This window comes from Bacillus sp. AR8-1 (assembly GCF_008042345.1).
GTDB lineage: Bacteria > Bacillota > Bacilli > Bacillales > Bacillaceae_G > Bacillus_A > Bacillus_A cereus.
In genome coordinates, this window is sequence record NZ_QNUB01000001.1 from 1 (window position 1) to 114,205 (window position 114,205).

Consider the following 114,205-nt stretch of genomic DNA (forward strand, 5'->3'; position numbering starts at 1 on the left):
ATTTTAGCTCAACCAAGAAATTTTATTTTAGAAAAAATACTTATAGAATAATATAATAGGTTTTTTTATACTTTTTTACCTTTATTTAGTTATGTATAATTGCATAAAATGTAGATATATTTAGTAATATATGTTATATTATTGATTTTTTCACGAGATATCCTAATATAAACATTAATAAATATCAAATATAAAGATAGTAGTCTATAAACTTATCATCGTTATAAACATAGGTTTTAAATCACAAAAAAGCTGCAAAACTTCCTTGGAACACTTTGCAGCCTTCTGTATTTTTATTTCCTTTAGCAAAATAACGGTTAGTGTATTTTTTCAAATTAACAATATGGTACAAAGATTTCCATTGAGCTTTTGCTCACATATGTGTTTATTAAATCTTCAAGAGCTATTTGTTTGAGCTGACGTCAGACTAGTGTTTATCTAAAATAAAACTATACCTATAAATTCAGCACATGATTGTTATAAAAATTGAAACTGTTCCGCTAACAAGATAATATCAGGTTAATCTCATACGTCTATTTGAATACAAGTTCTTTTTCTAGACAAATCACAAACTCTTTCTAGCGTAATAAGTTCAGTGTTTTCATCTTTTGGGATACTTACACCCATGTTTAAGTCTTTACATTGGAGACAGTAGATAACAAGCTTATATTACTGTATATTTTTCACGGTACTGCCTAGGAGTCATACTAGTGATTTTTTTGAAAACTCTTATAAAATAACTTTGGTCATTAAAGTTAAGCCAAGCACAGATATCTGATAACGAATAAGTAGTGAGTGTTAATAATTTCTTTGCTTCAGATATCTGATTACGAATAAGTAGTGAGTGTTAATAATTTCTTTGCTTCTTCCACTCGTTCCCTTTGAATATATTCGCTTAAAGTAATTCCCATTTCTTTTTTAAATAGTTTAGACAGATAAGTAGGCGTAATTTCTAAATGATTAGCAAGTTCATTCAGAGATATTCCATCGTAAACATTTTTATTAATATGTTTTATACATGTAGTAACCGCGTAAGAATACTTTTTTGCATTGTATTCTTTCACACGATCTGCAAAGGTACGTAAAGCATCCCCTGACAATCGCTTTACAGATTCTACATTATCTAATTGTTCCAGGGTTTGTATATATAAAATACTATGAGCAAAAGCAATATCTGGTGGCAGGTTTCCTTCTATTGCATATCGAGTGGCTAAGGTAATCGCAATAATTCCAAGGTTTTTTTGATTCCTGAGCGGATCCTCTATTAGCATAAGTTCAACATCTTCTTGTGAAACCGCATACATATACTGTATTAACTTTTTTTTATTTCCTTCTTTAATAGTCGAAAAGAAATCATTTACTAATGCCATATTGTGCGTTTTAGGTTTGTTTTGTCGGCGTTTTAAAATATATAAATCCGGTTTCACAATTTTATTAGGAACTTCCTCTAGTACTTTATTTTTTTCCAAGACAATATCTACATCTAACTTTTCATTGAAAATCATGTAATGTAATAAAATTCCCATATCAATTAATGTAGTTTTTTTAATCTCAGATAAACACTGATAATAGGCAAGTCTTTCTTGAATGTTACCATTTGATTTAAATTCTTTCTGAAATTTTATGATCATATCATCTGAATCTTTTGGATGTATAGTAGGACCGATTATAATAGTCCCTTTAATATCATCATGATTTTCTATATGAATTAGAACAAAATTTTCAAGATAGTTGTTACTTCGGAAAAGTGGCAAGTTAAATGGATCGTTTTCTTGATAAATATCAGTAAGATGTTCTTCTTTTGAAGAATAAAAAGGACTACAAACATTATCAGATGTAGAATGATATAAAATTTTTCTGTCTGCAGATAAAATATGTACAGGGGCATTAAATGCTTTATGTGCAAGATCACATAAGTGTTGTATATCGATAGAAGTATTCATTACATTCTCCTTTATAGATCCATAAAATATATTCTGTTATATATAATTCACGACAAATAATACTATAAAATATCAAATTAGTACAATTCACAACAAAATATTACTATATCTTTTTTATAAAAATCATATATTATTTAATTGTAGTTAGCATCTAAATATCAGAGTAGATAAGTAAACGAAATAAGCTAAGTTCTTTTCTTAATTCTACAAGATATAATTATTGAACTTGAGAAAACAGTGAAGTACTACAAAATACAGTGGTAGTCAATGCGAGGACCAAGCTGGAAAAAGATTTAAAATAAAGCGAAAGTAACAGGAGATACTGTACCACCGCAAGAAACAACAGTCAAAGTTCCAATTCAATCATTTATACAAATTGAATTCAAAAAATAAATACTGCTAATTTAAATGTGAAACTGAAAAACTATTTTGCTCCAAATTTTAGAAAAAGATAATAAAGAATTTGTGAAATTGGAAACAGATGAAAGCGATACAGCTATTTTTGAAGCACTATGCTTTGAAAAGTACAAGATGGAGGAAATTCAAGTACTCAATTAAATATTTAATTGAGAGAAAGGTCTTTTCATCAACTAAAAATAAAAATAAAAAACGAATGGAATATTCAAAAAAATGACACTATATTACTGGTCGTAACAATAGTTTTACTTTCCACAAAAGAGGAAAAAATATATAGACTTTACAAATACTAAGAATAGCAAACTAGATAGTTTTATTACCGCATCACATAAAGTGAAACTTTAATCAGTGGGGGTTTTGTTCATCCCCACTGATTATTAGCCCTCACCAATCGGGCTTTTACGGACAGTTGATCCCCCACCTAACTTCTTTGCTTCCGCTGAATTTTGAGGTGAGGGTCTTACTGCCCGGCAAATAGCGAGATAAACTTATTAATAATTTCCAAATACAATAGTTGTTAATCAACAAAAAAACTTCAATAATTAAGGTGCACAGTAAATTGACCTCAAAACAGTAATTACTACAATATCAGTTTTTACTTATTCTATAAAAAAAGAAATATCTCTTAATAATCATTACCTTATATCGATTTAGACATAAAACATTTTATTATATTGGCTTAAGTATTATGGAATAAAAATTGCAAATAACACCAAAACTCTTTTAAGGGCTCATACATCGTTCGTATTGAATTAACTCTCTTTCGATACCTATGTCATTAACACAACTACAAAAGGTTATTATAAAGGAATATGAGATGTTTTTTTAATTTCAAAATTCATTTTTTTGTAAATTAAAGGAAAAATAATCCGTATATATACGGATTATTTTCTTAGTGTAATCTGTATTGACCTGTTAACTGTTTTTCAGTCATTCTAAATAAGCGTGTTGTAATCTCTCCACCGATTGAACCATTTGCAGATGATGATGTATCAGGTCCCAGTGTGACTCCTAGTTCAAGAGCAATTTCATACTTCATTTGCTCAATAGTACTTGTAGTAGCAGAAATAAGAATTTCATTTGTATTACTTTCGTATCTTTGGATATTTATAATTACACTTCCAATATATTTATAAATAGCATGAGTAACCTAATTTCTTCTAGTATTTTTATGGGAACCCTTTCCCTCCCCTTATTCCACCAATTAAATTTGAAACACAAATGTACATTGCATTCAATATAACAATAACAGCTACAAAAGCAACGAATTAAGTACTTTAAAGTTAAGTGTTTAAGCTTGAAGTACTTAATTCTTTTTTCCAGATAAAGCATACATTATATCTTGATGCTTTATTGTCCTCTTATAATTATGTGGTATCGGGAATTTATTTCGGTGTTCTTTCATTATAATTAAAGTTTGAAGCTCTATGCTCAATACTTTTGCGAGAACATGATAGTTATATCCATTGTTTAACAGAGAAATTATGTCATAAAACATAGTTTTTCCGCCTACTAATTTTACTAATCTATTCTTTAACTCATCCCTTTTTTCTTTAGCTTCATTAATTTCTAACAACATGGATTTTTTATTTGTTTGCTTAATGTATTGAGTATATAACTCTGGGAATTCTTTTTGGACTTCTTTGTTTAATACTGGTTTATATTTAATCATATAAGTAACTTGTAACAATGAGCGTTTTAACAAACTATCTTCAATGAGATACGCTACTTTATTAAATAAATGTACATATTCCTTAATATTGGAATAACTATTAAAATGAGCTAATACTCTACTTTTTATACTAAAAGCCTTGCCTACATAAATAATATTGTCATTATAATCTTTAATGAAATAAATACCACTATCAGATTTTTTCAATTTATTATCCAATTCTTCTATACTCATAAAATGCAATTCACTCATACTTCTCTCTCCTTAGCGTTTTTAAATCGTAAAAAACAAGCAAGGTTTCTAAAAAAGTACTTAGCTGCCCTAGCATCTCTTATTTTATCTCTTGCTAAATGTCAAAAAACTGTTTCTATGTTACTCAACTATCAATATGATTATTAATAAAATTTTCGATCGTTATTATCTCGCAATTGTATCATGTAATTTCGAGATCGTTTCCTCATTTAAATTACTGTGTTTTATCGAATAAAGGAAATATATTACTACCCCAATAGTAATCCAAATACTAAAGTACACCCATGTCCTTAACGGTAAATTTAGCATTAAAAACACACAGCATACAATTGCAACGCATGGTAATACAGGTACAAAAGGTACCATAAATCCACGTTTTAAATTTGGGTGTGATTTACGAAGGATAATAACTGATAGACAAACTAACGCAAACGTCACCAAACTACCGATATTAACCAAATTAACTAATTCTTTCAAATCAATAAACCCAGCTATTATAGAGCTCCCTATTCCTGCCAATCCAGTTATAAAAGTGGGTGCTCCAGTTTTCTTATTAACTTTCGCAAATGATTTCGGTAACAATCCATCACGACTCATTGCAAAGAATACTCGTGTTGCCGCATACATATTGGAAAAAATAACAGCCATAAGGCCAATTACAGCACCTGCAGCAATTGCACCAGCGACTTTTCCTTGTCCTACAACTTCCATTACATAAGCCATTGCCTCAGGGACATTTAATTCTTTATAGGAAACCATTCCTGTCATAACAAGGCATACCATAACATAAATAATTGTACATATGATTAATGATGCAATAATACCGATCGGAAGATTACGTTTCGGGTCTTTTACTTCTTCTGCTGAAGTTGCTAATATATCAAAACCCGTAAAAGCGAATAAAATAGCTGCTCCACCCGTAAAGACTCCACTTAAACCGTATGGTGCAATTGGTATCCAGTTCATTGGTTTTACATAGAATATACCAACCGTAATAAACAACAAAATCATTCCAATTTTAATCGATACCATTGTATTATTGATTCGTTTACTTTCCCTCGTACCACGGGATAACATCCATGCTAATATCAATGTAATGATTACCGCTGGTAGATTCACAATACCACCATGCGAAGGAATCGTTACTAGAGCTTTAGGTATCTCTAATCCAAATCCCTTTATTAAATTGTGGAAATAGCCTGTCCATCCAGCAGCGACAGCCGCTGTTGCCACGATATATATTAACAGCAATGACCAACCTACTAGATGAGCAACAAACTCACCAATTGTTGCATATGAGTACGTATATACACTACCAGACGCCGGGAGTGTAGAAGCAATTTCCGCGTAACATAATGCTATAAATCCACATATAATTGCCGCAAGTATAAATGAAAAAACAACTGCTGGACCAGCATTTCTTGCTGCTACTAATCCAGTTAACACAAGAACACCCGTTCCAACTATCGAGCCTACCCCTAACATAATTAAATCAAATGCTCCTAATGTTTTCGTTAAAGTCTTGCTTTGATTATGCTCTAACAATTGTGTAACGGATTTCTTTTTTAGTAAATTACTCATATTTTCTGTATCCCCTTTAAAATAAGGTTTGTTCTTCTCGTTAGTGTTGTATATAAATTTACTTAGTTATTAACTAGCCTCATAATATTTCTTTTACATTAAATAGATTTGAAATATTATATAAATTCGCTTCTCACTTACTAATTAAACTAGACATTTCCATAGATTTTTGCGTACAACGTTTCATAGCTGAAATGATAGCTGTTCTTAAACCTTTTTCTTCTAGCGTTACTACAGCTTCTATCGTCGTTCCACCTGGAGAACAAACCATATCCTTCAATTCACCTGGATGTATTCCTGTTTCCAATACCATTTTTGCAGAACCTAATACAGCCTGAGCCGCAAATTTATAAGCTTGTTTTCTCGGCATACCGCCAAGTACAGCAGCATCTGCCATGGCTTCTATAAACATATACACATATGCTGGGGAAGAACCACTAATAGATGTAACAACATCCATTAGTTTTTCATTTATGACCTCCGTCTGGCCGAAAATATTAAATATGTTCAGTACCTCTTTTATATCTTTTTCTGTAACCATTTCATTAAAACATAACGCAGACATTCCTTCTCCAACAAGTGCCGGTGTATTAGGCATTACTCTAACAACTTTCAACTTTCTACCAAATTCATTCTCAGTGCTCTTAATACTTTTTCCTGCAGCAATAGTTACAACGATTACATCATTTTTTATTTGATCTTTTATTTGGTTAATTACCGATGAGTATAAATCTGGTTTGATTGATAAAATTAAAATGTCAGCGCTGTTAGCGACTTCATTGTTGTTAGTAGTTATAGTTATGCCATATTCATTACTAGCATTTTTTAAATTAATGACATTTAAATCTGAACAAATTATTTGATCTGGAGAAACTATATTTTTTTTAATCATCCCACCTATCATAGCAATACCCATGTTTCCACATCCGATAAAACCTATTTGTTTATTCATAATAATTTGCTCTTGCTCCTTCTACTCTAAATTTTATTGATTTTGAAATTATTATTCTAAATAAGGGCTATTACAATTACTTGGTTTATCAATAGAATTTCAAAATTCTCCTTCCTATATAGAGCTTACATATACCTCTAATAACTTCTTTGCTTTCGCTGAATTTTGAGGTGTGAGTCTTACTGCCCGGCAAATAGCGGGATAAAATCATTTCTTTAATCTATAATAAGAAGGACATAAAAAAACAAAAAGTTACAAAAATTTTCAAATTAAAACTTTTATAACTTTTTGTTTTGATTCAAATATAATTTCAATTAAGGTATCTCATCGTTTTAAACTTGACGCTCCATAATCTTGTATAGTTACATTTATATGATATTTAATCGGTACTTTACTAAATGTTTGATCCCAATCTTTTTTGACTTTCTCCCATGTTCTCGGGTGTTTAATTCTTAATTGGTTGCCAAAACCCGCAATATCGACTTGATATTCTTTTTGTATTTTTTTTGTAACATGATGTACTAAGTGCTTTACTTCTTTTTCAATAGCTTTTTCTTCCTTTTTTAAAAATTCATTTTCAAAATCTTTTCCTGATTGCATCCAATTTTCAGACAAACGCCCTTCTGATTCAATGTTTACATCAAAGGAAATATTATTTCCGTTAACATGTGGTATGATTTTGCTTTTTATTGACTTTATTTCGTATATAATGAGTTTCTTTGATTCTTTATCAAAAGTTTTTACCACACCACCATTCCTTTTTCCGTTTATCCATACTACTCCTTCCAATTCCTGTTCATTTAAAAAGCCCATCAACTTTTTTGTCTTCCCTTTAATTACAGCAGCTCCTGCAAATTTTGTTTCCCCTTTTATCGAGATTACATTTTGCAAAAGAAAACTGGACCCTGACCGCATCTTTCCTTCCAATTTAGCGAGCGATACAGGAGGTAAAATCCTTGTTGTTCTATTTCTATTATCTGCAATTCCAGACAAACGAAATGCTGGAATTTCTCCTTTTTTGTTTGATTCCAGTACCTCCTTCGCTAGCCCCTTGCTAATTAAGAGCATACAGCTAAGCCGAACTTCATTGTCACGGAGATACTGTTCAAGTAATTGTTCTAAACTGTATGTACGTACAAGACTATCACTAATAACAATGTTTTTTAAATGTGGGCTGAACATTGTGCTCTCTCTTTTCAATGAAAACTCACGAACAATTTGATGAATGGAATCACCTGTCTCAGAAACATTAATATAACGTTTTTGTTGTCCATTTCCTTTACTTTGTGCTTGCGAACTAACAATTTGATAAGTAGCTGTTATAAGATTTCTTTTAGGATAACCTCCTTCCTCATCCTCTTTCTCAATTGTTGAATCCTTCCCTTTATCTAGTGCTATACCTGCAGTTAAACTCAACTCTTCTACTTCTTTACTGCTCCAACATCCTGTTAAAAATAGAAGCAAAAGCGTCCATAACAAAGCAAAATAGAACCGCATATAATTAAATTTATTTTTCACACTACTCCCCCTTTTAATCGCGTAATAATAAGAAGAAGCAGTGGCAGTAAACCAAATAAAAATAAAGCAGCATTACCGAGCATATCCCCCAATTTAAGCAAGTCATTTATATTTTTCGAAGTCATAGCAATGATGTAAATGATTGGAATCAAAGCAAAAATAAACGGATGAATACTCTTTTTAAAGAGTTGCGCTAATCCTAATGCAGCTGCATAATAACTAATCGTATAGGTAGCAAATATTTGCATAATCCATATTACAAGCAGTAAAGATTCAAAACGTTCAAATATCAATCCAGAAATTTCAAAACTGCGCATAAGGTCAATTGTCGGCCATGTTCTTGTTACAACCCCCTCAATTGATAATGCACCAATGACCATTACAACAGTTATTACATAAAAGATTAACGGAATAGAAATTCCAACTAAAATAGCTTTTACTGCTTTATTTCGTTGTTCCATAAATACCAAAAGAATTAACATAATTTCAGGACCTGTATATGCGAGAGACGTTGTTTTTATCCCATCTAATACTGGTTTAATTCCCAAACCTAATACGGGACGGAGATTATCTATCTCGAATATTCCGATGCTCATAAAGGAAATGATTAAAAAAATAAAAACAGTAATAGGAAATATTATTTCAAACATCCGTGCAATTGAATTAATACCACTCATAATCAAATAGAGACCTATCCACATAAAAGGCATAACAATAGCCCATGTGGGGGTTCCTTCGAGCAAAAAAAAGCTTATTACTTCTGCCATTGAACGAATTTGAAATGCTGAAGTTGTAAGAAAATACCCTATAATAAGAAAACTAAGCAACCTGCCTATCCATTTCCCTACAATATCTTGACTGTATTGGTAAAATGTTTTTTCTGGAAACTGCTGACTTAATTTGACCATAATTACTCCTGAAACCATTGCCAGTATTCCACCTAATATCACACTTATCCATACATCTGGTGTTTTCACTTTTTCCACAGATGCTCTAGGCAGAGTGAGAATTCCTGTCCCAAGTATGTAATTTACAATAATAACAACTGCCTGTGAAGTTGTTATTCGGTCTTTAAGTTTAGTAATCACTGAAGGCCACTTCCTTTCGTCATCAGCTACCTTTTGCGGATATTTTTTTTGGTATGCATTATTTTTGGTCGACGTCTCATTATTTTTAATGGCATGCGAACCATAAAATCTTTCCAGTCACTGAATCGATATGGAACAGCAGGACTGGTATAAGGAACGCCAAAACTTTTCAGTTTCACTAAATGACTGCAAAGTAAAAGAAAGAAGAGAATAACTCCATACAAACCAAATATCGCAGCACAAAACATAGCTACAAAACGAAGAATGCGTAACGTAATTCCTACACTATATTGTGGAATAGTAAAAGAAGAAATAGCTGTTACCGCAACAACGATAACCATTATTGGACTAACAATTCCTGCTTCTACGGCAGCCTGACCAATTATTAAACCGCCCACAATTCCCATTGCAGGTCCAATGGGTTTAGGCAGACGTAAACCTGCTTCTCGCAAAACTTCGATAGCTACTTCCATAATTAACGCTTCTATTAAAGCGGGAAAAGGAACTCCTTCTCGCGATCCGATAATAGAAATAGCGAGCTTAGTGGGAATTAATCCTGGATGAAATGAAATAAAAGAAATATACAGTGCTGGAGCAAATAATGAAACAAAAGCTGTCATGAAGCGTAATAAGCGGAGAAGCGTACCAGGAAGCCACCTTTCATAATAATCTTCTGGTGATTGCAGCAGCATACTAAATGTAACTGGAGCAATTAAAACAAATGGTGTTCCATCTAACAAAATAGCTACTCGACCTTCCATTAAAGCACTAATAACACGATCAGGTCGTTCTGTATTTTGAATCTGTGGAAAAGGACTTAGATAATTATCTTCAATGAGTTGCTCTATATAACCAGATTCGAGTACACTGTCTATGTCAATTTTCTGAATTCTGTTTTTTACTTCATCCACCAATTCTGTACTAGCAAGATCTCTAATAAATGCGACAACTAACTCTTTCTTTGCACGTTCTCCTACTGGTAGCTTTACTAATGATAAACTCTCATCCGCACAATGTCGTCGCAAAAGTGAGGTATTATCACTTAATACTTCAGTAAAACCGACCCGTGGCCCTCTGACTAATGCCTCCGATACTGGTTCTTCAATGTTTCGTTTATTTGCTTTTGTTGTACCAAGAATAAACACATCTGCTAAACCATCAATTAAAAGAGCTGTTGAACCTATCAATACTTTGGGTATTAAATCTTTTATGTAATGGACTTCTGCTACTTCACTAATTGTAAGAACTTTATTTTTAATATATTCTTTTGAAACAGTCCCCTCCACATAAGAAGATTCATTTTTATATTCATCAGAAAAATCATCCATTAGTAATTTCATAATATGTTTGTCAATTATCTCTTTATCTGATAGGCCATCAACAAAAACGATCCCAGCCTGAATATCTGTGCGTCCAATATTAAACTTCCGAAAGCGAACATCAGAATTATGTCCGATTTGTTGCTTTATAAGTTCTAAGTTAGAGGCAAAATCATTTGTGAAATGAACGATTGCATTTTGAGAAGGTTTATGCTCTTGTTTCGTTTTACTTTGAATATTATTTTTTTTCACTTGTTTGTCTCTTGACTTCCACCAACTCATTCTTCCCACTCTTTCTCTGACATACGAACCCAATGAAAAACTCTTGAGATAGTATACGGAATTAAAAACAAGATAAAAGCTTGTACAAAGACTTTCCAATCTGGAAGATAAGAAGTAATTATGTTCCACATTTTTATCACCCAATTTATATACTCTGCTAGGATTGAGATTTCTAAAAAACGATATGTACTTAATAAAAAATAACGATAAGATTAAAGAGCAGAAAAGCGAGACATTATGCTTGTTTAGTACCAATAACCTAATTAGTATAAAAACATTTCTGACCTAAAATACCATTTCCAATTATAATTTGTTAAATATTATCTCCTTTTCCGTTATTTATATGCCCGCATTTGAATTTCAAATAATATAAGGATCAATGATATTTCCTCTTAAAGAAAAAAAGATGCTAGAAGATAGCATCTTTTTTTAAATTCAACTTACTATGTATTTATATTTTATTGTGAAAATACTCGTTTTTTTTAATGAATATTAATGTTTAAAAAAATAAAAAATACATATTCTTTTGTTCTAAGTTCATACACTTCTACCAAATCGATACGGAATTTTCTGATTTTAAAACTAATATGAAATAAAGGAGAATAAAAAGAAAAACTATTATCAATCTATCAATTGAAAATAATACTTAGCAAGAGTTTATCATCTTAACTCCAAGTGTATTCGTTTTGCTTCAAAATAAAGAACTTGAATAAATTTTTTCGTATCAATACGAGCAGGTAATGTTGGTTCATTGTTCAATTCTGTCATCTTTCTCCTTACGGTAGTAAAATCAAAAAATCTAGAAGCATAATTTTCGAACTTCGGGTTTAAAAAATCAGTAAGTCCAAGGGATGCTAAATGGTTTAATGATTGATAAATTGCTCTCCGAATCCGTTGTTTGGAAGCTTCTATGAACCTTTTTAATTCGGCATCTTCAGCTGAATCCCCAAGTTTTTTTTGAGCCAAATTCATAAAAATCTCTTTTAGTGAGGGAAAGCCTTGTTCCAACGTGTTATCTTGTTCATATTTATATAAATAATCTAGCATATCCATTAAATCTTTACTTCCACTTTCACTGGCTATTCCTAATTCAGACAAAAGAAAATGAATGGAATTTTGAAAATGATTAAAAGTATTTAAATGTTTTTCATTACGGTATTTTTCTTGCGCACTTGAATTACTATCCAATTTTAGTACCATATTAAGCGATTCTTGAATGTTTTTTATTGATTTTTCCAAACGAATTCGTTCAATGACTTTCCGAACAACTGTTAATACTTCAATCCGGTTAATTGGCTTAATAATATAGTATTCAACACCAAGCGAATAAGCTTCAGCAATTAATTCCTTTGATTCTACTTGAGAGACCATGATGATTTTCCCTTTAAACGAAGGGTTTATTTGACGGATTGTTTTTATTCCATCTTGAATCGGCATTAACAAATCGATAAATAAAATGTCTATATTTTTAAGGATTAGCATTTGTTGCTCTAAAGATAAACCATCCTCAGCTTCACCTATAACCTCCCCAAGATCTTCATCCTCGATAATTTGAGCCAACATTGAGCGAACCGCTTTTTCATCATCTACTATATAAAAATACATAGAATCACCCTTTCGAAATTATATGATCAATCCCTAATCTAATTATAAAAATTGATCCTTTTCCTTCGGTTCTGTCCTCAAGCGTAACATCACCTTCAAGTTGTTCGACCATTTCTTTAACATACGATAATCCGATACCTGTCGATGGATTGCCTAAATCATCATATTTAGAAGTAAACCCAGGCTCAAAAATTGAATCTTTATATTTTGAAGAAATACCAGGACCATTATCGCCTATTTGAAATTCAACAAAATGGTGGTCTTTATTAATGTCAATTGTGATGGTTCCCATACCTTGGATAGCTTCTACAGCGTTTGTAACGATATTATTTATAATAGATAAGATTGTGTAAATATGATAATGAGGATGCACACCATCAATTTTATACACAAATTGGATGTCTTTCTCTAGCAACCGTGCATATTTCGTATTTGCCCGTATAATGATATTTACTAGTTCATGTACAGACATATAATCTGTAAAACTTTCATCAGAAATTAGTTTTGAAAGCCCCGCAAAAATACGTTGGTTATCCTTTTTAACGTCATGGACCTCACCAGCAATTTGTAATGCCTGTTGCCTTAAATCCCCAAACTGAAAATCCATCTGTTTGTGCTCAAAAGAGTCTAAGGTTTTATATAAATCATAGGATTTTTTTGTTATATTCTCAGCATCTTGTAATGTTTTTTTTAAATGAACAGCATCTTCATATAAATTAGAGATGAGCATGAGCATGTGTTCATTTTGTTTCTTTATGTGTCTCTCCCTTGATTGCGCTTCATACAATTTCATCATATTGAAAAAGCTTAGAACTATAAAACTATGGGAACATGCGATAACAATGATCTCATTTATTGCCTCGGATGTGATTGATGTTTTTAATACGAAATATTGAATCATTAATTCCACACAGTCTGACAGTATTTCAATCATGCAACCAATAAAACCAATCATTAGTGGTTGATGATAAAAACGTTTAATTTTTGCTAAATGAAAGAGATACGAATAAGTAAAATAAAAGAAAAAACTAGGATAGTGAGTATGAAAAGCGGCTAGCCAATCCATATTTCCCTTTATAATGACATCCATTGAGATACGAAATACTACAACGACTATCGCTGTTAAAAAACCCGGTAAAAATGCTGGAATTCTTCGAAACAATAACAAAAAAAAGAAAAATGTTGGTGCACCAAAGCTCATTCTAAATGTTTCATTTAAAGGAAATGACTTTATTTCACCTACTAAGGGTACTGTAAGTATCATTAAAACGAGAATATAGATGTCTTTTTTTACTAAATTACTAAGATTCAAAATAATCACTTCTCACTTTCGCCTAACAGTCAGTATACAAACCTATTTGCATTAATACAATACTTACTCTATTTTTTTCAAAAACTGATAAATAAGATATAAACGAAAGTATTATAGATTGTGAGTATTCATTACACCCTTCTACTTTAGAAAGATACTTTATAACTCAAAAATGTTCAGACACAATATAAGGTCTGAACACTTTTGGAATCGTTCTTACACCAAAATATCTGTGCTCCTTTTTAAAATATACTTAAATCCCATTCTTTTGCAATATGTTCTAACAACATAATTCCTGGTAAACTATTCCCATATTCATCAATGGCCGGTCCGTAAATACCAATACCACATCCATCTTGGAACGATAAATCCTTCCTAGATTTTGAGGGAACAAGTGTCATAATTCCGCCGGATACCCCACTCTTAGCTGGTAATCCAATGAAAGCAGCAAATTTTCCAGAAGCGTTGTACATTCCACAAGTAAGCATTAAAGCTTTTGTTAACCTAGCTACTTCTTTAGGGAGCACTTGTTCTTTGCGAATAGGATGATATCCATCATGCGCTAGTATAAGCCCTATTAAGGCAATATCTTCAGTATTTATTTCAATCGAACATTGTTTTAAGTAAACCTCTAGTGTCTCCTCCACATCTGATTCTAGAAAACCATTCTCCTTTAAATAGTATGCTAATGCTCTATTACGATGAGCGGTTTCCCATTCTGATTGAAATACTATTTCATTAATAGCGGGACGCTTCTCTATCATTTTTTCAATTAATACGTATAGAGATTCTAATTTTTCTTGCACCGATGTCCCTGGCAAAAGTGAAGCTATCGTAATCGCTCCAGCATTGATCATAGGATTAAAAGGTTTTCCTGGTTTATGTATCTCTAAACGAATAATTGAATTAAAGGCATCTCCAGTTGGCTCTACGTCAACTCGTTCTAATACATAAGAAATACCACGACTTAAACAAGCGGCTATAAAACCGATTACTTTTGATATACTTTGTAATGTGAAAGGTATCTCCCAATCTCCTGATTTTATCATTGTTCCATCTGGCTTTACTATACAAATACCTAACTGCGATACATTTATTTCCCCCAGAGCGGGAATATAATTGGCGCCTCGTCCCTTAGCTGCATACGCTCGATAATGAGCTACCCATTGATCTAAGCAAACTTTTTCTTGCCCCTCAACTTGAACGCTAGATTCCTTTATCATTTAATCATATTCCCCCGTACTATTAACTTTATATAGAATGATTTTTTCTTTACTATAATCAATACTATTTGCACTAGAACCAAGAAAAATATTCAGACATATTGCAGTCTGAATATCCTTCTTATTACACACTTTTCTTTTTTGAAGTTTTCTCATAACTATCCCAACATTCAATATTTTCAAGCCCTTTAATGTTTTCTTTATAAAAAATAGGATCTTTACCAGCTTTTTTCTGGTTTATATAATCTTGTAACGCCGCAAATGCTACTTTTGAAAGTAAGGTAATAGCAATTAAATTAATAATAACCATAAAGCCCATAAATAAGTCCGCTAAATCCCATACAATTTGAATCTTTGCAACAGAACCAAATACAATCATCGCCAACACACTTATTCTGTATATCATTAACCACACTTTACTTGTATGTAAGAAGCGAATGTTTGTTTCACCATAATAATAGTTGCCAATTAACGCACCAAATCCAAATAAAAAAACAAAGATAGCAAGACAACCCGATGCCCAAGAACCGATGTGTTCACTTAATGCTGCTTGTGTAAGTGCAATACCATTTAACCCCGGTTGTTTATATGCATCAGACAGCAAAATAATAAAGGCAGTGCTAGTACAAATGATCAGTGTATCCGTTAATACACCAAATGCTTGAATCAGTCCTTGTTTCACCGGATGACTTGTTGTTGCTGTTGCGGCAACGTTTGGTGCACTTCCCATACCAGCTTCATTTGAGAATAAACCGCGTTTAACTCCATTCATAAGTGCTGCACCAATTGAACCGCCTGCTATTTGTTTAAAACCAAATGCGTTTTGAACAATAAGAGAAAGAACTTCCGGCATTTTTGATATGTTGGTAACTACAACAAATAATGCAACTCCAATGTATAATACCGCTAAAAATACCACCTTGTATTCAGCCATCTTTGCAATACGTTGTACACCACCAAAAATAATCGCAGCGAAAGCAATGGCCATGATTATCCCAACTGTTAGACGATCTGTACCAAATGAGTTTTGAAAAGCAATTGTAACTGTATTTGATTGTACTGAATTGAATACAAGACCAAAAGTAATTGTGATTAAAATAGAGAATAATACTCCCATCCAACGTTTATTCAACCCTTTTTCCATATAATAGGATGGACCACCACGGAAACCAGTTTTATCTTTTACTTTATATATCTGTGCTAATGTGCTTTCGACAAAACTGGATGCCGAGCTAATAATAGAAATAATCCACATCCAAAATACAGCTCCAGGACCACCTAATGCAATTGCAATCGCAATTCCTGTGATATTCCCTGTTCCAACGCGGGCTGCCATACCAATACAAAACGCTTGAAAAGGAGAGATTTGATCTTTAGAACCACTTTTCCCCTCCATTAATACACGGACCATCTCTTTTAACATTCGAAACTGTACAAAATTCAATTTAAATGTAAAATAAATTCCGCAAATAACAAGCATAATAATTAATAATTTAGACCATAAAAAATCATTTGTTGATCCGACTAAGTCTACAAAAAGCCTTTCCATATCATCACTCCATGCCAAAATTTGTATATCATAATCTATATAAAATCACCTATATTTCCTGGTACAAATACCTCTTTCATATTCAAATACAACAAGGATAAAAATTTTCTATATTAATCGGATTGGCCTGTTTAAGCAAACATCACAACATGTAACCGTAAAACTGAAATTTTGAAGTACTTAACGCTTATACAAACGGATGCTCTACCCCTTTCTGCAAACTAATATTTTTATCCACTAACATTGTTGTACTATTATGTTTGTTTCGTTTACCGGTGATTTAAATCATAATAATCAATAGTGATTAAGTGTTTTTTTGTTAATTGTCTCAAGAACATGGAAATATCTCCTTTCTCACTACTAATCTCAAAAATAGGCTAGGTAAAAACTTCGCGAAAAATCTATAAAGCGCTTTCACTATTCAACTAAGAAAACCTTGTCTTTAATTTATAATTAAAAGTACAGAATGTTACGAAAAAGTACAGATTTTTATAAAAACAAAAAATATTTTAAGTTTTTTTCATCTAAAAAACACTGAGATTTTGTGAATTTTATACAGTATCCAAACGTCGCAGATTCCGTTCTACCTAACCTTTGACAAGCCTCTATTTTCTTCATAAAAACATGCATACTTTTCTCTTTTAGAAGTTCATATAAAGGATTTGAAATCAAGAATCAACGAAATATTATAAGAATATTTAAAAAATAAAACATTTAATTTATTTATGGTATCATACAAAAAACATTTGTTTTCTCAATTAATCCCCCTAGTGGGATTCCTCTATATTGCACATATTTACAACATTACAGACACTTAGCAAAAAAGGATTTTGTTGAAGGGATGAAACATTACAAAACTCTTATTTAGGACCTTATGTCATCCTCTTTTCTAGCAATATCGAGTTATCCAAAAATATGATTTTGACAGCTCCACAAATAAAAAACTACTCATATTATTATTTTTTTGAAAACGTTATTAATATTATTCCATTTAAGTTTCAAATTTTAGAACAACCAATTGATAAGAAAAGCTATTAATTTTATTGCAATATAAGAGGATTTGTTGAATATCTATCATTAAATGTATATTTCCTTTGCTTTTCATTCTACTAACATAGATTACAGGTGGTGTATTGTGAAAGAAATAGTATTCGTTCAAAATAAAAAAAGACTCCTTATGAAATTCAAATTTTTAAAAAAGGATTTAATACTTACCATTTCACTGATACTAGCAATTGTAAGCTGCTTAATACATTCACCAAAGATCGAATATATTAACTTTGAAGTGTTAATTAGCTTATTTAATCTAATGGTGGCCATTAAGGCCTTTGAACAGCTAAAAATATTAGACAAACTTGCCGTTTTGATTTTAAATAAATGCAATAACAGCAGGTCAATATCTATTATTCTAATTTTGTTATGCTTTATTTGCTCCATGGTTGTAACAAATGATGTCGCCCTCCTCACTTTTGTACCAATAACACTTGTCATTAGTAAAAAAACACAAATGAACATGATGGATACAATCATCTTGCAGACAATTGCGGCAAACATCGGTAGTAGCTTGATGCCTATGGGAAACCCACAAAATTTATACCTATATTCTTACTATGGAATTAAGCTCATCCCATTTTTAGGTTCAATCCTGCTTTTAGCTGTACTTGGAATTAGTTTGTTATTTATATTTACTCAAAAACTTCAAAAAACAGATTTAAAAATAGAACTACCTGTAATTACCGTGAAAAATCGAAAAAAAGCTACCATCTGGATTTTGATACTTATCACTATCATTGCATCTATTTTTGGTGTCATTGATTATTACATTGCGCTAATAGTCACATTGATAGCAGCATTTACGTTAGATAGAAACTTACTATTTAAGATCGATTACTTTCTTCTAATAACCTTTGTCGGTTTTTTTATTTTTATCGGAAACATTTCCCATTCGGATGCGCTGGAGACATTTGCTCGCGCTAATTTAAGAGGAGATACTTCAGTCTTCTTTAGTTCCATATTTTTGAGTCAATTGATTAGCAATTTTCCTACTTCAATTCTTCTATCAAACTTTACTTCTGATTGGAAAGCTTTATTACTAGGAGTAAATATTGGAGGGCTTGGAACAATTATCGCATCTTTAGCCAGTGTAATCTCCTATAAACTATTCATTCAGGCCAATGTTAAAGAGAGTAAGGCGTATTTAATTAAATTTAGCATTTACAACTTTTTATTTTTAATCATACTTACATGTATACAATACTTTATTTTTAAATTTCTATAACTTTAAAAAGTGATTACTACTAGAATAATAAAAACCAAAACTTTCTCAACATTAAATTGGGAAAGTTTTGGTTTTAAAGTACATAATACTTACAATTAGCATTATAAGCAAGATCCACAAATTGCATCAATTAACTCACCAGTTATCCAACGACTGTCTGATGATCAAAGAAAATCTCTAAAAACTAGTTGATAATCTTTTAGAATTAAACTTTCCTATAATACTATTTGCTATTTCTTCAATATTTTCATTTAGAAAGAAATGATTACCTTCAAAAGAATGAAAAGTACACGTTTTACTTGTGTATCGTTCCCATTTTATTACTTGATCATATGTAGTAAATTCATCATTTTCCCCATTAAATATAAGAAAATCAATATCACATGGTTGTGTATTTTTGTCATGAATATACGTCTCAACGATTTTAAAATCTGCTCTTAGAATAGGGAGGAAAATCTCCATTAATTCTTCTGATTGCAGTACCCCAGATGGTGTACCTCCCATTGCAATAACTTCTCTTTTAAATTGCTCATTAGAAAGATTATGTCGGATATTTTTTATTTTACTATTTGGATGATTTCTACCGGACAAAACAAGAAATTCAGGCGATACGTTTTTAGAATCTTTTATTTTTCTGGCTACTTCATAGGCGATCAAACTTCCCATGCTATGCCCGAATAGAATGTAGGGCGAATCATCTATCTGCATAACTATTTTATTGTAGACATCATTTACTGCCTCTTCCATACTTCCGTACAAGTTTTCTTCAATTCTATATCCTCTACCAGCTAACTCTATCGGGACTACCTCAATATATGGATTAAAGTGATTTTTCCATTTTGCGTAACTAAAAGCAGATCCCCCAGCATGTGGAAAGCAAAAAAGTTTAGTCTTCTGCATTGATTTTCTCCTTACTTTCAAATTTGTATATATTTTGGCAAATTGCATAAATGTCTTTAATTATTATCTCTTGCGGAAATTCATCCCTTGTTGCACAAGCAGATAACTTATAATTTGGATCAATGTTATATTGTTTAAAGTAAAAGTTTTTAGGTATATTCTTGTATGAAATTAAAGTTCGTGATTCTTTTTTTATAGAGAATGAATTTAATGGGGTATAAAGCCCTTTTCCAATCGTTTTTATATAGCTTTCTTTTAATGTCCATAAATCAAAAAAACAATTAATTTGTTCATCAGAATTCATATTAGATATATCATAAAATTCATCCGCTGAAAAAAATTCTTTTGCTAATTTAAGAACCTCTATCTCTGAAACCTTTTCTATATCAATACCCACATTAAAATTAGCAGTAGTACAAATCACCCATTCTCCTGAATGTGACAGATTAAAATGAAAGTCAGAAAAATTTTCAACAAAAGGTTTTCCATACTCATTATATATAAATCTAATTTCTTCATTATTAATTTTATACTTTTGGCAGATTAGAGATCGGATTAGTAAATCTCCTATCAGGGTCCTATTAATGTCGCATGAATTTAATAAACGCTTCATTCGTTCTTTCTTCTCATTTGAAACTAAGTTACTAAGTTGCTTAAACAAATGACTTTCAATATTCTTTGGTATTTTCACAGCTTGAATTTGTATGATAAATCACGTCCTTTTTTAAAGAATTACTTCATATATGAACGTTACATAAATTCAAATTCACATTACTAAATTGCATATACAATAGGAAAGGTGCATATTTACATATCAATGAAAATATGCACCTTTCCTCAGTAATATCATCAGGCATTCGCTTCTATTACAAAGATTTCTATGTCTCTACCAATTACTTTTTACATTATCCCCTTAAAAAGTAATGCTCTTAATATATTCATTATTCCCTACACTTGATATGCATGCAGGTATTGGTCTCCCCTTTTCGTTCATTGCGTTGCATCTTTTGCGCTCTCTACTTTTCAGTTAATGAAAGGGATGTTTCTTTTATCTCTTCAAATTCATTTAATAGGTACTTAGCTATCTTTTCAACTGCGGGGAAGTCTACTATTTCCTCATGTGATCCAGGGACAGAATACTTATTTACTCTTCCTTTTAATAAAGGTCCCCAATCTGTAAACAACTCTTTTCCTTCCTCAGCACTAAAGTAGAGAACTTCTCCAGAGTATGGTATTAAATCATGCTCTGCCATTATATTCAGGCATTTCCTATGAGCATTGATAACTTGCTTCAAATTGATAAGATCTGCATCAGGCGGGAGTACTCCTTCCATAATTAATCGCTCTACAAGCATATCTTGTTTATGGAAGAGGCCTTCTTCCTGCTCAGTAAAATCTCTAGGAATGAAATGCTCATATATATATGAGAGCATATCCTCCGTTGTTTTATAGTCCTGCTCTGAAGGTACTTTAGTATCCATTAGTATCAACAACTCAACTTCCTCACCTTGACTCCTTAGTACAGTTGCGATTTCATAAGCAATCGCACCGCCTAAAGACCATCCTCCAAGACGATATGGACCTTCTGGCTGAACACGTTTTATTTCTTCGATGTAAAGTTGAATTACTTCCGGCAAAGTTAACTCGTCAATTTCTTTCTTTTCTATAAGAGGATTCTGTAAACCATAAAATGAACAATGGCTCTTAAGCAATCTTGCTAGTTGAATGTAACAGAATACATTCCCCATAAACGGATGAACGCAGAAGAAAGGTCTTTTCTCTGATTCTTGTAGTGAAACTAGCGCTGCTACTGATTTCGTCATATCATGCTTATCACGAATAAGGCATGCGATTCCTTCCACTGTTGGATTCTTAATCAATGTAGACACCTTAATCTCTTTTCCAAACTTCTCCCTAATTTTTGAAACTAATTTAATTACAAGGAGAGAGTGTCCTCCTCTATTAAAGAAATCATCATTTACATAAACATCTTCTATCTGTAACACATCCTGCCAGATTTTAATCAACTGATATTCAATTTCATCCCTTGGAATGATTGGTGTAGAGAAGTTATTTTCTCTATGAATAGTTAAATTGTTCAATGCCTTTCGATCAACTTTGCCATTTGTTGTAAGAGGAATCTCGTCTACCTTAATAAAGTGAGCGGGAACCATATAATTTGGTACTTGTGTCTTGAGATACTCACGCCACTCATGCATACTAACATCTCCAACTACATAAGCAACCAATCTCTGCTCTCCTAATTTATCCTCTGTTACCAAAACTACTGCTTCTTTTACCAATGGATGCCTCTCTATACTCGCTTCAATCTCTTCAAGTTCAATACGAAAGCCCCTAATTTTCACTTGATTATCAATTCTTCTCAAGTAATCTAAATTACCATCAGGTAAATAACGAACCAAATCTCCCGTACGATATAAACGTTCTTCTTCATTAAATGGATGACGGATGAATCGCTCTGCTGTTAATTCTGGGCGATTCAAGTATCCTCTCGCTATACCTGCACCCCCAATATATAGCTCACCTGTTACACCAACTGGAACAGGTAACAAATTTTTATCTAATACATAAGTTTGAACGTTCGGCAACGGACGGCCAATTGTTACTCTCTTACTATCTTTTTTGATATGATAGCATGTTGCATCAACCGTACATTCTGTAGGACCGTATACATTATAAAAATCAATTTTTTCTGTCTCTACTAGCTGTTCCCATAATGACGGCATAATTGCTTCACCACCGACTAATATCTTACTTGGTACATGAACATCAGCACTTATTTCTAGCAATCCTCCATCTATAAGTAATTGAAGTAATGAAGGTGTCATATCAAACATTTCCAATTTATTCTCCCTAATATAGGACACAAATTGTTCCGGATTAGTGCGAACTTCACTTGGGATAATATATAAACTTGAACCATAAAGCAACATTTGTAATTGCTGAATAGATACATCAAAGGCAATTGACGCATTCAAACCGACGCGCATATTACTAGGTATGTCATGTGAGAAAACTTCTTTTTGTAAACCATAGGATAGGTTTATTACAGAATGGTGCTGTACTAAAGCCCCCTTTGGATTCCCTGTCGAACCAGAAGTATAGATAACATACGCTAAGTTTTCCCCTGTTACCTCACATATTGGTGAAAGTTTGCTTTCTTGAGAAAGCATTGCTTGGTCCCTATCTAGGCAAACTGTCTTGATGTCTTTAGGTATCCATCCTAGTAATACCTCATTTGTAACTAAAACTTTAATTCCCGTGTCTTGTAAAATATATTGCAGGCGGCTTTCTGGATTCGATGGATCCAATGGAACATAGGCTGCTCCAGCCTTCCAAATTCCCATGAGACCAACAATCATCTCAACTGATCGATCAAAGCAGAGGCCAACTAATGACTCTGTCCCAATTCCACATTTCTGTAAATGATGGGCTAATTGATTAGCTCTTTCATTCAGCTCTCGATATGTTAGTTGCTGTTTTTCATCTACTACTGCCAACGCGTCAGGTGTACGATTTACTTGCTCTTCGAATAGTTGATGAATTACATTTTGACGTGGATAGGATATAGTATTATTATTCCATTCTTCCAATAGCTTTCTTTGTTCAGCTTCCGTAATATATACTAGCTCCGATAGATTTTGATCAATGTTTTTGAGCATTTGCATTAACACTTGGTGTAAATGACCCAGCATTCGTTCAATGGTTACTCTATTAAACTTACTACGGTCATACATTAACTTTAACGATAACTGGATTCCTGGAACTACAGCTAACCCTAATGGGTAGTGGGTTTGTTCTACCCCTTCCAATTCACCAATTTCCAGATTTTCTGAAGACTCCTCTTTCACTGGATAATTTTCAAACACATATAAACTATTGAACAGCGGTATTCCTCTAGGAACTTCACTCCACCCCTGAATCTCTGTCAAAGAAGCATACTCATATTGTCTTCTTTCTATCTCTTCCTCTTGTATCTTCTGCAACCAATCTATTAATTTTATATCATCCATCAATTGAATTCGCGTCGGTGACGTTGTAATGAAAGGACCTACGATGTTTTCAACATCAATAATCTCCGTAGAACGCCCTGAGCTTGTTACACCAAAAACAATGTCATTTTCTCCACTATATCGGCTCATGAGATATGCCCATGCCCCTTGAATTACTGTACTCAAAGTAAGTTTATTGCGTTTCGCCCATCCTTGTAACGCTTGAGTCTGCTCTTCTGATAAATACGTAACCTTCTCTGTGTAACCTTTTTCTTCCTCTTTACTTTCTAAGCCCAGCAAAGTTGGCGCAGTAAAACCTTTTAGCTTCTCTCTCCAGAATTGTTCCGCCTGCTCCTTATCTTGTTCTCTTAACCATTGGATATATTTCTTATATGGTGAGGACTTAGGTAACTTCACAGCTTCTCCATTCATTCTCTTCTGATAGACTGTAAGTAATTCATTAAAGACCAATGGTAAACTCCATCCATCCAGTAAAATATGGTGATGGGTCCAAACAATCCGATATTCTTCCTCACCTTCTTGAATGACTGTTACCCGCATCAATGGTGCTTCATCAAATTGGAAGGCTTGTTTTCGATCTAATGCCAAAAAGACTTTTCTTTTTTCCGCTATCTCTTCACTTGTCATTGTACGCCAGTCTTCTTTGTTCACTTTAAATGGGATATTTTCATACACCACTTGTACAGGTTTTTCAATTTCGTCCCATACAAATGCTGTACGAAAAATTTCATGCCGCTGAATTACAGATTTCCACGCCTGCTCAAAAGTAGGAATATCCATTTCCCCTTGAATCATAAAACTCAATTGCACTATATACGGTGCAACATGTTCATCCCCTTGATCATGCAATGTGTGGAAAATCATACCTTCTTGCAAAGGTGATAGTGGATATAAATCAGTAATCTGATTGTTCTTTCCACGATGCATTTTGTTTAGTACATTTGTCAAACCTTCTTGGCTAAGATTAGCCATTGCAAAATCCGAAATGGTCAGTGCAGATTCTCTATCTGAAGATTGAATCAATCTACTCAGTTGATATAGCATATTCTGTGCAATACTTTGAATCGTTGATTTGGCAAATTGTCCAACATTGTATACCCAAGTGAACTGAAGTTTTCCATCCGTTACAACCCCAATTACATCAATTACATGCGATCGCTTGGAACCGGCAGCATGATCTAAACGCTTAAATTCGTTCTCTGGAATAAACATTGCATCGCTAGAAAACATTTGGTCAAATTGTCCAAGATAGTTAAAACTAATAGACGGTGTATATTGGGAGCTTAATGGCTCACACATTGTTGCGTTCATGTAACGCAACACCCCATAATCAACACCCTTATTAGGAATTTTGCGAACTTGTTCTTTAACTGCTTTTAATGCTGCAATTGGCGTATTAGCATTAGTAATATTTAAATGAACTGGGTAAATACTTGTAAACCATCCCACGGTTCTCGATAAATCAACATCTTCAATAATCTCTTCTCGACCATGTCCCTCTAAATCTACGCTTAATATCGGCTGTCCCGTACATGCTGCTGTAGCTTGTACCAATGCTGCTAATAATACTTCATTGATTTTGACACGGTGAGTGCTTAAAGTCTCTTGCAATAACATACGGGTCTCATTCTCGTTTAACACCACAGTAATTTCCTCAGTTACTGCGCTTACTGGATTACTTATAGTACCATCTACTGGCAGTATAACTACGTCTTGTTCAACCTGCTGCTCCCAGTAATGTAGCACTTCTTTTGATATTCCAGTTTCAGCGTAATGATGTAATTTCTCCGACCATTCTTTAAAAGATGTACTCTTCATAGGTAATTGAATTTTTTGCCCTTGGACCGCTTGCGTATATGCTGTTTGCAAATCTTCCAATAAAATTCGCCAAGAAACACCATCCACGGCTAAGTGATGAATTGTCCAAAATAATCGGCCAGTCTCCTCACCTTCATCAAAATACACCATTCTCATTAAAGGACCATCATGTAAATTCAATCTTTCTTGTGCAACATTAATCTCTTTTTGAATAACTTCATGCCAATCCGCTTCCGGCACTTCGTCTAATGAAATGACAGTCAGCATCAATTGTTCTTCAATTCCTTCATTCCACTGTTCCCAAGTCCCATTAGGTAAACGTTCATATCTTAAACGCAGGGCATCATGATGAAGTAGAAGGTTACCTGCCGCCTTTTCCAGTGATCCTATGTCCAATTTTTCTTTCGTTCTAAAGAACATGGATTGATTCCAATGATGTGGATTAGGATGATTTTGTGCAAAAAACCTTTGCTGAATAGGTGTAAGTATCGTCTCTCCAGTTATAATTCCTTGTTCAGCTTGTACACCTTGTTCTTCTTTGACTACTTGCGCCAACTCAGCAATCGTTTGGTGTTCAAATAGTTGTTTTGGTGTCAACTGTAAACCAGCTTGCTTTGCGCGAGAGACAATCTGAATGCTAAGAATTGAATCTCCACCAATTTCAAAAAAGTTATCATAAATACCAATACGTTTTGAACCTAGCACACGTTCCCAAATCATAGAAAGCTTATGTTCACGTTCATTTCTTGGGGCCGCGTAGCCTTCTTGTGTTCCTTGATAATCTGGTATAGGTAACGATTTCCGATCAACCTTTCCATTTATGGTTAGCGGGAATTCTTTCATTTCGACAAAGTAGGAAGGTATCATATGGATTGGCAGTTTTGTTTTAAGATACTCTCGCCATTCTTCTACACTACCTTCGCCCACTACATAAGCTACTAACCTCTTATCTCCCGACTGATTTTCCCTAACTATTACAACTACCTCTTTTACCAAGTCATGCTCTTGTAAAGTCGACTCAATCTCCCCAAGTTCGATTCGAAATCCTCTAATCTTCACTTGATTATCCATTCTTCCTAAGTAGTCTATATTACCATCAGGAAGATATCTCACAAGATCGCCTGTTCTATATAACCTCTCGCCTTCTTTGAATGGATGAGAAATAAATCGTTCGGATGTTAACTCTGGACGATTCAAGTACCCCTTTGCTAGACCTGCTCCTCCGATATAAAGTTCCCCCATCACACCAACTGGAACTGGCAACCTATTACTATCTAATACATAAGTTTGGACGTTAGGCAATGGACGCCCAATTGTTACTCTCTTACTATCTTTTTTGATATGATAGCATGTTGCATCAACCGTACATTCTGTAGGACCATATACATTATAAAACTGTATTTTATCAGTCTCTACTAGCTGTTCCCATAATGACGGCATAATTGCTTCACCACCAACCAGTACCTTACTTGGAACATGAACGCCATCGCACGTTTCTAACAATCCGGCATCTATAAGTAATTGAAGCAATGAAGGTGTTATATCAAAGATTTCTAACTTGTTCTCCCTAATATAAGCTACAAACTGCTCCGGATCACTTCGTACTTCATTCGGAATAATATACAAACTTGAACCATAAAGCAGCATTTGTAATTGCTGGATAGATGCATCAAAGGCAATTGACGCATTTAAACCGACATGCATGTTAGATGGTATCTCATGTTCGAAAACTTCTTTTTGTAAACCATGCGACAAGTTTAGTACAGAATGATGCTGTATCAAGACACCCTTTGGATTCCCCGTTGATCCTGAAGTATAGATAACATACGCTAAGTTTTCTCCTGTTACTTCACATTTTGGTGAAAGAATGCTTTCTTGTGAAATCATTGCTTGATCCCTATCTAGACAAACTATCTTGATTTCTTTAGGTATCCAGTCTTCCAATGACTCGTTCGTAACTAATACTTGAATTCCAGTGTCCTCCAAAATATATCGTAGACGACTTTCTGGATATGATGGGTCTAATGGAACATAGGCTGCTCCAGCCTTCCAAATCCCCATAATACTAACAATCATCTCAACTGAACGCTCAAAGCAAAGTCCAACCAATGATTCATTCCCAATCCCGCATTGCTGAAGATAGTGGGCCAATTGATTAGCTTTTTCATTCAGCTCTCGATACGTTAACTGCTGTTTTTCATCTACCACTGCTACCGCATCAGGTGTACGATTTACTTGCTCTTTAAACAGCTGATGAATTGTACTTTCCTGTGGATATGCTACAGCATCATTATTCCACTCCTCCAACTGTTTTTGCTGTAATCCTGACAATATAGGCAACTTAGCTAATGATTTATCAGGATTCTCCACGATTACATTCAACCAGTTCCCAAAATGTTCAGCCATGGATTCAATAGTTAAGCTGTCAAATAAATCAGTTCTATAAACAAAAGTAAGTAATAAACCCTCTTCCACTTCTGCAGCAGTTAAACTTAAATCAAACTTAGCGATAGGAGCATTACTTTCCATTACTTCTATATTTCTTCCATGTAGTTCTGGTAGCTTCTGTCCCGTATTTTGCAAAGTAAACATGGTTTGGAAAATCGGAGAATGGCTTATATTTCGTTCAGGTTGGATAACCTCTACAATTTTCTCAAACGGAACATCTTGATACTCATACGCCTTCAATGCTTTTATCCGCACTTGAGACAACAACTCTTGAAATGCCGGTGCATTACTTAAATCAGCGCGATAAACCAATGTATTGACAAAGAAACCAATCAGCCCTTCAATTTCTCGATAATTTCGATTTGCAATTGGGCTGCCAACAATAATATCCGTTTGTCCCGTATAACGAGCAAGGAAACTTTGATACGATGCCAATAAGGTCATGAAAAGTGTGGCCCCTTCTTGACGACTTAGTTCGTTTAATTTATCCAGTAATGAGCGCGATAACAAAACATTATGAGTTAATCCATGGTGGGTTTGCACTGGCGGACGCGGACGATCCATTGGCAACATTAAGACTGGTAACTCACCGGATAATTCTTCCTTCCAATACGCAAGTTGTTGATATAGTACTTCATCTTTCAACCATTCTCTTTGCCACTGAGCAAAATCGGCATATTGAACTGGTAGTGGTTCCAGCTCTGCTTGTTTTTCACCAATCGTATTCTCATAAAATGCCATCCATTCTTGAAGCAAGATTTCCATCGACCATCCATCTGAGATAATATGATGCATATTACACAGAAGAACCCATTCTTCTTCTGAAATTCTTATGAGTTTCCCACGGAACAATGGCCCTTTTTCTAAATCAAATGGAGATTCGACTTCAGTTTGAATCCATTGCTCCAACTTTCTTTCTCGCTCCTCTAATGAAAGCTTAGTTAAGTCCATTTGCAGAAGCGGACGGAAAACGTACGGTTGAATCTGCTGCATAGGATGGCCATCCTCTTCATAAAATACAGTCCGCAAAGATTCATGACGCTCTATCAACTGATTCCATCCCAACTCCAATGCCTCAGGTAACCAATTCCCTGTAAGACGGCATGCCATTGGCATATTATAAAGTGCACTATTAGGTGCAAATTGATCAATAAACCATAAGCGCTGTTGGGCATAAGACAGTGGAATATTTCCCCCTCGTTCCATCGGCATCAATGGTGGAATTTCTCGTTTTTCGCTCCCCTTACGTAACTGATCTATTCGTTTCGATAATGCTTCGACCGTTGAATATTCGAACAGTTCACGTACTGGCAATTTGATTTGAAAGACTTCCTGTAAGCGTGAGACCACTTGTGTAGCAAGTAGAGAGTGACCACCGAGCTCAAAGAATGAATCCTGAACATCAATGTCTCTTATTCCTAGCACTTGACTCCACACTGAAGCAATAAGTTCTTCCAGCGGAGTTCTTGGGTATACAGTATTTTCAGCGGATTGTTCACTAAGTATAGGCAATGCCTTCAAATCAAGCTTTCCATTCGGTGTAAGTGGTAAAAATTCCATCTCAATAAAGTTTGTTGGAACCATGTAATTTGGTAAATGTGTTTGTAGATGTTCTCGCCATTCATGGACACTTCCTTCACCAACTACATAAGCTACTAATCTCTTATCACCTTGATTATCCTCTCGTACCAATACAACTGCTTCTTTCACAGAAGAATGTGCCTGCAAAACAGCTTCTATTTCTCCCAATTCAATCCGGAAACCACGAATTTTTACTTGGTCATCTATACGTCCATGGAACTGGAGATTACCATCAGAAAGATAACTTGCTTTGTCTCCTGTATAATAGAGACGTTCTCCTGACTTGAAAGGATGTGGAATAAATTTTTCCTTTGTAAGATCCGGACGATTAGCATATCCACGTGCAAGACTCTTCCCTCCAATATAGAGATCTCCAATTACACCAATTGGTACTAGCTGAAGATGAGAATCTAACACATAAACTTCTGTATTTGCAATCGGTCGACCAATAGATGGCGTACCTGTTGTCACCCCTACAGGTACGTAACAATCTGTGGTAACAACGGTATTTTCCGATGGACCATACTGATTAATTACCGCAAAAGGAATATCGCTAGATGGATACTGCGTTAATTGATCCCCACCAGTAATGATAAAACGAAGATCCGTTTTATCTGGCCAAGATAATTTCAAGAGTCTTTCCAGAATAGGCGTAGGTGCAAAACTAGCTGTTATTCGTGAATCAATGAGCCAGTCCCTTAGTGCTTCTGGATTAATTCTCAGTTCCTCTGTTGACAAGTAGAGTGCTGCGCCAGCAGTTAGATACGGCCAAATCTCCTGGACAGCCGAATCAAAAGCAACCCCTGCAATCTGAGTCGCACGATCCTCTGCTGAAATATGATAAACTTCTTGATGCCAAGAAACCATATTCATTAATGAGCGATTTTCAACCATGACACCCTTCGGTTTTCCTGTAGAACCAGAGGTATAAACAATATAGGCTAAGTTCTCTGGATTTATTTGACGTGCAGGTGCGATTACGCTTTCCACTGTTAGTTCTTCTAACCTCACCATTTCGACGTGTGCGAAATGTCCTTCTTGTCCTTCCGCCGTCACTACAAATTGAATTCCTGCATCTTCAATCATGTATTCTAACCTTGATTTTGGATATAACGGATCTAAAACAACATAAGCTCCACCAGCTTTTAAAATGCCTAGTAAACTTGCCATTAGCTCAGCTGACCTCGGAAGATAAACTCCTACCACTGACTCTGGGGCTACTCCCTTTCGCCGTAAAACATTTGCCAACTGATTTGCTTGTGTATCCAGTTCACCATAAGTCCACTGTTTTGTTTGATCAACTACCGCAATCGCATCCGGACGCCTTGCTACTTGCTCCTCAAATCTGTCGCAAATAAGACCCTGATGAGACATTTCCATTACAGTGTCATTCCATGTTTCTAATAACAAAGTACGTTCGGGTTCTGATAGCATGCTCAGGTCATGCAACGGATTTTGTGGGCGATGAGAAACTTCATGTAGCCATTTCTCAAAGTGTCCTGCCATCCGTTCAATAGTAGTAGCATTGAATAAATCCTTATTGTACTCAAAAGTAAAAAGTAATCCCTCTTCCGTCTCAACTGCCATTACACTTAAATCAAACTTTGCAATTGGACTATGGCTTTCTATCATTTCAATACTTCTACTAGATAACACCGGTAACTCTTGTTTCATATTTTGCAAGATGAACATAGTCTGGAAGATTGGCGAATGACTTGTACTTCGCTCCGGTTGCACAACTTCTACAATTTTTTCAAATGGAATATCTTGATATTCATACGCCTTCAATGCCTTTTGACGAACCTGATACAGTACATCTTGAAATGTCGGTCTACCACTCAAATTAGCTCGATAAACCAGCGTGTTAACGAAGAAACCAATTAGTCCTTCAATTTCTCTATAATTCCGATTCGCAATTGGGCTTCCGACCAGAATATCTTCTTGTCCCGTATAACGAGATAGAAAACTTTGATATGCAGCTAAAAGCGTCATGAAGAGCGTAGCCCCTTCTTTTCGACTAAGTTCATTCAATTTATCATGTAGCGTGCTTGGCAGAACCATAGTGTATGTCGACCCATGATGAGTTTGTATTGCGGGACGCGGGCGATCCACAGGAAGTTGGAGTACAGGAAGCTCCCCAGACAATTCTTCCCTCCAATATTGGAGTTGTTGATCAAGCACCTCCTCCTTTAGCCATCCTTTTTGCCACTGAGCAAAGTCGGAATATTGAACCGGTAATGGTTCAAGTTCCGCTACCTTTCCATCCGTTGCTTTCTCATAAAATGCCATCCATTCTTCAAGTAGGATTCCCATTGACCATCCATCTGAAACGATATGATGTAGAGTACAAAGGAGTATCCATTCTTCCTCTCCCACGTGCAAAATACTTGTCCTGATTAATGGACCCTCTGTTAAATCAAATGGCACTTCTGTTTCTTGTTGAATTAAACGTTTAACTTCTTCTTCTTGATCTTCAGAAGAAAGCATAGTTAAATCCGTTTTCGGAATTGATTGAAAAGCATACGGTTCAATTTGCTGTACGGGTTGACCATTCACTTCTTGAAAGACCGTCCGCAGTGATTCATGACGTTCTATTAGTTGATTCCATCCCGTTTCCAATGCTTCAAGTAGCCAATTCCCTGTAAGACGGCATACCATTGGCATATTGTAAAGGGCACTATTAGGTGTAAATTGATCAATAAACCATAAACGTTGTTGGGCATAAGATAGTGGAATAGCTTCTCCTCGTTTCATTGGTATTAGTGGCGGAATCTCTCGTTTTTTATCTCCTTTACGTAACTGTTCTAATCGCTTTGCCAGTGACTCCACCGTTGTATATTCAAATAGTTCACGTACTGGTAATTCGATTTGAAAAATTCCCTGTAAACGTGACACTACTTGAGTAGCTAGTAGTGAATGACCACCGATTTCAAAAAAGGAATCCTGAACACTAATATTTTTTATTCCTAACACTTGGCTCCAAACGGAAACGATGAGCTCCTCCACTGGTGTTCGTGATGAAGTAATATCTTCACTTATGAACTGTTCTTCTAATTCCAATAATGCTTTCCGATTCACTTTACCATTTGGAGTAAGTGGCATACCTTCAATTTGGAAAAAGTATGCCGGAACCATATAATGTGGTAATTGCTTCTTGAGATATTCACGCCACTCCCCAGTATCCCCTTCACCCACTACATAAGCTACTAACTGCTTATCTCCTGGTCGATCTTCCTTCACCAACACGACTGCCTCTTTTACAGATGAGTGATCATGTAAAGCTGCTTCTATTTCTCCCAATTCAATTCGGAATCCTCTAATTTTAACTTGGTTATCTATTCTTCCAATATATTCTAAGTTACGATCATTTATATATCTAACCAAGTCACCCGTTCGATATAATCGTTCCCCGTCCTTAAAGGGATGCGGAATAAAACGTTCAGTAGTTAAATCCGGTCGATTGAAGTAGCCACGTGCTAATCCTACTCCTCCAAGGTAAAGTTCCCCTGCCACACCAATCGGGACCACTTGTTGATATTGATCTAACACATACAACTCTGTATTATCAATCGGACGACCAATCGGAATAAGCATTGGTTCTTTTTCTAAATCACAATCGTAATAAGTCACATCCACAGTTGCTTCAGTAGGACCATACAAGTTAATTAACTTTGTTTGCTGAGCATTGTAAAAGATCCCCTTAAACCGGCGAACCTGTTCAGTGTTTAACGCTTCTCCACTAGTAAAAACTTGAATTAAAGACGATACATCCCTTTTCGAATTATATAATTCCATATAATCTAAGAAAGTAGATAACATCGACGGAACAAAATGCATGGTGGACACACGGTATCGTTCAATATACTCCTCAATCACCGCAGGATCTTTCTCTCCTCCTGGTGGAAGTAAACAAACACGTGCTCCTACAAATGACCACCAAAATAATTCCCAGACAGAAACATCAAACGAAAACGGTGTCTTTTGTAGGATTGTATCCTCCTCAGACAATGGGTATTTTTTCTGCATCCACTGTAGGCGATTTATAACAGAATGATGTTCAATCATTACCCCCTTTGGATTTCCTGTCGAACCCGAAGTGTATATAATATAGGCTAAGTTATTTGCTGTTACTCCACTCACCGGAGCTAAATTACTCTCTTTAGAAATCATTACTTGATCCCGATCTAAACAAATTGCTTGAATATCTTTAGGTAACCAGTCCTGTAGTGCCTCTTTTGTTAACAGCACTTGAATTTGTGAATTCTCCAAAATGTATCTCAGGCGGTTTTCGGGATAACTTGGGTCCAGTGGGACATAAGCCCCACCTGCCTTCAAAATCCCAAAGAGACCGATAATCATATCAGGAGAACGTTCAATACATATACCAACCAATGATTCAGGTCCGATACCTCGTTTTTGTAGAAAATGTGCCAATTGATTCGATTTTTCATTTAGTTCTTGATACGTTAGCTTTCCACCCTCATAAACTACCGCCACTGCATCAGGTGTCCGTGCAACTTGTTGCTCAAATAGCTCGTGAATCATACAATCATGACCATAAACTACGTCCGTATCATTCCATTCTTCTAGGAGTTGTTTTTGCTCAGTATCCGATAACATTGACAGCTTTGTATATGATTCATCTGGATGATACGTGATTTCATTTAGCCAGTTCTCAAAATGTCCTGCCATACGTGCAATGGTACTACTATCAAATAAATCCGTGTTGTATTCAAATGAGACGAATAGACCTTCTTCCACTTCATAGGCAGTTAAGCTCAAATCAAATTTAGCAATAGACATATTACTTTCTACCATTTCAATACTTCTATCAGGCAAATCTAGTCGTTCTTGTTTTATATTCTGTAGCGTAAACATGGTCTGAAATATAGGGGAATGACTCATGCTTCGTTCAGGTTGCACAGCTTCTACCACTTTTTCAAATGGTATATCTTGATATTCGTAAGCTTTTAACGCCTTTTTCTTTGTTTGGTTCAAAATCTCCCGAAAGGTAGGGGTGCCACTCAAATCTGATCGATAAACCAACGTATTAACAAAGAAACCAATTAATCCTTCTACTCCCTTATGGTTCCGATTTGCAATCGGGCTACCAACTAGAATATCTTTTTGTCCTGTATAACGAGCAAGAAAGCTCTGGTATGCGGCCATTAAAGTCATAAATAAAGTAGATCCTTCTTGTCGGCTTATATCCTTCAATTGACTAAGCAATTTATAAGGAAAAATTACATGATGCGTAGCCCCAGAGTAAGTCTGCTTAACCGGTCGAGGTCGATCCACTGGCAGTTGTAAGATAGGAAGTTCACCAGACAATTCTTCCTGCCAATACGTAAGCTGACGATTTAGCACATCACCTTGCAACCACTCCTTTTGCCACTTCGCAAAGTCTGCATATTGAATGGATAGTGAACTTAATTTAGCAGGATTTCCGCCCGTTTCTTCTTCATAGAAAGCAAGTAATTCATTCATGAATATACCAATGGACCAAGCATCAGAAATAATATGATGCATCGTACACAGTAATAACCATTCATCCTTCTCTAATTGAACAAGCTGCTTACGAATTAAAGGACCATTCATTAAATCAAATGGTTCTTGCGCTTCTCTCGCAATTAAACTATCTACCTCTTTTTCTTTTACTTCTAGAGGAAGTTGAGAGTAATCCCTTACAGGTAATGCTCTAGGAAGGAATTCGACAATTTGTTGCACAGGCTGTTCTCCTACTTCTTTAAAAACAGTTCGTAATGATTCATGACGTTCAATGAGTCGATTGAATCCCTTCTCTAATGCTTCAGGTATCCAATTTCCTTTTAGATGCCATACTGTTGGAATATTATATAAAGAACTGTTTGGGTTAAATCTGTCCATAAACCACAAACGTTGTTGTGCATAAGACAACGGGAGTGCTTCTTTATTCTCCTTTTTTTGCATTTGCTTCTGAAGCCATGCTCTCTTCTCAGGAGAAAGTGAACTCAGCTTTGCAAGTAAATCACTTCTCATTTTTTTACCCCTTCCTCAATCAAATTACTCTCGAATATCCCATGTGCTTCTTCCTCTGATAGCCCTTCTAATTGCTTAAGCAGTTCTAGTAATTCTTCATCATTACTGACTTCTGCTTCTTTTTGAATATAGTCTTGAAGACTTACATTCTCTTTACTATCATTCTGCATTTCTTGATTTTTGTTATAGAGCAATTGATCAATCTGTTCTGCCAATTGCTGCACCGTATGAAACATAAATAAATCATGCAATGGTATCTCGATTCCAAAAGCCTCTTTAAGATTGGAAACAGCTTGCGTAGCAAGTAATGAATGTCCACCAATTTCAAAAAACGAATCCTGAATTCCGATGTTTTCCATACCTAAAACTTCATGCCATATCGAAACAATTGTTTTTTCCGTAGACGTACGAGGAGCAATATAACCACTTGCTATCTCCTGTCTCTCTGGTGCTGGTAAGGCCTTCCTATCAATTTTCCCATTAGGAGTGAGTGGAAATGCATTTAATCCAACAAAATAGGCTGGAATCATATAATTTGGTAGTTGATCCTTGAGATAATCACGCCACTTTTGAGCATCCCCGTCTCCTACAACATAGGCGATCAAACGTGGATCGCCAGGATAATCTTCCCGCACCATCACAATAGCTTCGCTAACTAATGTATGCTTTTGTAATACCGCCTCGATTTCTCCTAGTTCAATCCGGAATCCACGAATTTTCACCTGATGATCAATTCTTCCAACATACTCCAAATTTCCATCCGGCAAATACCTTACTAGATCTCCAGTCCGGTATACTCGCTCGTCTTCTTTAAACGGATGCGGTATAAATCGATTTTTCGTTAAGTCAGGGCGTTTTAAATATCCACGTGCTAACCCTGATCCACCAATGTATAGCTCACCAACTACACCAATTGGAACCATTTTTTGTTCAGCACTCAATACATATACTTCTGTATTGAAGATTGGTTTACCGATTGGTGGTACCCTATGCATGACACCCTTTTCTAATTCCATATACGTGGAATACGTAGTATCTTCAGACGGTCCATATAAGTTGAACACCTTCTCAATCGTACTTCTCTCGTATAAATCTTGAACAAGCGGATATGGTAACGGTTCTCCAGCCAAATTTATTACCTTTACTGAAGAAGGAATTGTTTTTGCTCGAACCAGTTCCTTTGCTGCCGATGGCACAGTATTAACCAAAGTCACACCTTTGGTAGACAACTTGTCTAGATGTAGAGCATTTTCAGCGACAATCACCTTACCACCCATCGTTAAGGGAACAAATACTTCAAAAACGGATAAATCAAAAGATAGTGAAGTTGAAGCTAATACTCCCGCTAATTCCTTTCGAGAATACGTGTGATACGCCCAATGAATCATTGTTACTGTATTCCTGTGCTCAATCATTACTCCCTTTGGATTTCCAGTGGAACCTGAAGTATAGATAATATAGGCTAAGTTATCGCCCGTCACTTCACTCGTGCATACCGTAGTAACTTCCTGTTCTATTTCTGCTCGATTACGATCAATACAAATGACGTTGACGAATGTAGGTATAACCATTTTTTGTTGTAACTTTTCCTGTGTCACCAGTACCTTTATTTGAGCATCTTCTAAAATGTACTGCAGTCGACTTTCCGGATACGCTGGATCAATTGGGACATATGCTCCTCCCGCCTTCATAATTCCTAAGAGACCGACAATCATCTCGGATGAACGTGTAACGCAAATCCCAACTAATGATTCGCATGTTACACCATTTTTTTGTAAATAATGTGCCAACTGATTTGAGCGTTCGTCCAACTCTCGATATGTTAGTTCTTCATCTTCGCACACTACTGCAATTGCTTCTGGTGTTTTTTCCACTTGTTCTTCAAACATTGTATGAATCGTACTATCTTCTATATCTATAACGGCTGATTCATTCCATTCCTCTAGTAGTTGCTTATATTCTACTTTCGATAACATATTCAGTTCTGATAGTATACATTTTGGATGAGAGACAATTTGATTTAACCAATGTTTAAAATGACTTGCCATACGTTCAATGGTTGTATCATTAAACAAATCAGTATTATATTCAAAGGTTAGTGATAATCCTTCTTCCGTCTCAGAAGCAAATAAACTCAAATCAAATTTGGCAACAGAAGCATGGCTTTTCATGAGTTCCATTTGTCTTTCAGATAGCTGAAGAAATTCTTGTTTCGTATTCTGTAAAGTAAACATAGTTTGGAATATTGGTGAATGACTTGTATTCCGTTCAGGTTTTACGGATTCTACCACTTTCTCAAATGGGATGTCCTGATACTCGAATGCTTTTAGCGCTTTTTTTCTTACCTGCGACAATAGTTCTTGGAACGTCGGATTTCCACTGAAATCAGCTCGATAAACTAACGTATTTGCAAAGAATCCTATTAATCCCTCAATCTCTTTCACATTTCGATTAGCGATTGGGCTTCCAACTATAATGTCGTCCTGTCCTGTATAACGAGAAAGGAAGCTTTGATACGCTGCCATCAATGTCATAAATAAAGTGCATCCTTCTTGCAAACTTAAATCTTTGAGCTTTTCCTGTAAGGAATTCGCCACTATTAAGGACTGACTTGCACCACGATGGGTTTGAACTGCAGGTCGAGGACGATCCATCGGTAATTGTAAAACCGGTAGTTCCCCAGATAATTCTTCCTTCCAATATTGAAGATGCTGATTCAAACTCTCCTCTTTTTGCCATTCCTTCTGCCACATGACAAAATCTGCATATTGGATAGATAACTCCTTCAATTCCACTGGTTTTCCGGTTAGTGCTCCTTCATAAAAAGCCATCCATTCTTCAAGTAAGATTCCCATTGACCATCCATCTGAAATAATATGATGCATCGTACAAATGAGAACCCATTCTTCCCTGTCCACTTTTAATATTCGTGTTCGAATCAGAGGACCTTGTCCAAAATGAAATGGTTCCTCCGCCTCGTTTTGAATAAGGCGTTTCATTTCTCTTTCCCTATCTTCCAAAGAAAGATCTGTTAGATTCGTTTGAGGAATATGCCTGAACACATGAGATTGAACCTGTTGAAAAGGTTCACCCTCTTGTTCTAGAATTGTCGTCCTTAATGATTCATGACGCTCCAACAATTGATTCCATCCGACCTCCAATGCTTCAATTGACCATTTACCTGTTAAGCGACACGCTGCATGAATATTGTACATAGCACTATTTGGCATTAATTGATCAATAAACCATAGACGTTTCTGCGCATAGGAAAGTGGGATAACTTCTTCTCGTTTCATAGGTACAAGAGGAGCAACCTTTCGTTTTTTATCTTCCTTTCGTAACTGATCCACTCGTTTCGCCAATGCTTCCACTGTATCGTGCTTGAAAAGTTCACGTAATGGAATTTTAATTTGGAACAGTTCTTGCAATCGAGAGACGATTTGAGTAGCAAGTAGTGAGTGCCCACCACGTTCAAAGAAGGAATCCTGAATGCCAATATTTTCTGTTCCTAACACTTGACTCCAAACCGAGGCAATAAGCTCTTCCGATGGCGTCCGAGGTAGCACATTTAAATCTTCAATAGCTTGCTCATCAGGTGCTGGCAAGGCCTTTCGGTCAACTTTCCCATTCGGAGTAAGCGGGAAATGTTCTAACTCTATAAAGTGCGCTGGAATCATATGATTCGGTAATTGGTTTTGTAAATACTCTCTCCACTCTTCGGTATTTCCATCGCTTATTACATATGCAACCAATCGTTGATCACCTGGACGATCTTCTCTAACTAATACGACAGCCTCTTTAATAAACGAACATTTTTCTAAAGTTGCTTCAATTTCTCCTAGTTCAATCCTAAAACCACGCATTTTGACTTGATGATCCATTCTACCTATAAATTCTATATTTCCATCATTTAGATATCTTACTGAATCTCCTGTTCGATATAGTCGTTCCCCCAATTGAAATGGGTGCGAAATGAATTTTTCAGCAGTAAGATTCTGACGATTTAAGTATCCACGCGCTAAACCAACACCACCAATATATAACTCACCTTCAGTTCCTATTGATTGCAAGCGTTGATTTTGGTCTAATACATATAATTGCGTGTTCTGTATTGGCTTCCCAATAGAAACAAATTCTTGATTAGGCTGAATATCAAATGCATTCACATAAATAGTGGCTTCAGTTGGCCCATAAAAGTTGGTTAATTTCACTTGTCCACTATAATCCCATTTCTGTTGAAAACGTCTAACTAACCCTGAACTTAGTTCTTCTCCACCAGAAAATACATGGCGTACGGACGAACAATTCATGTTCAATTCAATATGATTGAAGTAATCTAAGAAAACAGATAACATCGAAGGTACAAATTGAACTATAGTAACCTGATGTTGTTTAATCACTTCAGCTATAATAGAAGGATCTTTTTCTCCACCTGGAGGTAGGAAAGATACACTTGCACCAACGTGAATGCCCCAAAACAATTCCCAAACAGAGACATCAAATGAGAATGGCGTTTTCTGCAAGACCACATCTTTTTCAGAAAGCGGATATTTATGTTGCATCCATTCTAGATAATTAATTACTGAATGATGCTCAATCATTACTCCCTTTGGATTCCCTGTAGATCCTGAAGTATACATAACATACGCTAAATTTTCTCCTGTTACACCACTTATACATGGGGTTGTTTCTTCTTTTTCAATTGCAGTGTAATCTTTATTCATACAAATCGTTTCTATATTTTCAGATACAAACAAATTTTTAGAATTCTCTTCCGTCACTAGTACTTCGATTCCAGCATCCTCTAATATATATCGAAGTCGACTCTCTGGATAAGTAGGGTCAAGTGGAACATACGCTGCTCCTGATTTTAGAATACCTAATAACGCTATCATCATTTGTAATGAACGTTCCATATATACCCCAACTAGAGACTCTGGGCCTACACCATGCTTTTGTAAATAATGAGCTAACTGATTTGCACGCTTCTCCAACTCTTTATAGGTAATTTGTTCATTTTCGTAACTAGCCGCGATTGCTTCCGGTGTTTTTTTTACTTGCTCCTCAAACATCGTATGAATCATGCCTTCAGCCGAATAATTAACTTGAGTATGATTCCATTCCTCTAGTAACTGTATTTGTTCTTCTTCTGTTAAATGAGTAATTTCAAATAGTTTTGAATCTAGGCTCTTCGTCATCTGAATTAATATTTGCAATAAGTGATTCTGAATCCGATTTATTGCTTCTTCATTAAAATAGCTTCGATCATACATCAACTTTAAAGTAATTTTCTTACCGGGCATTACAATGAGTGTTAAAGGATAATTTGTTTGTTCCGTGCTTTTAACATCTAGTAATCTTAAATCATCATTTCTCTCACCTTGAATTGGATAATTTTCAAACACATACAAGGTATGAAATAAGGAGCAATTTCGCGGAACCTCACTCCAGCCTTGAATATCTATCAACGAATTATACTCATACTGTCTTCGTTCCATTTCTTTCATTTGTATTTTACGAAGCCAATCTACTACTGATGTATTATCCGTTAATCGAATTCTGGTAGGTAATGTGTTAATAAATAGCCCCACCATATTCTCTGCTCCTATTAAATCAGTAGGACGTCCAGCGCTAGTTACGCCAAATACGACGTCACTGTCACCGCTATACCTACTCATCAAATAAGCCCATGCACCTTGTACTAACGTATTCAACGTTAATCGATTATTTCGTACCCACTTTTGTAAACTCTCAGTAAGTTCCTCAGATACTTGATAAGCACACTCTCCATAACCCTTCTCTTGTCCTTGATCCTTTCTTTCCATTGCTAATGGAGTAGGTGCATAGAACCCTTTTAATTCTTCTTTCCAAAATTCCTCTGCTTGACTTTGATCTTGTTTATTTATCCATTGAATATATTTTTTATAAGGAAGAGATTTAGGAAGATTCAACAATTCTCCCTTTATCATCTTGAGATAAACTTCCATCACTTCACTAAAGACCAATGACACACTCCATCCGTCTAGCAAAATATGATGATGTGTCCAGATAATTCTCGTTTCCTCTTTTGCTTCTTTAATCGCAGTGACTCTCATCAATGGTGCTTCATCCAATAAAAATCCTTTTCTACGATCTACATTCAAAAACTGTTGTAATTTCTTCGCCCTTTCCTCATGTGGATGGGTGCTCCAATCCTCTTGATGAATAGTAAAAGGAAGACGTTGGTAAACCGCTTGTAATGGCTTTTCTACTTCCTCCCACACAAATACTGAACGTAAAACCTCATGTCGATTAATAACATATTCCCAAGCCTTTTCAAAAATATCAACATCCAATTGCCCCCCGAGCAAGAAACCTACTTGTACAATATAGGAAAAAGAATGTTCATCATCTTGATCGTATAAAGTATGAAACAGTATTCCTTTTTGCAAAGGTGATAAACCATATATATCAATAACGTCTCCCATTTTTACACCCTCTTCTTTGTTAATTTAAGTAATACTTTGCTCAAGCTTTCTTCCGTAAGATCCTCTGCATCAGCAAAATCTGATACCGTAAAAACAGACTCTGTTGTTGGTTTATTTATAAGTTGACGGAGATGCCTTAACATACCATCTGCTATCAATTGAATTTTCAATTTAGAAAACTGTTCTCTACTATACATCCAAACAAAATGTAACTTTTCATCTTTCACCATTCCGATAACATCAATTAGATGAGATGGTTTGGAATCTGGAGCATGATCTAAAAATGTAAATCCTGTCTCTTGCATAAACAAAGAGTCCCTTGAAAACACCTGATCAAATTGGCCCAAATAGTTAAAGCTTATTGAAGGCTTTTGCTGATAAAACGGAAGTAATCCTTTATTCAAGTAACGTAAAATACCATAGTCAACTCCGCGATTTGGAATTCGACGTAATTGTTCTTTGACAGCCTTTAACCCTTCAATAGGTGTTTGAGTTCCTTGAAAATTGAGATGAACGGGATAAATACTCGTGAACCAGCCCACTGTCCTTGATGAATCAATACCTTCAATCATCTCTTCTCTTCCGTGTCCTTCTAGATGAATAGAAACGGTTTGCTGATTTGTACAATCGACGATAGCTTGTCCTAATGCCGTTAATAGTACCTCATCAATCCTTGTCTTATGAGTGACTAGAACTTCGTGTAACAATGTTTGTGTTTCTTCTATTCCTAAAGTCCTCGTCACTTGATCAATCGATTCTTCTGTTGTTTCTTGTATTGGATAGTCCATTGGAATTTTCATCGTTTCTTTTTCTACTTGTTCATTCCAATAATTTTGTACTTCTTTTGAAATACCCGAATCACTGTATGTCTGGAGTCGTTCAGACCACTCTTTAAAAGATGTACTTTTCGCAGGTAAGCGAACTTCTTGACCTTGTTTCATCTGGTTATATACCACCTGTAAATCTTCCAATAGAATCCTCCATGACACTCCATCTACTACTAAATGATGAATCACCCAGAATATTCGATCATTTCTAGTCAAGTTATCTTCAAAGTACACTACTCTCATTAACGGACCATTAACTAAATTGAAACTAGCTTGATTAATGTTCATCTCTTCTTGTATTATTTTATTCCACTCTTTTTCATTAACTTGATTACGTTTTACAACATGGAGTACTGACAGCTCATCAGTCCCTTCATTTCTCTGCCTCCACGTTCCGTTTGGTAACTGTTCGTACCGGAAACGTAAAGCATCATGATGTTTCAGTAAATTTAATATCGCTCCCTCTAGTAATTTCACATTCAATCTTTCTTTTACTCTTAAAAGCATTGATTGATTCCAATGCTCTGTATGTGGATGTTCTTGCTCGAAGAACCAGCACTGAATTGGAGTAAGAGGCACATCACCTATCACAATTCCCTGCTCCGCTTGTACTCCCTGCGTTTCTATAGCCACTTGTGCCAGCTCAGCGATAGTTGGGCATTCAAACATTTGCTTTGGAGTAAGTTTTAACCCCACTTGACTTGCTTGAGATATGATTTGAATACTGAGAATCGAGTCGCCACCAATTTCAAAGAAATTATCATAGATTCCCACCTTTTTAACACCTAATACTCGCTTCCAAATGGTAGTCAGTATCTGTTCGTTACTATTCCGAGGGCCAACACATTCACTATTAATCTGCTTTTCCTCTGGCATAGGTAAGGCCTCACGATCAACTTTACCGTTAGCTGTAAGTGGAATAGCTTCCATCGCCACAAATCCCGAAGGAACCATATAACTTGGTAGTTTCGCTTTAAGATACTCTCTCCACGCATCTACATTTCCATCTCCTACAACATATGCTATTAATCTTTTATCGCCCGGCTGATCTTCTCTTACAATTACAACTGCCTCTTTTACATATGCATATGTATGTAAAGTAGACTCAATTTCCCCAATCTCAATTCGGAAACCACGTATTTTAACCTGATGATCAATTCTTCCACGATAATCTAGATTCCCATCTGGCAAATACCTCGCTAAGTCTCCTGTCCGGTATAATCTTGCTTTCAGATCACTACTAAATGGATGAGATATAAAACGCTCTGCTGTTAATTCAGGTCTATTTAAATACCCACGTGCAAGCCCTGCCCCGCCAATATAAAGTTCACCATCGACACCTATAGGAACAGGTTGTTGATAAGCGTCTAGTATATACACTTCTAAATCGGGAATCCGCTTTCCAATATTACTTCTTGAAGCATGCTGCACATCATCTAGAGTAATTGGATAATATGTAACATGAACTGTAGTTTCTGTAATTCCATACATATTAATTAACTGTGGGTTTTTCTCCCCATACCTTTGAAACCACGGTAACAAGCTAGTAGGTTCTAACGCTTCTCCGCCAAATATCACATAACGCAGCTGCAAATTTTTATTCTTATCTTCTTGTTCACACACTCGTATTAATTGTCGAAATGCGGAGGGTGTCTGATTTAGAACTGTGACTTCTTCCTCCACCAATAATTGATAAAAATCCTTAGGTGATCGACTAATCCAGTACGGAACAACAACTAATTTTCCACCATATAATAATGCTCCCCAAATTTCCCATACTGAGAAATCAAATGCATACGAATGAAAAAGCGTCCAAGTATCTTTTTCATTAAACTGATACCAACAATCCGTCGATTTAAATAACCGAATGACATTGTGATGCTCTATCATAACGCCCTTTGGATTTCCCGTTGATCCCGAAGTATAGATTACATATGCCAGATTTTTGGGACCGACACTAGAAACCGGCAAAGTCTTACTTTCTTTCCCAATCTCATCTTGATCACGATCCAGGCAAATCGACTCAACATTTTCTGGTAACCAGTTCAATTCTTTTAAACTTTCTTGCGTTACGAATAACTGAATGCTAGCATCTTCTAAAATATATTGAAGTCGTTGCTCTGGATATGTTGGATCAAGTGGGACATAAGCCCCACCAGCCTTCAAAATCCCTAAAATACCTACAATCATCTCGTGGGAACGTTCAACGCACAGTCCAACTAAAGTATCAGGTCCTACTCCTTTTTTCTGCAGATAATGAGCTAACTGGTTTGCACGTTCATTAAGCTCCTTATAAGTAATTTTTTCTTTTTCATACGTAACTGCAATAGCATTTGGATAAATCATCGCTTGCCGTTCGAACATTTCATGAATAGTTACTTGAGGCGGGACATCCAGTTTAGGATTGTTGAACTCAACTAAACTTTTTCTTTTATCTTCCTCAGAAATGATTTCTATTTCAGCCACCTTCTGCTTTTGGTTTTCAAAAGTGTTTTCCATTATCGCTAACATCACGTTAAAAAACTGTTTTATCTCTTCCTTAGAAAATAGCTCCTCACGATAATCAATATGTACATGTAAAGAGTCTATATCAATTAGATTTTCAATATGCACTGCAAAATCTTGTACTTCTTCACGGTTTGGAATCCATAGTGAGTCACCACTTTCATCACGATCCCTATAATCAATCGTAGTTCCGAAAAGTCTCACATTACTGTTATTCTCTTTATTAATCCGCTTTAATAACAAATCAAATGGATATTTCTGATGTCTTAATGATTTACTTTGTTTTCTGGACACCCTACTAATAAATGAAAGTACTTCTTCTTCTGGATCAATATCCATTCTTAAAGGAACTGTACTCACCATCATTCCAATCAATTTTCGTTCCATTTTAGTCATACGGTTGCCGTAAGCCATTCCTAAACCAATATTAAGCGATGAGGTCCACCGATACATGGACAACGAGAAAGCAGCAACAAAAAGGGTGTATAAACTAAATTTGGAATCTTCAGAAAATTTTTCTATCTTTCTCTTCAAATGCTCCGTTAATATAAACGTCTCACGTGATGCTTTGGTACTAACTTGGTACGTATTATAAGGCTTCAATCCAGTCGCAGATGGCAGTGTTTTAAATTCCTCTAACCAGAATTTTTGATCTTTTTGAAAGCGACTACTATTCAAGTATGTTTGTTCATTGGTCAGAAATTGAACATATGAATTTTTAATTTCGCCTTCTTCATTCTCGTTATGCATGTCATAATAATATTTTGCAATCTGCTCAGTAAATATTTGAATTGATAAACCATCCATAATAATATGATGAACATTTCCAAAGACTGCACATTCATTATCGTTTAATTTTATTAAAGCGAAATAGTATAAATTTGAATTAAATAATGTAAACGTTTCTTTTGTTTTCTGCTCAATCCATTCCTCAAGTAAATTTGTATTCTCCACATTACTGAAATCAAAAAACTCAAATTCTTGTTCTTCATGTTTAATAAAATATTGTTTCGGTTCCTGATGCCCATTTTCTTTTAACCTAATGCACAGACCGTCATTTTCACTGATAACGCGATTCACAACTTGGTTTAATTTTGAATAATTCATTTTTCGATGAAGTTTAAATAAAAATCTTAAATTACATATTCCTTTATCAGAATGAATAACTTCTGTATACCATATTCTTCGCTGCGGATGGCTTAATGGATAACATTCCTCATTGGTCATAAAAATCTTCCCTTCAAAAATTATTTGCTCTTATAGGTTCGTGTTTATGTTTACCCCATAAATATTTCTGCATTGAAACTCCAATTACTCCAATAATAACAAGCCCAATCCCTCCATAAACATAGAGTTGAGTTACTCCAAACAAATGCACTAATGGGCCACTCATAGCAGGAGAAATAATTAAAACTGCGTTTGTTAAACTACTTTGAATACCAAATACTCTTCCTACTTGATCTTGATCGGATTCTATTTGTAATATGACTTGATTAGATACAAGCATCAGCCCACTTCCGATACCAGCGATAAAACTAATTAAATAGGCTAAAACGAAGACCGTACCGGGCGTTATCAAACCAATCCCCCCAAAACCAATTCCCATTAAAACCATACCTCCACATACTACCCAGCCATATTGAAATTGTTTTAATTTCTGAGTTAGTAATGCACCAAGTATCCCGCCAAGACCAATAATAGAAATGATATATCCCATTTTACTTTTATCATGTGGGAATAGGCTCTTAAATAAAGTTGGGAATTGTGAGTCTACTAATTGTAATACTGCCATGGCTATTGTAACGAAAATCATGGTTGATAATATTATCCGATTAGATAACACATAACCCCACCCTTGTACCCAAGTGGTCCAAGTACTTTGTTTTTGCTTTTCAACAAATTCTTTCGATATAGTTTCTTTAAATTTTATTGTGGGTATGAGAACTAAGGTAGCTAATAAACAACTTATAGCTCTTATAATGAGGCAGAACTCTGGTTGAAACCAGCTCAGCAACATACCCCCTATAAGTGGGCCTACTATTTTGGTACCCTGCTCTACTATTCCGTTGATACTTACTGCTTTAGTAAGCAAATCCGGGGATACAATCTGTCTTGTTAGTGTTTGCTGTGCAGGATAATAGAAAACAATAAAAATGGAACGAATCATTAATGCCACTAAGAGCCAGTGGATATCTTGTACAAATAAAAGAGCAATCGTTATTAGACCAACCATTAGATTACAGAACATCATAATTGGAATTTTTCTAAAACGATCTGCAATAACACCTGCCCATGAGCCAAAAATAATTCCTGGAAGTGCATATGCAACAGGAATCAATCCAATCATAGTAGGATCTACTTCCCATTCAAACCCAACTATAGTCATAATCGCTAACATATCAATAAAAACACCAAGCATAAGCAATGAATAGGCAGAGAAAACTTGTAAATATACCCTATTTCCTAATAGGCCTTTTGAATCGGTAGTTTTCATAAAAGCAAGCTCCTTAGGTTACTAATATAAACGCTTTTGCGTATAAGGTACCTCTTTATTAAACCAAATTAATCATTATTGACATCTCACCTAAAATTTAACTTCGTCAAAACTTAAACTATTATTTTTTATATCTTTAAAATAGTCAGATAAAATAAAGCGTACCCATTTCTTCATTTTTATATCAACTGTTACAAAATATATCTTTCCCTTACACTAATAACAGCTAAACGTTGCCTTAATATAACCCTTTACAGTCGTTTGCACATTCAATTCACATCCTTTTTAAAGTTGGCTTTTTTCTATCTCAAATACTATCACACAAATATTTCACCTACTATATTCATAAAGTTGAAATATTTGAATCAGAAAATTCGGATAAAAAACCAAATCCAAAAATCATACCAAACAATTATTTAGTTATATTGCCATTTTATAGATGGCTTTAACCATAAGGATATCAAAAATTAAGTTTTTTAATTTTATTAACATAATAGTTTAAAGAGGCTATAAATCCTACTAAACAAAAAGATAAATATACAATAAAGTATATTTATCTTTTCTTATCCTACATATTTTCTATGCAAATTAATTCCAATAACTAAAATTGATAATAAAAATATAATACTACCAATTACTAATGTACTCATAACAGAATTGAATAATATAGTATTAATACTTCTGCACCTACTACCTATTTTATTTATTGGATATTTATACTTCAAAAAAATTACACATTATTCACAATTAGGATACATACCCAAAATATGATTTGAATATGTTATTATATTTTAAGATAATATAAAATCAGTTTTTCTATAAGAGAACTTAATTTTTATGTAGTACGAAATTGTTAGTAATACAGTATATATTTTAATTTAGTTATAAAAACGTTTAAAGATCACCTATTTCCATAAGTGATCTTTCTTTGTGATTCTACATTTATGCACTACTGTAGAAATATATCGTAGATACGCTTTGTTTGCTAAATGTTTAGTTCTTTCCATTTACTAAAAAACATAGCTTAATACAATTAATACCATATTCGTTACATTGCAAACTATTATTTTGTCTTCTGTACAGGCAAACTACTAAAAATTAATTCAGCAACTTTTACATATCCTTTTGAGTTTGGATGAATTAAATCCTTAGACCAAAGCGTATTGTCATTAACTAAATGATGATTCCAAAAATCAACATGATGAAGCTTATACTCTCTGCTCAATGAACGTATAACTTCATTTGCCTCTAATAATTGTTCTTTTATTACTTGTTTTTTTTCAAAAGCAAAAGGAAGCCTAACTGTAAAATCCGGAAGGTTTGCTATAATAATATCAGCCCCTGCTTTACTTAATGTATCTACCATAAATTCCATATCGTTCTTATATGCATCATGATTCCAACGTCCTTTTAAAACATCGTTTGCCCCTGCAATGAGACTAACCAAATCTGGATTAAAAGTTAGCGCCTTTTCCAATTGCTGCGAGCGAATTTCTTCAGTTACTAACCCACGCTTTGCAAAATTGGCATATTCTATATCATTTTCACACAGTTGAACAAAATGATCTACCCAGCTTTTTAATGCAATTCCCTCAACTTCATCCCCTATCCCCTCTGTAAAACTATCGCCAATTGCTACAAATCGCTTCCACATATGTATTCCCCCTTTATTATTAACCATATCTATACTATACAATAGCTCACACCGTAATTGTTATTTCTAAGTGGTTTTCGATTTCAATTATATTCCACTTTACTATATTTACATTTAGAATCTAAAATTGACCGATTCCTAAGTATACTTAGGAATCGGTCATATTCATATATTTACTAAAGAAATACAATCTATCTAGGAATTATACTTTTTTCAAAAAATTTGTTGTTCTTTGTTTTGCCCAGTTGATACATTTCTTTTCGATTAAATGATATGAAACTATAGAAAAAAGTAGTGTCATTGCAATGCACAAAGTAAGAAGGAAAAAGATAGGTATCTTTGTATACAAAAGTTTAAATAGTACCATCATGATTGGAAAATGACATAAATAGATACTGTATGAAATTTCTCCTAAATATACAAATACACTCTTATTTAAAAATGCTTTTACTTTTAGGTTACTCATAGCCATTATAATAAATATACTAACCCCCATTACGACACCCCAATCTTTTATTAAGAAAGTTGTATCATTACGGGAAAAACCATAAATTGAAATGGAATATAAATATAGAATAACCCCTAATGTAATAAGAAATCCTTTTTTAAATTTTTTCATATTCCTATATGAGTAGATAAGTTTTTCCTGATACTTAAAAAGTAACATTCCAACCATAAACATAGATGTAAAATGCAGTGTATCAGCATAACCATTATAAAACCCTTCAGCTTTCCCAATATGCAACATATTAAGAACAACACTAATTAATGAAAAGCTCAAAGCAAATAGTATCGTTTTCTTCCAATTCAGTTTATAAAAAAGAAGGAATAACAAAGGAAACACAATAGATATACGCATTTCTTGAGCCAATGACCAAATAACTGGATTATAATTTTCCGTAAAAAAGTTATTAAGAAGCACAAAGTGGTTTAGAATATCTAATTTTGTTATAGACCCTTGCCACCTATCATAGAACCAATCCCGTAATCCTACCACTTCATACGACGAAAATAAAATAAATAAAACAAAGGTAACGATTATCCAAAAATAATAAGGAATATAGATTCTTACAAATCTCTTAATTAAATATCCCCAATAATTTGTTTTTGAATGATAAAGTGCCATAGATAACACAAAACCACTTAGTACATAAAAAACGATAACAGCTTCCCCACCCGCCCATAAAAACCTAAGCGGGTAAAATTTAACAGAATTAGGCAACGATGGTAGCATTAAACAAAAATGTCCAAATACCACAGTAAGTGCCGCTAACCCTCGTATGGAATCTAATTCTTTTATTCTGTTACTCATAAAATGTTCTCCTTGTAAATTGTAAATTTTGCTGTTCATAAAGGCCACTATAAGAATGTAGTGGGAGAATTGTACATATTCTTTCTTTAAATTCCTAATATAAGCAGTACAAAGTTAATTTGACCTCCATTTCTTTATATACATAATTTAAAACAAAATATTTAATACAAAGAAAAGATTTTATTAAATTTTTATAAAGTGAAACATTTAGTTGTATCCTATAAAATTAGCTTTTTACTATATCAATCGCACTATCCCACATACCACTAAAAAAAGATCCTGTTTTACGTATAAAGCGTGTAAACCAATTTGCTTGTTCCACATCAGATTTTGTTACAAGGTCTATTTGTAATGATTTACCTGATAAGAACCCAGAATCTGTATTATCTTTAGGCGAGATAATCATTTTGCTAATTGTTACACCTTTTTTAATAGGCGCTTCTTGTTCTTTATTCAATACTTTAAATTCTTTTTTATAAATGTCTTTATTGCCCTTCGGCATTGGAAGTGAAACAGCTTGCTTCGTTTGAACTACTACATCTTTGTCTTTTGCATTTGCCACTCGAACTGTTTCATATCCTTTTATTACTGAATCTTTTCCGTAGACATTCTTCACTTCAAAATTCGCAAATCCATAATCGTATAATTTCTTTGTTTCATCAAAACGTGCCGTATGAGATTTTGCTTTTATCACTACAGAAATTAGGCGCATACCATTTCTTTCTACTGTACCAGTGAAACAATCTCCCGCTTCTGGAGTCGTTCCTGTTTTCAAACCATCTACACCTTCATATTGCTTAATTAAACCTTTTAACATCCAGTTAAAGTTCGCCATATCAATTGGATATTTACCACCCTCTTGGAATGTTTTTTTAGGAATTTTTGCTGTATTTAATATTTGGGGGAAATCTTGAATAAGACGTTGTGCTAAAATTGCACAATCCCTTGCAGACATTTTATTTTTCTCGTCTAGAGTTGTCCCTTCTAGGTGATATCCTTTTAAATCTTGATTTGTTAAGCCTGTAGAGTTTACAAATTTATAATCTTTCATTCCAAACTCTTTCGACTTATCGTTCATCATTTTTACAAAATTAACTTCTTTACCAGCAATCTGTTCAACTAAAGCAATTGTTGCACCATTTGCAGAGTAAATTGCCATTGCCTCATATAACTCTTTTACCGTATAAGAGCCACCATTTTCTAATGGAACGTTTGATAATGAACGATCTTGCGAAATCTTATGTGCATATTCAGAGATTTTAACTTTTTGATCCCATTTAAGTTTTCCTTTATCCACCGCTTCATGAACTAAGTATTCGCTCATCATTTTTGTCATACTAGCAATTGCCAATGATTCATCTACATTTTTTTCATATAAAATTTTTCCGGAATTTGCTTCTATTAAAATTGCTGATCCCGCTTCAACGTCTATAGCAGAAACTGTTTCCGCTGCTGCTCTTCCAAATGTAACGAACATGCTAAAAAATAGTGTAAGCACTGTTACTATTGCAATAAATCTCTTGCAAAACATACCTTTCACTTCTGTTACCTCCAATATCTTTGTACTCAAAAAAGCGTTATTCTAACATAATCTCAAAAAAACAGACAGTGTTCTCAAATTGTATATACATATAAGACATTAGAATCGCTTTCATATAGACCATCTCACCCGACACTTTTAGATGCCCTGATACTTTGTATTCCCACACATATCCCTATTTTTAATCCCCTTATATTTTTTAAAATGATTCGCACTTTCATATTTTTTAGGATTACAATTAATAGACAATCTAGATGCTACATTTGTTCCATATTTACAAAAAATAAAGTGAAACTTTAATCAGTGGGGGTCTTACTGCCCGTTAATGCTTTATTAGCTATCAAGGATTTTAATTATTCAATTCAGCTATTTGCTAGACTTATATTAGAGATGAATTTTCTTTAGTCTAAACTATTAGTTTTTTGTAATAAAAAAACTACACCCTATACTGGATGTAGTTTTTCTAACTGATTTATTTATTTTTCACTTTATTTTTATAAAAAGCAAATAATGGTTCGATGGATGGACTAGATAACAGCGGAATTGCCTTCTCAATCAATTTCCTATCCCAATCAAACCAACGCATTTCCATTAACATATTTATTTCTGTATCAGTAAATCGTTTCTTTATTTCCTTAGCAGGATTTCCACCAACTATTGTATACGGCGGAACATCTTTACTTACGACAGATCCTGCAGCAACAATTGCCCCTTCACCAATAGTAACGCCAGGCATTATTATAGCATTCATTCCAATCCAAGCATCACTTTTTATGACTGTATCGCCCTTAGGTTCATATGATTGTTCAATTTGCTCAGCAAATGGATATACTGTAATCCATTCTGAGTGATGATTATGGTTACCACCCATTAAAATGACTACTCCACTTGCAATGCAAACATAATTCCCAATAATGAGTTTATCAAGATGCCATCCCATCTGTTCAATTGGATTGAAAAGTGCTTGAGACTTAGCATCCCCCCACAAATACCTTACACAGCCATCTTCAAAATTTTGATGACTATAATAGCCTGAATAATAGGAGTACTCTCCCACTTCAATGAGTGGATTTGTTACTATATCTTTTATATACTTTGTTTCTGACCAATGATTAAATAATGGATACTTCATAACTTTATTCCTCGCTTCTAAGTATTATATATTTTGCTATTTACTTAGAAGCTTACTACGACAGCTACATTTTTTAGCTTTCTCAAACGACGAATCATTATCTTCAAGCCTTTCTTTTATACTAAAAAAAGCATAACGCAATACATTACACTAGTCAAATTGTGTAATTTTGAACACATCTTAAACAGCGTAATACTGCAATAAGAACATGAAAACACTCTAACTTTGATCCAAATAATATATTGATTACATTCAGTTTATATTTTGTAAAAAAATTTTAATTGCCATGACAAAGCAAACAATAACCACTATTGGTCGTATTAATGCCGTCCCTTTTGTAAGCACCATCTTCGCCCCAATATATGATCCTATAATTTGACCAAGCATCATAATCAATCCAATTGTCCAATCGATTTGGCCAAAAATAATAAAATACAACAAAGCAGCGAAATTACTTGTAAAATTCAAAATCTTAGCATTTGCAGTTGCCCGTGTAACACTATATCCACATAAGAGAATGAACGCTAAAGCAATCAAGCTACCTGTTCCAGGGCCGAAGAAACCATCATAAAATCCAAGTAACGGAGCCACTGTTAACGCAAACAACAACATACTTATTTTTCTCGGTCGATCTTCGTTTGCTATATTTGGAGATAATAGAAAATAAAGACCAATAATAATAAGTAAAAAAGGTAATATCATGATTAGATATTCTGCCCGTATCTGTAAAACAAGCCATCCACCGAAAACGGATCCCAAAAAGGTCATTAAGATGGACAAACGCATATCTTTGAGATTAATTTCTTTCTTCTTAATAAAAATCATTGTTGCCATGAGGGTTCCGCTACTCCCTTGTAGTTTATTAGTTGCTATCGCTACTGAAGGAGACATACCTACTAATAACATTATCGGGATAGTTATCATACCACCGCCCCCAGCAATTGTATCTATCCATCCTGCTAATACAGCTACTAAAAATAGTAGTATGAGTAATTCAATAGTAAAATCCATACAAAGAATAGGGGCAGGCTTGAGCTATTATAACCCAAACCTCCCCATCGCCCCTCCTCTCTTTAAACTAGTTAATGATATCTGTAAAGTAACTTTCTTTCTGATCACGTAATCGGCTGGAAACGTACTGCCTGCAAACAATTCTTCTTCCGTACTTATTATCTCCAATCGGGATTTTATATTCTTCCTCAGATAACCTTTCCCTACCATGAGTTACATTTGTTTGTTTACCATAGTATGAATTTGGGATAATTAATAAATCTTCAGATGTAAGTGGAACCTTATAAGTAGGCGTTGTTCGTAAGAGTTCTAAAAACATGTCAAATTTCAATTTTTCTTCTTCACTTTCTCCCACATAAATCAATCTATTTTCTGCTCCATTCAAACAAGTTGCAATAATATCACCATTATCATCCAAAAATATAATTTGGTTTATTTCCCCTACAAATCCAGATATTTCACCATCCGCCATTCCTGCGATATGAGCAATAGGCATTTTACTTATCGCCAATATATCATCTTTACTGAAGTGATTTTCTTCAAGATGCTTTTGAAGTAATTTTGGCGTTCCAATATGAGTTTGAGTTTTTAAATTTAACACTCCTTTTAATAAAAGAGCATCAACTCTAGTAAATTTTCCACAAGTAATTTCAGACACTATTCTTTCCACGGATTTATTGAGTCTATTTGATACAATTTCTAAATTCGTATTGAATGTTTTCAATCTTGCTTCAATATCTGATTGGTCTTTCATATCTGTATACACTGTGGCATCGTTATGTTGATAAAAGTTCCCACCACCGGTGCTTGCACCGACATTTCGCAAAACTTCATCGTTGTTCAAAGGGGAAATGAGGTGAAATCTATTTTTCCCTGCATGTTCGGATGGGTGAATTAAAGCATCATAATTAAAAAGTGTGGCGAAAAGCCATGTGACCCATTCTGCATAAAAATATTTTTTCATTCTATCGTCTTCGTCTTCACCATAATTAAAACCTTTGCGATTCTCCCCAGGTAATAGTGTTTCCATAGGATCACATGGAATATTTTTAATAAGAGTAGGTGGTACGTTCCCACCACAATTCGCTACTTTTATCATATGTAGTAGTTTTTTCATGTCTGAATTCGAAGTTTTCTTTAAATAATCAATCAAACAATTAAGCCACTCTCTTGAAAAGCTTGCAGCTATTTCTTGATCACAAGTATAAGGATTATGAGTTTTTAATTCATGGTCTATTAGATTCTTCATTTTATCCTTCAATACATTAGGAATGCTAATTTCTTCGATTTCTGTAATCTGCAGTGTTCCTTTATTCATTATAAAACCTCCGTTGTTTTATTTTTTCACACCATATCTTCTATTAAATGAACTACCTACTTCTTTTTTGCTCCTTTGCTTTTCTTCAAAGCTATTAGAACTACCAATTTACAGATAAAAAACGTGGAGTATAAGAGATTTCTTCTTAGTCACATTTCCCCCACGAATCTCCGTTAAATTGGCAAATTTAATTTGAAAATCTGATTCATTTTCATACTTTACTTTCAAACTATGTTTATATTATTTTCAATTCAAGTAAGAGTATTTCATTTTCTAAAGTTTTCCTGAGTTTAAAATCAGAATTTTCAAGATAAATATATTGACACTAAAAATATAACACGAAACCAAAAAATGTAAATAAATAGTTTTTTTATAAAAAATAGTCAGACTATTTATAAGGTAATTCGTATTTCATTGAACCAACTACGGCCTCTCAATTTTATTGATAACAATAAAAAGGTCCCCTAAATGGTGATAGAGGACCTTTTTCCAAGTATATTCTATTTTAAATTTCTTACTTACCTTTTATTTTAAAAGATATTGCTGTAACTTCTTTATTAACAGTTCCATCCCGTTTGGACTTACAATAATCTTCCCATTCGCTAACGAAATATTGCTGTCTGAAATATCCCCTGTAAGTGCACAAGCTCTTGGTGATTGATATTTTCGTAAAATAATCTGGTCCTCTTCTATAAACATTTCAAGAGAATCTTTTTCTACAATTCCTAAACTCCGTCTTATTTCCATTGGAATAACAATACGCCCCATGCTATCTGCTTTACGAGTAATTCCTCTTGATTTCATAAAATGCCACCCTTTATATTTATCTAATATTACGGTATTTATTTTAGCAATAAATAACAATTAGGAATAGTTCGTATTACAGTACTTTTTTTAGGAATAAATACCAATTAGGAATAACTTATGTTAGAATTATTTCTTGTTTATTCTTGATTTTTAATATATTTATCCTTGATCATTTTTATATATTGTTTTCTTTCTGTTAATTCAAATATAAATAATGCCTTTTTTATGTATGTTAAACCAACTTCATTAGAGTGCTGAACTTTTAATAAAATTGCACCTTTTTCAAAAAACAATTCACCTAATAAGTATAAAGTATTCATATTTATAGCTAATTTTATGCCTATTTCACTATACTTTATTGCTTCTTCATATTGATTTGCAAGGTGTAAACATTTTGTTAACGTATGAATGAGTCTTAATTTGATTTCTTTTTCTCTAGGGAATTCTATCTTATTAAAATTAATTAAACTTTGTTTTAATATATTTATGCTTTTCTCATAGTCTTCATTTTCTGCATGTATTATAGCAATTGAATTCATTATGCTTATTTCTTTTTCTGATAAAAAGTTACTACTACTTAAGGTTTGTTTTAGTGCTCTATTTAAAATGTCAAAAGCATTAATTGTTGCTCCATTTACATAATATATAGCAATCGCTTCATGCCATAATAGAAATTGTTTATCTTCTTTTGATTGGAAATTATTTTCGTTTTTCTCTTTTTTCACTATTTCGTAAAGCTCATTATATTCTTTTTGTTTCACACAATCTCTCATTACACATTTTACATTTTCAATATATTTTATTTTTTTGTTTTTCGTTAGCGCAAATATATAATTTGGATCAATACCAAGTCTTTCAGATAATTGATACAACAATATGCTAGATGGATAAATAATACCTTTTTCTATCTTACTAATTTGGCTTTGTGAACATATTCCATGACATAATTCAGATTGTGACATGTTTTTTTTCTTTCTAAGTTCTTTAATAATAATACCAAGATTGTAGAATTCCATCTTTCCTCCCTCAAATGTAACACTTTATGAGTATAAGAATATTTTCCAACTTTTAATGTAATGTAAAATTAATATAGTTACAATTACTAATTATATGGATTTATAGTTTCTTTTACAAACTTGTATCACAATACGAGAAATTATTAAAATATGGTTCACTAATAATCAATGGGAGTTTTATTCATCCCCACTGATTATTAGTCCACTCCAGGCAGGCTTTTTCAGGGAGTCCGACTTCTTTGCCACATCTAAATTTTGAGGTGGGAGTCTTACTACCCGCAAATAGCCAGATTAAAATAAATATGATTTTTCACCTTTATTTCTTTTAATAGTTTCTTTTGATTTTTATATAAATAATTTCGAAGGAGCGTATTTTATGAAAAGAATTTTGACCGAAAGAGAGTTAGAAGTGGCTATTTATGTAGCAAAAGGATTTACAGATGTAGAAATTTCAAAAAAAATATATGTTACCCCTCGAAGAATTTCAACGATAATTAATCATATTAAAGAAAAATGGCATATTAATTCTAGAGTAGAATTAGGTATTTTAGTTTATCATTATGGTTTTATAGATGCACCCTTATTTTCAAATAAAGAAAATCATTTATTCGAAAAGGTTGCACAATAATTGGCCAAGTATAATGTGTTCATTTACAAATAAAAACAGAAAAGTCGCTGAACTTTTATTATTTAAGGTAATTCTGTATTCTGAAGGTAATGGGCATGTATGGCTTGCTAAAAGAAAAAATATAGATTGTATTTAGATATTTTAGTAAGAATGATTGTACCAGAAACTTTTAAAACCCCAATAATAGAGGACTCTTTGGATGTTTTATTGAAGGGATTCGAACGACTTTTAAAAGGTAAAAACATACCTTTAGACAATGTTTCTTCTTCAACAGCAAGTATAGCTTTTAATGTAGAAAATCCATCCATTTTGATTAAGCTTTTTTCAAAAAGGGTGGGTTTCTTCAGTTTATAGGAAAGGTATACTTAACTCATAAAAATTACAATAAAATAGGTAAAAATGCCATCGCATCTTTACCTATCCTATAGATAAACAGGTTTTCATAAGAAATAGAAAACTCCACTGAACACTATAAATATATTATTTTAAATTAATTGGTTGTTGTTGAGTAATACAATGTATCATACCACCATTTTTATAAAGCTCTCTTACATCAATCCCCACAACTTTACGATCAGGATAAAGTTTTTGAATCATCTCATTTGCTATTTTATCATTAGGATCATTATAGTTAGGAACTAAGATAACTTGATTCGCTATATAATAATTAATATATGAACCTTTATAATCAAGCTGCTTCCCATTTTCTAATGTAACATTATTCTTGCTTAGCGGCAGATATACATACTTGTACTTATTCCCCTCAGCATCTTTTGCCTGCAACAACTTGTTAATATCTTTATCAGACGTTCCCCATTCAGCTAAATCTTTTTTGTTTAATGTTATAATAGTAGATTTATCGTGGAATTTTGCAAATCCATCAATATGAAAATCAGTAATATCTAAGTTATGTACTCCATCTAACCAAATAAAATTTGTTACCCCAAGGTCACTAATATATTTTTCAATATCTTTTTCTGACAATTTTGCATTTCTATTTTTATTCGTTACAGCACTTCTAGTTAGTAAAGCAGTTCCATTACCATCTAATTCAAATGCGCCACCTTCAAGAACAAATTTATTCCAATCAATTCTTTCAATTCCTAACTGTTTACTAAGATTCTCACGAAGACGAGCATCTTTCTTATATGGTGTTTTCTTTCCCCATCCGTTAAATCCTGGGTCTAATATCTTTAGATTTTTGTCATTATCATAAACAAAAATTGGTCCAGTATCTCTCGCCCATACATCGTCAGTAGGTGCGATAAAGAAATCAATTTTCCCCATATTTACCCCGTGATCTATTAAAACCTCAGTAATTCTTTCTTTTTCTTCTTGATCATATGCAACAATATGAACTTTTTCGCCTTTGCTTAAAGCATTTGTCATTTGAATCCAAATTGGCTCTACTTCTTGCTGATATTTTTGCCCATATGTAAATTCATGAGGCCATTGTAGCCATGTTCCTTCATGTTTGCTTTTTTCATCTGGCATTGTATACTTTCCTACTTGTTTTCGTACCTCTACTTTCTTCATATCTTTTCTTTGCGTTTTTTCAATTTCCTTCGCCTGAACTTTCTCAATCCCTTTCCCTAGAGCATAACCACTGAAAATAGATGTGGTTAGTATAGCACTCATACACAAATTCGTTATTTTTTTCATTTCTTAACCTCCTTTTCTGTCTTACTGTAAACCTTTACATAGTGTGAAGGTCAAGCTTTTCCGTTTGAATTATTTAAATATTTTAAATGTGAAGTGCAATTTGAATCGAACTCTATACAAAATAAGTAAGAATCAACTATTCCTACTATAATCATCATTTTTTCATAATATCTTACACTCTTTTTTTGTTATCCTTTTTATACCATGTACTGTATTATTTTCGAAAATAATATGAAATTTCATATTAAATACATATATATATTTATTCAGTTTATATTTAACTATTCAAAAACAATCACAAATCCATACTACATTTAACGCATTTTTTGTTATCCTTTTTATACAATGTACTGTATTATTTTAGAAAATAATACAGTACATGAAATTTCATATTAAATACATATATATATTTATTCAGTTTATATTTAACTATTCAAAAGCAGTTACAATTCTCTCTTTCATTTTCTGTATTACTTCACTGCTCAATACTTTTTGACTAGCAGGAAGTTTTAATATGGCAGCGGCACCTTTACTAAGGTATATTTCTTGATCATTATTTTGATTTACTACCAATATTCCTTGCCCTTCAAATTCGAAATAAATAATATCTTTTGTTTCATTTGTATTATTTTTTATTGATTTATATAATCCATATAAATCTTTACTTCTATTTTCTCCGCCCGTTCGAATCGGTTCAGTATCATTCGCAACAATCAGTCCTTCTGGCTGCTCATCCTTCATAATAAACCATAGCTTTTCATTTGTTGGTAATAGTAAATACTTAAATTCAGAGCTATTTAAAATTTGCTGTGCTGGAATTGTTTCATAGATTGGTAACGAAAATGGAGATGTTGTTATTTTTTCAAAACTTAAATTTTCTGAAGAACCTCCCTTACTATATTGATAATCTTTTAATGCAATCGATTGTACTGATTCACTTTTATTTTTTGATGCATAACTAATTTTACTAGCAAAAATAATAACAGTCATTAAGCACATGCACGGTATCACAAGCTTAAGTAGTTTTCCCATTTATGAACCCCCGCTTTTAATATTATTAGCTTGCATGGATATTATAAACAGTTTCACTCCACCAAAAATTATTATTGTTATGGAACGTACTGAAATTATGATTATAATGATCACCATACCAAGGGTCCATGTATGTTATATAATCTGTTCCATTTGTCCCTTTATAAAACCCATCAAGTACTAGAAAGTGTCCGATGTTAGCTCCATTTTGCCACATAATGAGTGCAATCATCGGCTGATTACTATTAATTTGACTTTTGAACCAATCATAAGATTTTGCTCCAGAACTTATAGCTGAGCTAACACCATATCCCGATAATCCATATTGTATTTCACGTGAAGTTGCAGGATTATTATATGATCCACCCTTAACATACCTAACGTACTGATCTTGTGATGGAGTTTTCCCAAAATAATTTAAAACTGAAACCGAAGTGCCTGCCCAACACCAATTTGACCTTTCTTGTAATATGTTAGGTACAGATAATTTACGATCTATTGATGTATTTGGAGGATTTCCATTAATATACGCTGACGTTACATATACTTTTTTTCCATCTTTAAAATAATAAAACCAACGATTATCTAAATTTCCTGTCCAGTAATCTTTAACCGCTTCACCATACTCCCATCCTTTAAAAGATACTTTTGTATTTCCGGGAATCACATCTACAATATTTGCATTTAAACTTTTTGCCTCTCTAACATTTACATTCAATGGAGCTGTTGTTCCTGAAAATTCAACTTCTTCTGCTATTATTTTCTGAACACCAATAAAACTAAATGTGAAGAACAATAAAAACATACAAACAATAAAATGCTTTCTTTCCTTCATTTCTCCACCCCTTCATCAGTACTAAAAAACATCAACAATTCATCCTTATTAATTGTTCAAGCTTAATATTACATACTAACGAAAAATGACTTCTCATAAAGTGAAACTTTAATCAGTAGTGGTTTTATTCATCCCCCACTGATTATTAGTTGAACCAATCGGGCTGCCCGGCAAATAGTGGGATAAATTCCAATACAAAAAAGGAGCCTATAAATTTTTATAGACTCCTTTTTATTTCGTCGTTATTACTTAGCTAATTCTTTCGTACCCTTCATTACATCAATGAAGAATCCCCAGTTATTCACTACAGAAGAAATACTGATATGTTCATCTGGAGTGTGGACGTTGAAAATGTCTGGTCCGAATGAAATTGCATCTAATTCAGGCATCTTTTGAACGAATGCGCTACACTCAATCCCCGCATGTACAGCGAAGATTTCAATTTCTTTATTGTATTTTTCTTGATGTACTTTTTCAAATAAATTACGAATTTGTGAGTTTGGATTGTATGGCCATTCTGGATACTCTGACTCTATTTCAAATGTAGCACCAACTAATTCAGCAATATATTTGATTTCTTCTGCAACATGTTGTTTTAAACTACTTACAGAACTTCGCACTTCGTTACGTAATTTAATTTCATCTTGCAACGTTTCAATAACGCCTAAATTTGTTGAGCTTTCTACAAGACCTTTAATATCCATGCTCATACTTTGAATGCCATTCGGAATTAAGAATAATGATGAAATAAGCTGCTTTTGTGTCTCTTTAGCAAATACTTTTTCAACTGTTTCATCCAATTTTGTCAGTGTAACATGAACATCTGGATCAACAGCACGCATTTCTTCTTGTAATACACGTGTCCATGATTCTAGTTTTTCTTCTACTTGTCCTACATCTTCTGTACGAATTAAAATTGTAGCTACACTTTCACGCGGAATTGCATTCGTTTTTAATCCGCCGTGAACTTCACTTATGTTAAACTCCGTATGTGCTGATAAATCACGTAATACTCGTCCTAATATTTTGTTCGCATTACCACGTTGTTTATCAATTTCCATACCAGAATGTCCGCCTTTTAGACCACCAACATATAGACGGTATGCATCCATATTCGCTGGCGTTTCATCCCAAATTACGGGAATTGTTTCAACAGCTTTCGCACCACCTGCACTACTTACAAGTAATTTATGATCTTCTTCAGAATCAATATTTATAAATATCTTTCCTTCAAAATGATTTGGATCAATAGCAAAAGCCCCACCCATTGTCGTTTCTTCTTCAGTAGTGATAACGACTTCAAGTGCTGGATGCGTAATTTCTTTTGAATCTAATAAAGCTAATGCATACGCAACTGCAATACCATTATCAGCACCTAAAGTTGTTTGATTTGCATATAACATATCCCCAATGATTCTTAATTCAATTGGATCTTTTTCAAAATCATGTACTGTTGCTTGATTTTTTTCGCAAACCATATCCATATGACCTTGAATAATAATAGCTGGTACATTTTCATAACCAGCTGTTGCTTCTTTTTTAATAATGACATTTAATGCTTCATCTTGAATGACTTCTAAGTTACGCTCTTTTGCAAAGCCCACTAAATAATCACTAATTTCCTTTTCATTACCTGATCCTCTAGGAATCTTTGAAATTTCTGCAAAATGATAAAATACAGGGTGCTTTGTTAATTGTTCTAAAGTAGAATACATTTTTCAAGCTCCTTTCAAAATGAAAAAATAGTATGTAAGTCTTTTATCATTATACCATGATTCATTATTTTACCTTTCTTTTAACTTTTATTGTTCATTTTATGTACAACACTCTTACAACATTGTAAGGGCATTGTAATCTATATCGATTTTTCTCATTTAATAATAGCCGTATACTTTTTAAAGAAACACATTAAAGGAGATAAAGAAAATGAAAAAGTTTTTAGCAATTATTACACTATGTTTATTATTTTCTAATTTTACTATTGGCTGTGAGAGAGCGTCACTAAATAGAATTGGTAAAGATGTATATTACATGCAGATAAAAGGCGAAGGAACTATCGAAAAGGTAGATGGTAGAAACTTACGAAACTATACGCTGCCCGCATATGATGAAGATGGCGTCAAAAAACAAATTACATTTAGAAGTACAAAAAAAGAAAACGATCATAAATTAAATGAAGACGCGTTTTTACGCCTATATGTAGATCAAGATGATAATAATAAAAATGAAATATCATCAATTGAAGTAAAGTCCTATGAAGAGATTCAGAAAGCAGATTTGCCTGAAAAAATAAGAGAAAAGTTTACTATTAAATAAAAAAACAAAAGAAAATGCTCTATGCATTTTCTTTTGTTTTTTTCACATGTATATATTTTGAACTGCTATTATTCATCAGTTTCTCTAACCGATTTATATTCTCCGTTAATGCACCTTTCACAAGAGAGAAATCTGTATTTGATTCTTCTTTTTTTTCTTTAAAAAACGAAGACTTTTGTACATTGACTTCAGCCATCTCTTCTCCCCCTTTTCAAAAAGATACAACCTTTTATTTATATTATATAGCAAATATAGAAAGAGTGTACACTTATGATTTTCTTTTTAATTCTTCTTCTAATTCTTCTACTTGCTGCAACGTATCCCCTTTTATTAAAGAGAAATCTGTTGTATCTTCGTTATCTTCTTTAAAAAAATCATTGTCATAATCTTTTACCACTACAATCACCTCTACATGCTAGTGTAGGAATGATTGTCCAATTTTATTCAACTTTGTCGGATTTTGTTTTTAATTTATGTATATAAGAAAAGGACAGAAAAAGATTCTGTCCTTATTTACTAAAATAACTATGATGTATTGTTAAATTATATACATTTTCAAAATCCCGATCTTGCAGGTTATTTTTCTTTCCATCAATAACAATGAAAACGTCACTTACTATTTTTGCTGGTATAATCCCGACATTTTCTACTTGCACCGCTTTCTGCTCATTCAATTGCTCGATATGTTCTAACGGAACGATAATACTAAATTGCGAGCGAATACCACGAAAGTTTGTATTTAATTCCTTCGCGGCTTCAAAAACAACAATTTTCGCACCAATCTTTTCCCCATATGAATCTAAAAATGCATTTAAGCTCTTTGTATATTCCTCTTCCGTATGCCATTCCATCGTACCGAATACTGATGGATTAACATTTTGAATAATTGTCGTGTATATTTCTCCTCTCGCTTTAGATGCAATTAATGATCGTTTTATTGATTGAACTGTCTTGCCAATATCGCTAAATTTCGCACCCCATATTTCTGAAATATTAGGTGTTAAAATGAACGCAATATCAACAAAAATAACCATTGCAGTAAACATTAAAAGATTTTTCCAGAGGGTTAAATCAATTCCTTTTATCATGAAATACACGGTGACAGATATGATAAACAAACCATACCAAGTCTTTCTAATACGTTGCTTTTTCTCCTCGTACAACTCCTCATTTTTCCAATAAAAGAAAACAAGGACTACAAAGACAATCGCTAAAACAAATAAGCCAATTCGAATGTTAGAGATCATTAATCACATCACCCTCCATTCAAAAACTACTCACGATATCATTACATGCGCAAGCTGCTCTCTTTATGACAAAAGACGTGGACAAGCTTCTAAAATTAGCTACATCGCATATACATTAGAAAGTACCACTTCTTTTATCCTGTTATTTGTGGGCAGTAAGACCCCCACTGATTAAAATTTCACTTTACCATGAGTCTATATTGTATATGTAGACAAGCATCCATTTCAAATTTTCGTATTAAAAAGAAATATGTTTCGGAATTTCCCCTTCAGGTACTTCTCCATCCATACTTAAATAATAATGACGAATCGGACGTAAGTTTTCGTCTAATTCATAAACAAGCGGAATGCTAGTGGGAATATTTAATGAAACTACACCATCACTTGAAAGGTTGTCTAAATATTTTACTAGCGAGCGAATTGTGTTACCGTGTGATGAAATAATTACTTTATTACCACTTTTTAATGTCGGCGCAATTTCTGAATGCCAATAAGCAAGTACTCTCTTCTCCGTATCCTCTAAACATTCAGTTAACGGAAATTCACCTTTTTTGAGTGTTTTATATCTTGGATCATTCGCTTCATATCGAGAATCGTCTTCAGTAAGAGCCGGTGGTCTTACATCAACACTTCTTCTCCAAATATGAACTTGCTCCTCACCATATTTTTGAGCAGTTTCATCTTTATTCAGCCCTTGCAATGCACCATAATGTCTTTCATTTAGCTTCCAAGATTTATGTATTGGGACCCAAGTAAGATCCATCTCATGAAGTACAATCCATAACGTCCGAATTGCGCGTTTTAATACAGATGTATAAGCCACATCAAAAGTATATCCGTTTTTCTTTAATATTGCTCCTGCTTCTCTCGCTTCACTTAATCCATTCTCTGATAGATCAACATCTGTCCATCCAGTAAAGCGATTTTCAAGATTCCATAAGCTTTGTCCGTGACGAATAAGTACAAGTTTTATCATTATAATTCCCCTTTCGGAAATGTGAATTTTATTGTTCCATTGCGTACACGTATAAAGTATCTAGTAATGTATCTTTTTATCCATTCACTCTATGACCAAATCATAGTTGCCAAATATATGGATAAAATTTGTTCTTTTTCAAACGATAAAAACAGAAGTTTTTTCATTATTTTTGATCGACTGGTATTTCACGTTTGGATATCCAAGCATCAAAACCTGATCGGCTATTTGCCATTTCATTCATAACTTGGTGCCAATTGTCCTCACATGATTCACCAAATTTTGAAAAAATAGCACCCATTTGTTGTCTTTGTACATCACTCAGTTTTTTCTCTAAATCTGTACCTTTTTCTGTTAAAGACAACTGTTTCACACGTCGATCATGCATAGCTTCATTACTCTCAATTAAGCCCTTTTCCACAAGTTGACGTAGCGGTCCGTGGAGAGCTTGTTTACTTATTTCTAATAGTGATAATAACTCATTTACACTTATCCCTGGAAAACGTGCGATAAAAAATAAAATTCGATGATGTACTCGTTGAATGCCATATTCTTTTATAATTTCATCTGGCTTTTCAGTAAATGTTTTATATGCAAAATAAAATAATGCTAATGCCTCATTCATCTGTTCTTCTTTATGTTGTGTCATCTACTTTCCCCCTGTATGTAAATTATACCACAATCTAGTAATGAATATTTTAATCAACGCATTAGAACTTATTTAGTCTATTGAAACATTCATTGCATAATTAGGAGATGATTCATTTGAAAAAACAATATACTGTAAGTACATATTTATTGGATAGACTACATGAATTAGGAATTGAACATATATTTGGGGTTCCTGGTGATTATAATCTTGCCTTTTTAGATGATGTGGTAGCACATGAAAATTTAAAGTGGATTGGCAATTGTAACGAATTAAATGCTGCATATGCAGCAGATGGGTACGCTCGCATAAAAGGAATCGCTGCTCTTATTACTACTTTCGGTGTCGGAGAATTAAGCGCCATTAACGGTATTGCTGGCTCATATGCAGAAAACGTGCCAGTTATAAAAATCACGGGTACGCCACCAACAAAAGTAATGGAAAATGGAGCAATCGTCCATCATACGTTAGGCGATGGAAAGTTCGATCACTTTTCCAATATGTATCGAGAAATCACTGTGGCACAAACAAATGTAACACCTGAGCATGCAGCTGAGGAAATTGACCGTGTATTACGTGCATGTTGGAATGAAAAACGCCCTGTTCATATTAATTTGCCAATTGATGTGTATAATAAACCAATTAATAAACCGACAGAACCTATTATAAATAAACCTATTTTAAGTAATAAAGAAGCATTAAATAAAATGCTTCTACATGCCATTTCAAAAATAAATAGTGCCAAAAAACCTGTTATTTTAGCTGATTTTGAAGTAGATCGATTTCACGCTAAAGAAAATTTACATCAATTCGTAGAAAAAACTGGGTTTCCCATCGCGACGTTAAGTATGGGAAAAGGAATATTCCCAGAAAAACAGCCTCAATTTATAGGGATTTATACTGGTGATGTAAGTTCTCCGTACTTGCGAAAAAGAATTGATGAATCTGATTGTATTATTAGTATTGGTGTGAAGTTAACTGATACTATTACAGGCGGCTTCACACAAGGTTTTACAAAAGAACAAGTTATAGAAATCCATCCCTACACTGTGAAAATTATAGATAAAAAATACGGTCCAGTTGTAATGCAGGATGTTTTACAACATTTAAGTGATTCAATTGAGCATCGTAATAAAGATACCCTTGACGTTAAGCCATTTATTTTAGAATCCTCACCTTTTACTGAAGAGTTCATTCCAAAAGCACAAATGGTCACACAAAAACGTTTTTGGCAGCAAATGTACCATTTCTTACAAGAAAACGACGTCTTAATTGTAGAGCAAGGAACACCTTTCTTTGGTAGTGCTGCTATCCCTCTACCTAATAACACTGCATATGTAGGACAACCGTTATGGGGATCTATCGGATATACACTGCCCGCTCTACTTGGTACACAGCTCGCCAATTTATCACGGCGCAACATTTTAATTATTGGTGATGGTTCTTTCCAAGTAACTGCCCAAGAGTTATCAACTATATTACGTCAAAATTTAAAACCAATTATATTTTTAATCAATAACAACGGATACACTGTTGAACGTGCCATTCACGGCCAAAACCAACTTTATAATGATATACAAATGTGGGATTACAATAAACTATCAATGGTATTTGGGGCAGAAGAAAAAAGTCTAACATTTAAAGTAGAAAATGAAGCAGAATTAGCAGCAGTCTTAACAAATATAACTTTTAATAAGAATCAACTTATCTTTATTGAAGTTATAATGAGCCAAAGCGATCAACCTGAATTGTTAGCTAAACTTGGAAAAAGATTTGGTCAGCAAAATTCTTAATATAAAAGTATAACCTAATTATACAATTGGTAGTGTAAAACTTGTTTTGAGAATAGTTTCGACACTCAAAATACATAAGGAAAAGGATGGAAAGCACCATCCTTTTCTATTTTAAGAGCGTTCTTCGACTAACGCCCCGTGCGACAAGCAAAAATTCTTAATCCATCTTTAACTTTATAGCTTTTGTCGCAATAAATGTTTTAATATGCTTATCTAATATCCTTGTTCCACCAAAATCATCCTCATAAAAACCTGTTATAGCAAAACCAGCTTCAATTTGGCCTTGGATTTGGTCTTCTAAAGTATGCGCATATTCTATTGTTTGATTTGAATCGATGTAATCTTGAACTTCATCCTCTGGTAAATAATCCAATGTTGATGAAGGAATTGAATGTTTAACATCAAGAATACCTTTTTGCTCTTGGTTATCATCAAAAATCCATAGTAACGGATTTGTAAATCCAGCAATAAGAATACCTTTATTCTTTAAAACCCTAGAAACTTCATCCCATACAAGATGAACATCTTTTACAAACAAATAAGCTACGCTTTTTCTTTTTTATTCAGCAAGAGTTAACTGCCAAGATACACCATACTTATCATTTAACCAGCCAAACTTTTTACTAAACGGATAAGAACCTAAAGGCATAAGAATTGCTCCATCCTGCGCTAATTTATGAAAGACCGTTTCAATTTCTTCTTCTGTCTCACAAGTTACATAAAGAGACATAGCTGGAGTGAATGTGAAATTATGATTTACATAACTATCAATACACATAAACTCTTGGCCATTTAGCGTAAAAGTTGCATGAATTACAGTTCCCTCTTTACCAGGTCCATTTTCATCGTAGCGAGAAATACTTACAATTTCTGATTGATCAAATAGCGACGTATAAAAATTCATCGCTTCCTCAGCTTTGCCCTCAAACATTAAAAACGTAGTAATTTTTTGATTTGCGTTACTCATATGGAGACAGCCCCTTGTTATGTATTTATGTAAAACATACGTCACCCAAAAACCGAACGTATATTCCTATGAACATATTGTCTATAAAAACGATGAGTTTGTCAATTATCTACTTTATTATTTCTTCTTAAATAACGCTGTCCAAAGAAATGATTCTCCAAACATTTCATTCGGTTGTTTTATTTGTTTCATCCTTCTAATCTCAATTACCTCAAATTCTTTAAATATCTCTCTTAACTTTTCTTCCGAGTATGCAAGACCACCTTGTAGACTCCATTCTCTATATACGTCCCAATCTGTTATTTCTGATCCATTTCGTTCATCTAAATCGCCTGCCGCAAAACATGTTAATCCGAAATAACCACCCGATTTTAATGAGTTTTTAATTAAATCCACATAATTTATTCTTCTATGCGGTGGAATGTGATGCAAACAGCCCGAATCGTATACAAAATCAAATTCGTTTTGAACCTCTAAATTAAAAATCGAATCACAAATAAAATGAATTTCTACCTCTTTTGCCAATGCCCTTTCTTTAGCCCAATTAATGCCTTCTACAGATAAATCCACTGCTGTTACATCAAATCCTTGAGTCGCTAAATAAATGGCATTTCTACCTGGACCACATCCAAGTTCTAATACCTTCCCTTTTGAAACTCTCTCTTTGTGTATATACGAAACTAGATTCTCATCTGGAACATTTTCAAAAAACGGAACATCCTTTTCTCTATTCTCATAAAACTCATTCCAAAATGGTTCTGCAGGTCTTAATAATGAATCAAGCATTTTTAAAATGTCTTCTTGTGTGTGTAACGTTTCAGTTTTCATTAATACCCCTCCATAAATTAATAGTCAGAAAATTATTATATATCTTTTCGAACTTTCAAACAAAGAAAAAACTCCTATATTCAATAGGAGTTTTTGTCTTTAAAATCCGAGTACAGCTAACCATTTTAACAATTTCTCTTCTCGCGCTTTTAAATCATCATTCCTAAACTTGCCTAGTTGTATTTCACTAACAACTTCTCCGTCCTCCATAAAAAGAACTCTTTTTGTTTTCTCTGCTACCTATACAACATGAGTCACTTAAGAAGGTTACTTTGCTGAAAAATAAAGCCGATTTCGTTAAGGGATATTTTTGCTAACGCCTCTTCTTTCATACATGTTATTTCATACAATCATACTTTTCTAATAAAATAACGCTTTTGTTCACTTTTTTGATACATTTACGAAACATTCATGTGTTACCTTCATTAAGTTCTTTTCTTTTTATAATGTCGTGTGAGATATACCAACAGAGGAAGCCCTAGATCCCCTAATCTTAGGGCTTTTTTATAAGAATTTTATACATTTTATTATTTCCACTAACTCTTTAAATTGTATATACATAATATAAAATTTTCATGTTGTTATATTTTTTGATGGCCTCTTATCTTTCCTTAAAAGGCTTTTTTTCAAATAACGCTTTTATTTAATTTATATTTAAAAAGTTCCTTTTCATAAAGACTTCCCTTATATGCTATACTCATTCTTAAATAATTGTATAAGGAATGTTAAAAATGGATGATAGATCGTCAAGACAATGGAAATTGCGACAAAAGTTAAGAGCACTGAAAACCAAAAACAACAATGACACAAACCCTTTGTTTAGTGAATGCCTTGAATCCCTAGGAAACGAAACTCTCATTTTCTCCCAAGAAAAAAGCCAGCAGATTGCTACTATTTTAATGAATTCATTTCCTATAACTGTCTCGGGAAGAATAGATTGGGAACAGATAGATAACCAATTCATAGCTTCGAACAAAGAACAAATAATTTCCCTTATTAGAGCAAACCAACTAGATTTTGACGAACAGATTTTTATAATATGGGATAACTATGAAATCCCTGTAGTAAGTACAAATCTTGATAAAGTATTCCAATCACTAGTTGACGTTGATGCAGTCAGTTTTTATTACTGGCTATTAGACAAAGAATATAGATTCGTAATTGAAATAAATGATGAAGAATTGATTAGGGTTGGGTTTCGCTAATACTCTAAGCATATTTCCTCATTCTACTGATCTGCAAAATTTAAATTGTATTATTTATCAAAGACTTAAAATATACGAATGTCACGTAAACCGATTGGTGTTAATCATGTTTATGTTTATAATTACGTTGATTTGGATAACTTGCATTTATAAAATGTAAATGTTTTACAAATTCAAGTTAAACAAACATTGTTATATCAAGGTTTGTTTGACCTAACATGTTATATTCTTGATACTAAGACGGTTTTTATGAGCATTTCGTATAAGTGTGATTTAACTGATTAAGACTATTTTTAAAAACGACATATCAGCGATAATTTATGTCTATTCTGTATAAGTGTTAGCAAGATCGCTTGCAAACTTGTTAGCACTTTTTTAAAACTTAAACCAGAGGAGATTCATACAATTTAGTAACAATGTAAAATTGAATTTATCAAGGATAAACCATTTAACAAATAGTTTGCAGCACTGAATGATTTACAAAAGAATACCCATCGATACACTACGAATAAAAATAATCAGCTAATCGAGGGAATATAATTATTTTTATTTAATTCGCACTTGTACTTCTTGTTCTTGTATTACTTGAATGATTAACTCCAATACAATATTTTGTATTAACTGATGCTCATTATCATGAAGTTTACTTTGTTCTGATATGTATTCAATACATTGATATATATACCCTTCTACCAATAAGCTCCCTTTTTCAACTGTAAGTGTATTTTGCTCATTCTTTTTTACCTTTGGTATTAAAAATTCGGTTTTTGTCAAAATAATCTCCTGTTCAACCTCTTTTATTCCTATGACTTTTTCTTTAAATACAACCTTTTCTCGTAAACTAATTTCACCTCTATATCTTCCTATTTCTATTGGTAGTTTCGCTGTAATAAAATTATTTACGTCTTCCCCATTTTCACTCTCTAATATTATACTGTGAATAGGAATCCATGAAGATGCCTCTACCTTATTCTCTTCTTTATTCCCTTTATTTTTTTGGTTATATAATTCAAAATGAATTCTCTTCTCATGAAGATTTAAAGAAACTAATTTACAATAACTATCCGAATAATATTGTTGCACTGTAGTTAATAACTTACAATCTAATTCACGCCCTTCTACACCTTTTTCATTCCTAAATACAAATGCTTCTTGATTTTTAACATTTATTTTTGGAAATATTTTAAAACTAGTTACTTCTGAAAAAATAGAAAATGGAGTTTTGACCACCAGTGAGCGTATTAAAGGCCCTACTTGTGATCCAGACGCTTTACCTTCTTTCTCTAATTTTGATGCTACATATTCTCCCTTTAATTCAGGTGGTATTTCTTCTTTTCCCCCTCTTTTTTCGTGTAAATTATCTTGTATATTCAGTTTTTTATACTTGTAAATTTCATCCCATATCCCCTTACCAATCCATGGATTTTTCATCACCATCCCCCCGTCTGATGAAATTCAAAAAATTTGTTTTTTGTATGTGACCATTTCATCATTATATATGTTGTATAAAAATAAAAAAGAAATTGTCTTTTTAACAAAGACAATTTCTTTTTATTTTTATAGTGCTACTTGTACTTGTTGTACTTGTAAAACTTTTAAAGTAAGATCTAGTACAATTTTTTCACGAAGCGTATCAAATGGTTCGTTTAGGTTTGTAGGACAAGGTGAAAAGTCTAATTCAAAAAATTGAGCGCTTACTAATTCACAATATGGTTGTTCGTTATAAAAAACTACATTTTCAAAGAAATATTTGTCTAGACGTGGTAAATCACCGTTTTTAGGATTTATAAAATGAGAAGTAGTGTCCGAAGAAGAAGCTACTAAAGCTAATGATAGAAAATCACCTTCTGTCAGATCTGCAAAACCAGAAAATGGAACATTTGCAATACGATCATATAGAACTCCATTACACTCGTCATTTGCATATTCAATATTTTTACGAATATAGCCTTGTACAAATAATTTCGCTCTTGTAACTCGTCGGTAAGGTGTACCTGGTACTGGTACGAATGCTACAGGCACTAACTTACATTGTGTTAAAAATACGTTTTTTAAGATGCGTTTAATTTCGACTGCTGGAGGCTCTAATGAAATATCGGACTCTACAACAATTTGAAGCGTTCTTTCAGCTAATACAACTGGAATCTTTACAATAGGTGCTCCTGGAGTAACAATTGGTGTTGCAGTCTCATCACTTAATGGTGTTTGGGTTTGTCCCGCTACCTGACATGGTACATTAATTGGACATTGTTCGCTCATGTTTTATGCTCCTCTTTTTATAAGATTTTAGAGTTTATGAAATTTTCAAACTCATAATACTTGTATATGTCTTTCTTCTACTAATGTTTGGGTTCTATAGTAGCCTTTTTAATCATTATCATTAAGTTAGTATAATCTAATCTTTTTTATTGAAAATTCTGAAAATTAATATTTTTAGAGGAATACAAATTCTGTTTTCAACGTATCTCGCAGATTCGGTAAAATTATGAAGTCTTTATTACATGAGTTATCTTGAATTTAATTTTGGATATCACGATATGAACATGGTTACCAAATGATGATTTTTATTTTTATCAAGCTATATATTCGTAAAAAATCGCTTTACATATACTGAAGTTTTATTTGTTGTTACATAAAATCTTTTACCTATTCAATTTTGAAATATACATTCAAGACAGTATACTCCAAAATAAGAAATTATTTTAAATTAGAATATTTTCTTTGATAAATGTGTGTTGATTAATTTCATAATCAGTAGTTCTATCCACTCTCCCTTAAAAATTAGCATAGTTTTTATGAATTCTATATCTAGTAGAAAGCTCTCTATCATATAAAAGTATAATAATAGGTTAATAAACAAGCAGTTTTTTTACTAAAACATAGAATAATACTGACCCTAATTGAAGGGAGACATAAAAGATTTCCTGGAATAATGATTGCTGAAAATTTAAAGACAAGCACCATTATGATGACGATAAATTTAGATATATTATTTAAATAATTTGTGTTATAGTTTCAAATGTTAATTAATTACAATATTTTCCAAAAAAGAGTATACATAGTCATATAAATCATGTTATTTTGGATAGTTTGTTCTTTAAATTAGGAATTAAATAAAGAATTATAAAAACGCGCTAGGTACAACTAAGAAAGAAACAGGATAAAGAATAAGTCATATTACCTGTAGTAATAACACTAAGTGAATTGCACCTCTTATAAGTGACTTGTGTATCTCTTACTGCGTTTGAAGTTAATTGCCAATATTTCGTGTCGTTCTTCTACAAGACATTGCGTAAAACCGTTTGGTTACCAATTCCACCAACGTAATCTTCAACATCTTTCATTCACTTCATTAAATTGTCCTGTTGCTTGATTTTGTGCTTCTTGAACTTTTTTATTCAACTCTGTTTTTGTGGTTTCAATATCTTTGTTGACTTGCTCTAAGGTATCTTCCTTTACTTTGTCCATATCAGGAACAACCGACTCCCAATTGCCATTCTTCCATAATTTGAGGATGCCAGGCTTGCCGTTTGAAATATCTAACCATAAGATTTTTCCATTTTCTAAACCGATTGTCGGTGGTTTTGCGCTTTCAATAATTTTTGTTTGATAATTTTTAAGGTTTTCTTGTACTTTTTCTGCTAACTTTTTTGCTGCTTCTGATTCCTTTTTCACAACATCAACTTGTTCATTTGTCTCTTTCACAAGTTCTTCCAACTTATCTAACAAGCCTTTATTTGCTTTTCCAGCTAGACTGCCCATAACTTGGGCATACATGTGATCTAACAGACTTCTCGTATCTTCTACTTCTTTAAAATCACCAAAATAATATTTATCATTTGCCGCATTTATATCACATTCATCCGCTGCGATAAGACGTGCTTCTAAAAACAAAGGTGGCGTAAATTTTGTATCTTTGAAATGGACAATATCGCCCTTATTTACTTTTTCATGAGATAAACCAAATATCTTTTCTAATGCAATTGGAGTTACTTCATACTGTACAGTGCTATTAATACGTTTCTTTAGTTCCGCTTCCGTTAGTTGTTTTAATCTTTCGGCTGACATATTTTGATCTTCTGTTTGTGGACTATAGATGTCATATTTGTGTGAACCATCTTCTGTCCAACGTTGTAAGGCATCTGCATCAGCGACGTATAACTTCCCACCGTTAATCTTTTCAAAAGTTAGATACTCACCTGTTTCTTCGTTTGCTTCAACAGTAAAATCCTGTAGCGGTTCTTTTAAACTTTTCCTAGCCACTCCGCCATGCCATGTACTACCTGCACCAAAGTTATCTATAACAAAGCGCTCACTATCTGACTTTAGAGTTCCTGTGTTTTCACCTTCGTTAGTGTTTGGACCATTTTGATTCCAACCAACCATTGTTTTCATTTCATCGTGCATAACAAGCTGTTCTTTCTCGACTGTTCGTTCTTCCACAGAAACAGGGTATCCCATACGAAAATGTTGAATTTCTTCTTCCTTTTTTCGTGAAATATCAATAAAAGTAGAGGGAGTTTCTACCTTAACTATGAACGTAGGATCAGAATATTTACTCTCATTATTCGATATATTTGTAATTAATCTACTTCCTTGTAATTTGAAATCTATTTTTCTCCTTGGGCCTAGTTTATAAGGCATTGGACAAATGAATTTTAAGGTGCCTTTTCCTAAACTCATAAAATTATCAACATTAAAATCTTCATCAATAACAGCTATATATGTTCTATCTAGTTTTGTATCAAAAGTTAGCTCGGTTGCTTGTTCAGTAATTAACCATGTCGCTATTTCTTCTTTTAACGTTTCTAAATCTGTTCCATCTGGAACGATAATTCCCACAGGGACAGAAAGTCGACGAGGATCTGTTTCCATTCCTAATAATCTTGCGCCTGGATATCCAGGCGTGTTTAAGAATTTACGTTTTAGAGGTTCCCATGTTGGCGGGCTCCATCCTCTTTCTAGTTGGATATATTCTTTTCGTTGATTGTTGAATGTAAAAGAGCTCATTTTGACACTCCGTTTTTTTATAAAATAAAAGAAACCCAAACCTAAAAGGCTGAGTTTCTCTTTTCTTCTCTTTCTTGATACTCGGTTGTATAGCCGATAAGTACCGCGTGCCACGTCTCTTCCTTCTAAATTTACGGGTACTTCAATAAATCTCCACCAAGCATTGGAATAACTCCACCGCCAGATGATCCGAAAGAATTATTAATGACTTGATTTGATACACTATTTGTCATGGCTTGTCTACTGTTTGACATACTTCCATATACACCACTCATGACGGTCTTTAATCCTCCTAATTGGCTTGCGGAAGTAGCCATCATACGGCTCATATTATCCATTAATTGATTTTATAGATTATAAAGGTATATTATGAGTTGTGTTTTCCGCCACTTCTCACAATACAAATATATCACGTTAACTCCAAAACGACCGGCACATTTCCTGCCAAAAAACGGCCATAACCCTTTCACTTTTTATTATCTGATTTACATATAATTACAATGAAAAATGCAATTATGCTCACAAAAGAAGGGATTATTTTTAATCCCTATCTTTTGTGATTGTAGTATTTATGAAATTAGAGCTATCAAAGAGATGTATATCAATAAAGGCTGATGTTAGTTTTCATCTTTATCATTTTCTGATTTCGTAGCAGTATCTTTAAAAAAATCACCTGCTAAATTAAGTAGTTTCTTTCCACCTTCACTATTCAAAAGATTCATTAAAAATACCGGATCTTGAACCTTTTGAATAAGAGCTTGCATAAATACGGATTTAGCAACACCTAATATCTCTGTCGAAGTTATTTTTATATTAAAATAAGGAATATTAATTTGGAATGGCGAATAATCAGATGAATTATTTTTCTGTTTTTTTAATGTTTCATCAGTCGTTCCATTGATTGCTTCATTGGTTGTTTCATTATTCGTTTTGGAAAGTGTAACAGCTTCGGCCGCTATTATTCGACTTTTCTTCTGAGTTACTTCGGTTATTGGAATAGATGAAGTTTGATACGAAACATTTTTATTAAAATATGGGCTAGATCCCATTTTTTTCTCCTTTCATAACGAACACATTATATATTCTAAACATATATTAAACTATATTAATGAAGGATTACTTCACACTACGTGAAGCAACCCTTTATTTATTCTTGGTGATATAAGAAGGTTGTTACTTAAAAACCACCATATCCGCACCAGCTTGCACCAATGATAATAAGCAAGATAAACAATACGATTAGTAATGCAAATCCTCCGCCATAACTACCACAACCACTTCCATATCCTTTTTCTGCAGCCAAGATACACTCCTCCTCTCTAGAAAAAAATGAAGTTCATAAACTAGCAAAAACAAGTTGCACCAACGATAATAAGCAAGATAAACAATACGATTAGTAATGCAAATCCTCCGCCATAACCACCACAACCACTTCCATATCCTTTTTCTGCAGCCAAGATACACTCCTCCTCTCTAGAAAAAAATGAAGTTCATAAACTAGCAAAAACAAGCAGCGCCAACGATAATAAGCAAGATAAACAATACGACTAGTAATGCAAATCCTCCGCCATAACCACAACCACTTCTATATCCTTTTTCTGCAGCCAAGATATTCCCCCCCGATCCTATAACAAAGATGCGTTTCATAATAACTAACAGAAGTTCTATTAATTTAACTCGTAATGAAAACAAGCTAACAGAAAAATAATTTTTCATTGCAGTCATGTTGTACTTGCTTATCACTACACTGACACTATATGTATTGGGCTGTAAACGGTTATGTGCTTTTATATCAACTTTTCCATTTTTGAGGAAAATGTCATTGACCATTTTTAAAATCGTTATATTTATATTAATAATTTTATAACCCACATTTGAATTTAATCATTCGTATCTTTTTCTCTACTTTGACGATTTGAAATCATTATCTTCTTAAGATATACTATTTTCACAAAGTAATTAATATATCATTTCAAGTTCTCTATGACTTACCTATATCTTATATTGTGTGTAACTGCCCCCTTCGCTGAATCCCTTGGTATCATTGAATTTATAATACTTTCTTTTTTGAGTTACATAGTACAAAATTTATGAGTAACTGTAAGGAGTACCACCACATTGCTATCAAGCTAAGAATATGAATTTTATTAATCCATCTTTTTCTTTTGCATATTGGCTAGTATAGAACAAAAAGGTTATCAAATGCCGAGCGAACTCTCAGCAGATGATAACCCTTTGGACTAGCGTATCAATGATTTAATTAGATAACCTCACAAATATATTATTGAACCACTCCAAATACATTAATTTCAGCGGCACTTGTCCATGGATTGTTGTTTGCCTCGCTTAATGCACGTAGTTTAATATAACGACCTGTCTTGTTTGCAAAGCTGACCTCTTTCAAGTTAGTATTGTTTGCAAAAGCACCTATGGATACCGCTGTTCCCCAGTTTACTCCATCACTACTGACGTAAAACTCATAGTCCTTAATCGTTCCATTTATTTGGCCGTCTTGCCTTGGCAAGTAGCTGAATTTGGAGAGGTTATAAGTTGCACCTAAATCAATTTGAATCTCGTGTGGCATTGGAGCTACAGGGCTCCAGTTTGTATGCCAAAATGTGTCTTTGTTTCCATCAAAGGCATACGTACCTAAATTGTACCAATTATAGCTATCTACATATTTTAGTGTCCAGTTTGTTTGCGGAATTAAGCTAGCTTCTTTTGTTGTGACTGCTACATTCATAGCAGAATTACTTGTACTTGTCGTTGTAATCGTTACTCCTGTTTTTTCTCCCGTGTAGGTATTACTATTCGGATTAGTGTCTGGACCAAAGGTAGCAGCATGATTTTGATTCGTGTAATAGAATGGGTCTTGGTATTCACTGACTGATTGCTCTATATCAATGAAAGGATGCGGATCACTGGAATTATTATTCATAGATTCATCAATATGCCAAACCGCAATACCACCAGAATTTGTTGGTAAGCTCGCATCATACCCAACCTTTGCGCGATTCTCAACTAAAAAATACGTATTATCCTTTAAAGGAATCTTTAACACATTATAGTTATTTGGGATTGCATTTAGAGTAAAGTTATTAGTGGTATTTACTACAGTTGGTGTTACAAAGCCCAGTTTTACCTTTGACCAAGCATCCATATGATCTGGGGTAGTTCCATACTCTTCCCCTTGAAGACTATTCCAAGCTCCATTCCCCATTATACTTAGACTACCTACACGGTTATTGTCACCATATAGATCTGGAAGACCAAAAGAATGCCCTAACTCATGAGCAGGTATACCAATTGTCGCCATATGACCATATTGTTTTTCACCCTGCGCTGTATACATGCCTGATACTGTAACACCATCGTGATTTGTATTAGGAGCATATGACTGATGCGCCCAAATGTTTGGAAGTGGCCCCCCACTAGCCTGTTCATTACCAGCAAGAAAACTTACAATGTAGAAGCCATCTTTAGAGTCAACGACTTGATCATTATTAGTATCAAGACTAGCAAAATTCACTTGAGAATCAGCTTTAGCCAGTGCATCTGTTATAACCGTACCCATACTTTTTCCCGATGTACTCGGATGAGCGTAATCTAATTTCACTTTAACCACTCCATCATTTTGAGTACCATATGTTTCAGGAGCTGGAGTTATCTGTACTTTTCCGTTACTTACTTCATTATAGTAATTCTTAACTGACTTTTGATTTGTAGAAAAGAATTGGTTACTCCAATCGTTATCGTTATATGCAATATCAACATCTGTAAACCCAATTAACAAAACAAGTAATTTTTTGTTTCCTAAAACTGGAGTGACAGTTCCATCAATATTTTTTGGTGATTCTTTTTGTAATTTATTCATGTGCTCCTGTTTTTTCTTTGCTTGAGGGTTGTATTTTTTTATCCACTTATTCAAATTGTACTCATTTATCGCCATTGAAGGCTTCTTATCAATTTTATATTTTGTACCCGTTGATTTCAGTTCATCTGCTTTAAGCTCAGCGTAATTCCAATACCCCTTCTGATCTTGTAAAAGTACGTCACCATCCTTTGTACTTACCCAATGGAACCATTCATCTCCATGTAACGTGCCCTCAAAAGATTCGCCTGAAGGCTGCTTCATTTTGACAACTCCCTCGTATGCTGGTGCGGCAAAAGCATTCGTTTGAACATACAAAACACAAATCAAAGAAAAAACGGACATGAACAGGAATTTTAAAATTCTTTGCATAAACTTTCCCCCTTTTTCAATGGTGTGTGGAATATTCTGTTGATTGCCAGACTAGATTCATACATGGAATAGATCGACAGATACATTTGTATAACACTAACAGAATACCTTTAATTATAATTACAGGAAATTGAAAAAATGTTAATTTTTTATTAAGATAAATATTTTCTCAAGATTATCGAAGAGGAGTGATGATGATAGTTCTTCAGAGAACTAATATTTTTCTGCCTAAAATGGATCTTAACGTAACCTGCAAATCTTTTGCTGTGGTGATCCCGTCCCAATCAGACTAAGAATTTAAACTATCCTAAAAGAAAAAGCAATGATTAAATTTTAAACCTAGTCATTGCCTTATCCATTGCTTCTTGATTTACACCTATATAACGTAACGTGACTTTCTCTGACGAGTAATTAAATATCCCCATGAGCAATGCTATGTTTTTGTTTGCATATACATATGATACCCATATGTCTTTCTCAACGTATGTGTCCCTATTTCATCTAACCCAAACTCTGCCGCTGCTCCGCTTAATATCTTATATGCCATGCTACGACCAATTGGACGATTCTTACCTTGTCTGCTTTGCAATAAATACTCATTATCTTCTCTTTCTTCAATAAACCATTTAAGTTCTCTTTTCAGTGCTGCAGTAATTTGTATTCGTTTCTGTTTCCCTGTTTTCTTTTCCCGCATAGATATATGACTACCTTTGACATCTCCTACCTTCAATTTCAAAATGTCCGAGATTCTCAGGCCTGTATTGATTCCCATAATGAAGAGAATGTAATTACGTAAGCACTTTTCTTTAAAATATTCTTTAAGCTGCTGTATTTGCTCTGGATTACGTATTGGCTGAACAAAATTCATTATTCATTACCTCCAGTTTCTTCTGTCTCGTAAACTTCTAATCTAAGAGCAAAAACAAGTTTATAAAATACTCTAGCCTTAACACGTCGATAAGTACGCTCGCTCATGCCGATTTCGTTATATACCATATAATCACATACATCTTCATCTTCTAAATAACGCTTAATGATGATGTCTCTTTGATCCTTTCCTGCACGTCCATTACCCAAACGACTAAGAAACTGGTCAATACGAAATGATGTTTGCTTAATCCACTCTTCTCTTTTACTTTGTTGAATATTAGCCATCGCTATATCTTCTAGTAGCTTCCCTACATCATTTGTAGGCCCGTGATATCTAATTTCATAAGAAGGAGTGACTTTCATTTCTTCACGCATCATTCCAAACTGCCTATACAAACGCACACTTTCCAGAACACCTTCTAATTTTTTCTGCGTTGCTACTCTATCAATTTTTGGTAAGAAAGATAATTGTTTATTCATGTAAGACCACTCCTTTTTATTTTTAAATTACTTTTGTCTTATTGCTCCGCGTCTTCGTTCATAACAAGGTCTATGCATCCCCATTAAATCCTCAATTTCACGAGTACTTAATTTCTCTTTTTGTTTTTCTTATTTTTCTTCTTTCCTTGCTTGGATTGCTTTTTCCACTCGCGTAATTGTTCTTTTAGTGCCTTCATATTTCTCCATCCCTCTTTTCAAAATAAAAAGGACACCTATTCCTAAAACAGCTTTAATTGCTGCTTTAATGAATTGGTGCCCTCTAGTTTTCTAGCCGGACTATATTCTGTTTGTTTTACTTTAAAAGGATTATTTTGTTAAAAAATTCATTCTAATTTATAAACACTATCTTTTCCTTATATTTTCCATTAAAATTTAATGGAAATATTCCGATAACAAAGGAGCAACCTATGAAACATAATATAAATCTATGGTCCTTTATTTTTTCATTCGTTTGCATTGCTTTTTTTCTTTTATATCTTGAAGTATGTACACCTGAAATAAATGCATCTTTTATAAACGCCGTTTATTTTTCGTACTCATTTTTTCAATAGGAACTTTTTTTGCTGGTATTAAAGGATTCTCTAAAATAGATAATTGGATATCAATGCTTAGAAGCATAGTAACAGTTCTACTAACACTGTTATTATCAGTGTTTTTAACACTAACTTTTATTATGGGCTATGCATTAAGTTAATCGTAGTTCCTCACGAATAAAAACCAATATTCCGTCAATACTGTAGACACATGGTTATCTTTCTCCGATTTCCTTATATGAGCAGTTAGCTTTTGCTAGCTGCTCTTTATTTGTACAAGGTACTCAATTGACTGGCGCACATATAATATCCTGAGTTCCTTTCTTTATAAAATAGTCGTTATAAAATGAGACTCGTCACGAGAGCACTTTACTAAGTGCTCTTTTTATATTCCAACTTAATACAAAATGAAAGTTTGATTAAGCTTATTTTTATTACCGCATAACATGTTTAATTCTGCTTATAATATAGTTGTAACTTAAAGTTACATATCATTTACTTGTAGGGCCTAATTTTCTTTTGTACAACAAGCAGTTAGCTAATTAAGCTGGCTGCTTTGTTGTGCAAAATGAAGTTTTTATACGATTTTAAACACATTTAAAAATAAATTCATATGATATTACGTATTCCTCTCTTTTACAAAATGGATTTTGGTCAGAAGAGCACTTTTACGAAGTGCTCTTTTCCCATGGAATTAACGCTCTACAAAATAGCGTTTTTGTTTAGTTTTATAATGCTCTGTCTTCCTTTATAGAGCACTTGATTTTATTGTTTAATTTCATTAAAATGAGCTGGTATATCAACTAATAAGGAGACTATAATGAAAATAAATTTAGTATTGTTTGTATCATCAATCAAAGAGAAAACTGTCCCTAAATTAATGATAAAAACATTTGAATCTGATATTCGTCCAATTAAAGGCGATATCATAGATGATCCAGGGTTCGACTCAAGTTTTCATAATGGATATGAGGTTGTAAAAGTTTCAATTAATTACGCATCAAATGAATGTTTTGTTTCTCTACATCCTCTTGCTATAGAACTTGAGGACATTAAATTAGATACTTACATAGAAAAACTTGAAGCGTATGGTTGGCTTGCTGTCCCAAAAGAAGAATTACAAAATATATAATGTTTTTTTGATGTTTGAAGGGGTATTTTTATTATTATTTTTTCATTTAAATAACGATTTTGTTTTACTCCTTAACCAACTAAAACTACGCTACAATTAATCCATATTCTGTAAAGAGGTATATAAAATACTCTCACCGTATACGTGTGTATCTTGTGATCAACCTCTCATACAACACGATGAACATTCGTTTATCCATTACTGCATCAATCCAAATTGTGAAGAAGCAAAACTGGAATTATCTCTGTTGGAAGAGATGGGGTTGTGAATCCTATCTCTTTTCTTTACAATAAGGATTTTATTAAATAACTGAATAAAATTAAACATTCCGTCAATAACAACCACAATACAATCTGCTTCTTACCCAGGTTGTATCGGATGGAGCAGTTAGCCTATGCTAGCTGCTCTTTTGTATTTAGTTAAAGTTTTAGGTTTTAGGGTTTAGGTCTTATTCCTTTTCTACATCATATACTTTTAACCTAAACATCCAGCTCAAAGTGTTACCTCCCATCTTAAAGAGCACTTATGCATGGCGCTCTTTTTTATTTTTTCTTTCACTTCTGAATAACATTTTTAACCCTGTTCATACTATTTTTGTAACTTAATGTTACAAACTATTTCTGTAAGCGCAGCGTTTCTTAAACTGCACATTCATTAAGAACATACATAAAATATCATGTGGTATTCTTTTTCAATATTAGTTTTGTTCATGGAGCGCCTTAAAAAGCGCTCTTTGTATTACAAATAACTATTTCGTTCAAACATACACACGATTTATATAAACTAAGCATATATTTATATAGACAAGACATAGCTTTTACTATACATGCACAATTTTTGTGCATGTTTTTTATATAACAAAATAACTATTTTGTTATATTCCTTGCACTTTTAAATGAGACAAGCATATGTTGTAGTATAGTGTTTCATCACTTATATACACTTCCTTTTTTCAAGAGTACATATTCGATATGTACTCTTTTTGCATCACTATAAAATAACGCTTTTGTTTAGTTCTGATTTTTATAGTTAGATTAGATAAATTTGTTTCTTATTATCTCAAAATACAATCACACCCAATTCATATCATGCATCTACTGGATATAATCTGAGATTCTAAGAAAGGATGATATACATATGTCTAGAAAAGACAAATTTAACCGGTCACGTATGTCTAGGAAAGACAGATTCAATTCATCTAAAATAAAATCTGAAATTTCAATTTCTCCCGACCTAGTTGGGCCTACTTTCCCACCAATCCCATCATTTACTCTGCCTACTGGCATTACCGGACCTACTGGCAGCACTGGGCCTACTGGGAACACCGGGCCTACTGGGAACACCGGGCCTACTGGGAACACTGGGCCTACCGGACCCACATTTAACATTAATTTTCGTGCAGAAAAAAATGTTGCACAGTCTTTTACTTCTCCTGCAGATATTCAAGTATCGTATGGTAGTATAATATTTAATAATGGTGGAGGGTATTCTCCAGTAACGAATACATTTACAGCCCCTATAAATGGTATCTATTTATTCAGTGCCAGTATAGGATTTAATCCAACTTTAGGTACGACTTCTACTCTAAGAATAACTATAAGAAAAAATTTAGTATCAGTTGCTAGCCAAACAGGAACAATTACTACTGGTGGTACACCTCAACTTGAAATTACAACTATTATTGATTTATTAGCTGGCCAAACAATAGATATACAATTTTCTGCAGCAGAAAACGGAACTTTAACTGTAGGCAGTAGTAATTTTTTTAGTGGCGCATTATTACCATAATGAAAATCTTAAAATATATTACAATTACATTTGGATGGATAACATTATCATCAATTTTGCATACAGTATTCTTTAATTAATTCCCATTAGATTCATACAGTTAACCTTTGTTAAATTTTCTTTTTCTGTACTATTTATATACAACGTTCATATACTTACACAGACTTTAGTAATCCACATTATAGGTCTTGGCTTAAGAGCACCCCAATCTCTAATGGTGCTCTATTTAATTCAAATAACTATTTTTTTATGTTTCCTAACTTACAGTAATGTCCTAAAAAAACATTCATATATATTTATCAGATGCACTTTGAAATCCCAGAGTATCAAATATTTTTAAGAATTGACTGACCACCAATATTCAACTTCTCTTTAAAAACTTATTAAAAATAACTTAGATACAAAAAAGCTACGTTTTATATAGGATAAAAAATTATCTTACGTAAAGGAGCTTGATTATTTGTGAATTACCAAAATGATAATAACTCTAACCTTCACAACCCTTGCACTTGTCCATCCCCCACGGCTAACAGTTTAAATGTTGTTCAAACTACCCCATCAATAGTTTCTGTAAATTCTGCAATTCCACTAGATACCGTGGTAAATTCTAATGGTACGGCAATCTCATTCACACCACCAACAACTGTTTTACTTGAAGGTGGAAGAACCTATTTGGCAATCTATGAAGTGCAAGTTATCATTCAACCAGGAGGTAATTCGGCAGGTATCACTATGTACCTTAATAATAATCCAATCATTGGCTCTGGTACTTCTCTGGGATATACTGCAGGATTCACTTCTGTATCAGCACCCGCTATTTTCACTACACCTTCAGGTATAACAAGTACTCTTACTGTTAATGTAGGACCATATTCTAATACATTAAATACATTGGGCTTAACTCTTGCTGTTGTAGCGTTAACATAATAAAATCTAGTTCTTTCTAAAATAATTTTCTTTGTTCTTTAACTATTTTTTGAGGCTAGCCTTTAGGAACTCCACATAACTACATATAAAAAAAGAACATTATTTGTTTCGATAGTACTAGGTGACTCGGCTAGCACAATTGCTGAGTCACCTATTTATCTATAATAAAATAAAGCTCTTTTTTAATTTATTACGTGTTCTTTTTGATACAGAATTCTAATACAATTAATTTTCATATTATAATTACCTACATCGCGTATTTTTAATAGATACAACAAATCTCATACATATAGGAGGACCTTAATGATCCTAACTCAAGAAAAGAACATAAAATTAATTATGTATTTTCTTACCTTATTATCTTTTTTTATTCTTATTTTCTTTAGCATCACAATTTTTTATATACCGTTGATTTTTTATTTTATATACAAATCACAAAACATTCGAAAAAATATCCTTGAGGCTGTGTTTTATCAACTATTTATTTGGATAATTACAGTGATTTGGAATCTTTTCATAATAAGAATCTTAATGCTATCCTTGTCTAATTTAGACTTGACTTCAAATAATACTTTGATTATTTCCAGCATAGCTCCTTTATATCTAATACTGTTCCTTTTGTTAATTTTCGGACCGATAAAAGGGATTTTATATGTGCTACAAGAAAAAGAGTTTCATTATCCTATTATTTCTAAATGGATTAACCAATAAAATTACGTGTAAAAGAATTCAGAGTTTTACTGAATTCTTTTTTTATGGATTTTCCAAATTCTTTTACATATTCCTCTATTCCTCCTTTTTAATGAAATTTAAATCACATACCAATTAATTTACTTACATTGAATTTTTTGGTAATTTATAGTAATATTCACCTATAAAATCATTACCCTTATACAAAGAGCTATGAGCCTTTCCACTCATGGCTCTTTTTTATTACGATTTTCACTTCACATCTACACGATTTTGACTAGCTTCTCGACTAAATCCGCCTGGGTATCTTTTTGCTAATTTAGATATATTCATTTGAGCAATATCTTCTAGGGTATACCCCATTTCGTGAGACATGATTGAAATGTAGTACAAGATGTCTCCTAACTCTAAAGCGATTTTATGCGTATTCCCTTCTTCTTCTCCTGGACAATGAGCCAGATCAAATCCATGACCATGAAAAATTGCTTTTTTTACAACATCAGCAATCTCGCCAGCTTCTCCCGTAAGCCCTAATGCTGCATTTAAAACATGTCCACCGAAATCATTATTTGTATTCCATGTGCATAATGCCGCTTCTTGATATTGATCTAATTCACTGATTTGATTAATATTCATTGCAGCTTTTCCTCCCTTTGATTTACTAACTAATTTAGTTGTTTCATATACACCATTTTCCATAGCTTTCATTTTATTTTCTCCTTCCTATTTAGCAAATTCCTAATCCTATCGGACGATTTTCAATTAAATACTTATCAGCCTGATCTATTACAAGGAGCGCAACCTCAGCATGATGTCTCCTTAGTGCTTCCGCCATTTCTGGTAAACTCATACCTTGATTCCACATTTCACGAAAACGAATTACATCTCTTTCATCCCAAATGAAGTTAGCTTCTTCTAAAGCCATGTATATTTTCAAACGTGATTCCTTCATCTCTTCATGACTTCTTGCTACACTCATAAGCGAACCCACTTTCTAAAATGATTATTTTATCTTTTCAGTAAACTTAGCATCTACACGATCAACTTTACCGTTTATCCAAACTGCGACTTGCTCACCGAATCCGCTGACTCTTTTTAACATTCTCCTAATCATATGAAGCTAATTCCCTTCATTTCTTAATATTTTCTTCATCACCACCGCTATTATTATCATTATGAAACTAATAGCACATATAGGTAAATAATTTTTCGTACTGAATCCTTCAAACATAAAACCATAAACGACTTGCCCAATCGGTGCCATACATTGAGATACCGCTGTTATAATTGCCATCACTTTTCCTAGATTTTCATTTGGTGTTTTCTTTTGGACTACAGTAATCACATAGATGGATACAATTGTCATAATCATTGCGATTAGAAGAGAAGAAAGTATAAAGAGGATAAATGGTGGATAGTATCCTAAATTAAGAATAAACGGTGTAACTGATAGTGCCACTGGCATTACTAATAAAGCTATGATAAGCATCCAATTATATAATGTTTTCATCTGTAACTTTTTAGCAAAGAAACCAATTGACAACGCCCCTAATATAGTTGCAAAATCAATTAATCCCATTCCAATTCCATACATCGTATCGCTACTCTGCATAGTTACTCGTAACATAATAGGTCCTCCAACAACAAATAACGGTGTCAAAATTAAGTTTAGTAAAGCTGCAAGTAACATAGCCTTCAAAATAAAAGGTTGCTTTAAAACATAAAGAAAACCTTCTTTCATATCTTTTACAATTGTCGGTATGATATGGCTTTCTTGCGCTCTTTTTATAAAAGGTATTGTAATAAACATTTCTAAAATCGCAGATAAAAAGAAAGCAAGACAACTTGTTATTACGAGCATTTTCAAACCAATTATGCCATATAATATTCCTCCTAGTACAGGTGCAACTATATTAGATAATGCTTGCACACCATTTATGATACCGTTTGCTTGTTCTAACTTTTTCTCTGGAACTAATTGCGGAATACTTGCCATAACAACTGGTGAGTACATTGCACTAACGACTGCTAGTAAAAACATAATTGTTCCAATCAATAAAATAGATACCGATTCAGTTAATAACAAAACTATAAAACTTAATACAATAGCAGCGTTTATAAAATCCAAAATGACCATTACATTACGGCGGTTGAAACGATCTGCTATCGCTCCGCCAAGAGGAGCTAACAAAAACGGGATACTCGTTATGGCATATAACCCTGCAAATATATCGGCACGTCCTGTTATATCTAGCACATATAAAGACAGTGCAAAACGTAATAGTGTTGAACCTAAAATAGTAATAATTTGACCACTTACCATTAAGTGAAAATCTTTCAAGGAAGATTGAATACTTGCTGGCATCCTCATCACATCCTTCATTTAGTCTAGACCGACTGCCGGTCTATAATACCCAAACAGAAAAAAGCTATTTCTGTTTCATTAAAACCTCGATCATATAATCAAAGGACCCTTCTTTCGCTCCAACAGATACTTCCATCATTTTAATATAAGCCTTAGCTCTTCTCATCATTTCTTCCGGTTTCCACTGGAATAAACCATCATCAAATATGACTTGTGCTGAAGAGAGTAATAATTCAATTGTTTCTCGTGGGTATGGAGTAGAAAATATGCCTTCTTCTATTCCTTGCTCTAAAACTTCCGTTAATACAGGAGATAAATGTATAATGGATTGTACTAAACTTTTCTGATGCATTTCTGCATTATTCGGTTGATGGAATTGTTCAATCATTTTTTCTTTTACGTCTCCTGATTTTGGTGATTGTTCCATTAAAATTTTAAATAACTTATCTAAAACGGGGATATCGGGATTGGAGACAATCCTTTTCGCCTTAGTGACATCCTCTTTAATAATCCTCATAATGATTTCATCCATTACTTCCTCCTTCGACTTAAAATAATGATAAAACGTCCCCTTTGCTATACCTATTTCTTTTAAAATGTCATTTACGGTTGTTTTCGTATAACCTTTCGTAAGAAACAAACGCTCAGCTGTTTCTAAAATTTCCTTTCTACGCTCCTCATACTCCTTTACAATTCGCATTCAAGTTCTCCTTCCCACCTGACCGACTGTCGGTCTATTAAAATTATATGTTTAGTTTGCAAAAAGTTTCCTATTATTGTATATACAACATCCTACTTTCTATTTCCTTTATAAATTTTTATTTTTTAACGTACGCTCAATTTGTTTAAAACGTATCTCATGTTTTTTATCGTCATCTTTCATTTTAGGAAAAGAACGATGCCCTCCGCTTGATCCTATTTTTCTCGATTCTTCATCCAGACGCACAACACTTTGTAGTTTTTCAGCTCCTTCACCACAAGTCAGCGCATCTCCTTTACATCGATGACTTCAAAAAATGACAATTGATTCATACGACACGGTTCCCCTCCGTTCGATCTATGTTCTTATCAATGGAGTATTTTGTTGAGTTCCAATATGTAATATTGCATATTTTGTACTTTTAATTTTTGCACATGCGATAATTTATTTATAAAAATATAAATTATTAATAAGGGTGATTTATATGAGCAAGTTCCGAAAGAAAATGATTAAATATTTGCAAACATTTTGGGGATGCTTAGCATTTGGTGTATTAATGTTTGCTATCTTCTTAATTACGGATTTAACAGATGCATCTTTAAATACATTAGGCTGGAGAGACTGGCTAGGTTCTGTAGCAGGCGCAACCATTTTATCTGTTGGAATGTTTACTTTAAATAAATTGAATTTAAAATAAATATTCGGTCAATACTGTATGTAGGCTGTATGCCAACATTCATTTAAAGTAGTCTTCTCTGTATCTCCTTGTATTGAGCAGTTAGCTTTTGCTAGCCGCTCTTTTATTTTGTTCCGGTTCTTGCCTCTTAAAGAACTCTTTATCTACTTTCCCCCAATAAGTACACATATCTATTCCCCATTGCTACAAGATGAAATCTTTATTTTGTTTTACGCGTCGCTTCTTCAATCAGCCAAGATACAATATTAAAATCATTAGCTTCACCCTTTAAAGATGTTCCGTTCCAAAAGCATTCTTTCATCACTTCAAATAATTCTTCAACAGCTTCAATTCATCTCATATTCATTTTCTCTTTCTCCCAAATAACTATTTTGTTTTACTAATTAGCCGATTAATTTCACAAACACCTTTATCAAACATTCCACGTTTCTTCACCCCGTGAATATTTTTCAAATAAAAATACATACTATTTTCAAGCCGCCGTGTCCACGGCTAATACCTCTTTCTTTTGTTACAGCAAAAGCAGGTAGGTTCTTCACTTATCTGCTTTCTCTGTATATTTTTTAAGAAATCGAAAATAATACCAACAAGCTATTTGAACTAGCAGCTTCACTCTTCTCGCAATGGGGATGCAAATTATCACAATTAGCTAACTCATTGAACTCACTGGCAGACAACCAAAATCGTTGTCTGCTTTTTGTATGAGATTTTTCGTTTTACATATACTACTTTTGAACCTGCAGACCAATACGAGCCATTTTTGTGCTTGGGATTTCCCTTCCGGGGATAAGTATTTTTTACTTATCCCTTTTTTGTATAGACACGTATATTTAGGGTAAAACTAATTACAAGCAGATTTTCTGTTTATGCGTAGTTCTAAACAAGATTACTTTTTCTCCTATTAAAGGACGGCAGGTACGACTGCTAGTCCTTTTTTCTTATTTCGCATATTATCACTACATTACCTTCATCGTCGTAAGCAATTTCCTCATAAGGATGGCAGTGTTGCTTCTCGAGTTCCTCATCGATCAAAACTAACAAATTAGTTTTCCAGTTTCCAACGATCGTACACCAATACGAGTTTAATCCTTCATAAACTTCTCTTGTTCTATTTCGATAATTGCGGAATGTGTAATGAAAATACTCGCTCGCTTCAATACCTTTTTTTAACCAAAGTGTTCTGCTGAATGATAGTAATACCCTCGCTCTAATGGTTTTGGACTATAAAATTTCCTTTATAAATTTCAAATACGGTGAATGAAATTTTTGTTTTTTTCTTGCCATCATCCTTGTTGTATACAAACAAAAAAAGAGCCACAATATTTTGCGACTCTTTTACAATTATAACTATTTAACGGCCACGTCTTTGCTGACCTTGCTTTGTACTACCTTTTTTATTACTTGGCTTATTAAATGATCGGTTGTTTTCATTTCTCGAACTATTTCTTGAATCATTTCTTGAGCTATTTCTCGAATCACGTCTTGATTCACTTCTTGAACCTTCACGGCTATCTCTTTGACGATTTTGACCTGATTTCTTCGGAGCCGGCTTTGGTACCGGTTTTCCATTTTCATCTACACGTTTTATCTTCGGTTGTTCGATTATTTCTCTTTGTATTGGTGCACCAAGCGTTTTTTCAATTTCTTCTAAATGTTTTTCATCTTTCGCTGCAACGAACGTAATTGCAAGACCTGATCCACCTGCACGTCCTGTTCGGCCAATGCGGTGAATATAACTTTCTACATCTTCAGGGATATCAAAGTTAAATACGTGCGTTACACCATCTACATCAAGTCCACGAGCTGCTACATCCGTTGCGATTAAGTACTGAATTTTAGCTTCGCGGAAACTCTTCATAACTCTTTCACGTTTCGCTTGAGGTATATCACCATGAAGTTCAGCACAATTATAACCTAGTCCTTTTAAATTATCATAAAGCTTACTTGCTCTAACCTTTGTACGACAGAAAATAACTGCTAAAAATGGCTGATCACGATCCATAACAAAACGAAGTGCATCTGGCTTTGCACGATCTGTCGTCTCAATGACACGCTGTTCAATTGTATCTACCGTTACTTCTTCACTTTGTACTTGAATCATTTGCGGCTCATCCATATAACGTTTCGCCAATTTTTTAATATCTTTTGGCATCGTTGCTGAGAATAACATCGTTTGTTTACTACCAGGTGTCTCATCTAAAATATCTTCAATATCATATAAGAAACCAAAATAAAGCATTTGATCCGCTTCATCTAGTACAATCGTTGAAAGATTACTTAAATCAATTGTTTCACGTCGTATATGATCTAATAATCTTCCTGGTGTTGCAACAACAATATGTGTATTACCTTTTAATTTTCTCAACTGTTGTGCTACATCTTGCCCACCATAAATCGCTAGTACATTAATATCTTCTCTTTGAACAAGCATTTTTTTAATTTCAGTTGTAATTTGCAGGGCTAGTTCCCTTGTTGGTGCAACAATTAAAGCCTGAACATCACTAGACTCTGGATCGATTTTTTCTAAAATCGGTAACACGAATGCTAACGTTTTACCCGTTCCTGTTTTCGCCTGCCCAATAATATCTTTACCTGACATAATAACAGGAATTGCCTTCTCTTGAATTGGTGTTGCTTCTGTAATTCCATTTTCACGTAATGTATGATTAAAAGTTTCACTAATTCCTAATTCTAAAAAGTTTTTCAAATAGACCACTTCTTTTCCTTATTTTTCACATTAGCTTTCATTGTACCATTTGTTTCGCCAAATATGAAAAATAAAAAAATTCTTATCTTCTTTTTTTATATTCATCCTGTACTAGATGAACAAATTCTTTTTGCTTTTTCTCAGATTTTATTAATGCTTCCATGTTAGTAGAAGACAAAATGAACTTCTTAATTTTTCTATTACTCCAAATTAAACTTGTATACTTCGGATCTTCATGTAGATTTCAAAACCACTCTAATTCACTTAATTTTGCGATATGGTGTTTCAATTTCATGTCATTTCGAGGATAAAATAAAATGATATCTGCTATTACATCAAATAACGAACCCATCTTCTCCCCCCTATACCCTTGCTCAAATTATATATATTCTTCTTTATATATATATTTCAATTTTACCGAAATATAATGTTACTGATTTGGTTGAAATCGCAAAATATATGAACTAAAAAACCGATCTTTTCGATTTAGGAAAGACCGGTTTTCATTATTTTATAAAGTAAGTTTTCCTCCATGATAGCAATAATACTGTGCTGCTTTAAGACTTTTAATCCTATTTAAAGACTGTTCCGCCCTTTCTATATCTAAACAAAAATTCGGATTAGCTATAACTAATTCTCGATTCTCTTGAACCGCTGCATCTCCTGTAATTACACAGTCTAAATTCGGAAAATATAATGAAATATGCCCCGAGGTATGTCCTGGCGTTGCCACTACTTGACATTCATTATTCAAAATCATTTGACCATCATGTACTTTTTCATCGACGGAAATATGTTTTATATTTTTTAACTGTTGTATAAACCATTTGCCAAATTCTTTTTCTTCATTTGGCATACGTTCTAACATTTCTTCAGCTTGAACTAACCTCTCTGATTTTATATCACCATTAATATAGTTAGATTCAATTTCACTAGCAATAACATTAATATTTGGATATTTCACTTTGAAATCATATAAAGATCCTATATGATCGTCATCATAATGGGTAATAATTATATTCTTTAAGTTTTTCATCTCATATCCATGTTTTAATATTGCATTTTCAATTAAAGGTAAAAAACTTGGATATCCTGTATCAACTAACGTTAATTCATTATGTAATATAATTAAACTTGGATAAATACATTGTTTTTGCCCGTTAAATTCGAATTCAATTGGTAGTTCTATTATTTTCATTTTTCTTCCCCCATACCGCTTATAAAATGCATAATAATAACTAAATCACCCACATACATCTTACAATATATATACTATGTAACGGAACACTGTGAATCGTTGCATAATCCACATTATATTATTTTGAACAGGTATTCCCCTATTTTTATGGAAATATATAATTAAGAAAAACAATAAAATTGATTAATCTCTCACTTCTTTGTCCATCCTTTTAAAAAATCTATGTTTTTGTAAAAGGAGTGTTTATATGGAGAAACAGACACTTTGGAAAAAGTTCAAAAAAAGCTCTGTAAACCTCGGTAAATCCAGCGTATATGAAAGTATTATTTTATTCTACACAATGAAAAAGAAAGAATTACCTACTAAAGCGAAATTCATAATATTAGCCGCTTTATCTTATTACGTATTAACAATCGATTTCATTCCAGATATAGCTGCTATTATTGGGATTGGCTTATTAGATGATGTTTTAGCAATCGCTGTAGCGCATAAATACGTTATGAGACACGCAGATGCTGAAATTCGAGAGAAGAGCAAAGTAAAGATGGAGTCATTATTTACTTCAGCACAAGCATAATTAAACTATCTAGTCATTTCCCATGAGAGCATTGCAGAATAAATTCCTAAACAGTAAAAGAATTTCTCTTAGTCCTCAAACCGTAAACAAATAGGGTGTCAGCACTTATTCCTAAGTTCTGGCACCCTTTTATTTGTTCTTATTTCTATCTGTTATACAGTTGCATGTGTCCCCTTATACAAAACTGCTATTGCCGCGACTATAAGGATCACACCCATAAAAGCAGGTGCAGCATGACCAAGCGATACATAGATTTGCCCTCCAATAATAGGACCAATCATTCTTGCTAAAGCTTGAATAGATTGGCTTCCACCTTGAATCCTTCCTTGTTCACTAGAACTAACAGACTTTGAAAGCATCCCGTTGAATGAAGGTCCGAAAATTGAATCCCCAAAACCATACATCAGCATCCCAACGATAAGTAGTGGATAGAGTGAAAACAAAGCTGATGCCGCAATAAAACTGTATCCTATAATCTCCGAAACCATCCCAAGAATTGCTATTTGTTTATCACTAAGCTTGATCAAAAGCTTTGGCATGATAAAACTTTGTGAAACAATGTCTTGAAAGCCCAAAATTGAAAACATAAGTCCGATTAATGCAGGTTTCCAACTGAAAGTATCCATTGTAAATTGCGTGAAAATTGCTTGTAAAGATCCGTTAGGTATCCAAAGTAAAAACGCTGAGACAAGTAACCATTTTAAATTTTTCATGGAAAGTATGTTTGCTAGCTGTGCAAAAGGATTTAACCTTACAAAAGTAATCTCTTTCAACCTATTATTTTTGTCAAGACTCTCAGGCATATATTTGATCCCATATACAACATTTATTAACGTTATGATTGCACCAAAATACATAGGTATAGTATCACCAAACTTGGCAAGTACCCCCCCAATGGTTGGGCCAATGATAGTTCCCGCACCTACAACTGCACTCACCCATCCAAAGTATTTCGTTCTCTGCTCTTTTGGAATAATGTCTGCAAAATATGCGAAGATAGTACTTATGCTCCCGCCTGTTATTCCTTCTATTATGCGTCCAGCAAATAATACCCATAAAGCTCCTCCTATGCCAAAAACCAAGTACCCAATTGCAGAACCAAATAAGCATATTAAAAGGAATGGACGACGGCCATACTTATCGCTTAAAACCCCGAGTGCTGGAGCAGCTAAAAACACGCAGGCCGCATATACGGAAGTTAGTAGTGTAACAACTAATGCTTGTTCTTCCGGATTACTTGTATATGGCTGTACTAAGAATGGGACTACAGGCATGATGATACTGAAACCTATACCACAAAGAAATACAGAAATAAGTCCGAATAGTAACGCATGTTTATCTATGTTTTTTTCAGTTTTCCTTTCATTTTGTGATCTAAATATAGACATTTAACTTCTCTCCTTAAAACTTTTTGTTGCTTCGTCAACAAAATGATAACTCTGTTTTGTTGATTAGTCAACAAAAAAACATGATAAAAAAGCAGCCTATTCTCATTAAAGTAAGGCTGCCATTTCATTATTAAAATGTATTACGATTTAATATGTATACCTTGTTTCTTTATTTCTGCATCCAAATGTCTACTATACTTTTCCACAAAGCTAATTATACTGTCGAATTCTTCTTCAGTTACTTGCTCAAATACAGCTTTATCCCGCTCTTGAAACTCTTTGTGCAGATTTTCATGGATTTTATAAATTTCTTTCCCTTGTTCGGTAAGCTTAAAATAAATTTCTTTCTTATTTTCTGACTTTTGGTAACTTTCAACAAGGCCTTTTTGTATGAGCTTCTTAGTCATTCTACTTATAGCACCGCGAGTCACATAAAAAGCCTCTGCGAGTTGTGTCACGTTAGAATCTGCATTGTTTTCAATATATTCAATGCAGTGAACTTCAGAAGACTTAAAACCTTTAAGACCTTCTTCCATCTTATCTTTATTAAGCCAAACCAGCTTATTATATAATTCCCTGAAACCGTTCATGACCTGTTCTTCTTTATTCATGACCTGCCCTCCTCACCGCTCATTAGCACATTAAAACTATTATATTAAATTTCTGCTTATGTTTCGACAATATTGAAATAATTATTGTAACATTCAAGATATGTGTAAAAATTGACGCTTAAATAAAACCATTCATTAAACAGTAAATTTATTGCTACTTACAGTAAACGGTAGACAAAAAGTAAGAGCTAAGATTATTTCTCTTAGCTCTTCTTTCATAAAACTATTTCACTTCATTAGCGACAAAAAAGTGCTCACATACACTTGATATACGCTGTAAGTCTACGTTCCCACCAGATATAACCGCTACTACTTTTTTTCCTTTTATATAGCTATCAACTTTTCCTGCAAGAAGTGCAGCAGTTGCTAATGCACCTGCACCTTCTACAACAGCTTTCCCACGTTGTAATAAATCTTTCATCGCTACTTCCAGTTCTTTTTCTGATACAGTTACAATATCATCTACTAATTCTTTTACAATTTCAAATGTTAATTCCCCTGGTATTTTAACAGCGCAACCATCTGCAATAGTAGGCGCCTCATAATGTTCTACAATTGCTCCTTTATCGTAAGATGCCTTCATTCCATGAACATTATCTGCTTGGACACCAATTATATTAATCGATGGATTAAAAGATTTTAATGCTACAGAAATACCAGAAATAATTCCGCCTCCACCTATTGGTACAATGACAGTATCTACATCCCACATATCATCAAGAATATCTAATCCAATTGTACCTTGACCAGCCATTACCTCTACATCATCATATGGATGTAAGTATGTCTCACCTGTTTCCCTTATAATTTCTTCACATTTTGCCTTTGCATCATCAAAGGTTTCACCATGTAAAATCACTTCAGATCCATATCCTCTAGTTGCTTCAACTTTCGCCTGCGGTGCTGAAATTGGCATAACAATTTTACTCTTAATACCGAGTAAATGAGCAGATAATGCAACTCCTTGTGCATGATTACCTGCTGAACATGCAATTACACCTTTTTCTTTTTCTTGATCCGTGAGCCGCGACATTTTATTAAATGCGCCACGGAATTTAAAAGAACCCGTTAATTGCATATTTTCTAATTTCAAATGAATTTCTCCGCCCGTTTTACTAGTCAAGTAAAAAGATTTTACTAATGGCGTTTTACGAGCATTTCTATCTAGAATCTTGTGAGCTTTTTTAATATCGTCTATATGTAATGGTAGTTTTCTAGTTATCATACTTACACCTCTTCCAATGTTCTATTCCTAAGTTTTCGTAAGTCGTAGCTCCTTTATACGAAAAGAAAAAGTCTTTATATATGTACCCCACTCTGAAATAAACACATTTGCAAACAATTTAACATCCTCTTCATATGACGTTCTTTATAATGATTCAGGCATGCAATTTGGATCCAGTTATTCTTTTGTAAATACGCTGATTCATAATGGACAATATATCCTTGTAAAGCTAACGCATCACCTACCGTTTTAGAAGACTGACCTTCGCTTAATTGAATCGTAAATATAATTTTCGCGGCATGTTCTTTAGGTGAAACAAGTTTTAATCCTATACTAGTAATAGCTTCTTCCATATAATCATATGTCTCTTTAATTTTCACATATACTTTTTCATCTTCAAATCTCTTCAGTGCTTCTTGCAAAGCATAAATTAAATTCCATGAATGAGAATATGGAATGCTTTCATTTTCTTCATACATACCAATGTCCATATAGGCCGGCACAGCCTCGTTTATTTTTACAATGTGGTTATGAAAAACGAAAGAAATTCCTGTATATGATTTAATCGCTTTACCGCTAACACCACTTGCAAAATACACATCCTTTAAGTCTAATGGTATTGCTCCAATTGAGCTTATGCAATCTACACATAGTTTTATTTGATTCTCATTACAAAGAGTGTTTAGCTCGTTTAAATCGTTTAACATTCCAGTAGATGTTTCATGATGAACAAACCAAAGCCATTCATAATTTCCAGTTGTCATGATTTCTTCTAATTCGATATAAATAAATGGATCTCCCATTTCCTTTTTATAAGTATCAAAATGTAACTGTGCTCGTTTTGCATGTCCAACTAATCTATTACCAAATTCCCCATTTGTTAATACTAGTCCTTTCCCTTTTAAAGAACGTAACTGTAAAGCGATCGCATCATTTGCTAACGTCCCTGTTCCTAACATAAGCTGTACATGTTTTGCTTTTGTCATGTAAAGTAACCGTTTTTTCACATTGTCCATCATCACTTGAAATGACTTAGAGCGATGCGAAATAGGCCGCGTAGAAAATGCCTTTCGAACGTTCTCTTCAATATCTACTGGACCAGGTAAAAACGTATATTCTTTCGTCATAATCCCCCCAACGCTCGATTCTTCAAACATAGCAGGGGTAACATACATTGGCTGGAAGGCTGCTTCTTCTGTACCAACTAACGTATGGAAAGATTTGAATCCCATTTGCTCATATAAAGCTAGTTCACGTGTTGTTGCAGAAATGAGTGCTAATTCATATCCATTTAGAAGCAAATAACGATGTAGAAAACGGATTAATCCTAACAACGCTCTTCCATTCCTATATTCACGTTCTACTGAAAGTAAACGAATTTCATACACTTTTTCTCCATGCTCTTGCAAATAAACATCTAAATTTGAAATTTTATAATCTAACGAGAATGGTCGTTTTCCCCGCACCGCGACCATACCTACTAATCTATCCTCATCTAAACAAATTAAATATGTATTTTCTTCATGAAACCGATCTATACGAAACCGGTCTTTCGTTTCTTCATGTTGCGGAATCTCTTCTACAAAAGTTTTATAATTTAATTTATGTATACTTTCAAATTCCCAATCTTGATCAGCAACTTTATAAATTAACCCCATGCCTTATCTCCTTTATCTATTTAATAAAAAATGATAAGTGGAGATTATCCCCACTTATTAAACATTTATTTTATTCTCGATTTACATATAGAATAAGTACAATAATCATTCCACTTAAAATAGTCGTAACAACAGAATAAGAATAAAGAATCATACAAATTGGTAAACAAGCAATCGTAATTAGTCCTGGCTTCGTAAATCCTTTGAATATTAAATAAAATACAATAAAAATGCCTATGAGGGTAAGCGCTATCAAATAATCAAATGCGATTAATCCTCCAATAAATGTTGAAATACCTTTACCGCCCTTACCTTTAAATAAAACTGGGTAAATATGTCCAATAATAACGGCCAATAATGTTAACATTATGAATGTAGGATCTTCAAAAAGATATTTTGCAACAGTAACAACGATTGCCCCTTTAATCGCATCCCCTAAAAATGTAGCGATGAAATACCCTTTTCCATATACGCGCCCCATATTTCTTGCGCCAGGATTTCCGCTTCCTTCATCCCTAATATCAACGTTATGTCTCAATTTTGTTACTATATAAGCGGTCAATATGTTTCCAATTAAATAAGAAGCCACCAAATATAAAAACTGCATACTATTAATCATGTAATCATTCACTTTCTAAATGGGAATACATATACAATATTCAATTACTACGTATATTGTACGTTTTTAACATACATCCCTTTATACATTTTAACATCATATTTTTACAAATCATACAAAAATTCTCATGCGCTAATTTTAAAAATATATATCCCTCATTAAATGGTATGTTCCTTTCACTGCTGATTGTGATTGTGATATAAATGTACCTTCTCCTATACTTTTCTCGCAGCATTTCTTAAATTCATCATATATTTCAGGAACGCAACGCAATATACTCCCACTTACTGCAATTGGCGTTGAGTGCTTAAAGTTCAACTTGTTATAAACATTTACTGTAATCCTTGCTAATTCCTTTCCAGCTTGCATTATAATTTCATGCGCATCATCATTGCCACTTCTCGCTTCCTGAATAACTAATGGTGCGATTGCTGCAATTTTATCTTTAGAAGAAGTATATACTAAGCTTTTTATATGAGACGGTGTCAAAAGTTGAAACTGCCTTTGAATATTCAAACTCAATGGACAAAGGCTGATTCCTTGATCGAATTGAATTGTCATTTTCTTTAAAGCTTGTAATGCAATCCAATATCCGCTCCCTTCATCTCCTAAAATATGTCCCCATCCACCGCTATACTGATATACTTCTCCTTTCTTTCCTATACAAATTGCACCTGTACCACCTATAGTTAATATTCCATCCTTACCTTTTAAAGCAGCTGCATGCGCGATCATTGCATCATTAAAAATTTCAATTTTTGTTCCGTATTTCTTTTTTAAACGTAATGTTAATTCATTTGTATTCGCTCCGCTTATACCAGCTAATCCTAAACAAATACAAACGCAATGCTCATTTATTAAATTCTTCTGGCATTGATTAATTGCTTCCATAATATGCAAAAGCGCCTGATCAAAATCTATTAATACATTTCCAAATCTGCTCGTACCTCTTACAACTTCATTTCCATTTTGATCAAATGCAATTGCCTCTGTCTTCGTTCCCCCGCCATCTACTCCAATCATATACTTCATATGTTCGCCTCATTTTCATTTACATATTGGAGGGAATGTTACATTCCCTAAAACCACGGAATTCTTAGCACCTGTTGCGCTCGGCACATTACTCGGATTACGATGATACGTTTCGTTTGCTAAAATAGCAAATGCAATCGCTTCTTTCGCTGCTGAAGAATGACCAATATCCTCTTGTATACATATACTACATTTCTCTTCTCTTAATCCATTCCGTATCATTTCAACAAGTGTATTATTATAACTTCCACCACCACCTAAAATCACCTCATCAATGTCATAATACGGTAAAATACACTCCTTATAATGATGAACAATTGAACATGCTGTAAACATCGTGACAGTTGCCAATATATTTTCTTTACTATGCTTTTTAAATCGATTCAATAATCCAGTCACAAACGCTTCTCCAAACTGTTCTCTACCTGTTGATTTTGGTGGTTTCATGTTCAAAAATGGATGGTTCATACAGTATGTTAAAATTTCATTTACAACTACCCCCTCCTTTGCAATCCAACCATTTTGATCATATGGTACATGAAATAATCTTTGACATACTTCATCGATTACCATGTTGCCTGGTCCAGTATCGAAAGCAATAACACTCTCTTTACTTCGTTTACTTGGAACAACTGTAACATTACCAATCCCGCCAATATTTTGTAGTAGTCTATTTTTAGTTTGATGCCGATATAAAATAACCTCTGAATATGGTACAAGTGGTGCACCTTGTCCCCCTGCCGCCATGTCCATCGTTCGGAAATTCGAGATAACCGTCGTGTTCGTTTCATATGCTATTACTGCTGGTTCCCCAATTTGCAATGTTGAAGAAATAATATTCCCTTCTTGCTTTGGCTGATGATAAATCGTTTGTCCGTGAGAGCCTATTAAATCTAATTGTCTCAAAGGAAAATTGGCCTCTTTACAAACTTCCTTTACAGCATTGGCGAAGCATAAACCAAGTTTAAAATTTAAACTACATATAAGTTGGACATTCGAAGTTTCAATTGATAACGCTTGTTGGATCTCATTTTTCATATCATTACAAAATGGAACAGTAGTAAAATGGATGAGTTCGATTTTAGAATCTACACCACTTCCTTCTATATGAACGAGTGCTACATCTATTCCATCTAATGAAGTACCAGACATTACCCCTGCAATATACATAACGTGCATGACCTCCTATTTACTAAAAAACAATCATGTAAGTAACGAACGTACAACCAATCGAAAACAATATAAATCTAAAAAACAACTGAGCTTTCGATGCAAACGATCCATCAATGAAAGAAACAACTACCGTAAGCAAAACGCTTGCCGCAATACTTGTAACGAGCCATATACTATGCATTTGTGATAGATTTAGCATGCCTAATAAAGGGACAAAAAGTAAATTTGCACAAATCACTCCAAATAATAATAAAAATACGCCTTTATAACTAAATTTTATATTCATTCTATTTCCCCCTTTCTAGTTTTAATGTGAAAGAAGTGATAGACAAAAAGTCTATCACTCAAAATAACAGCGTGCAGATTAAGGATTAACAGATTCCCCGTCACCATTCTTTTCAATTTCAAGCATATTTTTGTCGTACATTTTAAAGAATGGTAAATAAATAAGGAACGATATTGCTATATTTATAAAAACTAATACAATCGCACGCCAATCTCCACCTGTTGCTAAATATGCACCAATTGGAGCAGGTAATGTCCATGGCGGCATAATATGCGTTGGTGTTACAAATCCCATCGCAGTTGCTGAATATGCAACAGTTGCTGTTACAAGTGGTGTAATGATAAATGGGATAATTAAAATTGGATTTAGTACAATCGGTAATCCGAATATGACTGGTTCATTAATATTAAAAATCCCTGGAACAATACAAGTTCTTGATAATGCTTTCGAATATTTCGATCGACCAAATATAATCATAGCTAATACAAGCCCTAACGTCGCACCAGAACCGCCAATCCATATAAACCATTGATATAACGGCTCTGGTGAAATAAATGGCAACTGATCTGCTCCACTAGCAACTGCTTCACCATTTTTCCCTAGGTATACTTCCCATAATGGCCGAGCAACAGTTCCAACAACCGACACACCATGGATTCCGAATGACCAAAAAAACGTAATTAAAAACACTGGAATCATTACACCGAAGTAACTATCCCCAGCTTTTACTAATGGTGCTGCTAATTTATCAACAACATGGTGTAAATCAATGCTAAAAACGACAGTTACTAGACTCATTATAATAATAACGAATGCTGCAGGTATAAGTGCTTCAAATGAACGCGATACAGATGGCGGTACTTGTTCTGGCATTTTAATCATTACATTTTTCTTCTTACAAAATCTTAAAATCTCTACGGATAAAATAGAAACAATCATCGTCACAAATAATCCATGACCTCCGAGATTTGTCATCGGAAGCATGAATCCTTTTTTATCAATTAACTCAGGCGTTAATGTTAAAAGTAGTGAACATACCGCGAGCTGTGCTCCTGATAAAGCATCTAATTTATAACTTTTCGCTAAATTATATCCTATTCCAAATGCGATATATAAGGACATAATAAACATGGTTAAACGATATGGTATCAATATACTTGTTTGATTCTTTAATGCCCAAACTGATATGAAACTATCTTTCGGCAGTGGTGGAAATGCTACTATTAAAAAGAAGCTTCCTACTATAATAAATGGTAACGCCGAAATAACTCCATCACGGATTGCTTGTAAATGTCTCTGCTCAGAAAGCCTTGCCATCGGTCCAGATAAGTTTTTATCAAGAAACGTGACAAACTTATTCATAACGTTTCCCCCTAACTTATTAATTCATTTACAGTTTTTAATAAAGTCGGGCCACCAAGCGGTGTGTATGCTTGCGGCGGTATGATGCCACACGGAATAGATTCCTCCTCTGCAAATTTTTTTACAGAGTCAAATCGGTGTCTTATTTGAGGTGCCACCATTACGACATCCCAGCCATTCTTTACTTCTTCCTCTACCTCATTCGTTCCAATTGCATGCACTTCCATGTTCACACCATTTTTCTCCGCTTCTTTTTTTAAAGCGTTTACAACAATTGCACTGGACATTCCTCCAGAACAGACGAACAAAACTTTCATTTATTAATCCTCCTATACTTATAATTTATTACCCTTCAAATGAAAGGAAGTTTCACTTTACTAACAAGCATATGAAGTAGTAAATGAATTTAGTTATAATGAAAGTAAATTTCATTAAAAATATTTTTCCTATTAAATTAATGTTTCAATATGCATTTTTCTCTATTGCAAAGTCAACCTCGCCTCATATATTATTTTAAATAATCATATGATAGGGAGGCGTATAAATGATCGTTAAACGTTTATTAATGATATGTTGTATCGTCATCTTGTTCATCCCTTTCTCTTTCATTCCCCCTCACTTTACTTATGCTGAAGTAAATACTACGTACAAAAAACATGAATTACGTGCTGTATGGATTGCATCTGTTCTGAATATTGATTGGCCCTCAAAAACTGGCTTACCCATTGAAAAACAGAAACAAGAATTTATAAGATTATTAGACGATGTAAAAAGCACTGGTATGAATGCAGTTGTTGTACAAATTAAACCAACCGCTGATGCTTTCTATCCTTCAAATTACGGTCCTTGGTCTGAATACATTACAGGAACACAAGGAAAAGATCCTGGTTATGACCCGCTCGCATTTATGATTGAAGAAACTCATAAAAGAAATATAGAATTCCACGCTTGGATTAACCCATACCGAATAACGATGAATCACACCGATATAAATCGATTATCAAATAATCACCCTGCAAGGCAACATCCCGATTGGGTTGTCACTTATGGCGGAAAGTTATATTACAATCCCGGTATTCCGGAAGTGAAAAAATTTATAACAGAAGGCGCTTTAGAAATCGTACAAAATTACGATATTGATGCGCTGCATATGGATGATTATTTTTACCCATATAAAGTAGCCGGTGAAGAATTTCCAGATCAGAAAACATACGAAACATATAATAATGGTAGATTTACAAATATAGAAGATTGGCGACGTAATAATGTAAATGAACTTGTAAAAGATTTAAATACTGCTATAAAACAAGAAAAATCATATGTAAAGTTTGGCATTAGTCCGTTCGGCGTATGGCGAAATATAGCTGACGATCCCACTGGCTCTAACACAACCGCAGGCCAAAGAAACTATGATGACCTTTATGCTGACACACGTGAGTGGATACAAAAAGGATATATTGACTACATTACACCGCAAATATATTGGAATATAGGTTTCACCCCAGCTGCATATGACATATTAGTAGATTGGTGGGTTAAAGAAACAAATAACAAACCGCTTCACCTATACATCGGTCAAGCGGCCTATAAAATTAATAATAACTCCGTCCCTGCTTGGTCTGATCCAGAAGAATATCCAAAACAAATTGCATTAAACCGGCTATATCCTGATATAAAAGGTAGTATGCATTTTAGCTTAAAAGATATTAATAACAATCCACTCGGAGTTAAAGATAGACTTTCAAAAAACATATATAAACATCCTGCATTAATCCCGCCTATGCCTTGGCTTGATCATGATCCACCAAAACAACCAACTTTAAAAGGTGCCATTCCAAGAAATGAAGGTATTGCAATCGGTATCATTGACAATAGAGATAATGATTCTGCTTATTACGCTATTTACCGCGTGAATGGGAAAAATGAAGTGGATATACAAAACCCCAAAAATTTACTTACTACTGTAAGAAAAACAAAACTTGGAGAAATTTATGTAGATAAAACCGCTATTTCTGGAGAAACGTATACGTATGTCGTAACTGCAGTTGATCGATTGCATAATGAAAGTGTGGCTTCTAGTCATACTACCGTTAGAGCAAAATAAAACCTCATAAAAAAAGCGCCTTAAAGCTGTGTTATTTAGCTTTTAAGGCGCTTTTTGTTATTTATTCTTAAACTTCTCAGTCGCTGCTCTCATCTTCACATTTAAATCGTGATCAATCGAGTCGCGAATATCTCGCTCTACTACTTCCATTTCTTTTTTGAAATTTTCCAAGTAGATCTTCAGTTCTTCTTCCTTCTCTGGTCTTTGTGAAGGTGGTAATTGTACTACCAACGATAACATGGCCGTTAAATCTTTCATTAAGAATGTTTCAAGTTTATGTTGTTGTTCAAACATGCGTTGCTCTTGATAGTACGGAAGTGCATTTAATACTGAAATTGTAATATCATCAACCGTTCTTTGTAATGAAGGATTTATTGAGCATTTATACGCTTGAATTGTATTTAATGCGTCTGGATAACGGTCATAAAAATACAATTTGTAAAATGATAAGTCTGTCGGTTTTACAGTTTGCTGCGTTTCTTGTCTTAAGAAATCTTTCACTTTCATCGCAGCCACATCAATATCTTCATTCGTAAGCTTTTTCGTAGTTTTTGCCATTACATGCACTTTTTTCTGCTTTTCTTTCGGTAACATCGAGAAGACTTGCTCTCTCGTACGTTGACCTGATGCACAAAATAGAGTATTTAATGTATTTTGTTCTTTCTTTCCTTCGGTGCGAATCCAGCGATAAAACAGTGGATGTTGTGTAAATTCTTGTAGAAACGGTATTGATTTGTTTGATATCTTATCTAGAGAATCTTGCGCTCTTTTATATGGCTTCGTCCATGAAAAATACAGTTTCCGCCCGAAGTATACGACTAAAACAACGACAGTAAATGCTATTAAAAGCAATGTACCAAGTAGTAATAGTACTGTTTGAATGAAACTCATTTGTTCACCTCCTCTAATAATCAGTTATTTCCTTGGACGCTGAATGAGTTTCTGCTTCATCTCATCATTAAATGTGTCTAGTTCAATAACGAACTTCTTGCTTGACTCAATAATACGTTCTGACGATTTTTCAGATGCTTCAATTGCAGCGAACACATTTTGGAATGATTCACGTAATTTATCCATGCTAATAGCAGGGTTTTCAAGCAATTTCGTCGTTTCTTCTGTATTTTGTTTTAACGCTTGAGAATTACTTAATACCATCGATTCAATTGCTTCATTCGTCGCATTTACTGCATCAATTGTTTTACGTTGATTCGTTAATGCAAGCTGAATAGCAGCTGAAACTGTTACAACGTTTTGCGTCATCGTAATCGCATTACGTATTGCCTCTGTTAATTTTTCATTATTTTTCTTAATGATGTCTACAGAAGCTATAGATTGTAATAATACACTTTTCGCTTGCTGCATATTACGTGTACGTACAAGTATCTTTTCTAATGCATCGTTAATTAACGGAATATCCCTTTGACGCTCTGGGTTTTGTTTCTCAGCTTCAAGCATGCCAGCAAGCTTTTTCCCTAAGTATACTTGTTTATCAAGAGCATGAATTTTATCGTGCGATTGTTCTTTTAACATTTCAAGACCAACTGTATCCTCTTGTAAGTTATCACGACCAATTAGAAGGGATCTAATAATTTCCTCAATTTGCTTATCTATAGATTGATATTTATGCACGTATGTTTCAAGTGGATTTTTCTTAAATACTTTAAACATAATTTTCTTCATACCACTTGCTTTTAATGAATTCGGATCAAGCTCTGATACTACTTTGCGTAATTCTAACAATGTATTTGGAATTTCTTCATTCTTTCCATTCATCATCGCTGTGACAGGACGTTTTAATGCTGATAACGTTTGTCCTGCTGCTTGTTGTTCTTTATCCCCCAAATCTCCTAGCTGCGACAATACTTTCGATAAATCTGTATTTTGCTCGCTATTTAACTTTTGTACATAAAGATCGGCTTCTTTATTTAATTCATCAAGTTCTTCATCTTTTATAACTGTATCAACTACTACTTCTACATTATTATCTTTCACAATTGATACGGGTTCTTTTTTCTCGAGTTCAGTCAACAAAATCGCTCCTTTATTTATATGTGCGAATTTATGTGCACTATATTTCATCTAATATATTGTATTTCATTTGCAAACAGCCTATATGAAATCAATTTTCAAGAAATACCTGCTTATGCAGTCATTCCCTGTTTCTTACTATAAGTATACCTGTAAACAACATAATTTTCCTCAGACTTAAGACCTAGAGACCGACATGCTGAAGGCGGATTCTTCGTATGTTACGTATATAAATTACGTCCTTCCCATACTACTGCACGCAATCTTTTGACATACACCCTTTTTCAATGTGATAATTATATTACACTCAATCCTATTTCTTCTTACGCGCTACAAATGCACCCTTTTGAAATGCCAATAATACTGTTTCAAACATTTCATCTTCTTCAATCATTTTTATAAACTCAACTAATTCACTCGCATGAGAAGTAGCATTATCGACAACAAGAAGACCTTGTGGTTGTAAAATGCGTTTTATATGTTCAAGCCACCACATGTATTGCGTACGCTCTGAATCTAGGAAAATAAAATCAAATGAATCATCTAGTTGTGAATCTAAAAATGCCCCTGCTTCTTGATTGTGAACATCAATCCTTTGTAAAAGGTTTGCCTTTTCAAAATTGACAAGTGCCTCTCCAACTCGTTCTGAAGAAAGCTCTACAGTTGTTACATTTCCATTTGTTTCTTCTACCGCATTAGCTAACCACAATGTAGAATAACCATTAGAAGTTCCGATTTCTAAAATGTTTTTTGCATTACACCCTTTTACTAAAATTGATAAAAATTGCCCCATCTCACGAGAAATATTCCGTAATTTTTCTTCCCGTATTTTTTTATTCCGATCATGCTCTTCTCCATATTGTTCAAGTTGAAGTAATAATGAATCTAACGTATCCATTCTTTTCATCGCCTTTCCAAGCAATATGATGAAAAAGCTCTTGCTGCCCGTCTACTTTTATTATATGCGAAACGAAATCCTTTTTCCCGTTATATGACAAAGATTTATAATTTTTTATAGCATATTGTTTCGTTTTTTGGTAAAGTTAATTTCTACGTGCAATTATTCCATTCATATTATTTCATATTAAAATTGCAGTTATTAAATTATATAAACCCCATTTAAATGAATCGGTATTTCAAATTCAATTAAGCGCCCTTTTCGGACGCATTTTCTTTGTTTATATATTTCCAGAAGAAAGGATGCTTACAAATGAACGTGATTAGCTTAGATGCTGCTCGAAAACGAAAGCAGCATAAAAAATTAATGATTACTATACCGATTATTACACGTATTTATGAAGAAGACGGGGAAATTAAATTTGAGGTAGCTGGCGAAAAAGATGTACCTCTTGAAATGTTAGAAAAATAATAAAAAAACGCATTTCTAAAGAAATGCGCTTTTTTATATTTTTACATTTAAATGCATAAGTTTTTCAGGATTAACCATCATATAAATATTTGAAATCTTCTCATCCTCAAATGCAAACGAAAGAACATACGTTACTTTATTATTTATTGTAACTATAACTCCTGGTATACCATTTACCATTTTAAAATCAACAGTGTACTCTTCTGTCAATCGTTGTGCAATCCCAAAGAACAAGCGAATAATTCGATCTGCAGAATAAATCGGATTGATCGCAGTTGTAACTTTACCGCCACCATCAGCTTTGAATATAGCATCTGTTTTTAATACTTCCAACATACCTTCCGTATCCCCACACTGTAATGATGCTACAAACTTTTCAACATAAGAAGCCATTTTCTCCGTGCTTAATTTTGATTGCTTCGGTTTCTCCAACATGCTTTTTCGTGCACGTTGAAAGATTTTTCTACAGTTCACACTACTCTTATCAACAATTGAAGCTATTTCTTCGTATTCATAACTGAAAACCTCTCTTAATATGAAAACAATCCTTTCTACCTCAGATAGTTGTTGTAAAAGTAATAAATATGCGGTGGAAAGGGATTCTTTCATTATAAATGACTTTGATGGCTCATCACTCTCGTCTACAAGTGGCTCTGGTAACCACATCCCTACATACACGTTACGTTTATGCGCTGCCGATCGTAATTTATCAATTGAACGATTTGTCGCCATCTTACATAAATATGCTTTCATATTTTCTATAGATTGAGGATCTTCTATATTATTTAGCGAGATAAATACATCCTGAACGATATCCTCAGCATCCATAACACTCCCAAGGATTCTGTATGCTAACGAAAATAATAATGGTTGATACGCTTCATATAACTGCTCCGTTTCCATGATGAACTGCCTCACTTTCATATTGCTTTAAAATGTGTAACGCTGCTCGTTTCCCGCTTGCTACCGCAGCATCAGCTAATATTTCATCATGCCCTGCCCAATCTCCTGCAACATAAACACCTGGCATTTCAGGTATATTAGGACCCGGCTTTTCAACACGGTCAATATGAGGAAAATCATGTACTACTGTTATTTTCGGTAAATATTGCTGTGCAACAACTTCTCTTTTCCAATTTGGATGTAACAACTCCATCGTACTTTCCAACTGTTCTTTATCTTCATGAATATGATTCATCTCTAGCATAGGATTATGGTACTTAATTAGACTCACTGCAATTGATCCATCTTCACTTAATTTAGCTGCTCTCGATTGATTTGTGAAAAATATAGGTTGATCTAATCCTAATACAAATTGATGTGTAGGATTGGGTAATTGTCTCAAGCCAATATCTAATGCAGCAACAGTAACCGGTACCGATTGTTCATTCCATCTATGCAAACTTGTTCCTTCTGCACCTTTTATTATTTTACAAGCCTCTTTTGGCGGAGTCGTCACGATGACTGTATCTACTGCAAAAACCTCATCATCAACACAATGTATTCTTTGTTTATCTTCATAATGCTCTATTTCCAAAACATGCTTTTTAGCCAAAAATTTTACCCCGACATCATTCGCTAAATCTCTTAATTTTGTTATTATCGTCTCCCAACCACCATCTACATAAAGCACTCCTTCTTTTATAGAAAGCTGTATTTGCTTTAGTACAGATGATGCTAATTGTATTGTAGGAGCAAACGTATATGTTGTTGTCCGGCATAGCGCATAAAATATATTACGAACCATTGGATCTTTTATTTCATTTTCTGCCCATGTAGTTAGACTCATTTTCGGAACTTCTCCTACATCTAAATTTCCTAAACGAATCATAAGACGTGAGAATTGTACTTTTGCAGACCACGAAAGTAGTGGTGTTGATAAAATTGAGCGAAAATCTGTTGGGATGGTGAATATATCCCCTTTCCATATTCCATGTGCTTTTGTAGATGGTATTCCACCTGGAAGATTCAAACCGAGCTCATTAAAAGTTATAAACGCTGCCCCGCCTCTATATAAAGCATGTGCACCAAGATTCATGCAGATTCCATTTTTATTTATAGTCATCCCTCGGCCACCGAATTGACTGGATTTTTCTAATACAATCACTTTCTTTCCAGCTTTCGCTAAATATATAGATGCTGTTAATCCAGCAAGCCCACCGCCAACAATTGCTACATCAAATGTATTCATAATAAAATCCCTCCTTATCGTTCTACATACAAGACGAACGATTAAGGAGGGATGTGACATGAAAATAAATTTTTATTACCCTACTTTATTTCATTACTTTTTAATTCGGTCATATTGCATACGAAATAACTCAATTGCAAATGGAATATCCTCTTCACTCTTTATATAATAACTGATCCATCCTGATTCAGGTAATACGTGATGTGGTTTTACCAATCCTTGCTTCACTAATTCATCTCGCTTTAACTTCGGAAATGGTAAATCAGCTAATTTATCACCATGAAGATGGCCAAGTTCTTTCTTACCATAATTTATTTCAATACCACCAAATCGATGCGGTTTTTCAGAAACACCCGCCCAGCTGAGTACTTCATTTCTAATCATTTCACTAAATGACATGAACATTCACTCCTTATAAATGATTGATGTACTTTTAAATTAACATTTTCATTACTTTTTTCCATCAATCCAAAGTATGAATGGGAATACGAATATAGTTTAATCTTTATACTTTATTCTTTATGGAATAAGTGAATTTATTAAGCTACCGACAACAGCACAAAACAAAGACTAGACACATATCCTAATTTTGTAACCTAACTTACCTATAGAAAGGCGGGTAATACAATTGACTGCCAACATCGACTATACCTCCCCCTCAACCAATTTTACTTATGATGTAAATAAAAGTAATTTTTTTCGGAAAGATGCCCAAAATTATATAAATGTACTTGGTATTAAACAATTAAACACTTTAGAAAATACTTCTTTATTAGATATTTATTTAAGTACAGGAAATGTTGTAGAACCACATATTCATCAAAATGCAGCTGAACTTGTTTATTGTATTTCAGGGTCTGCTGTTGTTTCTTTACTTAATCCATTTACGAATCAAATATTAAACTTACCGATAAAACCGGGGCAAGTTGCCAACATTCCACAAGCGTGGTGGCATTATGAAATTGCTACAGCTGATAATACTCATTTATTAGCTATTTTCAATGCCCCAGCGCCAGAAGTTATTTTCGGTTCTGATATTTTAAGATTAACTCCGGCTCATATGATGGCCCATACTTACTGCCTCAATGAACAACAATGGAAACAAGCGGTTTCTCCTATTCAATCAACTACTGTTATTGGCCCTCCGGCAAACTGCAATCAAAACCGTGGAATGAAAAATTACCCAACCCAGCCCCTCCCTCAACAACAT

General features: G+C 33.8%; 82 protein-coding genes and 8 pseudogenes. 16 read left to right on the forward strand and 74 right to left on the reverse strand.

Translation table 11 applies throughout. The features are described from left to right. Positions 1–664 precede the first annotated feature (664 nt). Positions 665–1,943, reverse strand: a pseudogene (locus DN400_RS00005) (AraC family transcriptional regulator). A gap of 429 nt (positions 1,944–2,372) precedes the next feature. On the opposite strand from DN400_RS00005, the gene DN400_RS00015 reads away from it, so the two are divergent. After that, positions 2,373–2,501, forward strand: a complete 129-nt coding sequence (locus DN400_RS00015) for a peptidase (RefSeq protein ID WP_080126379.1) — start codon at positions 2,373–2,375, stop codon at positions 2,499–2,501. Positions 2,502–3,252: 751 nt separating this feature from the next. On the opposite strand, the gene DN400_RS00020 is transcribed toward DN400_RS00015, so the two are convergent. The 11 genes from DN400_RS00020 to DN400_RS00070 all read right to left on the reverse strand — a co-directional run bounded on the left by DN400_RS00020 (position 3,253) and on the right by DN400_RS00070 (position 16,713). After that, entirely contained in the window at positions 3,253–3,471 is a 219-nt protein-coding gene (locus DN400_RS00020; protein WP_080126380.1) for an alpha/beta-type small acid-soluble spore protein, read from the reverse strand. Positions 3,472–3,666: 195 nt separating this feature from the next. Beyond that, complete coding sequence (locus tag DN400_RS00025) at positions 3,667–4,284, reverse strand: GIY-YIG nuclease family protein (RefSeq protein ID WP_002094012.1); 618 nt, start codon at positions 4,282–4,284, stop codon at positions 3,667–3,669. 165 nt (positions 4,285–4,449) lie between these two features. After that, complete coding sequence (locus tag DN400_RS00030) at positions 4,450–5,865, reverse strand: amino acid permease (protein ID WP_147801460.1); 1,416 nt, start codon at positions 5,863–5,865, stop codon at positions 4,450–4,452. A 133-nt stretch (positions 5,866–5,998) separates the two neighbouring features. Beyond that, positions 5,999–6,817, reverse strand: coding sequence for a pyrroline-5-carboxylate reductase (proC, locus tag DN400_RS00035; RefSeq protein ID WP_065228846.1), 819 nt, complete (start codon positions 6,815–6,817; stop codon positions 5,999–6,001). Positions 6,818–7,141: 324 nt separating this feature from the next. After that, positions 7,142–8,335, reverse strand: a complete 1,194-nt coding sequence (locus tag DN400_RS00040) for a Ger(x)C family spore germination protein (protein ID WP_016512824.1) — start codon at positions 8,333–8,335, stop codon at positions 7,142–7,144. Beyond that, positions 8,332–9,423, reverse strand: coding sequence for a spore germination protein (locus DN400_RS00045; protein WP_065228845.1), 1,092 nt, complete (start codon positions 9,421–9,423; stop codon positions 8,332–8,334). The genes DN400_RS00040 and DN400_RS00045 overlap by 4 nt, the downstream gene beginning before the upstream one ends. A gap of 26 nt (positions 9,424–9,449) precedes the next feature. Beyond that, positions 9,450–11,024 carry a spore germination protein gene (locus tag DN400_RS00050; RefSeq protein WP_000119223.1) on the reverse strand — a complete coding sequence of 525 codons (1,575 nt, stop codon included), beginning with the start codon at positions 11,022–11,024 and terminating at the stop codon, positions 9,450–9,452. Between the two features lie 660 nt (positions 11,025–11,684). Beyond that, positions 11,685–12,629, reverse strand: coding sequence for a response regulator (locus DN400_RS00055; RefSeq protein WP_000274080.1), 945 nt, complete (start codon positions 12,627–12,629; stop codon positions 11,685–11,687). Between the two features lie 4 nt (positions 12,630–12,633). After that, positions 12,634–13,950 carry a sensor histidine kinase gene (locus tag DN400_RS00060; protein WP_000584793.1) on the reverse strand — a complete coding sequence of 439 codons (1,317 nt, stop codon included), beginning with the start codon at positions 13,948–13,950 and terminating at the stop codon, positions 12,634–12,636. Between the two features lie 233 nt (positions 13,951–14,183). Then, on the reverse strand, positions 14,184–15,164 hold the full coding sequence (gene glsA, locus DN400_RS00065) for a glutaminase GlsA (protein ID WP_147801461.1): 981 nt from the start codon (positions 15,162–15,164) through the stop codon (positions 14,184–14,186). 124 nt (positions 15,165–15,288) lie between these two features. Next, positions 15,289–16,713: an alanine/glycine:cation symporter family protein gene (locus tag DN400_RS00070; RefSeq protein ID WP_000440276.1), complete on the reverse strand. Its 1,425-nt coding sequence runs from the start codon at positions 16,711–16,713 to the stop codon at positions 15,289–15,291. A 1,135-nt stretch (positions 16,714–17,848) separates the two neighbouring features. Between DN400_RS00070 and DN400_RS00075 the strand changes: the two genes are divergently transcribed. Beyond that, positions 17,849–18,991, forward strand: coding sequence for an anion transporter (locus DN400_RS00075; RefSeq protein WP_016512826.1), 1,143 nt, complete (start codon positions 17,849–17,851; stop codon positions 18,989–18,991). Positions 18,992–19,168: 177 nt separating this feature from the next. On the opposite strand, the gene DN400_RS00085 is transcribed toward DN400_RS00075, so the two are convergent. The 14 genes from DN400_RS00085 to DN400_RS00150 form a co-directional block, all read right to left on the reverse strand. Continuing rightward, the gene (locus DN400_RS00085; RefSeq protein WP_001172934.1) at positions 19,169–19,891 is read right to left on the reverse strand and encodes a thioesterase II family protein; all 723 of its coding nucleotides are present in this window, start codon (positions 19,889–19,891) and stop codon (positions 19,169–19,171) included. Further along, positions 19,878–20,582, reverse strand: a complete 705-nt coding sequence (locus DN400_RS00090; RefSeq protein WP_097846393.1) for a 4'-phosphopantetheinyl transferase family protein — start codon at positions 20,580–20,582, stop codon at positions 19,878–19,880. The genes DN400_RS00085 and DN400_RS00090 overlap by 14 nt, the downstream gene beginning before the upstream one ends. Before the next feature lie 325 nt (positions 20,583–20,907). Then, complete coding sequence (locus DN400_RS00095; RefSeq protein WP_147801462.1) at positions 20,908–35,790, reverse strand: non-ribosomal peptide synthetase; 14,883 nt, start codon at positions 35,788–35,790, stop codon at positions 20,908–20,910. Beyond that, positions 35,787–42,257: a non-ribosomal peptide synthetase gene (locus tag DN400_RS00100; RefSeq protein ID WP_147801463.1), complete on the reverse strand. Its 6,471-nt coding sequence runs from the start codon at positions 42,255–42,257 to the stop codon at positions 35,787–35,789. The genes DN400_RS00095 and DN400_RS00100 overlap by 4 nt, the downstream gene beginning before the upstream one ends. A gap of 2 nt (positions 42,258–42,259) precedes the next feature. Then, on the reverse strand, positions 42,260–46,816 hold the full coding sequence (locus DN400_RS00105) for a non-ribosomal peptide synthetase (protein WP_147801464.1): 4,557 nt from the start codon (positions 46,814–46,816) through the stop codon (positions 42,260–42,262). Between the two features lie 13 nt (positions 46,817–46,829). Further along, positions 46,830–48,083, reverse strand: a complete 1,254-nt coding sequence (locus DN400_RS00110; protein ID WP_098256219.1) for an MFS transporter — start codon at positions 48,081–48,083, stop codon at positions 46,830–46,832. Positions 48,084–49,146: 1,063 nt separating this feature from the next. Beyond that, positions 49,147–49,737, reverse strand: a complete 591-nt coding sequence (locus DN400_RS00115; RefSeq protein WP_000265878.1) for an SGNH/GDSL hydrolase family protein — start codon at positions 49,735–49,737, stop codon at positions 49,147–49,149. Between the two features lie 202 nt (positions 49,738–49,939). After that, positions 49,940–51,088 (reverse strand): acyltransferase family protein, encoded by a 1,149-nt coding sequence (locus tag DN400_RS00120; RefSeq protein ID WP_147801465.1) that lies wholly within the window; start codon positions 51,086–51,088, stop codon positions 49,940–49,942. A gap of 187 nt (positions 51,089–51,275) precedes the next feature. Beyond that, positions 51,276–52,589 (reverse strand): D-alanyl-D-alanine carboxypeptidase family protein, encoded by a 1,314-nt coding sequence (locus tag DN400_RS00125; protein WP_098256221.1) that lies wholly within the window; start codon positions 52,587–52,589, stop codon positions 51,276–51,278. 472 nt (positions 52,590–53,061) lie between these two features. Next, the gene (locus DN400_RS00130; protein ID WP_098391769.1) at positions 53,062–53,721 is read right to left on the reverse strand and encodes a CatB-related O-acetyltransferase; all 660 of its coding nucleotides are present in this window, start codon (positions 53,719–53,721) and stop codon (positions 53,062–53,064) included. Positions 53,722–53,973: 252 nt separating this feature from the next. After that, positions 53,974–54,732 (reverse strand): TSUP family transporter, encoded by a 759-nt coding sequence (locus tag DN400_RS00135; protein WP_097997630.1) that lies wholly within the window; start codon positions 54,730–54,732, stop codon positions 53,974–53,976. 67 nt (positions 54,733–54,799) lie between these two features. Then, positions 54,800–56,050, reverse strand: a complete 1,251-nt coding sequence (locus tag DN400_RS00140; RefSeq protein ID WP_065483630.1) for a hypothetical protein — start codon at positions 56,048–56,050, stop codon at positions 54,800–54,802. Positions 56,051–56,575: 525 nt separating this feature from the next. Then, on the reverse strand, positions 56,576–56,854 hold the full coding sequence (locus DN400_RS00145; protein WP_000842216.1) for an AbrB/MazE/SpoVT family DNA-binding domain-containing protein: 279 nt from the start codon (positions 56,852–56,854) through the stop codon (positions 56,576–56,578). A gap of 140 nt (positions 56,855–56,994) precedes the next feature. Then, positions 56,995–57,873 (reverse strand): helix-turn-helix domain-containing protein, encoded by an 879-nt coding sequence (locus DN400_RS00150; RefSeq protein ID WP_000397972.1) that lies wholly within the window; start codon positions 57,871–57,873, stop codon positions 56,995–56,997. Positions 57,874–58,249: 376 nt separating this feature from the next. On the opposite strand from DN400_RS00150, the gene DN400_RS00155 reads away from it, so the two are divergent. Next, positions 58,250–58,501, forward strand: coding sequence for a response regulator transcription factor (locus tag DN400_RS00155; RefSeq protein WP_044306588.1), 252 nt, complete (start codon positions 58,250–58,252; stop codon positions 58,499–58,501). Between the two features lie 480 nt (positions 58,502–58,981). Here the strand turns inward: DN400_RS00155 and DN400_RS00165 are convergent, their stop codons facing one another. The 4 genes from DN400_RS00165 to pepD form a co-directional block, all read right to left on the reverse strand. Continuing rightward, entirely contained in the window at positions 58,982–60,163 is a 1,182-nt protein-coding gene (locus tag DN400_RS00165; RefSeq protein ID WP_141527811.1) for an agmatine deiminase family protein, read from the reverse strand. 429 nt (positions 60,164–60,592) lie between these two features. Then, positions 60,593–61,195, reverse strand: coding sequence for a hypothetical protein (locus tag DN400_RS00170; protein WP_071714841.1), 603 nt, complete (start codon positions 61,193–61,195; stop codon positions 60,593–60,595). 25 nt (positions 61,196–61,220) lie between these two features. Further along, positions 61,221–62,030 carry a papain-like cysteine protease family protein gene (locus DN400_RS00175; protein ID WP_147801466.1) on the reverse strand — a complete coding sequence of 270 codons (810 nt, stop codon included), beginning with the start codon at positions 62,028–62,030 and terminating at the stop codon, positions 61,221–61,223. Positions 62,031–62,275: 245 nt separating this feature from the next. Beyond that, positions 62,276–63,745, reverse strand: coding sequence for a beta-Ala-His dipeptidase (gene pepD / locus DN400_RS00180; RefSeq protein ID WP_097946264.1), 1,470 nt, complete (start codon positions 63,743–63,745; stop codon positions 62,276–62,278). 211 nt (positions 63,746–63,956) lie between these two features. Here pepD and DN400_RS00185 point away from each other — a divergent pair, with 211 nt between their 5' ends. After that, positions 63,957–64,346 (forward strand): YxeA family protein, encoded by a 390-nt coding sequence (locus DN400_RS00185; RefSeq protein WP_098255597.1) that lies wholly within the window; start codon positions 63,957–63,959, stop codon positions 64,344–64,346. A 19-nt stretch (positions 64,347–64,365) separates the two neighbouring features. Here the strand turns inward: DN400_RS00185 and spoIISB are convergent, their stop codons facing one another. From spoIISB to DN400_RS00210, 5 genes are all read right to left on the reverse strand, one after another. Continuing rightward, entirely contained in the window at positions 64,366–64,542 is a 177-nt protein-coding gene (gene spoIISB, locus DN400_RS00190) for a stage II sporulation protein SB (protein ID WP_016081622.1), read from the reverse strand. A gap of 72 nt (positions 64,543–64,614) precedes the next feature. Continuing rightward, on the reverse strand, positions 64,615–64,743 hold the full coding sequence (locus DN400_RS00195; RefSeq protein WP_000237818.1) for a hypothetical protein: 129 nt from the start codon (positions 64,741–64,743) through the stop codon (positions 64,615–64,617). 112 nt (positions 64,744–64,855) lie between these two features. Further along, complete coding sequence (locus DN400_RS00200; RefSeq protein ID WP_000624982.1) at positions 64,856–65,593, reverse strand: type II toxin-antitoxin system SpoIISA family toxin; 738 nt, start codon at positions 65,591–65,593, stop codon at positions 64,856–64,858. Between the two features lie 238 nt (positions 65,594–65,831). Further along, complete coding sequence (gpmA, locus tag DN400_RS00205; protein ID WP_016512840.1) at positions 65,832–66,569, reverse strand: 2,3-diphosphoglycerate-dependent phosphoglycerate mutase; 738 nt, start codon at positions 66,567–66,569, stop codon at positions 65,832–65,834. A 166-nt stretch (positions 66,570–66,735) separates the two neighbouring features. Next, entirely contained in the window at positions 66,736–67,218 is a 483-nt protein-coding gene (locus DN400_RS00210; RefSeq protein ID WP_000191888.1) for a MarR family winged helix-turn-helix transcriptional regulator, read from the reverse strand. A gap of 107 nt (positions 67,219–67,325) precedes the next feature. On the opposite strand from DN400_RS00210, the gene DN400_RS00215 reads away from it, so the two are divergent. Next, the gene (locus DN400_RS00215; protein ID WP_102956691.1) at positions 67,326–69,011 is read left to right on the forward strand and encodes an alpha-keto acid decarboxylase family protein; all 1,686 of its coding nucleotides are present in this window, start codon (positions 67,326–67,328) and stop codon (positions 69,009–69,011) included. A gap of 157 nt (positions 69,012–69,168) precedes the next feature. On the opposite strand, the pseudogene DN400_RS00220 reads toward DN400_RS00215, so the two are convergent. From DN400_RS00220 to DN400_RS30215, 4 genes and pseudogenes are all read right to left on the reverse strand, one after another. Then, a pseudogene (locus DN400_RS00220) lies at positions 69,169–69,558 on the reverse strand (SAM-dependent methyltransferase); the annotation flags it as partial. Positions 69,559–69,570: 12 nt separating this feature from the next. Further along, the gene (locus DN400_RS00225) at positions 69,571–69,978 is read right to left on the reverse strand and encodes a VOC family protein (protein WP_000063589.1); all 408 of its coding nucleotides are present in this window, start codon (positions 69,976–69,978) and stop codon (positions 69,571–69,573) included. 117 nt (positions 69,979–70,095) lie between these two features. Next, positions 70,096–70,806 (reverse strand): class I SAM-dependent methyltransferase, encoded by a 711-nt coding sequence (locus DN400_RS00230; protein ID WP_065228836.1) that lies wholly within the window; start codon positions 70,804–70,806, stop codon positions 70,096–70,098. A 99-nt stretch (positions 70,807–70,905) separates the two neighbouring features. Beyond that, positions 70,906–71,046 (reverse strand): annotated as a pseudogene (locus tag DN400_RS30215) (ABC transporter ATP-binding protein); the annotation flags it as partial. Positions 71,047–71,537: 491 nt separating this feature from the next. Here DN400_RS30215 and DN400_RS00240 point away from each other — a divergent pair. Next, entirely contained in the window at positions 71,538–72,011 is a 474-nt protein-coding gene (locus DN400_RS00240; RefSeq protein ID WP_048558849.1) for a CDI toxin immunity protein, read from the forward strand. 546 nt (positions 72,012–72,557) lie between these two features. Here the strand turns inward: DN400_RS00240 and DN400_RS00245 are convergent. The 11 genes and pseudogenes from DN400_RS00245 to DN400_RS00300 all read right to left on the reverse strand — a co-directional run bounded on the left by DN400_RS00245 (position 72,558) and on the right by DN400_RS00300 (position 82,614). Next, on the reverse strand, positions 72,558–73,442 hold the full coding sequence (locus tag DN400_RS00245) for a BC_2427 family protein (protein ID WP_147801467.1): 885 nt from the start codon (positions 73,440–73,442) through the stop codon (positions 72,558–72,560). Between the two features lie 126 nt (positions 73,443–73,568). Next, positions 73,569–74,270: a CsxC family protein gene (locus tag DN400_RS00255; protein WP_147801468.1), complete on the reverse strand. Its 702-nt coding sequence runs from the start codon at positions 74,268–74,270 to the stop codon at positions 73,569–73,571. Between the two features lie 1,071 nt (positions 74,271–75,341). Continuing rightward, positions 75,342–77,021, reverse strand: a complete 1,680-nt coding sequence (locus DN400_RS00260; protein WP_147801469.1) for a distal tail protein Dit — start codon at positions 77,019–77,021, stop codon at positions 75,342–75,344. A gap of 41 nt (positions 77,022–77,062) precedes the next feature. After that, positions 77,063–77,368 (reverse strand): annotated as a pseudogene (locus DN400_RS00265) (phage tail tape measure protein); the annotation flags it as partial. A 270-nt stretch (positions 77,369–77,638) separates the two neighbouring features. Next, positions 77,639–78,070: a hypothetical protein gene (locus tag DN400_RS00270; RefSeq protein ID WP_000535863.1), complete on the reverse strand. Its 432-nt coding sequence runs from the start codon at positions 78,068–78,070 to the stop codon at positions 77,639–77,641. Between the two features lie 128 nt (positions 78,071–78,198). Next, a complete protein-coding gene (locus DN400_RS00275) occupies positions 78,199–78,324 on the reverse strand; it encodes a YjcZ family sporulation protein (RefSeq protein WP_147801470.1) in 126 nt (41 codons plus the stop codon). Between the two features lie 40 nt (positions 78,325–78,364). Then, a complete protein-coding gene (locus DN400_RS00280) occupies positions 78,365–78,478 on the reverse strand; it encodes a YjcZ family sporulation protein (RefSeq protein ID WP_000718600.1) in 114 nt (37 codons plus the stop codon). Between the two features lie 40 nt (positions 78,479–78,518). Next, positions 78,519–78,629 carry a YjcZ family sporulation protein gene (locus DN400_RS00285; protein ID WP_000718602.1) on the reverse strand — a complete coding sequence of 37 codons (111 nt, stop codon included), beginning with the start codon at positions 78,627–78,629 and terminating at the stop codon, positions 78,519–78,521. A 673-nt stretch (positions 78,630–79,302) separates the two neighbouring features. Beyond that, positions 79,303–81,264: a M6 family metalloprotease domain-containing protein gene (locus DN400_RS00290; protein WP_098205718.1), complete on the reverse strand. Its 1,962-nt coding sequence runs from the start codon at positions 81,262–81,264 to the stop codon at positions 79,303–79,305. A 326-nt stretch (positions 81,265–81,590) separates the two neighbouring features. Continuing rightward, a pseudogene (locus tag DN400_RS00295) lies at positions 81,591–82,132 on the reverse strand (site-specific integrase). After that, positions 82,132–82,614: an ArpU family phage packaging/lysis transcriptional regulator gene (locus DN400_RS00300; RefSeq protein WP_147801471.1), complete on the reverse strand. Its 483-nt coding sequence runs from the start codon at positions 82,612–82,614 to the stop codon at positions 82,132–82,134. The pseudogene DN400_RS00295 and the gene DN400_RS00300 overlap by 1 nt, the downstream one beginning before the upstream one ends. Positions 82,615–83,042: 428 nt before the next feature. Between DN400_RS00300 and DN400_RS29720 the strand changes: the two are divergent. The 5 genes and pseudogenes from DN400_RS29720 (at position 83,043) to DN400_RS00325 (ending at position 87,726) form a co-directional block, all read left to right on the forward strand. Further along, a pseudogene (locus DN400_RS29720) lies at positions 83,043–83,329 on the forward strand (hypothetical protein). Between the two features lie 659 nt (positions 83,330–83,988). After that, positions 83,989–84,300, forward strand: a complete 312-nt coding sequence (locus tag DN400_RS00310) for a hypothetical protein (protein ID WP_063547276.1) — start codon at positions 83,989–83,991, stop codon at positions 84,298–84,300. A 1,170-nt stretch (positions 84,301–85,470) separates the two neighbouring features. Further along, positions 85,471–86,088 (forward strand): exosporium leader peptide-containing protein, encoded by a 618-nt coding sequence (locus tag DN400_RS00315; protein WP_147801474.1) that lies wholly within the window; start codon positions 85,471–85,473, stop codon positions 86,086–86,088. 462 nt (positions 86,089–86,550) lie between these two features. After that, a complete protein-coding gene (locus DN400_RS00320; protein WP_016077725.1) occupies positions 86,551–87,015 on the forward strand; it encodes a hypothetical protein in 465 nt (154 codons plus the stop codon). A gap of 303 nt (positions 87,016–87,318) precedes the next feature. Then, positions 87,319–87,726 (forward strand): magnetosome magnetite crystal formation protein family, encoded by a 408-nt coding sequence (locus tag DN400_RS00325; RefSeq protein ID WP_098678125.1) that lies wholly within the window; start codon positions 87,319–87,321, stop codon positions 87,724–87,726. A 231-nt stretch (positions 87,727–87,957) separates the two neighbouring features. On the opposite strand, the gene DN400_RS00330 is transcribed toward DN400_RS00325, so the two are convergent. The 5 genes and pseudogenes from DN400_RS00330 to DN400_RS00350 form a co-directional block, all read right to left on the reverse strand. Continuing rightward, a complete protein-coding gene (locus DN400_RS00330) occupies positions 87,958–88,413 on the reverse strand; it encodes a nucleoside triphosphate pyrophosphohydrolase family protein (protein ID WP_000646384.1) in 456 nt (151 codons plus the stop codon). Positions 88,414–88,432: 19 nt separating this feature from the next. After that, a complete protein-coding gene (locus DN400_RS00335; RefSeq protein WP_000109540.1) occupies positions 88,433–88,684 on the reverse strand; it encodes a hypothetical protein in 252 nt (83 codons plus the stop codon). 24 nt (positions 88,685–88,708) lie between these two features. Continuing rightward, positions 88,709–88,795 (reverse strand): annotated as a pseudogene (locus tag DN400_RS00340) (DUF3954 domain-containing protein); the annotation flags it as partial. Between the two features lie 30 nt (positions 88,796–88,825). Beyond that, the gene (locus DN400_RS00345; RefSeq protein ID WP_065228828.1) at positions 88,826–90,070 is read right to left on the reverse strand and encodes an MFS transporter; all 1,245 of its coding nucleotides are present in this window, start codon (positions 90,068–90,070) and stop codon (positions 88,826–88,828) included. 64 nt (positions 90,071–90,134) lie between these two features. Further along, a complete protein-coding gene (locus DN400_RS00350; protein WP_065228827.1) occupies positions 90,135–90,770 on the reverse strand; it encodes a TetR/AcrR family transcriptional regulator in 636 nt (211 codons plus the stop codon). 484 nt (positions 90,771–91,254) lie between these two features. Between DN400_RS00350 and DN400_RS00355 the strand changes: the two genes are divergently transcribed. Continuing rightward, positions 91,255–91,467: a hypothetical protein gene (locus DN400_RS00355; protein ID WP_000033159.1), complete on the forward strand. Its 213-nt coding sequence runs from the start codon at positions 91,255–91,257 to the stop codon at positions 91,465–91,467. A gap of 1,351 nt (positions 91,468–92,818) precedes the next feature. Here DN400_RS00355 and DN400_RS00360 read toward each other — a convergent pair. The 3 genes and pseudogenes from DN400_RS00360 to DN400_RS00370 form a co-directional block, all read right to left on the reverse strand. Further along, complete coding sequence (locus tag DN400_RS00360; RefSeq protein WP_002152922.1) at positions 92,819–94,183, reverse strand: DEAD/DEAH box helicase; 1,365 nt, start codon at positions 94,181–94,183, stop codon at positions 92,819–92,821. A 73-nt stretch (positions 94,184–94,256) separates the two neighbouring features. After that, positions 94,257–94,526, reverse strand: a pseudogene (locus tag DN400_RS00365) (hypothetical protein). 159 nt (positions 94,527–94,685) lie between these two features. After that, entirely contained in the window at positions 94,686–95,372 is a 687-nt protein-coding gene (locus DN400_RS00370; RefSeq protein ID WP_098205689.1) for an MBL fold metallo-hydrolase, read from the reverse strand. Positions 95,373–95,619: 247 nt separating this feature from the next. On the opposite strand from DN400_RS00370, the gene DN400_RS00375 reads away from it, so the two are divergent. After that, positions 95,620–95,949 (forward strand): YkvA family protein, encoded by a 330-nt coding sequence (locus DN400_RS00375; protein WP_000415089.1) that lies wholly within the window; start codon positions 95,620–95,622, stop codon positions 95,947–95,949. Between the two features lie 152 nt (positions 95,950–96,101). On the opposite strand, the gene DN400_RS00380 is transcribed toward DN400_RS00375, so the two are convergent. The 10 genes from DN400_RS00380 to DN400_RS00425 all read right to left on the reverse strand — a co-directional run bounded on the left by DN400_RS00380 (position 96,102) and on the right by DN400_RS00425 (position 105,620). After that, the gene (locus DN400_RS00380) at positions 96,102–97,337 is read right to left on the reverse strand and encodes an MFS transporter (RefSeq protein ID WP_098562695.1); all 1,236 of its coding nucleotides are present in this window, start codon (positions 97,335–97,337) and stop codon (positions 96,102–96,104) included. A 140-nt stretch (positions 97,338–97,477) separates the two neighbouring features. After that, positions 97,478–97,948, reverse strand: a complete 471-nt coding sequence (locus DN400_RS00385) for a MarR family transcriptional regulator (RefSeq protein WP_001030901.1) — start codon at positions 97,946–97,948, stop codon at positions 97,478–97,480. 223 nt (positions 97,949–98,171) lie between these two features. Beyond that, positions 98,172–99,173: a bifunctional threonine ammonia-lyase/L-serine ammonia-lyase TdcB gene (tdcB, locus tag DN400_RS00390; protein WP_061661061.1), complete on the reverse strand. Its 1,002-nt coding sequence runs from the start codon at positions 99,171–99,173 to the stop codon at positions 98,172–98,174. 74 nt (positions 99,174–99,247) lie between these two features. Then, the gene (locus DN400_RS00395; protein WP_065228825.1) at positions 99,248–100,831 is read right to left on the reverse strand and encodes an aminotransferase class V-fold PLP-dependent enzyme; all 1,584 of its coding nucleotides are present in this window, start codon (positions 100,829–100,831) and stop codon (positions 99,248–99,250) included. A gap of 70 nt (positions 100,832–100,901) precedes the next feature. Beyond that, positions 100,902–101,450 (reverse strand): glycerol-3-phosphate 1-O-acyltransferase PlsY, encoded by a 549-nt coding sequence (gene plsY / locus DN400_RS00400; RefSeq protein WP_033692366.1) that lies wholly within the window; start codon positions 101,448–101,450, stop codon positions 100,902–100,904. A 138-nt stretch (positions 101,451–101,588) separates the two neighbouring features. Then, positions 101,589–102,482, reverse strand: a complete 894-nt coding sequence (locus DN400_RS00405; RefSeq protein ID WP_065228824.1) for a BadF/BadG/BcrA/BcrD ATPase family protein — start codon at positions 102,480–102,482, stop codon at positions 101,589–101,591. A gap of 15 nt (positions 102,483–102,497) precedes the next feature. Beyond that, the gene (gene anmK, locus DN400_RS00410) at positions 102,498–103,652 is read right to left on the reverse strand and encodes an anhydro-N-acetylmuramic acid kinase AnmK (protein WP_065228823.1); all 1,155 of its coding nucleotides are present in this window, start codon (positions 103,650–103,652) and stop codon (positions 102,498–102,500) included. A gap of 22 nt (positions 103,653–103,674) precedes the next feature. After that, complete coding sequence (locus DN400_RS00415) at positions 103,675–103,941, reverse strand: hypothetical protein (protein ID WP_001021963.1); 267 nt, start codon at positions 103,939–103,941, stop codon at positions 103,675–103,677. 78 nt (positions 103,942–104,019) lie between these two features. After that, positions 104,020–105,303: a PTS sugar transporter subunit IIC gene (locus tag DN400_RS00420; protein WP_001032277.1), complete on the reverse strand. Its 1,284-nt coding sequence runs from the start codon at positions 105,301–105,303 to the stop codon at positions 104,020–104,022. Between the two features lie 11 nt (positions 105,304–105,314). Continuing rightward, a complete protein-coding gene (locus tag DN400_RS00425) occupies positions 105,315–105,620 on the reverse strand; it encodes a PTS sugar transporter subunit IIB (RefSeq protein ID WP_000865907.1) in 306 nt (101 codons plus the stop codon). Positions 105,621–105,847: 227 nt separating this feature from the next. On the opposite strand from DN400_RS00425, the gene DN400_RS00430 reads away from it, so the two are divergent. Then, positions 105,848–107,407 (forward strand): glycoside hydrolase family 10-like protein, encoded by a 1,560-nt coding sequence (locus tag DN400_RS00430; RefSeq protein ID WP_147801472.1) that lies wholly within the window; start codon positions 105,848–105,850, stop codon positions 107,405–107,407. A 57-nt stretch (positions 107,408–107,464) separates the two neighbouring features. Here DN400_RS00430 and DN400_RS00435 read toward each other — a convergent pair whose 3' ends face one another. The 3 genes from DN400_RS00435 to DN400_RS00445 form a co-directional block, all read right to left on the reverse strand. Then, positions 107,465–108,298 (reverse strand): DUF3974 domain-containing protein, encoded by an 834-nt coding sequence (locus tag DN400_RS00435; RefSeq protein WP_147801473.1) that lies wholly within the window; start codon positions 108,296–108,298, stop codon positions 107,465–107,467. Between the two features lie 24 nt (positions 108,299–108,322). Then, the gene (locus tag DN400_RS00440; RefSeq protein ID WP_000137402.1) at positions 108,323–109,435 is read right to left on the reverse strand and encodes a toxic anion resistance protein; all 1,113 of its coding nucleotides are present in this window, start codon (positions 109,433–109,435) and stop codon (positions 108,323–108,325) included. Positions 109,436–109,748: 313 nt separating this feature from the next. Further along, positions 109,749–110,342 (reverse strand): O-methyltransferase, encoded by a 594-nt coding sequence (locus tag DN400_RS00445; RefSeq protein ID WP_063549302.1) that lies wholly within the window; start codon positions 110,340–110,342, stop codon positions 109,749–109,751. Between the two features lie 303 nt (positions 110,343–110,645). Here DN400_RS00445 and DN400_RS29295 point away from each other — a divergent pair, with 303 nt between their 5' ends. After that, positions 110,646–110,804: a hypothetical protein gene (locus tag DN400_RS29295; protein WP_001100984.1), complete on the forward strand. Its 159-nt coding sequence runs from the start codon at positions 110,646–110,648 to the stop codon at positions 110,802–110,804. 33 nt (positions 110,805–110,837) lie between these two features. On the opposite strand, the gene DN400_RS00450 is transcribed toward DN400_RS29295, so the two are convergent. The 3 genes from DN400_RS00450 to DN400_RS00460 form a co-directional block, all read right to left on the reverse strand. Further along, the gene (locus DN400_RS00450; RefSeq protein ID WP_000447147.1) at positions 110,838–111,707 is read right to left on the reverse strand and encodes a sigma-70 family RNA polymerase sigma factor; all 870 of its coding nucleotides are present in this window, start codon (positions 111,705–111,707) and stop codon (positions 110,838–110,840) included. Then, positions 111,685–112,995, reverse strand: coding sequence for a phytoene desaturase family protein (locus DN400_RS00455; RefSeq protein WP_097914550.1), 1,311 nt, complete (start codon positions 112,993–112,995; stop codon positions 111,685–111,687). The genes DN400_RS00450 and DN400_RS00455 overlap by 23 nt, the downstream gene beginning before the upstream one ends. A gap of 93 nt (positions 112,996–113,088) precedes the next feature. Beyond that, positions 113,089–113,394 carry a luciferase domain-containing protein gene (locus DN400_RS00460; RefSeq protein WP_000010317.1) on the reverse strand — a complete coding sequence of 102 codons (306 nt, stop codon included), beginning with the start codon at positions 113,392–113,394 and terminating at the stop codon, positions 113,089–113,091. Between the two features lie 229 nt (positions 113,395–113,623). Here DN400_RS00460 and DN400_RS00465 point away from each other — a divergent pair. Then, positions 113,624–114,205 (forward strand): cupin domain-containing protein (locus tag DN400_RS00465; RefSeq protein ID WP_098683867.1); only part of this gene is annotated, 582 nt, incomplete at its 3' end.

Excerpts from the sequence above, each read along its gene's own strand:
- DN400_RS00025 (WP_002094012.1), bottom strand. The coding sequence starts at position 4,284 with ATGAGTGAATTGCATTTTATGAGTATAGAAGAATTGGATAATAAATTG.
- DN400_RS00030 (WP_147801460.1), bottom strand. The coding sequence starts at position 5,865 with ATGAGTAATTTACTAAAAAAGAAATCCGTTACACAATTGTTAGAGCAT.
- proC (WP_065228846.1), bottom strand. The coding sequence starts at position 6,817 with ATGAATAAACAAATAGGTTTTATCGGATGTGGAAACATGGGTATTGCT.
- DN400_RS00050 (WP_000119223.1), bottom strand. The coding sequence starts at position 11,024 with ATGAGTTGGTGGAAGTCAAGAGACAAACAAGTGAAAAAAAATAATATT.
- DN400_RS00055 (WP_000274080.1), bottom strand. The coding sequence starts at position 12,629 with ATGTATTTTTATATAGTAGATGATGAAAAAGCGGTTCGCTCAATGTTG.
- glsA (WP_147801461.1), bottom strand. The coding sequence starts at position 15,164 with ATGATAAAGGAATCTAGCGTTCAAGTTGAGGGGCAAGAAAAAGTTTGC.
- DN400_RS00070 (WP_000440276.1), bottom strand. The coding sequence starts at position 16,713 with ATGGAAAGGCTTTTTGTAGACTTAGTCGGATCAACAAATGATTTTTTA.
- DN400_RS00085 (WP_001172934.1), bottom strand. The coding sequence starts at position 19,891 with ATGCAGAAGACTAAACTTTTTTGCTTTCCACATGCTGGGGGATCTGCT.
- DN400_RS00095 (WP_147801462.1), bottom strand. The coding sequence starts at position 35,790 with ATGAGAAGTGATTTACTTGCAAAGCTGAGTTCACTTTCTCCTGAGAAG.
- DN400_RS00100 (WP_147801463.1), bottom strand. The coding sequence starts at position 42,257 with ATGGGAGACGTTATTGATATATATGGTTTATCACCTTTGCAAAAAGGA.
- DN400_RS00105 (WP_147801464.1), bottom strand. The coding sequence starts at position 46,816 with ATGACCAATGAGGAATGTTATCCATTAAGCCATCCGCAGCGAAGAATA.
- DN400_RS00110 (WP_098256219.1), bottom strand. The coding sequence starts at position 48,083 with ATGAAAACTACCGATTCAAAAGGCCTATTAGGAAATAGGGTATATTTA.
- DN400_RS00115 (WP_000265878.1), bottom strand. The coding sequence starts at position 49,737 with ATGTGGAAGCGATTTGTAGCAATTGGCGATAGTTTTACAGAGGGGATA.
- DN400_RS00120 (WP_147801465.1), bottom strand. The coding sequence starts at position 51,088 with ATGAACAGCAAAATTTACAATTTACAAGGAGAACATTTTATGAGTAAC.
- DN400_RS00130 (WP_098391769.1), bottom strand. The coding sequence starts at position 53,721 with ATGAAGTATCCATTATTTAATCATTGGTCAGAAACAAAGTATATAAAA.
- DN400_RS00135 (WP_097997630.1), bottom strand. The coding sequence starts at position 54,732 with ATGGATTTTACTATTGAATTACTCATACTACTATTTTTAGTAGCTGTA.
- DN400_RS00140 (WP_065483630.1), bottom strand. The coding sequence starts at position 56,050 with ATGAATAAAGGAACACTGCAGATTACAGAAATCGAAGAAATTAGCATT.
- DN400_RS00145 (WP_000842216.1), bottom strand. The coding sequence starts at position 56,854 with ATGAAATCAAGAGGAATTACTCGTAAAGCAGATAGCATGGGGCGTATT.
- DN400_RS00150 (WP_000397972.1), bottom strand. The coding sequence starts at position 57,873 with ATGGAATTCTACAATCTTGGTATTATTATTAAAGAACTTAGAAAGAAA.
- DN400_RS00155 (WP_044306588.1), top strand. The coding sequence starts at position 58,250 with ATGAAAAGAATTTTGACCGAAAGAGAGTTAGAAGTGGCTATTTATGTA.
- DN400_RS00165 (WP_141527811.1), bottom strand. The coding sequence starts at position 60,163 with ATGAAAAAAATAACGAATTTGTGTATGAGTGCTATACTAACCACATCT.
- DN400_RS00170 (WP_071714841.1), bottom strand. The coding sequence starts at position 61,195 with ATGGGAAAACTACTTAAGCTTGTGATACCGTGCATGTGCTTAATGACT.
- DN400_RS00175 (WP_147801466.1), bottom strand. The coding sequence starts at position 62,030 with ATGAAGGAAAGAAAGCATTTTATTGTTTGTATGTTTTTATTGTTCTTC.
- pepD (WP_097946264.1), bottom strand. The coding sequence starts at position 63,745 with ATGTATTCTACTTTAGAACAATTAACAAAGCACCCTGTATTTTATCAT.
- DN400_RS00185 (WP_098255597.1), top strand. The coding sequence starts at position 63,957 with ATGAAAAAGTTTTTAGCAATTATTACACTATGTTTATTATTTTCTAAT.
- spoIISB (WP_016081622.1), bottom strand. The coding sequence starts at position 64,542 with ATGGCTGAAGTCAATGTACAAAAGTCTTCGTTTTTTAAAGAAAAAAAA.
- DN400_RS00200 (WP_000624982.1), bottom strand. The coding sequence starts at position 65,593 with ATGATCTCTAACATTCGAATTGGCTTATTTGTTTTAGCGATTGTCTTT.
- gpmA (WP_016512840.1), bottom strand. The coding sequence starts at position 66,569 with ATGATAAAACTTGTACTTATTCGTCACGGACAAAGCTTATGGAATCTT.
- DN400_RS00210 (WP_000191888.1), bottom strand. The coding sequence starts at position 67,218 with ATGACACAACATAAAGAAGAACAGATGAATGAGGCATTAGCATTATTT.
- DN400_RS00215 (WP_102956691.1), top strand. The coding sequence starts at position 67,326 with ATGATTCATTTGAAAAAACAATATACTGTAAGTACATATTTATTGGAT.
- DN400_RS00225 (WP_000063589.1), bottom strand. The coding sequence starts at position 69,978 with ATGAGTAACGCAAATCAAAAAATTACTACGTTTTTAATGTTTGAGGGC.
- DN400_RS00230 (WP_065228836.1), bottom strand. The coding sequence starts at position 70,806 with ATGAAAACTGAAACGTTACACACACAAGAAGACATTTTAAAAATGCTT.
- DN400_RS00240 (WP_048558849.1), top strand. The coding sequence starts at position 71,538 with ATGGATGATAGATCGTCAAGACAATGGAAATTGCGACAAAAGTTAAGA.
- DN400_RS00245 (WP_147801467.1), bottom strand. The coding sequence starts at position 73,442 with ATGAAAAATCCATGGATTGGTAAGGGGATATGGGATGAAATTTACAAG.
- DN400_RS00255 (WP_147801468.1), bottom strand. The coding sequence starts at position 74,270 with ATGAGCGAACAATGTCCAATTAATGTACCATGTCAGGTAGCGGGACAA.
- DN400_RS00260 (WP_147801469.1), bottom strand. The coding sequence starts at position 77,021 with ATGAGCTCTTTTACATTCAACAATCAACGAAAAGAATATATCCAACTA.
- DN400_RS00270 (WP_000535863.1), bottom strand. The coding sequence starts at position 78,070 with ATGGGATCTAGCCCATATTTTAATAAAAATGTTTCGTATCAAACTTCA.
- DN400_RS00290 (WP_098205718.1), bottom strand. The coding sequence starts at position 81,264 with ATGCAAAGAATTTTAAAATTCCTGTTCATGTCCGTTTTTTCTTTGATT.
- DN400_RS00300 (WP_147801471.1), bottom strand. The coding sequence starts at position 82,614 with ATGAATAAACAATTATCTTTCTTACCAAAAATTGATAGAGTAGCAACG.
- DN400_RS00310 (WP_063547276.1), top strand. The coding sequence starts at position 83,989 with ATGAAAATAAATTTAGTATTGTTTGTATCATCAATCAAAGAGAAAACT.
- DN400_RS00315 (WP_147801474.1), top strand. The coding sequence starts at position 85,471 with ATGTCTAGGAAAGACAGATTCAATTCATCTAAAATAAAATCTGAAATT.
- DN400_RS00325 (WP_098678125.1), top strand. The coding sequence starts at position 87,319 with ATGATCCTAACTCAAGAAAAGAACATAAAATTAATTATGTATTTTCTT.
- DN400_RS00330 (WP_000646384.1), bottom strand. The coding sequence starts at position 88,413 with ATGAAAGCTATGGAAAATGGTGTATATGAAACAACTAAATTAGTTAGT.
- DN400_RS00335 (WP_000109540.1), bottom strand. The coding sequence starts at position 88,684 with ATGAGTGTAGCAAGAAGTCATGAAGAGATGAAGGAATCACGTTTGAAA.
- DN400_RS00345 (WP_065228828.1), bottom strand. The coding sequence starts at position 90,070 with ATGCCAGCAAGTATTCAATCTTCCTTGAAAGATTTTCACTTAATGGTA.
- DN400_RS00350 (WP_065228827.1), bottom strand. The coding sequence starts at position 90,770 with ATGCGAATTGTAAAGGAGTATGAGGAGCGTAGAAAGGAAATTTTAGAA.
- DN400_RS00355 (WP_000033159.1), top strand. The coding sequence starts at position 91,255 with ATGAGCAAGTTCCGAAAGAAAATGATTAAATATTTGCAAACATTTTGG.
- DN400_RS00370 (WP_098205689.1), bottom strand. The coding sequence starts at position 95,372 with ATGAAAATAATAGAACTACCAATTGAATTCGAATTTAACGGGCAAAAA.
- DN400_RS00375 (WP_000415089.1), top strand. The coding sequence starts at position 95,620 with ATGGAGAAACAGACACTTTGGAAAAAGTTCAAAAAAAGCTCTGTAAAC.
- DN400_RS00380 (WP_098562695.1), bottom strand. The coding sequence starts at position 97,337 with ATGTCTATATTTAGATCACAAAATGAAAGGAAAACTGAAAAAAACATA.
- DN400_RS00385 (WP_001030901.1), bottom strand. The coding sequence starts at position 97,948 with ATGAATAAAGAAGAACAGGTCATGAACGGTTTCAGGGAATTATATAAT.
- tdcB (WP_061661061.1), bottom strand. The coding sequence starts at position 99,173 with ATGATAACTAGAAAACTACCATTACATATAGACGATATTAAAAAAGCT.
- DN400_RS00395 (WP_065228825.1), bottom strand. The coding sequence starts at position 100,831 with ATGGGGTTAATTTATAAAGTTGCTGATCAAGATTGGGAATTTGAAAGT.
- plsY (WP_033692366.1), bottom strand. The coding sequence starts at position 101,450 with ATGATTAATAGTATGCAGTTTTTATATTTGGTGGCTTCTTATTTAATT.
- DN400_RS00405 (WP_065228824.1), bottom strand. The coding sequence starts at position 102,482 with ATGAAGTATATGATTGGAGTAGATGGCGGGGGAACGAAGACAGAGGCA.
- anmK (WP_065228823.1), bottom strand. The coding sequence starts at position 103,652 with ATGTATATTGCAGGGGTAATGTCTGGTACTTCATTAGATGGAATAGAT.
- DN400_RS00415 (WP_001021963.1), bottom strand. The coding sequence starts at position 103,941 with ATGAATATAAAATTTAGTTATAAAGGCGTATTTTTATTATTATTTGGA.
- DN400_RS00420 (WP_001032277.1), bottom strand. The coding sequence starts at position 105,303 with ATGAATAAGTTTGTCACGTTTCTTGATAAAAACTTATCTGGACCGATG.
- DN400_RS00425 (WP_000865907.1), bottom strand. The coding sequence starts at position 105,620 with ATGAAAGTTTTGTTCGTCTGTTCTGGAGGAATGTCCAGTGCAATTGTT.
- DN400_RS00430 (WP_147801472.1), top strand. The coding sequence starts at position 105,848 with ATGATCGTTAAACGTTTATTAATGATATGTTGTATCGTCATCTTGTTC.
- DN400_RS00435 (WP_147801473.1), bottom strand. The coding sequence starts at position 108,298 with ATGAGTTTCATTCAAACAGTACTATTACTACTTGGTACATTGCTTTTA.
- DN400_RS00445 (WP_063549302.1), bottom strand. The coding sequence starts at position 110,342 with ATGAAAAGAATGGATACGTTAGATTCATTATTACTTCAACTTGAACAA.
- DN400_RS29295 (WP_001100984.1), top strand. The coding sequence starts at position 110,646 with ATGAACGTGATTAGCTTAGATGCTGCTCGAAAACGAAAGCAGCATAAA.
- DN400_RS00450 (WP_000447147.1), bottom strand. The coding sequence starts at position 111,707 with ATGGAAACGGAGCAGTTATATGAAGCGTATCAACCATTATTATTTTCG.
- DN400_RS00455 (WP_097914550.1), bottom strand. The coding sequence starts at position 112,995 with ATGAATACATTTGATGTAGCAATTGTTGGCGGTGGGCTTGCTGGATTA.
- DN400_RS00460 (WP_000010317.1), bottom strand. The coding sequence starts at position 113,394 with ATGTCATTTAGTGAAATGATTAGAAATGAAGTACTCAGCTGGGCGGGT.